109 protein-coding genes, 4 tRNA genes, 1 pseudogene and 1 riboswitch (2 of these 115 running past the window's edge) are annotated in these 113760 nt (G+C 58.8%); of the genes and pseudogenes, 51 read left to right on the top strand and 63 right to left on the bottom strand.

Translation table 11 applies throughout. The features are described 5' to 3' along the window. A protein-coding gene (locus tag ACZ89R_RS27190; RefSeq protein ID WP_192346971.1) for an NCS2 family permease crosses the window boundary here: on the top strand, positions 1-398 show its end. 952 nt of this gene lie to the left of the window's left edge; only the last 398 of its 1350 coding nucleotides appear in the window; its start codon lies beyond the left edge, outside the window; it ends in the stop codon at positions 396-398. 79 nt (positions 399-477) lie between these two features. Beyond that, entirely contained in the window at positions 478-1104 is a 627-nt protein-coding gene (locus ACZ89R_RS27185) for a LysE family translocator (RefSeq protein ID WP_429547538.1), read from the top strand. Positions 1105-1288: 184 nt separating this feature from the next. On the opposite strand, the gene uraH is transcribed toward ACZ89R_RS27185, so the two are convergent. Beyond that, the gene (gene uraH / locus ACZ89R_RS27180; RefSeq protein ID WP_429547539.1) at positions 1289-1642 is read right to left on the bottom strand and encodes a hydroxyisourate hydrolase; all 354 of its coding nucleotides are present in this window, start codon (positions 1640-1642) and stop codon (positions 1289-1291) included. A 434-nt stretch (positions 1643-2076) separates the two neighbouring features. Between uraH and puuE the strand changes: the two genes are divergently transcribed. From puuE to ACZ89R_RS27145, 7 genes are all read left to right on the top strand, one after another. Beyond that, positions 2077-3003, top strand: coding sequence for an allantoinase PuuE (gene puuE, locus ACZ89R_RS27175; RefSeq protein ID WP_429547540.1), 927 nt, complete (start codon positions 2077-2079; stop codon positions 3001-3003). Continuing rightward, on the top strand, positions 3000-3515 hold the full coding sequence (gene uraD, locus ACZ89R_RS27170; RefSeq protein WP_429547541.1) for a 2-oxo-4-hydroxy-4-carboxy-5-ureidoimidazoline decarboxylase: 516 nt from the start codon (positions 3000-3002) through the stop codon (positions 3513-3515). Before puuE ends, uraD begins: the two co-directional genes overlap by 4 nt. An 88-nt stretch (positions 3516-3603) precedes the next feature. Next, positions 3604-4599: an allantoicase gene (gene alc, locus ACZ89R_RS27165; protein WP_429547542.1), complete on the top strand. Its 996-nt coding sequence runs from the start codon at positions 3604-3606 to the stop codon at positions 4597-4599. 120 nt (positions 4600-4719) lie between these two features. Beyond that, on the top strand, positions 4720-5223 hold the full coding sequence (locus ACZ89R_RS27160) for an ureidoglycolate lyase (RefSeq protein WP_007898831.1): 504 nt from the start codon (positions 4720-4722) through the stop codon (positions 5221-5223). 50 nt (positions 5224-5273) lie between these two features. Then, positions 5274-6578 (top strand): urate hydroxylase PuuD, encoded by a 1305-nt coding sequence (locus ACZ89R_RS27155; protein ID WP_429547543.1) that lies wholly within the window; start codon positions 5274-5276, stop codon positions 6576-6578. Positions 6579-6874: 296 nt separating this feature from the next. Further along, positions 6875-7660 carry an outer membrane protein OmpK gene (locus ACZ89R_RS27150; protein WP_429547544.1) on the top strand — a complete coding sequence of 262 codons (786 nt, stop codon included), beginning with the start codon at positions 6875-6877 and terminating at the stop codon, positions 7658-7660. 375 nt (positions 7661-8035) lie between these two features. Continuing rightward, positions 8036-8821: an outer membrane protein OmpK gene (locus tag ACZ89R_RS27145; RefSeq protein ID WP_218394255.1), complete on the top strand. Its 786-nt coding sequence runs from the start codon at positions 8036-8038 to the stop codon at positions 8819-8821. An 87-nt stretch (positions 8822-8908) separates the two neighbouring features. Here the strand turns inward: ACZ89R_RS27145 and ACZ89R_RS27140 are convergent, their stop codons facing one another. Both ACZ89R_RS27140 and ACZ89R_RS27135 read right to left on the bottom strand, forming a co-directional pair. After that, positions 8909-10063, bottom strand: coding sequence for a patatin-like phospholipase family protein (locus ACZ89R_RS27140; protein ID WP_429547545.1), 1155 nt, complete (start codon positions 10061-10063; stop codon positions 8909-8911). Between the two features lie 35 nt (positions 10064-10098). Further along, the gene (locus tag ACZ89R_RS27135) at positions 10099-11031 is read right to left on the bottom strand and encodes a lipid A biosynthesis lauroyl acyltransferase (protein ID WP_429377391.1); all 933 of its coding nucleotides are present in this window, start codon (positions 11029-11031) and stop codon (positions 10099-10101) included. A gap of 118 nt (positions 11032-11149) precedes the next feature. Between ACZ89R_RS27135 and minC the strand changes: the two genes are divergently transcribed. The 6 genes from minC to ACZ89R_RS27105 all read left to right on the top strand — a co-directional run bounded on the left by minC (position 11150) and on the right by ACZ89R_RS27105 (position 15820). After that, positions 11150-11887 carry a septum site-determining protein MinC gene (gene minC / locus ACZ89R_RS27130; RefSeq protein WP_032830770.1) on the top strand — a complete coding sequence of 246 codons (738 nt, stop codon included), beginning with the start codon at positions 11150-11152 and terminating at the stop codon, positions 11885-11887. A gap of 201 nt (positions 11888-12088) precedes the next feature. After that, on the top strand, positions 12089-12901 hold the full coding sequence (gene minD, locus ACZ89R_RS27125) for a septum site-determining protein MinD (RefSeq protein ID WP_007898841.1): 813 nt from the start codon (positions 12089-12091) through the stop codon (positions 12899-12901). Beyond that, entirely contained in the window at positions 12901-13155 is a 255-nt protein-coding gene (gene minE / locus ACZ89R_RS27120) for a cell division topological specificity factor MinE (protein ID WP_007898843.1), read from the top strand. Before minD ends, minE begins: the two co-directional genes overlap by 1 nt. 179 nt (positions 13156-13334) lie before the next feature. Then, positions 13335-13970 carry an RluA family pseudouridine synthase gene (locus ACZ89R_RS27115; protein ID WP_429547546.1) on the top strand — a complete coding sequence of 212 codons (636 nt, stop codon included), beginning with the start codon at positions 13335-13337 and terminating at the stop codon, positions 13968-13970. Positions 13971-14208: 238 nt separating this feature from the next. Continuing rightward, entirely contained in the window at positions 14209-15498 is a 1290-nt protein-coding gene (locus tag ACZ89R_RS27110) for a M18 family aminopeptidase (RefSeq protein WP_123496236.1), read from the top strand. Between the two features lie 145 nt (positions 15499-15643). Then, positions 15644-15820, top strand: a complete 177-nt coding sequence (locus ACZ89R_RS27105; RefSeq protein WP_429547547.1) for a hypothetical protein — start codon at positions 15644-15646, stop codon at positions 15818-15820. Between the two features lie 65 nt (positions 15821-15885). Here the strand turns inward: ACZ89R_RS27105 and ACZ89R_RS27100 are convergent, their stop codons facing one another. Then, the gene (locus ACZ89R_RS27100; protein ID WP_429547548.1) at positions 15886-16599 is read right to left on the bottom strand and encodes a UTRA domain-containing protein; all 714 of its coding nucleotides are present in this window, start codon (positions 16597-16599) and stop codon (positions 15886-15888) included. Positions 16600-16949: 350 nt separating this feature from the next. Here ACZ89R_RS27100 and ACZ89R_RS27095 point away from each other — a divergent pair, with 350 nt between their 5' ends. The 6 genes from ACZ89R_RS27095 to ACZ89R_RS27070 all read left to right on the top strand — a co-directional run bounded on the left by ACZ89R_RS27095 (position 16950) and on the right by ACZ89R_RS27070 (position 22371). Further along, the gene (locus ACZ89R_RS27095; RefSeq protein WP_429547549.1) at positions 16950-18014 is read left to right on the top strand and encodes an ABC transporter substrate-binding protein; all 1065 of its coding nucleotides are present in this window, start codon (positions 16950-16952) and stop codon (positions 18012-18014) included. Between the two features lie 247 nt (positions 18015-18261). Further along, a complete protein-coding gene (locus tag ACZ89R_RS27090) occupies positions 18262-19068 on the top strand; it encodes an alkaline phosphatase family protein (protein WP_429547550.1) in 807 nt (268 codons plus the stop codon). A 5-nt stretch (positions 19069-19073) separates the two neighbouring features. After that, complete coding sequence (locus ACZ89R_RS27085) at positions 19074-19910, top strand: ABC transporter permease (protein ID WP_192347014.1); 837 nt, start codon at positions 19074-19076, stop codon at positions 19908-19910. Further along, positions 19897-20697: an ABC transporter permease gene (locus ACZ89R_RS27080; RefSeq protein WP_218394252.1), complete on the top strand. Its 801-nt coding sequence runs from the start codon at positions 19897-19899 to the stop codon at positions 20695-20697. Before ACZ89R_RS27085 ends, ACZ89R_RS27080 begins: the two co-directional genes overlap by 14 nt. Beyond that, positions 20694-21683: an ABC transporter ATP-binding protein gene (locus ACZ89R_RS27075; RefSeq protein WP_007898867.1), complete on the top strand. Its 990-nt coding sequence runs from the start codon at positions 20694-20696 to the stop codon at positions 21681-21683. The genes ACZ89R_RS27080 and ACZ89R_RS27075 overlap by 4 nt, the downstream gene beginning before the upstream one ends. Before the next feature lie 34 nt (positions 21684-21717). After that, positions 21718-22371, top strand: a complete 654-nt coding sequence (locus ACZ89R_RS27070) for an HAD family hydrolase (protein WP_429547551.1) — start codon at positions 21718-21720, stop codon at positions 22369-22371. A gap of 113 nt (positions 22372-22484) precedes the next feature. Here the strand turns inward: ACZ89R_RS27070 and ACZ89R_RS27065 are convergent, their stop codons facing one another. Then, on the bottom strand, positions 22485-23447 hold the full coding sequence (locus tag ACZ89R_RS27065; protein WP_429547552.1) for a zinc-binding dehydrogenase: 963 nt from the start codon (positions 23445-23447) through the stop codon (positions 22485-22487). A gap of 138 nt (positions 23448-23585) precedes the next feature. On the opposite strand from ACZ89R_RS27065, the gene ACZ89R_RS27060 reads away from it, so the two are divergent. After that, complete coding sequence (locus tag ACZ89R_RS27060; protein ID WP_429547553.1) at positions 23586-25667, top strand: carboxy terminal-processing peptidase; 2082 nt, start codon at positions 23586-23588, stop codon at positions 25665-25667. Between the two features lie 134 nt (positions 25668-25801). Then, positions 25802-27592 (top strand): bifunctional diguanylate cyclase/phosphodiesterase, encoded by a 1791-nt coding sequence (locus ACZ89R_RS27055; protein WP_429547554.1) that lies wholly within the window; start codon positions 25802-25804, stop codon positions 27590-27592. 194 nt (positions 27593-27786) lie between these two features. Here ACZ89R_RS27055 and ACZ89R_RS27050 read toward each other — a convergent pair whose 3' ends face one another. From ACZ89R_RS27050 to ACZ89R_RS27025, 6 genes are all read right to left on the bottom strand, one after another. Beyond that, the gene (locus tag ACZ89R_RS27050) at positions 27787-28110 is read right to left on the bottom strand and encodes a hypothetical protein (protein ID WP_429547555.1); all 324 of its coding nucleotides are present in this window, start codon (positions 28108-28110) and stop codon (positions 27787-27789) included. A gap of 486 nt (positions 28111-28596) precedes the next feature. Further along, positions 28597-29004 (bottom strand): SEL1-like repeat protein, encoded by a 408-nt coding sequence (locus ACZ89R_RS27045; protein ID WP_192345787.1) that lies wholly within the window; start codon positions 29002-29004, stop codon positions 28597-28599. Next, a complete protein-coding gene (locus ACZ89R_RS27040) occupies positions 29005-29376 on the bottom strand; it encodes a hypothetical protein (RefSeq protein WP_007898892.1) in 372 nt (123 codons plus the stop codon). Further along, entirely contained in the window at positions 29373-29714 is a 342-nt protein-coding gene (locus ACZ89R_RS27035; RefSeq protein WP_030131674.1) for a helix-turn-helix domain-containing protein, read from the bottom strand. Before ACZ89R_RS27035 ends, ACZ89R_RS27040 begins: the two co-directional genes overlap by 4 nt. A gap of 111 nt (positions 29715-29825) precedes the next feature. Continuing rightward, positions 29826-30281, bottom strand: a complete 456-nt coding sequence (locus ACZ89R_RS27030) for a YkvA family protein (protein WP_123496210.1) — start codon at positions 30279-30281, stop codon at positions 29826-29828. Positions 30282-30575: 294 nt separating this feature from the next. Beyond that, positions 30576-31289, bottom strand: coding sequence for an FKBP-type peptidyl-prolyl cis-trans isomerase (locus ACZ89R_RS27025; RefSeq protein WP_007898896.1), 714 nt, complete (start codon positions 31287-31289; stop codon positions 30576-30578). Positions 31290-31558: 269 nt separating this feature from the next. Between ACZ89R_RS27025 and ACZ89R_RS27020 the strand changes: the two genes are divergently transcribed. Then, positions 31559-33391: a di-heme-cytochrome C peroxidase gene (locus ACZ89R_RS27020; RefSeq protein ID WP_429547556.1), complete on the top strand. Its 1833-nt coding sequence runs from the start codon at positions 31559-31561 to the stop codon at positions 33389-33391. 3 nt (positions 33392-33394) lie between these two features. Continuing rightward, positions 33395-34531 (top strand): catalase family protein, encoded by a 1137-nt coding sequence (locus ACZ89R_RS27015; RefSeq protein ID WP_429547557.1) that lies wholly within the window; start codon positions 33395-33397, stop codon positions 34529-34531. A gap of 308 nt (positions 34532-34839) precedes the next feature. Here the strand turns inward: ACZ89R_RS27015 and ACZ89R_RS27010 are convergent. From ACZ89R_RS27010 to ACZ89R_RS26995, 4 genes are all read right to left on the bottom strand, one after another. After that, positions 34840-34916: transfer RNA gene (locus tag ACZ89R_RS27010), tRNA-Asp, on the bottom strand. A 19-nt stretch (positions 34917-34935) separates the two neighbouring features. Next, positions 34936-35011, bottom strand: a tRNA-Val gene (locus ACZ89R_RS27005). Between the two features lie 187 nt (positions 35012-35198). After that, positions 35199-35275 (bottom strand) — tRNA-Asp (locus tag ACZ89R_RS27000). 18 nt (positions 35276-35293) lie between these two features. Further along, positions 35294-35369: transfer RNA gene (locus ACZ89R_RS26995), tRNA-Val, on the bottom strand. A gap of 160 nt (positions 35370-35529) precedes the next feature. Here ACZ89R_RS26995 and rdgC point away from each other — a divergent pair. The 3 genes from rdgC (at position 35530) to sugE (ending at position 37993) form a co-directional block, all read left to right on the top strand. Next, entirely contained in the window at positions 35530-36450 is a 921-nt protein-coding gene (rdgC, locus tag ACZ89R_RS26990; protein WP_123496202.1) for a recombination-associated protein RdgC, read from the top strand. Positions 36451-36593: 143 nt separating this feature from the next. Next, on the top strand, positions 36594-37559 hold the full coding sequence (locus ACZ89R_RS26985) for a bile acid:sodium symporter family protein (protein WP_007898902.1): 966 nt from the start codon (positions 36594-36596) through the stop codon (positions 37557-37559). A gap of 119 nt (positions 37560-37678) precedes the next feature. Then, positions 37679-37993: a quaternary ammonium compound efflux SMR transporter SugE gene (gene sugE, locus ACZ89R_RS26980; protein WP_008071553.1), complete on the top strand. Its 315-nt coding sequence runs from the start codon at positions 37679-37681 to the stop codon at positions 37991-37993. 106 nt (positions 37994-38099) lie between these two features. Here the strand turns inward: sugE and ACZ89R_RS26975 are convergent, their stop codons facing one another. The 4 genes from ACZ89R_RS26975 to ACZ89R_RS26960 all read right to left on the bottom strand — a co-directional run bounded on the left by ACZ89R_RS26975 (position 38100) and on the right by ACZ89R_RS26960 (position 42877). Then, complete coding sequence (locus ACZ89R_RS26975; protein WP_429547558.1) at positions 38100-39974, bottom strand: MFS transporter; 1875 nt, start codon at positions 39972-39974, stop codon at positions 38100-38102. 98 nt (positions 39975-40072) lie between these two features. Next, a complete protein-coding gene (locus ACZ89R_RS26970; protein ID WP_429547559.1) occupies positions 40073-41224 on the bottom strand; it encodes a TDT family transporter in 1152 nt (383 codons plus the stop codon). Between the two features lie 105 nt (positions 41225-41329). Continuing rightward, on the bottom strand, positions 41330-41641 hold the full coding sequence (locus ACZ89R_RS26965; protein WP_123496194.1) for a cupin domain-containing protein: 312 nt from the start codon (positions 41639-41641) through the stop codon (positions 41330-41332). A gap of 42 nt (positions 41642-41683) precedes the next feature. Continuing rightward, complete coding sequence (locus ACZ89R_RS26960; protein WP_429547560.1) at positions 41684-42877, bottom strand: MFS transporter; 1194 nt, start codon at positions 42875-42877, stop codon at positions 41684-41686. 91 nt (positions 42878-42968) lie between these two features. Between ACZ89R_RS26960 and ACZ89R_RS26955 the strand changes: the two genes are divergently transcribed. Continuing rightward, positions 42969-43508, top strand: coding sequence for a TetR/AcrR family transcriptional regulator (locus ACZ89R_RS26955; RefSeq protein ID WP_429547561.1), 540 nt, complete (start codon positions 42969-42971; stop codon positions 43506-43508). A gap of 249 nt (positions 43509-43757) precedes the next feature. After that, positions 43758-47228 carry a hybrid sensor histidine kinase/response regulator gene (locus ACZ89R_RS26950; protein ID WP_429547562.1) on the top strand — a complete coding sequence of 1157 codons (3471 nt, stop codon included), beginning with the start codon at positions 43758-43760 and terminating at the stop codon, positions 47226-47228. Between the two features lie 111 nt (positions 47229-47339). Here ACZ89R_RS26950 and ACZ89R_RS26945 read toward each other — a convergent pair whose 3' ends face one another. Both ACZ89R_RS26945 and ACZ89R_RS26940 read right to left on the bottom strand, forming a co-directional pair. Beyond that, the gene (locus tag ACZ89R_RS26945; RefSeq protein WP_429547942.1) at positions 47340-48704 is read right to left on the bottom strand and encodes a DNA recombination protein RmuC; all 1365 of its coding nucleotides are present in this window, start codon (positions 48702-48704) and stop codon (positions 47340-47342) included. Between the two features lie 175 nt (positions 48705-48879). After that, on the bottom strand, positions 48880-49203 hold the full coding sequence (locus ACZ89R_RS26940; protein ID WP_192345775.1) for an SEL1-like repeat protein: 324 nt from the start codon (positions 49201-49203) through the stop codon (positions 48880-48882). A 981-nt stretch (positions 49204-50184) separates the two neighbouring features. Between ACZ89R_RS26940 and ACZ89R_RS26935 the strand changes: the two genes are divergently transcribed. The 3 genes from ACZ89R_RS26935 (at position 50185) to ACZ89R_RS26925 (ending at position 52580) form a co-directional block, all read left to right on the top strand. After that, positions 50185-50409, top strand: a complete 225-nt coding sequence (locus ACZ89R_RS26935) for a hypothetical protein (RefSeq protein ID WP_007898912.1) — start codon at positions 50185-50187, stop codon at positions 50407-50409. Positions 50410-50682: 273 nt separating this feature from the next. Beyond that, positions 50683-51165, top strand: coding sequence for a hypothetical protein (locus tag ACZ89R_RS26930; RefSeq protein WP_007898914.1), 483 nt, complete (start codon positions 50683-50685; stop codon positions 51163-51165). Positions 51166-51311: 146 nt separating this feature from the next. Further along, the gene (locus ACZ89R_RS26925; protein WP_429547563.1) at positions 51312-52580 is read left to right on the top strand and encodes an OmpP1/FadL family transporter; all 1269 of its coding nucleotides are present in this window, start codon (positions 51312-51314) and stop codon (positions 52578-52580) included. 83 nt (positions 52581-52663) lie between these two features. On the opposite strand, the gene ACZ89R_RS26920 is transcribed toward ACZ89R_RS26925, so the two are convergent. The 14 genes from ACZ89R_RS26920 to cobO all read right to left on the bottom strand — a co-directional run bounded on the left by ACZ89R_RS26920 (position 52664) and on the right by cobO (position 64243). Next, positions 52664-53215 carry a glutathione peroxidase gene (locus ACZ89R_RS26920; RefSeq protein WP_429547564.1) on the bottom strand — a complete coding sequence of 184 codons (552 nt, stop codon included), beginning with the start codon at positions 53213-53215 and terminating at the stop codon, positions 52664-52666. A 56-nt stretch (positions 53216-53271) separates the two neighbouring features. After that, entirely contained in the window at positions 53272-53394 is a 123-nt protein-coding gene (locus ACZ89R_RS26915) for a hypothetical protein (RefSeq protein ID WP_008071541.1), read from the bottom strand. Then, positions 53391-54599, bottom strand: coding sequence for an MFS transporter (locus tag ACZ89R_RS26910; protein WP_429547565.1), 1209 nt, complete (start codon positions 54597-54599; stop codon positions 53391-53393). Before ACZ89R_RS26910 ends, ACZ89R_RS26915 begins: the two co-directional genes overlap by 4 nt. Before the next feature lie 52 nt (positions 54600-54651). Then, entirely contained in the window at positions 54652-55056 is a 405-nt protein-coding gene (locus ACZ89R_RS26905; protein ID WP_429547566.1) for a MarR family winged helix-turn-helix transcriptional regulator, read from the bottom strand. Positions 55057-55194: 138 nt separating this feature from the next. Next, positions 55195-55926 (bottom strand): adenosylcobinamide-GDP ribazoletransferase, encoded by a 732-nt coding sequence (locus ACZ89R_RS26900; RefSeq protein ID WP_429547567.1) that lies wholly within the window; start codon positions 55924-55926, stop codon positions 55195-55197. A 2-nt stretch (positions 55927-55928) separates the two neighbouring features. Further along, entirely contained in the window at positions 55929-56504 is a 576-nt protein-coding gene (gene cobC / locus ACZ89R_RS26895) for an alpha-ribazole phosphatase family protein (protein WP_429547568.1), read from the bottom strand. Further along, the gene (gene cobT / locus ACZ89R_RS26890; protein WP_429547569.1) at positions 56501-57556 is read right to left on the bottom strand and encodes a nicotinate-nucleotide--dimethylbenzimidazole phosphoribosyltransferase; all 1056 of its coding nucleotides are present in this window, start codon (positions 57554-57556) and stop codon (positions 56501-56503) included. The genes cobC and cobT overlap by 4 nt, the downstream gene beginning before the upstream one ends. Next, positions 57553-58086, bottom strand: coding sequence for a bifunctional adenosylcobinamide kinase/adenosylcobinamide-phosphate guanylyltransferase (cobU, locus tag ACZ89R_RS26885; RefSeq protein WP_429547570.1), 534 nt, complete (start codon positions 58084-58086; stop codon positions 57553-57555). Before cobU ends, cobT begins: the two co-directional genes overlap by 4 nt. A gap of 146 nt (positions 58087-58232) precedes the next feature. Then, the gene (locus ACZ89R_RS26880; protein WP_429547943.1) at positions 58233-59693 is read right to left on the bottom strand and encodes a cobyric acid synthase; all 1461 of its coding nucleotides are present in this window, start codon (positions 59691-59693) and stop codon (positions 58233-58235) included. Positions 59694-59701: 8 nt separating this feature from the next. Then, positions 59702-60694 carry a threonine-phosphate decarboxylase CobD gene (gene cobD / locus ACZ89R_RS26875; protein ID WP_123496169.1) on the bottom strand — a complete coding sequence of 331 codons (993 nt, stop codon included), beginning with the start codon at positions 60692-60694 and terminating at the stop codon, positions 59702-59704. Next, positions 60687-61595, bottom strand: a complete 909-nt coding sequence (cbiB, locus tag ACZ89R_RS26870; protein WP_123496167.1) for an adenosylcobinamide-phosphate synthase CbiB — start codon at positions 61593-61595, stop codon at positions 60687-60689. The genes cobD and cbiB overlap by 8 nt, the downstream gene beginning before the upstream one ends. Then, positions 61592-62242 carry a 5,6-dimethylbenzimidazole synthase gene (gene bluB / locus ACZ89R_RS26865; protein ID WP_123496165.1) on the bottom strand — a complete coding sequence of 217 codons (651 nt, stop codon included), beginning with the start codon at positions 62240-62242 and terminating at the stop codon, positions 61592-61594. The genes cbiB and bluB overlap by 4 nt, the downstream gene beginning before the upstream one ends. Beyond that, the gene (locus tag ACZ89R_RS26860) at positions 62239-63621 is read right to left on the bottom strand and encodes a cobyrinate a,c-diamide synthase (protein ID WP_429547571.1); all 1383 of its coding nucleotides are present in this window, start codon (positions 63619-63621) and stop codon (positions 62239-62241) included. The genes bluB and ACZ89R_RS26860 overlap by 4 nt, the downstream gene beginning before the upstream one ends. Before the next feature lie 10 nt (positions 63622-63631). Beyond that, positions 63632-64243 (bottom strand): cob(I)yrinic acid a,c-diamide adenosyltransferase, encoded by a 612-nt coding sequence (gene cobO / locus ACZ89R_RS26855; RefSeq protein WP_008071512.1) that lies wholly within the window; start codon positions 64241-64243, stop codon positions 63632-63634. Between the two features lie 81 nt (positions 64244-64324). Further along, positions 64325-64575: riboswitch (cobalamin riboswitch) on the bottom strand. 154 nt (positions 64576-64729) lie between these two features. On the opposite strand from cobO, the gene ACZ89R_RS26850 reads away from it, so the two are divergent. Both ACZ89R_RS26850 and ACZ89R_RS26845 read left to right on the top strand, forming a co-directional pair. Continuing rightward, the gene (locus ACZ89R_RS26850) at positions 64730-65314 is read left to right on the top strand and encodes a hypothetical protein (protein WP_123496161.1); all 585 of its coding nucleotides are present in this window, start codon (positions 64730-64732) and stop codon (positions 65312-65314) included. Between the two features lie 68 nt (positions 65315-65382). Beyond that, positions 65383-66696 (top strand): PQQ-dependent sugar dehydrogenase, encoded by a 1314-nt coding sequence (locus ACZ89R_RS26845; protein WP_123496159.1) that lies wholly within the window; start codon positions 65383-65385, stop codon positions 66694-66696. 102 nt (positions 66697-66798) lie between these two features. Here ACZ89R_RS26845 and ACZ89R_RS26840 read toward each other — a convergent pair whose 3' ends face one another. The 5 genes from ACZ89R_RS26840 to ACZ89R_RS26820 form a co-directional block, all read right to left on the bottom strand. Continuing rightward, a complete protein-coding gene (locus ACZ89R_RS26840; RefSeq protein ID WP_063342954.1) occupies positions 66799-67335 on the bottom strand; it encodes a C40 family peptidase in 537 nt (178 codons plus the stop codon). A 165-nt stretch (positions 67336-67500) separates the two neighbouring features. After that, complete coding sequence (locus ACZ89R_RS26835) at positions 67501-68139, bottom strand: C40 family peptidase (protein WP_218394223.1); 639 nt, start codon at positions 68137-68139, stop codon at positions 67501-67503. Positions 68140-68367: 228 nt separating this feature from the next. Next, the gene (gene hda, locus ACZ89R_RS26830) at positions 68368-69072 is read right to left on the bottom strand and encodes a DnaA regulatory inactivator Hda (RefSeq protein WP_007898944.1); all 705 of its coding nucleotides are present in this window, start codon (positions 69070-69072) and stop codon (positions 68368-68370) included. Between the two features lie 230 nt (positions 69073-69302). After that, positions 69303-70376, bottom strand: a complete 1074-nt coding sequence (locus tag ACZ89R_RS26825; RefSeq protein ID WP_429547572.1) for an AI-2E family transporter — start codon at positions 70374-70376, stop codon at positions 69303-69305. 30 nt (positions 70377-70406) lie between these two features. Beyond that, positions 70407-71465: a DUF2066 domain-containing protein gene (locus ACZ89R_RS26820; protein WP_429547573.1), complete on the bottom strand. Its 1059-nt coding sequence runs from the start codon at positions 71463-71465 to the stop codon at positions 70407-70409. A 389-nt stretch (positions 71466-71854) separates the two neighbouring features. On the opposite strand from ACZ89R_RS26820, the gene purM reads away from it, so the two are divergent. From purM to ACZ89R_RS26805, 3 genes are read left to right on the top strand one after another with little or no spacing between them, the layout of a single operon-like run. Further along, complete coding sequence (purM, locus tag ACZ89R_RS26815; RefSeq protein WP_008071503.1) at positions 71855-72913, top strand: phosphoribosylformylglycinamidine cyclo-ligase; 1059 nt, start codon at positions 71855-71857, stop codon at positions 72911-72913. Then, entirely contained in the window at positions 72913-73563 is a 651-nt protein-coding gene (purN, locus tag ACZ89R_RS26810; RefSeq protein ID WP_018925121.1) for a phosphoribosylglycinamide formyltransferase, read from the top strand. Before purM ends, purN begins: the two co-directional genes overlap by 1 nt. An 8-nt stretch (positions 73564-73571) precedes the next feature. After that, positions 73572-74285 (top strand): DUF3108 domain-containing protein, encoded by a 714-nt coding sequence (locus tag ACZ89R_RS26805; RefSeq protein ID WP_429547574.1) that lies wholly within the window; start codon positions 73572-73574, stop codon positions 74283-74285. A gap of 72 nt (positions 74286-74357) precedes the next feature. Here the strand turns inward: ACZ89R_RS26805 and ACZ89R_RS26800 are convergent, their stop codons facing one another. Then, complete coding sequence (locus tag ACZ89R_RS26800) at positions 74358-74822, bottom strand: DUF3859 domain-containing protein (protein ID WP_429547575.1); 465 nt, start codon at positions 74820-74822, stop codon at positions 74358-74360. Positions 74823-75159: 337 nt separating this feature from the next. On the opposite strand from ACZ89R_RS26800, the gene ACZ89R_RS26795 reads away from it, so the two are divergent. Further along, positions 75160-75576 (top strand): OsmC family protein, encoded by a 417-nt coding sequence (locus ACZ89R_RS26795; RefSeq protein WP_429547576.1) that lies wholly within the window; start codon positions 75160-75162, stop codon positions 75574-75576. A gap of 61 nt (positions 75577-75637) precedes the next feature. After that, on the top strand, positions 75638-76525 hold the full coding sequence (locus ACZ89R_RS26790; protein WP_429547577.1) for a pirin family protein: 888 nt from the start codon (positions 75638-75640) through the stop codon (positions 76523-76525). A gap of 129 nt (positions 76526-76654) precedes the next feature. Here ACZ89R_RS26790 and htpG read toward each other — a convergent pair whose 3' ends face one another. The 3 genes from htpG to ACZ89R_RS26775 form a co-directional block, all read right to left on the bottom strand. Continuing rightward, positions 76655-78559, bottom strand: a complete 1905-nt coding sequence (gene htpG / locus ACZ89R_RS26785) for a molecular chaperone HtpG (RefSeq protein ID WP_123496661.1) — start codon at positions 78557-78559, stop codon at positions 76655-76657. An 80-nt stretch (positions 78560-78639) separates the two neighbouring features. Next, on the bottom strand, positions 78640-79092 hold the full coding sequence (locus tag ACZ89R_RS26780; protein ID WP_429547578.1) for a PaaI family thioesterase: 453 nt from the start codon (positions 79090-79092) through the stop codon (positions 78640-78642). Further along, on the bottom strand, positions 79089-79565 hold the full coding sequence (locus ACZ89R_RS26775) for a PaaI family thioesterase (protein ID WP_095051822.1): 477 nt from the start codon (positions 79563-79565) through the stop codon (positions 79089-79091). Before ACZ89R_RS26775 ends, ACZ89R_RS26780 begins: the two co-directional genes overlap by 4 nt. Positions 79566-79722: 157 nt before the next feature. Between ACZ89R_RS26775 and ACZ89R_RS26770 the strand changes: the two genes are divergently transcribed. Next, a complete protein-coding gene (locus ACZ89R_RS26770) occupies positions 79723-79968 on the top strand; it encodes a hypothetical protein (RefSeq protein ID WP_123496139.1) in 246 nt (81 codons plus the stop codon). Between the two features lie 77 nt (positions 79969-80045). Here ACZ89R_RS26770 and ACZ89R_RS26765 read toward each other — a convergent pair whose 3' ends face one another. The 12 genes and pseudogenes from ACZ89R_RS26765 to sdhC form a co-directional block, all read right to left on the bottom strand. Further along, complete coding sequence (locus tag ACZ89R_RS26765; protein WP_429547579.1) at positions 80046-80447, bottom strand: MAPEG family protein; 402 nt, start codon at positions 80445-80447, stop codon at positions 80046-80048. Further along, positions 80447-81188 (bottom strand): annotated as a pseudogene (locus ACZ89R_RS26760) (DUF599 domain-containing protein). The gene ACZ89R_RS26765 and the pseudogene ACZ89R_RS26760 overlap by 1 nt, the downstream one beginning before the upstream one ends. A gap of 274 nt (positions 81189-81462) precedes the next feature. Continuing rightward, positions 81463-82776, bottom strand: a complete 1314-nt coding sequence (gene brnQ, locus ACZ89R_RS26755) for a branched-chain amino acid transport system II carrier protein (RefSeq protein ID WP_429547580.1) — start codon at positions 82774-82776, stop codon at positions 81463-81465. Positions 82777-83162: 386 nt separating this feature from the next. Further along, the gene (sucD, locus tag ACZ89R_RS26750; RefSeq protein ID WP_123496133.1) at positions 83163-84044 is read right to left on the bottom strand and encodes a succinate--CoA ligase subunit alpha; all 882 of its coding nucleotides are present in this window, start codon (positions 84042-84044) and stop codon (positions 83163-83165) included. Further along, positions 84044-85210: an ADP-forming succinate--CoA ligase subunit beta gene (gene sucC / locus ACZ89R_RS26745; protein ID WP_007898980.1), complete on the bottom strand. Its 1167-nt coding sequence runs from the start codon at positions 85208-85210 to the stop codon at positions 84044-84046. The genes sucD and sucC overlap by 1 nt, the downstream gene beginning before the upstream one ends. Before the next feature lie 194 nt (positions 85211-85404). Then, positions 85405-86841, bottom strand: a complete 1437-nt coding sequence (lpdA, locus tag ACZ89R_RS26740; RefSeq protein WP_429547581.1) for a dihydrolipoyl dehydrogenase — start codon at positions 86839-86841, stop codon at positions 85405-85407. 110 nt (positions 86842-86951) lie between these two features. Continuing rightward, a complete protein-coding gene (gene odhB / locus ACZ89R_RS26735; protein ID WP_367374780.1) occupies positions 86952-88169 on the bottom strand; it encodes a 2-oxoglutarate dehydrogenase complex dihydrolipoyllysine-residue succinyltransferase in 1218 nt (405 codons plus the stop codon). Between the two features lie 42 nt (positions 88170-88211). Beyond that, complete coding sequence (locus ACZ89R_RS26730) at positions 88212-91043, bottom strand: 2-oxoglutarate dehydrogenase E1 component (protein WP_192345752.1); 2832 nt, start codon at positions 91041-91043, stop codon at positions 88212-88214. A 262-nt stretch (positions 91044-91305) separates the two neighbouring features. Then, positions 91306-92010 (bottom strand): succinate dehydrogenase iron-sulfur subunit, encoded by a 705-nt coding sequence (locus ACZ89R_RS26725; RefSeq protein ID WP_007898989.1) that lies wholly within the window; start codon positions 92008-92010, stop codon positions 91306-91308. 11 nt (positions 92011-92021) lie between these two features. Next, positions 92022-93794, bottom strand: a complete 1773-nt coding sequence (gene sdhA, locus ACZ89R_RS26720) for a succinate dehydrogenase flavoprotein subunit (RefSeq protein WP_429547582.1) — start codon at positions 93792-93794, stop codon at positions 92022-92024. Positions 93795-93797: 3 nt separating this feature from the next. After that, positions 93798-94166, bottom strand: a complete 369-nt coding sequence (gene sdhD / locus ACZ89R_RS26715; protein WP_052967227.1) for a succinate dehydrogenase, hydrophobic membrane anchor protein — start codon at positions 94164-94166, stop codon at positions 93798-93800. Then, on the bottom strand, positions 94160-94534 hold the full coding sequence (sdhC, locus tag ACZ89R_RS26710) for a succinate dehydrogenase, cytochrome b556 subunit (protein WP_032830362.1): 375 nt from the start codon (positions 94532-94534) through the stop codon (positions 94160-94162). The genes sdhD and sdhC overlap by 7 nt, the downstream gene beginning before the upstream one ends. Before the next feature lie 362 nt (positions 94535-94896). Between sdhC and gltA the strand changes: the two genes are divergently transcribed. Further along, positions 94897-96183, top strand: coding sequence for a citrate synthase (gene gltA / locus ACZ89R_RS26705; protein WP_008071464.1), 1287 nt, complete (start codon positions 94897-94899; stop codon positions 96181-96183). 937 nt (positions 96184-97120) lie between these two features. Here the strand turns inward: gltA and ACZ89R_RS26700 are convergent. The 3 genes from ACZ89R_RS26700 to ACZ89R_RS26690 all read right to left on the bottom strand — a co-directional run bounded on the left by ACZ89R_RS26700 (position 97121) and on the right by ACZ89R_RS26690 (position 100145). Further along, entirely contained in the window at positions 97121-98779 is a 1659-nt protein-coding gene (locus ACZ89R_RS26700) for a cation acetate symporter (protein WP_429547583.1), read from the bottom strand. Continuing rightward, positions 98776-99087 carry a DUF485 domain-containing protein gene (locus ACZ89R_RS26695; RefSeq protein WP_007939152.1) on the bottom strand — a complete coding sequence of 104 codons (312 nt, stop codon included), beginning with the start codon at positions 99085-99087 and terminating at the stop codon, positions 98776-98778. Before ACZ89R_RS26695 ends, ACZ89R_RS26700 begins: the two co-directional genes overlap by 4 nt. 206 nt (positions 99088-99293) lie before the next feature. Further along, positions 99294-100145, bottom strand: coding sequence for a glycine betaine ABC transporter substrate-binding protein (locus tag ACZ89R_RS26690; protein WP_123496121.1), 852 nt, complete (start codon positions 100143-100145; stop codon positions 99294-99296). A 286-nt stretch (positions 100146-100431) separates the two neighbouring features. On the opposite strand from ACZ89R_RS26690, the gene ACZ89R_RS26685 reads away from it, so the two are divergent. Continuing rightward, positions 100432-102027 (top strand): glycoside hydrolase family 17 protein, encoded by a 1596-nt coding sequence (locus ACZ89R_RS26685; protein WP_429547584.1) that lies wholly within the window; start codon positions 100432-100434, stop codon positions 102025-102027. An 83-nt stretch (positions 102028-102110) separates the two neighbouring features. Here ACZ89R_RS26685 and ACZ89R_RS26680 read toward each other — a convergent pair whose 3' ends face one another. Continuing rightward, a complete protein-coding gene (locus ACZ89R_RS26680; protein ID WP_427626745.1) occupies positions 102111-102479 on the bottom strand; it encodes a hypothetical protein in 369 nt (122 codons plus the stop codon). A 223-nt stretch (positions 102480-102702) separates the two neighbouring features. Between ACZ89R_RS26680 and ACZ89R_RS26675 the strand changes: the two genes are divergently transcribed. Then, positions 102703-104001, top strand: a complete 1299-nt coding sequence (locus ACZ89R_RS26675) for a serine/threonine protein kinase (protein WP_429547585.1) — start codon at positions 102703-102705, stop codon at positions 103999-104001. After that, positions 103994-104782, top strand: coding sequence for an MlaA family lipoprotein (locus ACZ89R_RS26670; RefSeq protein WP_123496113.1), 789 nt, complete (start codon positions 103994-103996; stop codon positions 104780-104782). Before ACZ89R_RS26675 ends, ACZ89R_RS26670 begins: the two co-directional genes overlap by 8 nt. A 136-nt stretch (positions 104783-104918) precedes the next feature. On the opposite strand, the gene ACZ89R_RS26665 is transcribed toward ACZ89R_RS26670, so the two are convergent. Then, positions 104919-105833: a DUF808 domain-containing protein gene (locus ACZ89R_RS26665; RefSeq protein ID WP_429547586.1), complete on the bottom strand. Its 915-nt coding sequence runs from the start codon at positions 105831-105833 to the stop codon at positions 104919-104921. A gap of 134 nt (positions 105834-105967) precedes the next feature. Between ACZ89R_RS26665 and ACZ89R_RS26660 the strand changes: the two genes are divergently transcribed. After that, positions 105968-106576, top strand: coding sequence for a TetR/AcrR family transcriptional regulator (locus ACZ89R_RS26660; protein WP_429547587.1), 609 nt, complete (start codon positions 105968-105970; stop codon positions 106574-106576). Between the two features lie 127 nt (positions 106577-106703). Here ACZ89R_RS26660 and ACZ89R_RS26655 read toward each other — a convergent pair whose 3' ends face one another. After that, positions 106704-107162: an REP-associated tyrosine transposase gene (locus ACZ89R_RS26655; RefSeq protein WP_401177308.1), complete on the bottom strand. Its 459-nt coding sequence runs from the start codon at positions 107160-107162 to the stop codon at positions 106704-106706. 214 nt (positions 107163-107376) lie between these two features. After that, positions 107377-107817: a GlcG/HbpS family heme-binding protein gene (locus ACZ89R_RS26650; RefSeq protein ID WP_429547588.1), complete on the bottom strand. Its 441-nt coding sequence runs from the start codon at positions 107815-107817 to the stop codon at positions 107377-107379. Between the two features lie 266 nt (positions 107818-108083). Here ACZ89R_RS26650 and gcl point away from each other — a divergent pair, with 266 nt between their 5' ends. From gcl to pyk, 5 genes are all read left to right on the top strand, one after another. Further along, the gene (gcl, locus tag ACZ89R_RS26645; protein ID WP_429542760.1) at positions 108084-109859 is read left to right on the top strand and encodes a glyoxylate carboligase; all 1776 of its coding nucleotides are present in this window, start codon (positions 108084-108086) and stop codon (positions 109857-109859) included. 138 nt (positions 109860-109997) lie between these two features. Further along, on the top strand, positions 109998-110780 hold the full coding sequence (gene hyi / locus ACZ89R_RS26640; protein WP_429547589.1) for a hydroxypyruvate isomerase: 783 nt from the start codon (positions 109998-110000) through the stop codon (positions 110778-110780). 140 nt (positions 110781-110920) lie between these two features. Beyond that, on the top strand, positions 110921-111805 hold the full coding sequence (locus ACZ89R_RS26635; RefSeq protein WP_429547590.1) for a 2-hydroxy-3-oxopropionate reductase: 885 nt from the start codon (positions 110921-110923) through the stop codon (positions 111803-111805). Positions 111806-111986: 181 nt separating this feature from the next. Beyond that, positions 111987-113267: a glycerate kinase type-2 family protein gene (locus ACZ89R_RS26630; RefSeq protein ID WP_429547591.1), complete on the top strand. Its 1281-nt coding sequence runs from the start codon at positions 111987-111989 to the stop codon at positions 113265-113267. After that, a protein-coding gene (pyk, locus tag ACZ89R_RS26625) for a pyruvate kinase (protein WP_429547592.1) crosses the window boundary here: on the top strand, positions 113257-113760 show its beginning. The gene runs 912 nt beyond the window's last position; only the first 504 of its 1416 coding nucleotides appear in the window; the start codon lies at positions 113257-113259; its stop codon lies off the right edge, out of view. The genes ACZ89R_RS26630 and pyk overlap by 11 nt, the downstream gene beginning before the upstream one ends.

Raw genomic sequence — 113760 nt, 5'->3', positions numbered from 1 at the left:
CGCCAGTCACCAGCTATGTGGAAAGTGCCGCTGGTGTCGCAGCGGGTGGTCGGACTGGTCTTACCGCAGTGACCGTAGGTGTGCTATTTATTGCCGCAATGTTTTTTGCACCGCTGGCTGGCATGATCCCCGCTTATGCAACCGCCGGTGCGCTGATTTATGTGGCGATGCTGATGATGGGCGGCATGGCGCATATCGAATGGGACGAAGCGACCGACAGCATTCCGGCGATCGTTACCGCGATCATGATGCCGCTGACCTTCTCGGTCGCCGACGGTATCGCGCTGGGCTTTATCACTTACGTAGTGCTGAAGGCTTTCACCGGTAAGCACAAGGAAATTTCCGTCAGTTTGTGGGTGCTCTGCGCGATCTTCATCGCCAAGTTCATTTTCTTGTAAGCCGTCTACGTTTCAAAAACAGTGTTTCAAAATAGCCTCACCCCGTCGGGTGGGGCTTTTGCACATAGGGAGGAAAGTGATGAGTCTGGAAACCTGGCTGCTGTTCAGCGGCGCTGCGCTGGTGGTGATCCTGATCCCGGGACCATTGTCGTTGCTGATGATCAGCAACAGTCTGAATTACGGTTTGCGCCGCTCTTACCCGGCGTTTCTGGGCGGCGTGATTGCGTCGATCTGCCTGCTCAGTGCTTCGGCGCTTGGCTTGGGTGCATTGTTGCTGGCGTCGGAACAGCTGTTCAGCGCCCTGAAAATCGTCGGTGCGTTGTACCTGTTCTATCTCGCCTGGCAGAGCTGGCAGCAATCGCGTCAGCCCTCCCAAGGCGCCAAAGTGCCCCAGGCTGCGCCGGTGCCGCGCTTTCGTGCACTGTTCGGGCGCGCGTTCATGCTCGGCGCGAGCAATCCGAAAGACATTTTGTTCTTCGCCGCTTTCCTGCCGCAGTTTCTGGGTGCCGAGCAGCCCTTCTTGCCGCAGTTGCTGGTGATGATTGCCACCTGGACTGTGCTGGATCTGCTGTGCAAATTGGCTTATGGGCTGGGGGCTCACGGCGCGGCGCGGTATTTGCGCAGCGGCAATGGGCAGAGCTGGTTCAATCGGGTGAGTGCGGGGTTGTTTAGCGGGGCTGGTGCGGCGTCGTTGTTGAGCCGCTAAGGGCAAAAGATCGCAGCCTCGTTGCACTCGACAGCTCCTACAGGGGGAATGTGTTTCCATGTAGGAGCTGCCGAAGGCTGCGATCTTTTGACTTTTCTACAGGCAAAAAAAAAGCCCGCAGTATGAGCGGGCGAAAGACCAAAGAAGCTGCGCAGGATTTTTTTTTTTTGGGGGGGGGGAAGTCCTAGCTTCCTCTATAGGTCGAATAGCTATACGGAGAAATCAACAACGGCACGTGGTAGTGATCCTGTTCTGCAGAGATGCCGAAACGCAGCACCACCACATCCAGGAACGCAGGCTCAGGCAGCTGAACCCCACGGGTGCGGTAGTAATCACCCGCATGAAACTGAAGCTGATAGACCCCGGACCGATAGTCATCACCTTGCAGCAGCGGCGAATCGACACGGCCATCGCTGTTGGTAATCGTAGTGGAGACCAATTCCAGCTGCGAACCTTCAACGCGGTACAACTCGACCTTGATCGAGCTGCCCGGGCAACCGTGTGCAGCGTCCAAAACGTGTGTAGTCAAACGTCCCATTGATTCTGCGCGCCTGCCTGCGTGGAGCAGTCAGACCTCGCGCCTCCCGAAGTCAGTTGAAAAGGAGACCGCACCGTTTCGGAGCACGAAAAGCTGCGGCGAGCGACTGATTAAGACACTTTTCATAAAAATTGTACACAATAAAAACGACATTTTACCGCTACCACCTCCATTCAGGGTTTGTCAGCGAATCTTGCGCCGAACCATAAGATCAGAGGACCTCTTATCCATTAGCTGACCAGTCAGGCAGGTTTCTTGCAGTACCCATCAAAGTGGATAGCCAATGAAAAATGCAAAAAAACAGGCTTACAAAGTGAATATAAAGTTGTATACAATCAACCCATCGCTGTGACGCCAGCCTGCCCTCTCATCGCCAGGCCGCCACACACACCCTGACTTTGAACAAGTCGACACGAACAAAAAGGAAGACTGCAGTGAGCGCTGACTATCCACGCGACCTGATCGGTTATGGCAGTAACCCTCCTCACCCACACTGGCCGGGCAATGCCCGCATCGCGCTGTCCTTCGTGCTCAACTATGAGGAAGGTGGCGAGCGCAATATCCTGCACGGCGATAAAGAGTCCGAAGCGTTCCTCTCGGAAATGGTCTCGGCGCAGCCGCTGCAAGGCGAGCGCAACATGAGCATGGAATCCCTTTACGAGTATGGCAGCCGAGCCGGCGTCTGGCGGATTCTGAAACTGTTCAAGGAATTCGACATTCCGCTGACCATCTTCGCCGTGGCCATGGCCGCACAGCGCCATCCGGATGTAATCCGCGCCATGGTCGATGCCGGCCACGAGATCTGCAGCCACGGCTACCGCTGGATCGACTACCAGTACATGGACGAAGCGCAGGAACGCGAGCACATGCTCGAAGCGATCCGCATCCTCACCGAAATCACCGGCGAGCGCCCACTGGGCTGGTACACCGGCCGCACCGGCCCGAACACCCGTCGACTGGTGATGGAAGAAGGCGGTTTTCTTTACGACTGCGACACCTACGACGACGACCTGCCCTACTGGGAACCGAACAACCCGACCGGCAAGGCGCATCTGGTGATCCCGTATACCCTGGACACCAACGACATGCGCTTCACCCAGGTCCAGGGTTTCAACAAGGGCGACGATTTTTTTGAATACCTGAAAGACGCATTCGATGTGCTGTATGCCGAAGGCGCCGAAGCGCCGAAGATGTTGTCGATCGGCCTGCACTGCCGTCTGATTGGCCGTCCGGCGCGCCTGGCCTCGCTCAAACGCTTTATCGAATACGCTAAAAGTCATGAACAGGTGTGGTTCAGCCGCCGCGTCGACATCGCTCGCCACTGGCACGAAACCCACCCGTTCCAAGGGGGCGCGAAATGAGCACCTTTCAAACCATCAAACCCTCGAGCCTGAGCCGCGATGCGTTCGTCGCCGCCTTCGCCGACATTTACGAACATTCGCCATGGGTGGCCGAGAAGGCCTTCGACCTGGGCCAGGACGCTTCGATCGACGAGATCGAAACCCTGCACCAGCGCATGAGCGACATCTTGTTGAGCGCTGATCACACAAGCCAACTGGCCCTGATCAACGCTCACCCGGACCTGGCCGGTAAAGCCGCCGTCCAAGGCCAGCTTACCGCGGCCAGTACTGAAGAACAGTCGGGCGCGGGGATTCACCAATGCTCGAGCGATGAGTTCCAGCGCTTCACCGAGCTGAACGACGCCTACAAGGCCAAGTTCAAGTTTCCCTTCATCATGGCGGTAAAAGGCAGCAACCGGCATCAGATCCTCGCGGCGTTCGAAACGCGCATTCACAACTCGGTCGACACCGAATTCAAATGCGCGCTGGCGCAGATCAACAAGATCGCGTTGTTCCGATTACTGACCCTATAGCGAACTTGGCCCGAGCGTTAAAAAACGCGGAAAACGCCCAGGGCCCTGCGAGCATCCCAAGCCAACTTATTAAAGGCAGACAAGAAGAATGAAAGCTTACGCCGTACCTTTCGAGAAGTTCGTCAACCTGGCCGACGCCCGCCTGGGCACCAAAATCATCTCGGTCACCGATGACTGGTTCGCCGACGCCAACCGTCTGTTCCAACCGACCCCGGCCGTGTGGAAGGAGGGCGTGTTCGATGACAACGGCAAGTGGATGGACGGCTGGGAGTCGCGCCGCAAGCGCTTCGAAGGCTACGACAGCGCGGTGATCCGCCTGGGCGTACCGGGCTCGATCAAGGGCGTGGACATCGACACTTCATTCTTCACCGGCAACTTCCCGCCGTCGGCTTCCCTGGAAGCCTGCTTCCTGGCTACGGGCGAGCCGGACGAAAACACCCAGTGGACTGAAGTGCTGTCCGCCGTCGAGTTGCAAGGCAACAGCCACCACTACCACGAAATCAACAACGACCAGGCGTTCAGCCACCTGCGCTTCAACATCTACCCGGATGGCGGCGTGGCCCGTCTGCGCGTGTACGGCATTCCGTTCCGCGACTGGTCCGCTGTGGGCGACAACGAACAAGTCGACCTGGCTGCAGCCCTGAACGGCGGCCGGGCGCTGGCCTGCTCCGACGAGCACTTCGGCCGCATGAGCAACATCCTCAACCCGGGCCGTGGCATCAACATGGGCGATGGCTGGGAAACCGCCCGTCGTCGCACGCCGGGCAATGACTGGGTGATCGTCGCGCTGGGCCATGCCGGCGAGATCGAAAAAGTCATCGTCGACACCCTGCACTTCAAGGGCAACTACCCGGACACTTGCTCGATCCAGGGTGCATTCGTGAAAGGCGGCACCGACAGCCAGATCGAAACCCAATCGCTGTTCTGGCGCGAACTGTTGCCAAGCCAGAAGCTGGAAATGCACGCCGAACACACCTTCGCCGAGCAGATCAAGGCGCTGGGCCCGATCACCCACATCCGCCTGAACGTGTTCCCGGATGGTGGTGTGAGCCGCCTGCGGGTATTGGGCAAGGTCGCTAAATAAGCGCTGAACCCAATCGCCAGCAGGCTGGCTCCCACAGGGAAATGCATTCCAAATGTGGGAGCTAGCCTGCTAGCGATAGCAACAGAACCAACAACACAGAATTCGGAAAAGAAGACCAGCATGCGCACATTGACGATTGAACCGCTGACCAAAGAAGCCTTCGCCCCTTTCGGTGACGTGATCGAAACCGACGGCAGCGATCACTTCATGATCAACAACGGTTCGACCATGCGCTTTCACAAACTGGCGACGGTGGAAACCGCTACGCCAGAGGACAAGGCGATCATCAGCATTTTCCGCGCCGATGCGCAGGACATGCCGCTGACCGTCTGCATGCTGGAGCGTCATCCGCTGGGCAGCCAGGCTTTCATTCCGCTGCTCGGCAACCCCTTTCTGATCGTGGTCGCGCCACTTGGCGATGAACCTGTATCAGGCTTGGTCCGCGCCTTCGTCACCAACGGCAGGCAGGGCATTAATTACCATCGCGGCGTCTGGCACCACCCGGTGCTGACGATCGAAAAGCGGGATGACTTCCTGGTGGTTGATCGCAGTGGCACAGGCAATAACTGCGATGAGCATTTTTTCAAAGAGGATGAGCGTTTGATCCTCGCCCCCCACCAATAAGAGAAGGTCTGATCACTCGACAACAGAGTGACAGGCGAGAGGTAAAGACTGTGGAAGCACATCTGTTGGAATGGCTGAACCTGAGCGTGCGCTGGGTTCACATGATTACTGGCGTGGCCTGGATCGGCGCGTCGTTCTATTTCGTCTGGCTGGAAAACAACCTCAATCGGGTCAACCCGAAAAACGGGCTGGCGGGCGATTTGTGGGCGATCCATGGCGGCGGTATCTACCACCTGGAAAAATACAAACTGGCTCCACCGACCATGCCGGACAACCTGCACTGGTTCAAATGGGAAGCCTACTTCACCTGGCTGTCGGGGGTCGCGCTGCTGTGCGTGGTGTTCTACTCCAACCCGACGCTCTACCTGCTCGCTCCGGGCAGCAGCCTGACCGGCCCTGAAGGTGTTCTGCTGGGCATCGGCTCGCTGTTCGTCGGCTGGTTCGTCTACTCCTTCCTCTGCGACTCGGCCCTGGGCAAACGCCCTGCCCTGCTAGGCGCAATCCTGTTCGTGCTGATCATCGGCGCTGCTTACGGCTTCAGCAAAGTGTTCAGCGGTCGTGGTGCGTACCTGCACGTCGGCGCGATCATCGGCACCATCATGGTCGGCAACGTGTTCCGCATCATCATGCCGGCCCAACGCGCATTGGTGGCGGCGATTGCCGAGAACCGCACGCCCGATCCGGCGCTGCCGGCCAAAGGCTTGCTGCGTTCGCGGCACAACAACTACTTCACCTTGCCGGTGCTATTCATCATGATCAGCAACCACTTCCCGAGCACTTACGGCAGCCAATACAACTGGCTGATCCTGGCCGGGATCGCAGTGCTGGCGGTGTTGGTGCGTCACTACTTCAACACCCGTCATGACAGCCACAAGTTTGCCTGGACCCTGCCTGCTGCAGCGGTCGGCATGATCTGCCTGGCCTACGTGACCGGGCCGGCGCCAATGTCCAGCGCACCTGAAGTGGCCAAGGCGCCCGGCACCATCGAGTATCAGCCGCTGCCGGAAACCGCCCTCGGCGGTGGCAAGAAACCGGCTGAAGCTGCACCGGCGGCAGCCCCTGAAACTGCACCCACCCAGGCATCCAATGCCGGTCCTACCTTCGATAAAGTGCACGACGTAATCCAGGAACGCTGCACGGTCTGCCATTCGGCCAAACCCACCAGCCCGCTGTTCAGCGCGGCGCCGGCGGGCGTGATGTTCGATACCCCCGAGCAGATCAAGCTTCAGGCCGCGCGCATCCAGGCCCAGGCGGTTGCCAGCCAGATCATGCCATTGGGCAACATCACCCAGATGACCCAGCAAGAGCGCGACCTGATCGGTGCGTGGATTGTTCAGGGAGCTCAAACCCAATAAGCAACACGCCATTGTGGCGAGGGGGCTTTTGTGGCCAAAACAAGCCCCCGCCACAGGTCCACCTGATACACAAATCACAAGAATAAAAAAGATCCGAGGTGTTGCATTCCGATCTGCCACACCCACCCGCACTGACCCACTAAAAGACACACCCCCTTGTGGGAGCGAGCCTGCTCGCGATGACGGTATGACATTCAACATCAGTGTTTGATTGAACCAACGCCATCACGAGCAGGCTCTCTCCCACAAGGGTGGCTGCCTGCGCCTCAAACAATAAAAACAAAAGAGAGCAACAGATGATTCGGATAAAAACCAGCGTGCTGTTGGGCTCTGGCCTGTTGGCCGCGAGCCAGGCCATGGCCGGGGACTTACTGCTGTGGCAAACCAACAGCCTGAGCTACCTGTATGGCAAGAATTTCGTGATCAACCCGTCGATCCAGCAGACGGTGACGTTCGAGCACGCCGACAGATGGAAGTACGGCGATAACTTCCTGTTCATCGACAAGATCTTCTACAACGGCGAACAAGACCGCAATAAAGGCCCCCACGCCTTCTATGGCGAATTCAGTCCGCGCCTGTCCTTTGGCAAGATACTCGGCCGTCGTTTCGAGTTTGGCCCGGTCAAGGACGTATTGCTGGCCATGACGTACGAGTACGGCGAAGGCGACAGCGAAGCGTATCTGATCGGCCCGGGGTTCGATCTGGCAGTACCGGGTTTCAACTACTTCACCTTGAACTTCTATCGTCGCCAGACCGAAGGCCCACGCCCTGGTGATGGTGTCTGGCAGATCACTCCCACCTGGTCCTACAGCGTTGTGCTAGGCAATTCGAACCTGCTGATCGATGGCTATCTGGACTGGGTGGTGGACAACGATCGCAACGCACGCGGCACTTACCACGCCAACTTGCACATCAATCCGCAGATCAAATACGACCTGGGCAAGGCGTTGGGCTGGGGCGAGAAATTCGTCTACGTCGGCACCGAATACAGCTACTGGAAAAACAAGTACGGAATCGAAAACAGCGCCAACTTTGACACTCACCAAAACACCGCCAGCCTGCTGGTAAAGGTGCACTTTTAAGATGGCCCGCAACCGTGCCCCACACCTGTCATGGGTGCTCTGTTGCGGGGCACTTGAGCCATGGCGCGCGAGTCAGTATTCTCCGCGCCCGCCCGAATCCGCTCTAAAAAAAAGCGCGGATTTAATTCCTGACCAGAAAGCCAACTTATCCCGGCTCTGGACAGCACCAAGGCCTCTCGAATTGACGCTCAATCGACTGTTTTCGAACAGCCGAACGGGCGTTTCTTGGCTTTTCGAAAGCCTTGGCTCAGCTCTTGCTAACAGCACTAAAGCTGACCGACTGGATTGTTTTTTACAGCAAAGAAAAAGGCGCCACACCAGAGCGCCGACCTTAGAAAAATAACGTGGAAACACCTACTTTTTGGGAGCAACCGAATGAAACGTACGTGCACCAGCCTGATGCTCGCGGGATCCTTGCTGGCCGGGGGCCAGGCAATGGCCGGCGACTTGCTGCAATGGCAGAACAACAGCCTGACCTACCTCTATGGCAAGGACTTCCAGGTCAACCCGCGCATTCAGCAAACCGTCACCTTCGAGCACGCCGATGCCTGGAAATACGGTGACAACTTCGTGTTCGTCGACAAGATTTTCTACAACGGCAAGGAAGACAGCGGCGTCGGTTCGAACACCTATTACGGCGAAATCAGCCCGCGCTTGTCGTTTGGCAAAATCTTCGACCAGAAACTGGCGTTCGGCCCGATCAAAGACGTGCTGCTGGCCATGACGTACGAGTTCGGTGAGGGCGATACCGAGTCCTACCTGATCGGTCCGGGTTTCGACCTGGCGATTCCCGGGTTCGACTACTTCCAGCTGAACTTCTACCAGCGTCACACCGAAGGCAGCCGTGCGGGTGACAACGTCTGGCAGATCACCCCGGTGTGGTCCTACACCATTCCCGTGGGCGATTCGAATATCCTGATCGATGGTTTCATGGACTGGGTAGTCGATAACGACCAGAACAGTAAAGGCACCTACCACGCCAACCTGCACTTCAACCCGCAGATCAAATACGACTTGGGCAAAGCCCTGAACATAGGCGAGAAGCAGTTGTACGTCGGTGTCGAGTACGACTACTGGTCAGACAAGTACGGGATCAAGGACAGCCAGTACTTCAAGACCGATCAGAGCAACACGAGCTTCCTGGTGAAGTTCCACTTCTGATTTAAAGTCAAAAGATCGCAGGCTTCGCCAGCGCCTACGGACGTGCGCATCCGGGGTAGGAGCTGCCGCAGGCTGCGATCTTTTGCTTTATGACACCCCCAGAAACCGGCACAACTCATCCCGCTTGGCCAACGCATCGCGTCGCCCCAGATCGATCAACTCACTGCAATATCCCGCCTCGAACAGCAGATAACTCAATACCCCTGCCCCGCTGGTCTTGGTCGCCCCCGGCCCGCGCAAAAACAGACGCAGGGCCGCCGGCAATTCCTGGCGATGCCGCGCCGCAATTTCATCGATCGGCTGACTCGGCGAAATCACCAGCACCTCCACCGGCGCTGCTCCCAATGCCCGACTCGGCGCGCCGTCGGGCAGCAGATGGCTGAACTGATTCAGACGCTGCAGCAACTCGATGTCACTTTCCAGGCTGTCAATGAACGTACTGTTGAGCATGTGCCCGCCGATTTGGGCCAGGGTCGGCTGCTGACCTGTGTAGGCACGTTGCAGCGGCTGTTGCGGGTCGACCCCGCGCGGGTTGCCGCTGACACCCACCACCAGCACGCGGCTGGCACCCAGGTGCAGGGCCGGGCTGATCGGTGCCGATTGACGCACCGCGCCATCGCCAAAATACTCTTCGCCGATTTTCACCGGCGCAAACAGCAACGGAATCGCCGAACTGGCCAGCAAATGTTCGACGCTCAATTGGGTCGGCACGCCGATTCGCCGATGGCGCAACCAGGATTCGATGGTGCCGCCACCCTGATAAAACGTGACGGCCTGGCCGGACTCGTAGCCAAACGCCGTGACCGCTACCGCCTTCAATTGCTTTTGCGCGATGGCCTCGGCAATCCCGGGCATGTGCAGTTTGTCGTTGAGCAAACCGCGCAGCGGCGAGCTGTTGAGCAGCGCCACTGGCACCGGAGCGCCAATCCCCATCAGATTGTGACTGACAAAACGGGTGGCTTGATGGATCACCCCTGGCCAGTCGCTGCGCAATACCAGATGACTGCGAAAACCTTGCCAGAAGGCAGTCAGACGCTGAATCGCGTCGCGAAAGTCCATTGCCCCACTGGCCAGGCTGACCGCGTTGATCGCGCCAGCCGAAGTACCGACGATCACCGGAAACGGATTCGCCGCGCCCACCGGCAGTAGCTCGGCAATCGCCGCCAGCACGCCCACCTGATAAGCCGCCCGAGCCCCGCCGCCGGAAAGTATCAACCCTGTAACCGGTTCAGCAGAACTCATCGCAACACTCCATGGTGCTTAAAGGGATCGGTGACTCAACCGCGTTTGGCGTACAGCTTCGCCTCGCCCGGTGGACGGGTCTTGAAGCGGCGATGTGCCCAGAGGTATTGCTCCGGACATTCGCGCAAAGCACTTTCGACCCACTGGTTGATACGAATGCAGTCAGCCTCTTCCGTCTCGCCGGGAAAGCCCTCGAGCGGCGCATGAATCACCAACCGATAACCACTGCCGTCCGCCAGGCGTTGCTGAGTGAATGGCACTACCAGTGCCTTGCCCAGCCGTGCGAACTTGCTGGTGGCGGTGACGGTCGCCGCCTGAACCCCGAACAACGGCACAAAGATACTTTGCTTGGCGCCGTAGTCCTGATCCGGTGCGTACCAGATCGCTCGGCCTGCCCGCAGCAGTTTGAGCATGCCGCGCACGTCGTCACGCTCCACCGCCAGCGAGTCGAGGTTGTGCCGCTCGCGACCAAGACGCTGGATGTAGTCGAACAGCGGATTCTTGTGTTCGCGGTACATGCCATCGATGGTGTGCTGCTGACCGAGCAGCGCCGCGCCGATCTCAAGCGTGGTGAAATGCACGGCCATCAGAATCACGCCCTTGCCGTCGCGTTGGGCCTGCTTCAAATGCTCCAGGCCTTCGACATGGGCCAGTTTCGCCAGACGCTTGCGCGACCACCACCAGCTCATGGCCATCTCGAAGAAGGCGATGCCGGTGGAGGCGAAGTTTTCCTTGAGCAGACGCTTGCGCTCGGCAGCGGACTTTTCAGGGAAACACAGCTCAAGATTGCGCTTGGCAATGCGCCGTCGGTCGCCGGCCACTCGATACATCAAGGCACCCAAGACGCGACCGACCGACAGCAACGCCGGATATGGCAACTGCACAATCAGCCACAACAGCCCCAAGCCACACCACAGCGGCCAGAAACGTGGAGAAAGAAATGCTGTTCGAAAACGCGGGCGATCCATTAAAGGTTCCGTCAAGACAGTGGCCGCGCATTCTACATCGTTCGACCCGGCTTGCGGCCTGCGGGCGTTCTCGTTATAAGTCTCGGCACTTTTAGTGACAAGCCGTTGTATGCCGACCATGAGCCAAACCGAACCGCTAGACCAAGATCCCGTGTTCCAGTTGAAGGGCAGCATGCTTGCCATTACGGTGCTGGAACTGGCCCGTAACGACCTTGAGAACCTTGATCGGCAACTGGCCGCCAAGGTCGCCCAGGCGCCAAACTTCTTCAGCAATGCGCCGCTGGTCCTGGCCCTGGACAAACTTCCGGCCAGCGAAGCCTCGGTCGATCTGCCGGGGCTGATGCGCATCTGCCGCCAGCATGGCCTGCGCACCCTGGCGATCCGTGCCAGCCGCATTGAAGACATTGCCGCCGCCATCGCCGTCGATCTGCCGGTGCTGCCGCCGTCCGGTGCCCGTGAGCGCCCGCTCGACCCGCACGAAGGCACTGTTGCGAAAAAACCGGAAAAACCACCGGAACCGACCATTAAACCGACCAAAATCATCACGTCGCCCGTACGCGGTGGCCAGCAGATTTATGCCCAGGGTTGCGATTTGGTGGTGATTTCGTCGGTCAGCCCGGGGGCGGAACTTCTCGCCGATGGGAACATCCATGTATACGGCGCGATGCGCGGTCGTGTCTTGGCCGGCGTCAAAGGTGACACGAAAGCCAGGATTTTCTGTCAGCAAATGACCGCTGAACTGGTCTCCATCGCTGGCCATTACAAGGTTTCCGAGGATCTGCGTCGTGATCCATTGTGGGGCGCGGGCGTACAAGTCAGCCTGTCGGGCGACGTGTTGAACATCATTCGGCTTTAACGGATACTGCCGCATTTTCCAAGCATCTCTAAAACGTAGCGAAAACGGCTCAAACGAAGTAGGAAAAAGGCCAAAAGCAGTGTTTACCAGGGGTAAACGCCGCTCAGAACCGGATTCCAGCCAAGGCTGTCCGACTGCAGTAGTTTTTCAAGAGATGTTTTTCAGGGGCTAAACGTCCTTTTTCCTTAGGGGTAAAACACCTTGGCCAAGATTCTCGTGGTTACATCCGGCAAGGGTGGTGTGGGTAAGACCACCACCAGCGCCGCTATCGGTACCGGCCTCGCTCTGCGCGGTCACAAAACAGTTATCGTCGACTTCGACGTCGGCTTGCGTAACCTCGACCTGATCATGGGTTGCGAGCGCCGCGTGGTGTATGACTTCGTCAACGTGGTCAACGGCGAAGCCAACCTGCAACAGGCTCTGATCAAAGACAAGCGTCTGGAAAACCTCTACGTACTGGCCGCCAGTCAGACTCGCGACAAAGACGCGCTGACTGTCGAAGGCGTCGAAAAGGTCCTGATGCAGCTCAAGGAAGACTTCGAATTCGTCGTCTGTGATTCCCCGGCGGGCATCGAGAAAGGCGCCCACCTGGCCATGTACTTCGCTGATGAAGCGATTGTAGTGACCAACCCGGAAGTCTCCTCCGTACGTGACTCGGACCGCATGCTGGGCCTGCTGGCCAGCAAGTCCCGTCGTGCCGAAAACGGCGAAGACCCGATCAAGGAACACTTGTTGCTGACCCGCTACAACCCGACACGCGTGAGTAACGGTGAAATGCTCGGCGTCGAAGACGTCAAGGAAATCCTCGCAGTAACCCTGCTAGGCGTGATTCCGGAATCGCAAGCCGTCCTCAAGGCCTCCAACCAGGGCGTACCTGTGATTCTCGACGATCAGAGCGACGCCGGTCAGGCGTACAGCGATGCCGTTGATCGCCTGCTGGGTAAAACCGTGGACCATCGTTTCCTCGATGTCGAGAAGAAGGGATTCTTCGAGCGACTTTTTGGAGGTAGGTAATGAACCTTTTTGACTTCTTTCGTGCCAGTAAAAAGGTCAGCACCGCGTCGGTAGCGAAAGAGCGTCTACAGATCATCGTGGCGCATGAACGCGGCCAGCGCAGTACGCCGGATTACCTGCCAGCCTTGCAGAAGGAACTGGTGGAAGTGATCCGCAAGTACGTCAATATCGGGTCCGATGACGTGCACGTCGCTCTGGAAAACCAGGGCAGTTGCTCGATCCTGGAACTCAATATCACCCTGCCAGATCGCTGAGTCGATCCGGCGGGAGCCACGGCGGCTCAGAACCTTCAGGCTTTTGTAGGAGCTGCCGCAGGCTGCGATCTTTTGATCTTGTTTTAAAAGCAAAATCAAAAGATCGCAGCCTGCGGCAGCGCCTATATTGGGCATTAGGGTTCTGAGTCGCCGTTGGCGTTTGTTACGAGGCTGTTTTAATGCCGTTGTCCAACATCCGCATCATTCATCAGGACGCCGCCGTACTGGTGGTGGACAAACCGACCCTGTTGCTCTCCGTCCCCGGCCGGGCCGATGACAACAAGGACTGCCTGATTACGCGCCTGCAAGAAAACGGCTACCCGGAAGCGCGAATCGTCCATCGTCTGGACTGGGAAACGTCCGGTATCATTCTGTTGGCCCGTGACCCGGACACTCATCGCGAGCTGTCTCGGCAATTTCACGACCGCGAAACCGAAAAAGCCTACACCGCCCTGTGCTGGGGACAACCGGAACTGGACAGCGGCAGCATCGACCTGCCCCTGCGCTACGACCCACCGACCAAGCCACGCCATGTGGTGGACCACGAGTTTGGCAAGCATGCCCTGACGTTCTGGCGTGTGCTGGAGCGTTGTGGCGACTGGTGCCGCGTCGAACTGACGCCGATCACCGGCCGCTCTCACCAGTTGCGCGTGCACATGCTCTCCATCGGCCACCCGCTGCTGGGTGACGGGCTCTATGCCCACCCGCAAGCCTTGGCCGCCTGGCCGCGCTTGTGCCTGCATGCGAGTATGCTCAGTTTCACTCATCCCCAGACAGGCGAACGCCTGCGCTTCGAGTGCCCTGCACCGTTTTAACTGTGGCGAACAGGTTTCTGTGGCGAGGGAGCTTGCTCCCGCTGGAGTGCGGAGCGCTCCCAAAACCAGCGACCGTATCCTGCCGGGCACACCGTGCAAGCAGGATTTGCGGCTGCTACGCAGCCGAGCGGGAGCAAGCTCCCTCGCCACATTGAGTCTCACTCTGCACGCGTAACAGCCCACCGCACTTTGCGCTTTCAATACGTTAAACTGGCGCCACTGCTGTCTGGAGTTTCTTATGCGCGAAGAGTTGAACCAAGGCCTGATCGACTTCCTCAAGGCCTCCCCTACCCCGTTCCATGCCACCGCCAGCCTAGTTCAGCGCCTGGAAGCGGCCGGTTTCATGCGCCTCGACGAACGTGAGCCATGGACCACTGAAGCCCATGGTCGTTACTACGTCACCCGTAATGACTCTTCGATCGTCGCGTTCAAAATGGGCCGTCATTCGCCTCTGCACGGCGGCATCCGTCTGGTCGGCGCGCACACCGATAGCCCATGCCTGCGGGTCAAACCCCAGCCGGAACTGCAACGCCAGGGCTTCTGGCAACTGGGTGTCGAAGTCTATGGCGGTGCACTGCTGGCACCGTGGTTCGACCGTGATCTGTCTCTGGCCGGTCGCGTAACCTTCCGCCGCGACGGCAAGGTCGAGAGCCAGTTGATCGACTTCAAGGCACCGATCGCGATCATCCCGAACCTGGCCATTCACCTCAACCGTGAAGCCAATATGGGCTGGGCGATCAATGCCCAGACAGAACTGCCGCCGATCCTCGCGCAATTCGCCGGTGACGAGCGCGTGGACTTTCGCGCCGTGCTCACCGATCAACTGGCCCGCGAACACGGCCTGAACGCTGACGTAGTGCTTGATTACGAGCTGAGCTTCTACGACACCCAAAGCGCAGCGGTCATTGGCCTGCATGGCGATTTTATTGCGGGTGCGCGCCTCGATAACTTGCTGTCGTGCTACGCCGGCCTGCAAGCTTTGCTGACGACCGAAACCGACGAAACCTGCGTGCTGGTCTGCAACGATCACGAAGAAGTCGGTTCCTGCTCGGCCTGTGGCGCCGACGGCCCGATGCTTGAGCAAACCCTGCGTCGTCTGTTGCCCGAAGGGGATGAATTCGTACGGACCATTCAGAAATCCCTGCTGGTTTCGGCCGACAACGCCCACGGCATGCACCCGAACTATGCGGACAAGCACGATGCCAACCACGGCCCGAAACTCAACGCCGGCCCGGTGATCAAGGTCAACAGCAATCAGCGCTATGCCACCAACAGCGAAACCGCCGGGTTCTTCCGCCATTTGTGCATGGCCGAAGAAGTGCCGGTGCAGAGCTTCGTGGTACGCAGCGACATGGGCTGCGGCTCGACCATCGGCCCGATCACCGCCAGCCACCTGGGCGTGCGCACTGTGGACATCGGTTTGCCGACGTTCGCCATGCACTCGATCCGTGAGTTGTGCGGCAGCCATGACCTGGCGCATCTGGTCAAAGTGCTGAGCGCGTTTTACGCCTGCCGCGAATTGCCGTAGTCCGAGCGAATCGCAATCTGTGGGAGCGGGCTTGCTCGCTCCCACACGGATTGCGCTGCTTCTGACTCACTTCTGACTCACATCACCACCGCTCATCCGAAAGCCGCCTAGACTTGCAGTACCCCTCTCCGACAAGGCTGTCACCATGATCTCGTTGTCTTCGTTCCACGCCATGCTGATCCCGATTCTTACCGGGATGATCATGCTGGCCATCGGCTTCAACTTTCGCGACAAGAATGCCGGTGTGTTCGCGATGTGGGTTGGCATGCTGATGATCCTCGCCACTGTGATCTACAAGATCCTCGCCAAACTCAACGAATAAATCCTCGCGCCTGGCTCGCATTGATTTGACGGGCTCGCCAAGTGATGTGCAGGTGAATGTGTGTCCTACACCACATCCACCCCGACATGAATCGCATCATGGCGCCAGAACTCCAGGTCACAATCGATCAGTCGTTCGTGCTGATCGTAATTGACCCGGGCAATCCGCAACCCCGGGCTGCCCACCGACACCCGTAAAGCCGCTGCGGCGTCCACCGACAACGCCGTCGGCACAATCTCGAAGCGCACCCGCCCGTAATGCAAGTCGTAATGCCGTGCATACAGTTCGGTGATCGACTGATTCAGGTCGAAGTCCAGAATCCCCGGGAAAAACTGCGGGTTCAGGTAGTGCTCCACATACAACACCAATCGCCCGTCAATCCGTCGCGAGCGGCAAATCTGAATCACGCTCGACAGCGCCGGCAACTGCAACCAGGCACACACCGCCGCCGATGCCGGTTGCAACCGCGCCGAGATCACCTCGGTGGACGGCACTCGCCCCTGCGCACTGACCATCGCGTGAAAGTGGCTGCGCTGCATCAGGTTGTAAGCCAGCCTTGGTGGCGACACGAACCAGCCGCGCCGCTCCTCGCGATAAATCTGGCCCTGGGCCTCCAGCTGCAATAAAGCCTCACGCACGGTGATCCGTGTGGTACCGAACAACTCACTGAGCTTGCGCTCTGCCGGCAACTTGCTCCCGGGCGCCAACAAACCGTGGTCAAGCTGTTCTTGCAGAACCTGCCCGATGGCTGTCACCGCTTTGGTGGTCTCGATGCGCATCAACGTTACCTATCTGGACTAGACCAGCACTGATTCAGGGCAGAACCGTGATTCAAATCGGTTCCTTCAACTGCCTGCAAGCCTAGGCACTGCATATGACTGACAGATGACAAAGCCGCCGAACGGTTGCGCCAGACACCTGCAATTTTATGGCCAAGTCCCTTTCATATCAGCTCTTTAGCCATGGTCTACGCTTATCTCGCACCTCGCGTATCCGAGCGCAGAAAATTCAGGCCGACCGGTCGTCGACATCAAAATGTCATCCAAGCCGCCTAAATTGGCTCAGGTATTGCTGACCTAGACCAACACAACCGCAATCGCAGCGTTGAAAACGCCCAAAGGAGCTTCGGATGAAACAGTTTTTCCTGGCATCACTGTTAGGCTCGACCATTGCCCTGTGCACCACCGCCATGGCGGCGGATGATCTGAAAACCCTGGAAGCCGCTGCGAAAGCGGAAGGTGCAGTCAACAGCGTCGGCATGCCCGATGACTGGGCCAACTGGAAAGGCACCTGGGAAGACCTGGCCAAGAAATATGGCCTGAAACACATCGACACCGACATGAGCTCGGCCCAGGAAATCGCCAAGTTCGCCGCCGAAAAAGACAACGCCACGGCCGACATCGGCGACGTCGGTGCCGCGTTCGGCCCGATCGCAGTCAAGCAAGGTGTCGTGCAACCTTACAAACCCACCACCTGGGAACAGATTCCGGACTGGGCCAAGGACAAGGACGGTAACTGGGCGCTGGCCTACACCGGCAGCATCGCGTTCATCATCAACAAAAAGCTGCTGCACGGTTCTGAAGCGCCGACCAAATGGGCCGACCTCAAGACTGGCAAGTACAAAGTCTCTATCGGTGACGTGAGCACCGCGGCACAAGCGGCCAACGGTGTACTGGCCGCCGCCCTCGCCAACGGTGGTGACGAGAAAAACATTCAGCCAGCCCTGTTGCTGTTCGCTGACATCGCCAAGCAAGGCCGCCTGTCCATGGCCAACCCGACGATCGCCACCATGGAAAAGGGTGAAATCGAAGTCGGTGTGGTCTGGGACTTCAACGGTTTGAGCTACAAGGCCAAGATGGCGAATCCGGATGACTACATCGTGCTGATTCCATCCGACGGCTCGGTGATTTCCGGTTACACCACCATCATCAACAAATACGCGAAGAACCCAAACGCCGCCAAGCTGACCCGCGAATACATCTTCAGCGATGCCGGCCAAATCAACCTGGCGAAAGGCAACGCCCGTCCGATCCGCGCCGAGCATCTGAAGTTGCCGCAAGAGGTCAAAGCCAAACTGCTGCCTAACGAGCAGTACAAAAAGGTCACGCCGATCAAAGATGCCGATGCATGGGAAAAGACCTCCAAGTCGCTGCCGCAGAAGTGGCAGGAAGAAGTCATTATCAATATGCCGTAACACGGTAGATCCCCACACTGGGTACCCAATGAAGATCCAGTGTGGGAGTGGGCTTATGGTGAGGAGGCTTTTGTGGCGAGGGAGCTTGCTCCCGTTGAACTGCGCAGCAGTTCCTTTTTTGGGGCCGCTTCGCAGCCCAACGGGAGCAAGCTCCCTCGCCACAGGCAAGCCCCCTCGCCACATAAGCCCGCTCCCACAGGGGATTGGTTGCGTATTTGAATCATCTGTTTTGCGGAGTCCCAGCCCTATGAAGCACAACGTCATCCTTGTCGTGCTCGACGGCCTCAATTACGAAGTCGCGCGCCACGCCATGGGGCATCTGCAGGCTTACGTTGGCGCAGGACGCGCGGCACTCTACAAGCTGGAGTGCGAACTGCCGGCCCTGTCCCGACCACTTTATGAATGCATCCTGACCGGCGTTACGCCGATCGTCAGCGGTATCGTTCACAACAACGTCTCACGCCTGTCCAACCAGCGCAGCATCTATCACTACGCCACCGACGCCGGCCTGAAAACCGCCGCCGCGGCTTATCACTGGGTCAGCGAGTTGTATAACCGTTCCCCGTTCATGGCCGCCCGGGATCGTCATACCGATGACCCCAAACTGCCGATCCAGCACGGTCATTTCTACTGGAACGACCACTACCCGGACTCGCACCTGTTCGCCGACGCGGAACACCTGCGCCTGCGCCACGAGCCGAACTTTTTATTGGTCCACCCCATGAACATCGACGACGCCGGGCACAAGCACGGCCTCGACACCTCGCAGTACCGCAACAGCGCTCGCTCAGCCGACATCATCCTTGCCGATTACCTGCAGGGCTGGCTCGACGCCGGTTACCAGGTGCTGGTGACGGCTGACCACGGCATGAACAACGACCGCTCGCACAACGGCCTGCTGCCCGAAGAACGCGAAGTGCCGTTGTTCGTCCTCGGCGATGCCTTCAGCTTCAACCAAAACGCCGCGCCGAAACAGACCGAAATCTGCGGCACCGTCTGCGAACTGCTGGGCGTGCCCCACGACAAACCTGTGTGCCGGGAGCTGCTCAAGTGAATGCCATGACCCGCGGTAAATGGCTGGCCGCTTTGTGCCTGGTGCCCTTCGCGATTTTCTTCTTCGTATTCCAGATCGCCCCGCTGCTCTGGGTAATGATCAACAGCCTGGAATCGGAAGAGTTCGGCTGGGGCCTGGCCAACTTCAGCAAAATCTTCAATTCGAAGTTCTATCTGCAGGCGATCCAGTACAGCCTCGAGATCAGTTTCTGGTCCAGCGTGTTTGGCATCATCATCGCCGTACTCGGCGCCTACTCCTTGCGCCGGGTCGATTCGAAGCTGCGCAACTTCGTCAACGCCTTCGCCAACATGACCAGCAACTTCGCCGGCGTGCCCCTGGCTTTTGCGTTCATCATTTTGCTGGGGTTCAACGGCACCTTCACCATCATGTTGAAACAGGCGGGGATCATTCAGGACTTCAACCTGTACTCGAAAACCGGTCTGATCATTCTCTACACCTACTTCCAGATTCCCCTGGGCGTGCTGCTGCTCTACCCGGCTTTCGATGCCCTGCGCGAAGACTGGCGTGAGTCTGCCGAGTTGCTCGGTGCCAATGGCTGGCAATTCTGGCGGCACATCGGTTTACCGGTACTGACCCCAGCGCTGCTGGGCACATTCGTAATCCTGCTGGCCAACGCCCTCGGCGCGTACGCCACGGTCTACGCCCTGACCACCGGCAACTTCAACGTGTTGCCGATCCGCATCGCGGCAATGGTTTCCGGCGACATTTCCCTGGACCCGAACCTGGCCAGCGCCTTGGCCGTGGTGCTCGTGGCGTTGATGACCCTGGTAACTATCGTGCATCAGTTGCTGTTGAAGAGGAGCTACCATGTCTCGCGTTGAACTGGGGCCCGTCGGTGTCTATCACCGCGTCGTGGTGTATTTGCTGTTTGCCATTCTGCTGTTGCCGCTGCTCGGAACATTGATCTACTCGATTTCCAGCAGTTGGTCCGCGACGATCATGCCCAGCGGTTTTACCTTCAAGTGGTACCTCCAGCTGTGGAGCGATCCGCGCTTTCTCGACGCATTCGGTCAGTCCTTGCTGGTCTGCGTCGGCTCGCTGATTCTGTCGGTGGTGCTGATTCTGCCGCTGCTGTTCGTGGTGCATTACCACTTCCCGAAACTCGACGCGTTGATGAACATTCTGATCCTGCTGCCTTTCGCGGTGCCGCCGGTGGTGTCGTCGGTGGGGTTGTTGCAGCTCTATGGCTCGGGGCCGTTCGCGATGGTCGGCACGCCGTGGATTCTGATTGGTTGCTACTTCACCGTGGCGCTGCCGTTCATGTACCGGGCGATCACCAATAACCTGCAAGCGATCAACCTGCACGACCTGATGGACTCCGCACAACTGCTCGGCGCCAGCACTTGGCAAGCGGCATTCCTGGTGGTGCTGCCGAACCTGCGCAAGGGTTTGATGGTGGCGTTGCTGCTGTCGTTCTCGTTCCTGTTCGGTGAGTTCGTGTTCGCCAACATCCTCGTCGGCACCCGCTACGAAACCCTGCAGGTCTACCTCAACAATATGCGTAACAGCAGCGGCCACTTCACCAGTGCGCTGGTGATCTCCTACTTCTTCTTTGTGCTGGTTCTGACCTGGGCGGCCAATATCTTGAACAAGGACAAAAGCGAATGAGCTATGTCAGCGTCCAACACCTTCAGAAAAATTACTCTGGAACTACCGTATTCAGCGACATCAACTGCGAAATCAAGAAAGGCGAATTCGTCACGCTTCTCGGCCCGTCCGGTTGCGGCAAGTCCACCCTGCTGCGTTGCATCGCCGGCCTGACCTCGGTGGACGGCGGCAAGATCCTGCTGGAAGGTCAGGACCTCGTCCCACTGAGCCCGCAAAAACGCGGGATCGGCATGGTGTTCCAGAGTTATGCGCTGTTCCCGAACATGACGGTGGAGCAGAACGTCGCCTTCGGTTTGCGCATGCAGAAGGTCAACGCGGACGACAGCCACAAGCGCGTCGCCGAAGTGCTGGCACTGGTGGAGCTCAATGACTTCGCCGCCCGTTACCCGCATCAACTGTCCGGTGGCCAGTGCCAGCGTGTCGCCCTGGCTCGCTCGCTGGTGACCCGGCCTCGGTTGCTGTTGCTGGATGAGCCGCTGTCGGCGCTAGACGCGCGGATTCGCAAGCACCTGCGCGAACAGATCCGTCAGATCCAGCGCGAACTCGGTCTGACCACGATCTTCGTCACTCACGATCAGGAAGAAGCCCTGACCATGTCTGACCGAATCTTCCTGATGAATCAGGGAAAGATCGTACAGAGCGGCGATGCCGAAACCCTCTACACCGCGCCAGTCGATGTGTTTGCCGCAGGCTTCATCGGCAACTACAACTTGCTGGATGCCGACAGCGCCAGCAAGTTGTTGCAACGACCGATCACCCACCGCCTCGCCATTCGCCCGGAAGCCATTGAACTGAGCCTGAACGGCGAACTCGACGCGCAGATTCGCAGCCACAGCCTGTTGGGCAACGTGATTCGCTATCGGGTCGAAGCCCGGGGCGTGGAATTGGTGGTGGATGTGCTGAACCGTTCGGCGGCCGACCTGCATCCCGATGGTCAGCGCCTGGCACTTTCCATCGATCCGACGGCCCTGTGTGAGGTAGCCTGATGACCTTGCTGATGTTGAAGAGAGAACTGCACTGATGGCCCTGGCAATTTTTGATCTGGACGAAACCCTGATCCACGGCGACTGCGCCACCCTCTGGAGCGAGCAAATGGGGCGCCTGGGCTGGGTCGATCCCGAGTCGTTCATGCGTCAGAACAACGAACTGATGGACGCTTACAGCCACGGCAAGTTGCGGATGGAGGAGTACATGACCTTCAGTCTGGAACCGATGATCGGTCGCACGCCGCAAGAGCTCGAGCACTTGGTCGCGCCTTGGGTAGAAGACTTCATCGAGCCGATCATCTTCAGCGACGCCACCAAAGCCATTGCCGCCCACCGCAAGGCCGGCGACCGGATCCTGGTGATCTCGGCCTCGGGCACGCATTTGGTCAAGCCAATTGCCGACCGCTTGGGCATTGACGAGATTCTCGGCATCGAGCTGGAACTGCTGCATGGGGTGTACAGCGGCCACACCGTTGGCACCCTGACCTACCGCGAAGGCAAGATCACCCGGTTGCTGGAATGGCTGGATGCCGAAGAGGAAAACCTGGAAGGCGCGAGTTTCTATTCCGACTCACGCAACGATTTGCCGCTGCTGCTGAAGGTGGATTTCCCACACGTGGTGAATCCGGATCCGGTCCTGCTTGAGCACGCCGAAAAGGCCGGTTGGCCGATCCATATCTGGAAGTAAAAGCAAAAGATCGCAGCCTCGCTTCGCTCGACAGCTCCTACAAATGGGTTGTTTACACCTGTAGGAGCTGTCGAGCGAAGCGAGGCTGCGATCTTTTGGCTGCCAACCCGATTTCAGATCAGGCTTTCGTCAATCACCAACACCAACTTCCCCGACACCTTATTGGTCGCCAGTTCCGCAAATGCCGCTTCGGCATCCTTGATCGCAAATGTCCTGGCCAGTTGCGGGCTCAAACGCCCTTCGGCAAACAGCGGCCAGACATGCTGACCGAGATCGCTGAACAAATCGGCCTTGAACTGCTCATCGCGGTTGCGCAAGGTTGAACCCAGCAGTTGCACCCGCTTGGCCAGTACCTGCGCCAGATCCAGCTGCGCCTCGCGACCGCCCATCAAACCGATCAGCACCCAACGACCATCGCGAGCCAGCAGCTTGAGGTTCAACGCCGCGTAGTTGCCACCCACCGGGTCGAGGATCACGTCGAACGGCGCAAGATCATTCAAGCTGTCCAGATCGCCGTTGCGCACCACTCCACCCTGTGCGCCCAACGCTTCACAGTAGGCCAGACGCTCGGCGGAACCGACGCTGACCCAGCACGGGTTACCAAACGCCTTGCACAGCTGAATGGCAGCTGAACCGATTCCACTGGCCCCGGCGTGCAGGAGAACTTTCTCACCCGGTTTGAGCGCAGCCAGTTGAAACAAATTCAGCCAAACGGTTGCATACACTTCCGGCAACGCGGCCGCCTCGGCCAGGGACAAACCTTCGGGAACCGGCAACACATGCCGTCCGTCGACAACTACCTCTTCGGCCATCCCACCCCCGGCCAGCAAGGCGCAAACCCGATCACCGACCTGCCAGGAAGAGCCCGGACCGACCTCGCTGATCCCCCCCGAACACTCAAGACCCAGTACTTGACTGGCCCCCGGCGGGGGCGGATATAGTCCCGCCTTCTGTAACAAATCGGCGCGATTGAGTCCTGCTGCCGCCACCCGGATGCGAACTTGTCCTACATCGCACGTAGGACTCGGCTCTTCAACCCACTCCACTCGCCCCTCAACGCCTTGCAATGCTTTCACAGTGCCTCCATAGTGAGTCTGGACTGAGCCCGAAGCTGTAGCGCCGGGCTTTTTGCATTATGCGACCGGTCCTTGTGGATCCGGCGACTTCAAAGACGGCCTAATATGCGTTATCAATTGTCCCCGCGTCGAATCAGCATGAAGCATCTGCTCCCCAGCACCGCCCTCGCTCTTGTCATTGGTCTCGGTCTTTTGCCGATGTCGAGCAATTCGTTCGCAGCCAACAGCTGGGACAAGCTTCAGCCCGATCGTGACGAAGTAATCGCCAGTCTGAACGTCGTCGAATTGCTCAAGCGTCACCATTACAGCAAACCACCGCTCGACGATGCACGCTCCGCGATCATCTACGACAGCTATATCAAGCTGCTGGATCCATCGCGTAGCTATTTCATGGCCAGCGATATTGCCGAATTCGACAAATGGAAAACCCAGTTTGACGACTTCCTCAAAAGCGGCGACCTGAACGCCGGGTTCACCATCTACAAGCGCTACCTGGACCGCGTCAAGTCGCGTCTGGACTTTGCCCTTGCCGAGCTGAACAAGGGCGTCGACAAGATCGACTTCACCGCCAAGGAAACCTTGCTGGTCGATCGCAAGGATGCCCCTTGGCTCAAGACCACCGCCGAGCTGGACGACCTATGGCGCAAACGCGTCAAGGACGAAGTGCTGCGGATGAAGATCTCCGGCAAAGAGTCGAAGCAGATTCAGGAAACCCTGACCAAGCGTTACAAGAATCAGCTGTCGCGTCTGGACCAGACCCGTGCGGAAGACATCTTCCAGGCGTACATCAACACCTTCGCCATGTCCTACGACCCGCACACCAACTATCTGTCGCCGGATAACGCGGAAAACTTCGACATCAACATGAGCCTGTCCCTGGAGGGCATCGGCGCCGTGTTGCAGAGCGATAACGATCAAGTGAAAGTCGTGCGCCTGGTGCCTGCCGGCCCGGCCGACAAGACCAAGCAGGTTGCACCGGCCGACAAGATCATCGGTGTGGCCCAGGGCAACAAAGAGATGGTCGACGTGGTCGGCTGGCGCCTGGACGAAGTGGTCAAACTGATTCGTGGCCCCAAAGGCACCGTGGTGCGCCTGGAAGTGATTCCGGCCAGCAACGCGCCGAACGACCAGACCACCAAGATCGTGCCGATTACCCGCGAAGCGGTGAAGCTCGAAGATCAGGCGGTGAAGAAGTCAGTTCTCAACCTCAAGCAGGATGGCAAGGACTACAAACTCGGCGTCATCGAGATCCCGGCCTTCTACCTGGACTTCAAGGCCTTCCGTGCTGGCGATCCGGACTACAAGAGCACCACCCGCGACGTCAAGAAGCTGCTGACCGAGCTGCAGAAAGACAAGGTCGACGGCGTGGTCATCGACCTGCGCAACAACGGCGGCGGCTCCTTGCAGGAAGCCACCGAGCTGACCAGTCTGTTCATCGACAAAGGTCCGACCGTACTGGTGCGTAACGCCGATGGCCGGGTCGATGTGCTGGAAGATGAAAACCCGGGCGCGTTCTACAAAGGCCCGATGGTGTTGCTGGTCAACCGTTTGTCCGCCTCGGCTTCGGAGATTTTCGCCGGCGCAATGCAGGACTACCACCGCGCGCTGATCATTGGTGGCCAGACCTTCGGCAAAGGCACCGTGCAGACCATTCAGCCGCTGAACCATGGCGAACTGAAACTGACCCTGGCCAAGTTCTACCGGGTTTCCGGCCAGAGCACCCAGCATCAGGGCGTGCTGCCGGACATCGATTACCCGTCGATCATCGACACCAAGGAAATCGGCGAAAGCGCCCTGCCGGAAGCCATGCCGTGGGACACCATTCGTGCGGCCATCAAGCCTGCGCTTGACCCGTTCAAACCGTACATCACGCAGCTCAAGTCCGAGCATGACGTACGCACGGCCAAAGACGCGGAGTTCGTGTTCATCCGCGACAAACTGGCCCTGGCGCAGAAGTTGATGAGCGAAAAAACCGTCAGCCTCAATGAAGCCGAGCGTCGTGCACAACATGCCGATATCGAAGCCAAGCAACTGGCCATGGAAAACATCCGTCGCAAGGCCAAGGGCGAAGAACCGCTCAAAGAGCTGAAGAAAGAAGACGAAGATGCCATCGCGGCCGAGCAGGACAAGACCAAGCCAGAAGACGATGCTTATCTGAGCGAGACGGGGCGGATTCTGCTGGATTACTTGAAACTCAACACCGCGGTTGCCAAGCACTAAGTGGTTACAATCAGAATGATGGCAATTTAATGCTGACGCTCTCCGGAGCGTCATCAAACAGACATCATTCTGTCGTGAAATAAAGGACTGGGTGCACCTTGCACCCGGTCCTTTTTTTATCGCCAGAGAATGCCATGACCACAACCGAACAGCTGAGTGCCTTGAGCTCAATATTGACTCAAAGCGGTTTGCACAGCCTGTTCCAGCCGATCATTTCCCTCTCTGAACGACGTATCGTTGGCTACGAAGCCCTCAGCCGCGGCCCCTCCAACAGTCCGCTGCACTCCCCTGTTGCCCTGTTCGCGGTAGCTCGCCAGGCCGGTCGCCTCAACGAACTGGAGATCGCTTGCCGTCAAAGTGCTTGCCGACGCTTCAATGAACAGCAACTGCCCGGCAAACTCTTCCTCAACGTATCCCCGGAATCCCTGCTCGAAGCCGCCCACCAACCCGGACGCACTTTGCAACTGTTGCAGGATTTCGGCATCCCACCGAGCCAGGTGGTCATTGAACTCACCGAACAGACCCCGACCGACGATTTCCAGTTGCTGCAAAACGCCCTGCATCACTATCGGGCAATGGGCTTTTCCATTGCACTGGATGATCTGGGTGCCGGTTATTCGAGCTTGCGCCTCTGGTCTGAATTGCGCCCGGATTACGTCAAGATCGATCGGCATTTTATCGATGGCATTCACCAGGACGCGCTTAAGCGTGAGTTCGTCGGTTCGATCCTGCAGATCGCCAAGGCTTCGCGAGCAAAAGTGATCGCCGAAGGCATCGAATTGCCGGAAGAACTGGCGGTGTTGACCGAAATGGGCGTCGATCTGCTGCAAGGTTATCTGCTCTGCCGGCCCCAGGAGCATCCGCCCCGCGATGCCCGAACTTTCATACCCAAACCAAACAGCGTCGCCGCAATACTGAACGAAGAAGTCAGCGACCTCAGCGCCCTGCTCAACGACCAACCGGCGGTGACCAGTGACACCCCGACCGCCACCGTGCTGGAAGCCTTCCGCCGCCAGGCCAACCTGAACTCCCTGGCGGTGCTCGACAAACAGGGCCAGCCCTGTGGCATCGTCCACCGCCATTCGCTCTCGGACGCCTTGCTCAAGCCCTTTGCCACTGACCTGTTTGCCCGCAAGCCGATCAGTCGCTTGATGAGCGACGACTTCCTCGCTGTGGAGTTGAGCCAGTCGCTGCAACAGGTCAGCCGCTTGATCACCAGCCGCGCCCGCCAACGCATTGAAGAAGACTTCATCATCACCCTTAATGGCAGCTATTTGGGTCTGGGCCGAGTGATCGACGTGCTCAAGCTGATTACCGAACTGAAAATCCAACAAGCCCGCTACGCCAACCCGCTGACCCTGCTGCCGGGCAACGTACCGATCCAGCAATGCCTGACACGGCTGCTGCAACAGGAACGGGAATCGGTGATCTGCTACGTGGACATCGACAGTTTCAAACCCTTCAACGACATCTACGGCTACGGTCGCGGGGATGAAGTCCTACTGTGCCTGGCGCAATGCCTGAACGACCGCATCGACCCATCCCGCGACTTCGTCGGCCATATCGGCGGAGACGACTTCCTGCTGGTGCTTGGCCCGGAAGACTGGCGCAAACGCCTGAACCAACTGCTGGACGACTTCCACAGCCAATGCCGACGCTTTTACCGCAGCGAACACCTGGAAGCCGGCTGCTTCATCGCACCCAACCGCCAAGGAATAAGACAGGAATTTTCGCTGCTGTCCCTGTCCATCGGCGTGGTGCATTTGCATCCACAGGCCTGTGCACAGCTCGATGCGAGCCAATTGGCGGAAATGGCATCACAGGCCAAGCATCACGCAAAGAATGTGCCGGGATATAGCGTGCATGTGATTGATAGCCTGGCGGTGCCAGCAGCCGAGGAGACGTTGGTTGCCGGGCATCGGTGATTGCCGCTCAAAAAAGATCGCAGCCTTCGGCAGCTCCTACATTGAATGGCGTACATCCCGTAGGAGCTGCCGAAGGCTGCGATCTTTTGATCTTGCTCTTGTGGCAAGGGCCGGCAAGTTAAGACGCTCCCTCAGGATACTCACTTAACTTACCTGCATTGGGGCAAGCCCCCTCGCCACAAAACCGCTCGACGCTATTCCGACGGCATTGCCCGCAACCGCCGCCCAATCACATCCAGCACATCACACCCATCGCGCAGTGGAATGGCGCAGAGCAAGGCAAAGTCGCTGAGTATCGTCGAATCACACTCTACTGAGCCGCGCATGGACAGGTTCTCAAGCACCTGGGTGACGGCACGAATTCGATAGCCGGCAGCGTCATACAAAACATCGAGCGGCGCATGGGTATCGACGAACAGGGTAGGCATGTCACTGCAATTGCTGGTGAGCGCCATGAAGCGGTTTTTGGGGTGGGGAATTGGTTTTTCGTAGGGTGGATCAGGGGTAATTGCTGTCATTGTTTGATTCCTAACGTATGGATTGGAGCCGCCAGAAATCACTTCCACGCAATAGGTGGCGGCTGTACGCAGGTGTGGAAGACCAGGACGTTAGGCACCCGGCGCACTCGAAAGCGCCCCGCGCACAGCCACCATAAAACACAGACGATAAAAAACGCCGAACTGGTGGCGCTTGATGCGCCTAACGATAGAAGGGCTTCCACACCCTGTCACTGAATTTGCAGTGACAGGCCAAGACTATCGATGAAGCGCATCGCGCACCAGTTCATGAAAACCGCTACAACTTGAAGGAAATCTCCGATGGACCTACACGGAAATAAACGCGCGAGACTTTGCGGGGGATCAATCAGGAAAGAAGTCGGGAAAGGATGATGTTGCTGTAGGGCGATTCGCTAAAAGCGATCAACTCATTACTAAAGCAACCAGAAACAAAACGTGGCGGTAGGTTTCCCTCACGCCACGTTAATTTGTCAGACACTCAATTATTTAATCCGCAGAACCACGAGACGCCAATTCTTTCAATTTGAGTTCAGCCAGCGGATGCCCGGCCTTCGCCGCCATTTCCCACCAGCGAGCCGCTTCAGCCGGATCCGGCGCCTTGCTCGGCGTACCGGCCAGGCTGATCACGCCAACCTGATAGGCCGCCTTGCCATCCCCCGCCAACGCGGCCAGGCGCAGTAATCGCACACCCTCCTCGCGTGCCCCAAGACCGACGCCGCGAAAGGCCAGAATGTGGCCGTAGAAGCTCTGGGCGCCGACATCACCCAGGTTCGCCATACGGGCGAACTGGCCCTCGAGCCAATTCCAGCCTCGCGGCTGACGCACAAACCACGACCAATGGAACAATCGGCGGGCCAGCCAGTAACTGGCCCGCGCCTTGAGTCGTAAAAACACTCAGGCTTCCGCCGATTCGGGGTACTCGTATTCGAACACCCGCACCACTTCCGAGGCATGCCAGGACGCGGCAGCCACGCCATCGGACGGGCCGGAAAAGCGCCCGAGTCGCTCGACACATTCGAAGAAGCCGGTGCGTGGCAAGCGACTCGCGCCCTGGCTGATCACCAGCGAGCTGCGCAACGGCTGCTCGGCTCTGGCATCCAGCGCGGCGAGGTGCTCAAGGGCTGCGGTCAAGGTTTGCATGGCCGGCGTGGGTAGCTGCAAACGCTCCAGCAACGCCCGATAAGTCAAAAGATGGCGCTGACGACGCGCCTGATCCAGCTCCCCCAACAATCCGTCCCAATGTTGACGACTGATGCGTACGCTCACGATTCATCCCTCCATCCTGGCACCGTCAATTCCCAGGCGAGGCTGCGGCGAATAGCAGCGTCGGGTTGACGCTCACCGCTTTCGATCAAGGCTAGATATGACGGGCTGATGCCTACCGTGCGGGCGAGCGCCTCAATGGCGATGCCCTTCCCTTCGCGCAAATTGCGTAGTTGATCCAGACCCGGAAGAATCTGGTCTGGTGCCGCCGCGGGAGGCACTGTGGCGTCGCGCGGTGGTTGTTGCTTGATGCCTGCTGCTTTCAGTAGAGCCTGATACTGAGCCCATGGCAGAACCGCATATTCGGGCTCGCCTTCGCGTGTAATTATCTGAATATCCATGACTACCCCGTAGGACAACGACACTTAGCGAGTCGGCGCTTTTCCCTAGAAGTGTAATCCTAACAGCGGCCAAGGTCGCGGGGGTATGAATATGGATGATCCTGAATCGGTTCAGGTTTTTTTCGGGCCCTGAAGTTGCAGTTGTTCCGGGGTATCGGGCAGGCGTTCGACCACTGCGAGCTTTTCCGGCAGCTGACGCTTGCGCCAGGCACGGAAGGCGTTGAGTTCGTCATCGAGAACTTTCATCAACCAGGCCAGTACGGCAATGTCGTCGAGCATGCCGAATACCGGGATGAAATCCGGGATGGCATCCACCGGACTCAGGAAATACATCAAGCCGGCCACCACCGAGACCAATGCTTTGGGGCTGATGGCCCGGTACTCACCACGCCAGTAGGCCAGGCAGAGTGCCTGTAACAAACGCAGATCATCTTTGAGTTTACCCAGGCGATTGCCCTGGCTCGCGCCTTTGCTGGCAACCGCGAACAGCAGGGTCGGTAAACGACCACGGGCGAGCAGGCGTCCAGCCAGAGGCAGGAAACGAGCAAAATTCCAGGGCGTTTTCATTTATTACTCCCACTGAAATGTTATCCACACAAATTGTGGATAACCTTGTGAACAGAGCTGCATTTCACCGCTGAAAGCCCCGTTTCATAAGGGCCTGACTCAGATCGGGCGTTTTTTACTCACATAAAAAAACCCAAGATTTCATTGACTTGGCGTTCTGGCCCGTCTAGCTCGAGCGCCCTCACTGGCTATGACTTCAGCGTACTGCATCCGTTCGCTTTGTTTACCTCCACTGAACGCCAGATGCAACAACGCCCCGCATAAGCGAGGCGTTGTTTTTAAAGCAGACGCGAATTACTTGGGGGCGTCTTGTTTTGCTGGATCCTTGATGGCCAGCAGCTCCAGGTCGAATACCAGCACCGAGTTGGCTGGAATCGCCGGGCTTGGGCTTTGGGCGCCGTAAGCCAGTTCGCTAGGGATGTACAGTTTGTACTTCTCGCCAACGTGCATCAGTTGCAGGCCTTCGACCCAACCCGGAATCACACCGCTGACCGGCAGATCGATCGGGCTGCCGCGCTCGACGGAACTGTCGAAAACGGTGCCGTTGGTCAGTTTACCGGTGTAGTGAACAGTCACTACGTCGGTCGGCTTAGGCTGAGCGCCATCGGCTTTCTTGACCACTTCGTATTGCAGGCCGGAAGCCGTGGTGGTGACACCCGCTTTCTTGCCGTTCTCTTCGAGGAATTTCTTGCCGGCGGCTGCCGACTCTTCGCTCATCTTGGCCAAACGCTCTTCAGCACGCTTTTGCAATGCAGCGAAGGCTTCAACCAGCTCTTCATCTTTCAGCTTCTGTTCTTTCTTGCCGACGGCATCTTCGATGCCCTGGGCTACCGCTTTGGAATCCAGATCATCCATGCCTTCCTGAGCCAGGCTTTTGCCCATGTTCAGGCCGATACCGTAGGAAGCTTTTTGCGCCGGGGTTTTCAGCTCTACGCTGGTCTGCGAATCACAACCCGCAAGTACCAGGCCAACCAGGGCCACCGCCGCCGCCAACCGATGCTGTTTCATGCTATTTCCTTGTTCATGCGCCTAAAGGGCAATCGAGTAAAGCCGCGAGCTTATCAGGCCGCCACGACCAATGGCTACCGGCATGAGAGCAGGAAACATCTGATAAGTTCAGGTGTTTAAACGCATTTTGGCTATAGAAGGATGAAGCTTCTGTCATTTCGCTCTTACGGACTCAAGCGCCACTTCCCACAGACTCTGGCGTAATGGCCTCTTGCCGCACTTCTTGAGCTGAGGCATAAGGGAGCTACAAACTGACAAGGATGTTTATCGTGCGCCTCATATTTCGCTTGCTGATCCTGATCGCAGTCTTGCTGGGGCTGGGCCTCGCCGTAGTGCTGTATTACGTCGCCAACCCGAAATTGCCGGCCTGGTCACCGGCGCAACAGGTAAATTACCTGGAGCAATGGAGCGCCGCCGACCGACAGGCTTACTACTTCACGCCTCAGGGTACCCAGGTCAAAGGCTTGCGCTATGACTGGTTCAATGCCCTGGAACTGCCCTTCTCGCAAAAACGATTCGCCGCTCCTGAATACCTTGCACGCTTTGGGTTTCTGATCGACCCGAGCCAGAAAGCCACGCCGAGCAACCCTGGTAACCTGCCCGTCGGTTTTGCCCGTCATCAAAACCCCGGCAGCCAGGACGAGTATCTGGACATCACCTGCGCCGCCTGCCACACCGGCGAATTACGCTTCAATGGCCAGGCTGTGCGCATCGACGGCGGCTCGGCCCAGCATGTGTTGCCCTCCAGCGTCCCGACCCTGCGTGGCGGCAGTTTCGGCCAGGCACTGGTGGCCAGTCTCGCCTCGACTTACTACAATCCTTGGAAATTCGAACGTTTCGCCCGCAATGTTTTGGGTCAGGACTACGACGCACGGCATCAACAACTACGCCAGGATTTTAAAGTCTCACTCGATACCTTCTTGAAAGTGGCTTGGAACGACACCCATCGAGGCCTTTACCCCACCGAAGAAGGTCCCGGCCGCACCGATGCTTTCGGGCGCATTGCCAACGCCAGCTTCGGCGACGCGATTTCACCCGCCAACTATCGGGTGGCCAACGCTCCGGTGGACTACCCGCAACTGTGGGACATGTGGACCTTCGACTGGGTGCAGTGGAACGGTTCGGCGCAGCAACCCATGGCCCGTAATATCGGTGAGGCCTTGGGTGTGGGCGCCACGCTGAATTTCTTCGACAGCAGTGGGCAGCCGCTCAAGGGCGACGACCGCTACCCGTCCAGCGTCCGGGTGCGCGATCTGCATCGGATCGAAGAAACCTTGCAGCGACTCAAACCACCCGTCTGGCCGGAAGCCCTGTTGGGCAATATTGACAAGCCCTTGGCCGCAAAAGGCCGCGAACTGTTCGCTGAAAATTGCGCGGGGTGTCATGTCCCCCGCGTCACCCAAAGCGACGGCAGACCAGTGCAACATCTGAAATTGCTGCCTGTGGAGGTCATTGGCACAGACCCCGGCGCCGCCAACAACATTGCCGATCATCGCTTCGATCTGACGGCTTTACAGTGGGATCCGGCGGAGCTTGCGCAACTGGATGTACGGCTGTATCCCGCACCCACAGAACCTTTGGATATGAGCCAGTTGTCCGTGGCCAAGGGACTGGCTTATGTCACTGCTTTCGTGGGCAACCAGGCCTACCGCGAAGCCAATGTGACACCCGCAGAGCGTCCGAACCTGGACGGATTCGGCCTGCCGATCGGCGTTCAGGAGTTGCGTAGCTACAAGGCCCGACCTTTGGCGGGCGTCTGGGCCACGCCGCCGTTTTTGCATAACGGTTCGGTACCGAGCCTTTATCAATTGCTCTCGCCACAAAGTGAACGCGCGACCACGTTCTACAAGGGCACCTTCGAATATGACCCTAAACACGTGGGCTATCGCACCGAAGCCTTCACCAACGGTTTTGTGTTCGACACGCGCATTACCGGTAATCACAACAGCGGCCACGAGTTCCGCGCAGGTGAACGCGGTAACGGCGTCATTGGTCGTCTGCTGCAACCGGAGGAACGCTGGGCGCTGCTGGAATACCTGAAAGTGTTGGGCGGCCCGATGGAGTCGCAATTACCAGACCGCCGCCTCAGTCAAAAGGATTGACCCATGCTGATCACTCTCTGGTTGCGCCTGGGTGCCTTCCTCGGCAAAACCCTGCTGTGGTTGTTGGGTCTGGGCCTGCTCGGCTGGGCGCTGATCATGGCCTGGTCTGCCTGGCAGCATCGCGGCCCGGTATCGGCTGAAGAACTGATTCCGGACGGCGAAGCGGCAATGACTCAGGACATCATCCAGACGGCCGTACGTATCGTCGATCAACACCGGGAAAGCACCCGCTACCTGCGCGATGCCCATGCCAAGGCCCATGGCTGCGTGAAGGCCGAGGTTCAGGTGCTGCCGGATTTGACGGCGGAGTTACGTCAGGGCGTGTTCAGCGAACCGGGCAAAACCTGGCAAGCGACGATACGGCTGTCCAACGGCAATGCGTATCCGCAGTTCGATAGCATCCGCGATGCTCGGGGCATGGCCATCAAACTATCCGATGTGCCTGGTAAACAGTTGCTGAGTGACCGACAAGGGCACAGCGAACAGGACTTCGTGATGTTCAACCATCCGAACTTCTTTGTCAGCGATGTCGCTGAGTATCGTCAGAATGTGGCTGCTCAGGCTGATGGCAAAAAGGCGATGGCGTTCTTCCCGGGCTGGGACCCGCGCACGTGGCAAGTTCGCCATCTGTTTATTGCGCTGGCGACGCTCTCCCCTGCCCCGGCAAGCCCGACGCAGACCACTTACTTTTCGGTTTCGCCGTACAAGTTCGGTGATGCCAACGCTAAATTCCGTGTGATTCCGGATCCCGATAGCTGCCCGGTCTACGCACTGCCCACGCAAAATCAAAACCTGCCGAATTTCCTGCGCAGTGCGCTGAACCAGCAGTTATCTACCGATCGGGTACCGGCCTGTTTCGTTTTACAGATCCAGCGTCAGGATGCGGGCAAGTACATGCCGATCGAAGACACCAGTATCGAGTGGAACGAAAGCGACGCGCCCTTCGAAACTGTGGCCAGGATCAAGCTGCCTGCCCAGGATTTCGACACCCCGGCGCTGAACCTGCAATGCGACAACCTGTCGTTCAACCCATGGTTCGGGCTTGAAGCCCATAGGCCGATTGGCGGGATCAACCGGTTGCGCAAAGCGGTGTACGAGGCCGTCAGCGACTACCGGCACAGCCGTAACGCCGAACAATAGGCAAGACAGAAACGAAAAAAGCGACCCGAGCAGATCAATGCCTGTCAGTTCAGGTGCACAACATGTGGGAGCGAGCCTGCTCGCGATGACGGCGGTACATTCAGCATCAATGTTGGCTGACCCGCCGCTATCGCGAGCAGGCTCGCTCCCACAGGGGCTGCGGTGTTCAAGTCCTAACTGACGGGCGCTGCCCGAACAGGTCGCTTTTTCAGTGGATTCGCTACAAAGCCAAATCCCAGACAGCAAAAAGCCCGCATTAAGCGGGCTTTCTGTGGTGATCTGGCGTTCAGCGTTCCAGATACCGAATATGGCGCAGCGGACGGGACTCGAACCCGCGACCCCCGGCGTGACAGGCCGGTATTCTAACCGACTGAACTACCGCTGCGCGTAGCGTTGAAAGTAAGTGGTGGGTGATGACGGGATCGAACCGCCGACATTCTGCTTGTAAGGCAGACGCTCTCCCAGCTGAGCTAATCACCCTTTACCTTCGTTGCGGGGCGCATTGTGCCACAGATTTTCATAAAGTGTTGATTTAATTGATAAAAAATCAAAAAAATCTGAAAACCGGTAAAACGACACACCCTGCAGGAACTTCAGACAGAAAAAAACCCGCGTTAGCGGGCTTTTCCGTGGTGACCTGGCGTTCAGCGTTCCAGGTTACCGAATATGGCGCAGCGGACGGGACTCGAACCCGCGACCCCCGGCGTGACAGGCCGGTATTCTAACCGACTGAACTACCGCTGCGCGTAACACTAAAGCGAATGGTGGGTGATGACGGGATCGAACCGCCGACATTCTGCTTGTAAGGCAGACGCTCTCCCAGCTGAGCTAATCACCCTTCACTTTCGGTGTGGCGCGCATTCTACGGAGCGACCCAACCTCTGGCAAGCACTTTTTTAATTAATTTTCTCAGGCCTTCCAAAGGCTTAGAGAAGGGTTGGCCTATGGCACACGGAGGACAATAATGCCCCCCTTTGTATAAAGGAGAGACTCACCCCATGTGGTTCAAAAACCTGCTTATCTATCGCCTGACCCAAGATCTGCCTTTTGATGCCGAGGCGTTGGAAACTGCACTGGCCACCAAACTGGCGCGTCCATGTGCAAGCCAGGAGTTGACCACCTACGGTTTCGTCGCGCCATTCGGCAAGGGCGAAGACGCGCCGCTGGTGCACATCAGCGGCGACTTCTTGCTGATCGCCGCCCGTAAGGAAGAACGCATTCTGCCGGGCAGTGTCGTGCGTGATGCTGTGAAGGAAAAGGTCGAAGAGATCGAAGCCGAGCAAATGCGCAAGGTCTACAAAAAGGAACGCGATCAGATCAAGGATGAAATCATCCAGGCCTTCCTGCCCCGCGCCTTTATCCGCCGCTCGTCGACCTTCGCCGCCATCGCGCCGAAACAGGGCCTGATCCTGGTTAACTCGGCCAGCCCGAAACGCGCCGAAGACCTGCTCTCCACCCTGCGCGAAGTGATCGGCTCGCTGCCGGTGCGTCCGTTGACGGTGAAGATGTCGCCGACCGCCACCATGACCGAGTGGGTCACCACCCAGAAAGCCGCGAATGATTTCTTCGTGCTGGACGAGTGCGAACTGCGCGACACACACGAAGACGGCGGCATCGTGCGCTGCAAGCGTCAGGACCTGACCAGCGAAGAAATCCAGCTGCACCTGAGCACCGGCAAAGTGGTTACTCAACTGTCGCTGGCCTGGCAGGACAAACTGTCGTTCGTGCTTGACGACAAAATGGTGGTCAAGCGCCTGAAGTTCGAAGACCTGCTGCAAGATCAGGCAGAACAGGACGGTGGCGACGAAGCCCTGGGGCAACTGGACGCCAGCTTTACCCTGATGATGCTGACCTTCGGCGACTTCCTGCCGTCGATGGTTGAGGCGTTGGGCGGTGAAGAGATGCCGCAGGGCATCTAAAGACGTTTGATGCCTACTGTGGGAGCGAGCCCGCTCGCGATAGTGGAGTTTCAGTCAACATCATTGTTGAGTGTCAGCCCCTCATCGCGAGCAGGCTCGCTCCCACATTGGTTTTGTGGTGCTACTTAAACAAGGATCAGGCCATGCGCGCACTGGCTGCATTGAGTCGTTTTGTCGGCAACACCTTCGCTTACTGGGTACTGATTTTCGCCGTCGTGGCGTTTGTGCAACCGACCTGGTTCATCGGCTTGAAAGGCGCCATCGTACCGCTGCTGGGTCTGGTGATGTTCGGCATGGGCCTGACCCTCAAGCTTGAAGACTTCGCCGAAGTCGCTCGCCATCCGTGGCGCGTGGCGCTGGGCGTGGTCGCTCATTTCGTGATCATGCCCGGTGTGGCGTGGTTACTCTGCCAGGTTTTCCACTTGCCGCCAGAGATCGCCGTCGGGGTGATTCTGGTTGGCTGCTGCCCAAGCGGCACCTCCTCGAACGTGATGACCTGGCTGGCGCGTGGCGATCTGGCGTTGTCGGTGGCCATTGCCGCCGTCACTACCCTCCTCGCTCCGCTGCTGACGCCAGCGCTGATCTGGCTACTGGCTTCGGCCTGGTTGCCGGTGTCGTTCATGGAGCTGTTCTGGTCGATCCTGCAAGTCGTGCTGCTGCCGATCGTGCTCGGCGTGGTTGCCCAGCGCGTACTCGGTGATCGGGTTCGTCACGCCGTAGACGTGTTGCCACTGGTGTCGGTGGTGAGCATCGTGATCATCGTCACTGCCGTGGTGGCTGCCAGCCAAGCGAAGATTGCCGAATCCGGCCTGCTGATCATGGCCGTGGTGATGTTGCACAACAGCTTCGGCTACTTGCTGGGTTACTTCACCGGGCGCCTGTTCAACCTGCCACTGGCCCAGCGCAAATCCCTGGCACTGGAAGTCGGCATGCAGAACTCCGGCTTGGGCGCGGCCCTGGCCAGTGCGCACTTCTCGCCGTTGGCAGCGGTGCCAAGCGCGTTGTTCAGCGTCTGGCACAACATTTCCGGAGCACTGCTCTCGACGTATTTCCGTCGTATGAGCGAGAAGGAAGACCGGCAAATCGCTGCTCAGCAGGCGGCGGATTAAGCCGCAAACTTGATCCTCGGATTAATGATGGGCACTCTATTGCGCAACGCGGGGACGACCTCGCGGCTCGATCGAATCATTAATCCGGGGACGACCCCATCCATCGATGGAGGTCTCTGATGTCCTGGATCATTCTGTTTCTCGCCGGCCTGTTCGAAGTCGGCTGGGCCGTCGGCCTGAAATACACCGACGGTTTCAGCCGCCCTCTTCCTACCGCACTGACCATTGCCGCCATGGCGATCAGCCTTGGCCTGCTGGGCCTTGCCATGAAGGAATTGCCGCTGGGCACGGCCTATGCGATCTGGACTGGCGTGGGTGCGGTGGGCACGGTAATCGCCGGGATCATTCTGTTTGGTGAATCCATGGCGCTGTTTCGGCTGGCCAGTGTGGCGTTGATCATTGCCGGGTTGGTTGGGCTCAAGGTTAGCGCTTAGGCCTCTACCGTCTTCGCGGGCAAGCCTCGCTCCTACAGGGGTTGGTGGTGTGTCCTCAACCTGTAGGAGCGAGGCTTGCCCGCGAAGAGGCCCGCCCGCTCAACGACTATCTAACGGCCCCACGCAACTCCCCTACCAACCCTTGCAATGTCGCCGGCTCAGCCACTTCAACGGCCACCGCCGGGCCCGCCACCAGGGTCACCCGCGACCACAGTCGACGAAACACGCCCTTGTCCGGATCACGGCTGAAGAAACTCCCCCACAACCCCTGCAATGCCAGCGGAATCACCGGCACCGGCGTTTCTTCGAGAATCCGCGTCAGCCCGCCCTTGAACTCGTTGATCTCGCCATCGGCGGTCAACTTGCCTTCAGGGAAAATGCACACCAGCTCACCGTCCTTCAGATACTGAGCGATGCGGGTGAAGGCTTTTTCGTAGATCTGAATGTCTTCCTGTCGTCCGGCAATCGGAATCGTCCCCGCCGTGCGGAAGATGAAGTTCAGCACCGGCAGATTGTAGATTTTGTAATACATCACAAAGCGAATCGGCCGACGCACTGCGCCGCCTATCAGCAACGCATCGACGAACGACACATGGTTGCAAACCAGCAATGCCGCGCCTTCATCGGGAATCAGCTCCAGGTTGCGATGCTCGACGCGGTACATGGAATGGCCGAGCAGCCAGATCATGAAGCGCATGCTGAACTCGGGGACGATTTTGAAGATGTAAGCATTGACGCCAATGTTCAGCAGCGACACCACCAGGAATAGCTGCGGGATCGACAGCTTGGCGATGCTCAGCAAGACGATCGACACAATCGCCGACACCACCATGAACAGGGCGTTAAGAATGTTGTTGGCGGCGATCACTCGCGCCCGTTCGTTCTCGACAGTACGCGACTGGATCAGCGCATACAGTGGCACGATGTAAAAACCGCCAAAGATCCCAAGCCCAAGAATGTCGATCAACACCAGCCAGGCGTGACCAAACCCCAGGACTTCGATCCAGCCATGACCGGCAACGCTGTCTGGAATCGTGCCGGAATGCCACCACAGCAACAGGCCAAACACCGTCAGACCGAATGAGCCAAACGGCACCAGACCGATCTCGACTTTGCGCCCGGAGAGTTTCTCGCAGAGCATCGAACCCAGTGCGATACCGACCGAGAACACGGTAAGAATCAGCGTCACCACAGTCTCGTCGCCGTGCATCCATTCCTTGGCATACGCCGGGATCTGCGTCAGATAAATCGCCCCGACAAACCAGAACCATGAGTTGCCGACGATCGAACGCGATACTGCCGGGGTTTGCCCCAGGCCCAACTTCAAGGTAGCCCAGGACTGGCTGAAAATGTTCCAGTTCAAACGCATTTCCGGCGATGCCGCGGCAGCCCGGGGAATGCTGCGGCTGGCCAGGTAACCGAGCACGGCGATGCCGATGATTGCCGTGGACACGACCGGCGCGTAGTTGCTGGCCGACATCATGATCCCGGCGCCAATGGTCCCGGCGAGAATCGCCAGGAAGGTGCCCATTTCCACCAGACCGTTGCCGCCCACCAACTCCTCTTCGCGCAACGCCTGCGGCAGGATCGAGTACTTCACCGGCCCGAACAGCGCCGAGTGGGTGCCCATGGCAAACAACGCGACCAGCATCAGCGACAAATGATCGAACATGAAACCGACCGCGCCCACCGTCATGATGACGATTTCCCCGAGCTTGATCAGACGGATCAGCGCGTCCTTGGCAAACTTTTCCCCGAACTGCCCCGCCAGAGCCGAGAACAGGAAAAACGGCAAGATAAACAGCAACGCACACAGGTTGACCCAGATCGATCGGTCACCCTCGATGGTCAGCCGGTACAGAATGGCGAGGATCAACGACTGCTTGAAAATGTTGTCGTTGAAGGCACCCAGGGACTGCGTGACAAAAAACGGCAGGAAGCGCCGGGTGCGAAGCAAGGTGAACTGCGAGGGGTGACTCATCTTCCATGTGTCCCTGATGTTGGATAAAAAGTGGCGTGGCAATTGTTATTGGAATGTCGAGCGTCGATCCAGGCCACAGATTACCCAATCTTTGCCGGTTATTTGTTTAATCCTGCAATGCACGGCGAAACAAACAACTCACCTCGCCATGCGCCCTGCACCGTGCGTTTGGCAACAATCAGCCACATCACCGCCAGCAACGCCACCAGTACACAGCCAAAGACACGGAAAAACGTCAGGTGCAACGTGCTCGCCAGGTTCAACGTCGCCAAAGAATAGACGCCCAACGGGAAAGTGAAGCCCCACCAGCCGAGGTTGAACGGGATACCGGCGCGCAAGTAACGCACAGTGATCAACAGCGCAATCAGCATCCACCAGAGCCCGAAGCCCCACAGCGTGATGCCGGCCACCAAGCCAAGCCCTGCGGCGATCTCGCCGATACCCGGCAAACCGTTGGCGGCAAAGATCGCTGGCGCGTCGGCACCCAACAGCAACATGCCCAGCGCACCGGTGCCAATCGGCCCAAGAGCCAGCCAGCTTGAGGCGGCCATGTTCTCGTGGGGCAATTTATGCAACGCCATGCGCAGCAACAGGATGGTCAGGATGCTGAACGCCACCGGCAGGGAAAAGGCCCAGAGCACGTAGCTGGTCACCAACACCACCAGTTGTGAATGAGCATCGACCAGATGCGGCGCCAGCAAGCCGCCGCTGGCCGCCGCCACTTCCGCCGCCACCACCGGCAACAGCCAGACCGCAGTCATCTGGTCGATGCTGTGCTCCTGACGGGTGAACATCATGTAGGGAATCAATACGCCGCAGGCTAGCGACATCGCCACGTCCAGCCACCACAGCACTTCGGCGACAGGAATCACACCGTCACCCCAGCGCGGCAAACCGAACAGCAGAAAGCCATTGATGAGGGTCGCAAGGCCCATGGGAATGGTGCCGAAAAACATCGAAACCGTGGAGTGCCCGAAAATCCGCCGCGCCTCGTCGAAGAACATGACCCAACGCGCGGCATACATGGCCGTGAACATGACAAACAGGACAATGTTGAACAGCCACAGGCCTTCGGCAAACGCATGCAGACCGGGATTCGCCACCGGCCATTGCGCAAGCGCGAGCGCCAATACACCCGTGCCCATGGTCGCTGCGAACCAGTTGGGGGTGAATTGGCGGATGGCCTCTCGAGGGTGCTGCAAATGACTGAGCGGTTTGATACCGGGTTTAACGCTATGGGTGCAGGTCATGGTGAACTCCTGTCCTCTCGTGAGGTGGGAGTTCATGGTAGATCCGAATAGAATATCGATATAACGGGTAATATCTCTAACTGTTATCTGTTTTGCAGATATGCATCAGACGCTGCCTTCAGTCTCGATCACCAATATCCGCGCCACACCCAGCGGATGAGCCACATGCTCGGTGCCCACCGAGGCATAAAAGATATCGCCGACTTCGAGTAGCGTTTCCTTCTCCTGGCCTTCTTCGCGATAACGCATCTGCACCTGCCCATCGAGCACCACGAACACTTCCTGACCGTCGTTGATATGCCACTTATAGGGCTGATCGGTCCAGTGCAAACGAGTGGTGATGCCATTCATGTTGGCAATGTCCAGCGCCGCCCAGGCGCGGTCACCAGTGAAGGATTTGCTGCGGATGATCTTCATGGGTCGGTCCGTCGAAATGAATGGCGGCTCAAAGGCTAACGGTCATCGAACATCAACACCACAGACTTTGACAGTCTGCACACGCATCAACCCGACCAGCGCACCGAGCGACAGTATGATCAGCACCGCACCATAACCATCGGTGGTTGCCACCAAGCCAAAGGTCCGCGTCAGACTGCCGGCCAGTAATGACGGCAAACAGAAAGCCAGGTAACTGAGTACATAAAACGCCGACATCAAACCCGCCCGCTCATGAGGCAAGGCCAGCGGCACGATGCTTCGCAGGGCACCCAGGAAACCCGCGCCAAAACCGCCACCCGCCACCAGAGTGCCGAAGAAAAACAACGGCAGGCTGGCGCTGTTTACCGCTAGCAGAATCAGCGCAACGCCCGCAGGCAGCAGGCTCGCGCCCAACAGCAAGACTTTGTCGGCCGGCCGATTGCGCAAGGTGTAGATCATCAATGCGCCGGTCACTGTCAACACGGCCACCGTAGCCCCACCAATCAGATTCGAGGTGGACCCAGTGGCGGTCCGCACCAGAGACGGCGCCAGGGAAGCGAAAAAACCACCGAGCGCCCAAACCGCCAGATCTATCGGCAATACCCGCCACAGCATACGCCGCGCCTGAATCGGCACATGCAAGGTCGGGCGCAGCGAGGCCCAGGCACCCGGTTGTCGAGTGACGCTTTCCGGCAGGCGCCAGACGTACAGCGCCTGCATCACAAACAGCACGAACAGCACCCAATAGGTCAATTGCAGCGGCAGCGGCGCAAACTCGGCCAACACGCCGCAGCCCATGGCACCCAGCGCCATGCCCAGCAACGGCGCGACGCTGTTGACCATCGGCCCTTGCTGACGGTCAGTGTCCAGCAGCGCCGCACTTAAAACGGCGGTGGCCATGCCCGTGGCAAAACCCTGCAGGACCCGCGCACTGATCAGCCAGGCAACGCTGTCGGCGTTGATAAACAGCAACATCGCCAGCATGTTCAGCAATACGGCGGTAAAAATCACCGGTTTGCGCCCCAGATAATCCGAGAGCGAACCGACCGTGAGCAGCGCCGCCAGCAAGCTGAGGGCGTAGACGCCGAAAATCAGGGTCAGGGTCGCTGCCGAGAACCGCAGGTGTTCTTGATACAAGTGATACAACGGCGTTGGCGCGGTGGAAGCGGCGAGAAAACTGAGTAAGGTGATCGCCAGAAACCACAGGCTGGAACGGTTTGACGTTAGACGGGACATAGGCACACTCCGCAAAAGCTAACTTTTTGCTTTTGCGGAGTGTGCTACCGACTAACGCTTAAAGCAAATTCTTTGTGTTAAGGTCCGCCGTATGGCTATTAAAGAAGGTTTACGCCCAGGTGGTCGTAGCGCCAGGGTCCAAGAGTCGATTCATTCGGCAGTCCGCGCACTCCTCGAAGAACAGGATCGCGCCAGCGTGACGGTGCCGCAAATCGCTGCCCGGGCCGGGGTGACGCCGTCGACTATTTACCGGCGCTGGGGTGATCTGTCGGCGCTATTGGCCGACGTCGCCCTCGCCCGCATGCGCCCCGACAGCGAACCGGCCAACACCGGCAGCCTGCGCGGTGACGTGCTGGCCTGGGCGGAGCAGTATCTGGACGAGATGAGTTCCGAACCCGGGCGCAACATGATGCGCGACGTACAATCCAGCGCCACACCGGGCTATTGCGTGACGATCATTGGTGCGCAGTTGCAGACGATTCTGGATCGCTATCCCGATCAGCCGAAGCCGAGTGTCGATCGGCTGATCAATATGGTGGTGGCGCCGACGGTGTTTCGCATTTTGTTTTCAGCGCAGGCGCTGGAGGTTGAAGAGTTGCATCGGTTGATTGATATTGCGCTGAATCAGTAACCGCCATCGCGAGCAGGCTCGCTCCCACAGTTGATCTTCAGTGGACACATAAATTGTGACCGGCAATAGATCCAATGTGGGAGCGAGCCTGCTCGCGATGAAGCCTGCACAGGCATCAAAGATCTGACGGCTCCCAACCTGCGACACCCCGCCACGTCACGACCTTGGTCGACACTGACTAACTCAAGCGGTCATGCGAGACTGTCCTGACCGGGCGGGCGTCCCGGATGTCTTTTGTCTGGAGTTCCCATGTCGCTGTCCATCGGGCTGATCGCCACCGTCGCCCTGGCCTATATGGCCATCCTGTTCGCTATCGCCTTTTACGGCGACCGTCGCAGCACACCGTTGCCGCCACGTGTGCGTGCCTGGGTGTACAGCCTGTCGCTGGCCGTTTATTGCACCAGTTGGACATTCTTTGGTGCCGTGGGCCAGGCGGCCGAGCAACTCTGGTCATTCCTGCCGATCTACCTCGGACCGATCCTGCTGCTGGTGTGCGCGCCGTGGGTTCTGCAGAAAATGGTGATGATCAGCAAGCAGGAGAACATCACCTCCATCGCCGACTTCATCGCCGCTCGTTACGGCAAATCCCAGTCGCTGGCGGTGGTGGTGGCGTTGATCTGTCTGGTCGGCGTGCTGCCGTACATCGCCTTGCAACTCAAGGGCATCGTGCTGGGCGTGAACCTGCTGATTGGCGCCGGTGCCGACGCCATGGGCACGCGCGCGCAAGACACGGCGCTGATCGTCTCCCTGGTACTGGCCCTGTTCACCATCGTTTTCGGTACCCGCAACCTCGACGCCACGGAACACCACCGCGGCATGGTGCTGGCGATTGCTTTTGAGTCGCTGGTCAAGCTGTTCGCTTTTCTCGCAGTCGGCGCGTTCGTGACCTACGGCCTGTACGACGGTTTCGACGACCTGTTCGACCAGGCCATGCTCGCCCCGCGCCTCGAAGCGTACTGGAAAGAAACCATCAACTGGCCGTCCATGGTGGTGCAAACCGGCGTGGCGATGATGGCGATCATCTGCCTGCCCCGGCAGTTCCATGTGACCGTAGTGGAAAACATCGACCCCCAGGATCTGCGCCTGGCCAAGTGGGTGTTCCCGGCCTATCTGGCGCTGGCGGCATTGTTTGTCGTGCCAATCGCGCTGGCCGGTCAGATGTTACTGCCCAGTTCGGTGCTGCCGGACTCATTCGTCATCAGCCTGCCTCTGGCCCAATCTCACCCTGCCCTGGCGATGCTGGCGTTTATCGGCGGCGCTTCGGCGGCGACCGGTATGGTGATCGTGGCCAGCGTGGCGCTGTCGACCATGCTCTCCAACGACCTGTTGCTGCCGTGGTTGCTGCGACGTAACAACGCCGAGCGCCCATTTGAAGTGTTCCGCCAGTGGATGCTTTCGGCGCGCCGGGTGAGCATCGTGGTCATTCTGCTGTTGGCCTACGTCAGTTATCGCCTGCTGGGCTCCACCGCGAGCCTGGCAACCATCGGCCAGATCGCCTTCGCCGCCGTGACCCAACTGGCCCCGGCCATGCTTGGCGCGCTGTACTGGAAACAGGCTAACCGTCGTGGGGTGTTTGCCGGGCTGGCCGCCGGCACGTTCCTCTGGTTCTACACGTTGGTGTTGCCGATCGCCGCCAACAGTCTTGGCTTGCCCCTGAGCAGTTTTCCCGGCCTGGCCTGGCTGCAAGGTAACCCGTTGAACTTGCCGATCACGCCGCTGACCCAAGGCGTGGTGCTGTCCCTGGCGGGCAACTTCACATTGTTCACCTGGGTCTCGCTACTGTCACGCACGCGGGTTTCGGAGCACTGGCAGGCCGGCCGCTTCATCGGCCAGGAAATCAGCGCGCGACCCAACGCCCGCTCAATGCTGGCAGTACAGATCAACGACTTGCTGCAACTGGCTGCCCGTTTTGTCGGCGAAGAACGCGCTCGTCAGAGTTTCATCCGTTTCGCCTACCGTCAGGGCAAAGGCTTCAACCCGAACCAGAATGCTGACGGTGAATGGATCGCCCATACCGAACGCTTGCTGGCCGGCGTACTCGGCGCATCTTCGACCCGGGCGGTGGTAAAAGCCGCCATCGAAGGCCGGGAAATGCAGCTCGAGGATGTCGTGCGGATCGCCGACGAAACCTCGGAAGTGCTGCAGTTCAACCGCGCCCTGCTGCAAGGCGCCATTGAGAACATCACCCAGGGTATCAGCGTGGTCGACCAGTCGTTGAAACTGGTGGCCTGGAACCGGCGCTACCTTGAACTGTTCAATTACCCCGACGGTTTGATCAGCGTTGGCCGGCCGATTGCCGACATCATTCGCTACAACGCCGAGCGCGGTCTGTGCGGCCCCGGCGAAGCGCAAGTGCACGTCGCCCGTCGCTTGCACTGGATGCGTCAGGGCCGGGCCCATACCTCCGAACGGTTGTTCCCCAATGGTCGAGTGATCGAGCTGATCGGTAACCCGATGCCCGGCGGCGGTTTCGTCATGAGCTTCACCGACATCACCGCATTCCGCGAGGCAGAACAGGCGCTGACCGAAGCGAACGAAGGCCTCGAGCAACGGGTCATCGAACGGACCCACGAGCTGTCGCAACTCAACGTTGCCCTGACCGAAGCCAAGGGCACCGCCGAATCGGCGAACCAGTCGAAAACCCGTTTCCTGGCCGCCGTCAGCCATGACTTGATGCAACCGCTGAACGCTGCGCGGCTGTTCTCTGCCGCCCTCTCCCACCAGGAAGAAAATTTATCCAGTGAAGCCCGCAAGCTGGTTCATCATCTGGACAGTTCGCTACGCTCGGCCGAGGACCTAATCAGTGACCTGCTGGACATTTCCCGCCTGGAAAACGGCAAGATCAACCCTGATCGCAAGCCCTTCGAGCTCAATGAGCTGTTCCATACGCTGGGCGCCGAGTTCAAGGCTCTGGCGCAGGAACAGGGGCTGAAATTTCGCGTCAGGGGCAGCACGTTACGGGTCGACAGTGACATCAAACTGCTGCGACGGATTTTGCAGAACTTCCTGACCAACGCCTTCCGCTACGCCAAAGGGCCGGTGCTGCTCGGCGTTCGGCGGCGCAACGGCGAGCTATGCCTTGAGGTCTGGGACCGTGGACCGGGTATTCCAGAAGACAAACTGCAGGTGATTTTCGAAGAATTCAAACGCCTCGACAGCCACCAGACCCGGGCCGAGAAAGGTCTGGGCCTGGGCCTGGCGATTGCCGATGGGCTGTGTCGCGTGCTGGGTCACACCTTGCGCGTGCGTTCCTGGCCGGGTCGCGGCAGTGTGTTCAGTGTCAGCGTACCGCTGGCTCGGGTACAAGCCGCGACGCCGGCCAAAGTGGCCGAACTCAATGGCCATTTGCTCAGCGGCGCGCAGGTGCTGTGTATCGATAACGAAGACAGCATCCTGATCGGCATGAACAGTTTGCTGACGCGCTGGGGTTGTCAGGTCTGGACCGCGCGCAACCGTGAGGAATGCGCGACGCTGCTCGGCGATGGCATGCGCCCGCAACTGGCGCTGGTGGATTACCATCTGGATGATGGCGAGACCGGGACCGAGTTGATGGCCTGGTTGCGCACGCAACTGGGCGAGCCGGTGCCAGGGGTGGTGATCAGTGCCGATGGACGGCCGGAGACGGTGGCCCAGGTGCATGCAGCTGGCCTGGATTACCTGGCCAAACCGGTGAAACCGGCGGCGTTGCGGGCGTTGTTGAGTCGGCATTTGCCGTTGTAGGGTGATGATTGAGGTCTGTGTCGCCTTCAAAAGATCGCAGCCTTCGGCAGCGCCTACATTGGGTCGGCGTACACCCTGTAGGAGCTGCCGAAGGCTGCGATCTTTTGCTCTTTATTCGGGTAACTCGGCCAAGCCATCGACATCCGTCATCGCTCGCTCCAGCAGGTCCGCCGGCAAGCTCTTGCTGGCCCGCGCTCCGAGCAACTTGAGCTGCTCGCTGCGGCTGACCAGGTTGCCGCGCCCTTCAGTCAGCTTATTGCGTGCAGAGCTGTAGGCTTTGTCCAGTTGCTGCAGGCGATTGCCGACCTCGTCCAAATCCTGAATAAACAACACGAACTTGTCGTACAGCCAACCGGCACGCTCGGCGATTTCCCGGGCGTTCTGGCTCTGGCGCTCCTGCTTCCACAAGCTATCGATGACCCGCAAAGTGGCCAGCAGCGTGGTTGGGCTGACAATCACGATATTGCGGTCGAATGCCTCCTGAAACAGCGTCGGCTCAGCCTGCAACGCCGCAGAAAACGCCGCTTCGATCGGGACGAAAAGCAGAACGAAATCCAGACTGTGCAAGCCGTCGAGCCGCTTGTAATCCTTGCCGGCCAAGCCTTTGACGTGAGTGCGCAGGGACAGCACATGCTGCTTGATGGCGATCTGGCCGATGGCATCATCCTCGGCCGCCACGTATTGCTGATAGGCTGTGAGGCTGACTTTGGAATCGACCACGACCTGCTTGTCGCCGGGCAGGTAAATAATCACATCCGGCTGGAAACGCTCACCGTCCGGCCCCTTGAGATTGACCTGGGTCTGATACTCTCGCCCCTTCTCCAGACCCGCGTGCTCAAGCACCCGCTCGAGAATCAGCTCGCCCCAGTTGCCTTGTGTTTTCTGTCCCTTCAAGGCCCGCGTCAGGTTAGTGGCTTCATCGCTCAGGCGCAGGTTCAGCTGTTGCAGCCGCTCCAGTTCCTTGGCCAGGGAAAAACGCTCGCGGGCTTCAGCCTGATAGCTTTCCTCGACGCGCTTTTCGAACGACTGAATGCGCTCCTTCAACGGATCGAGCAACTGCCCCAAACGCTGCTGACTGGTTTCGGCAAAACGCTGCTCACGCTCGTCGAAGATCTTGCCCGCCAGCTCGGCGAATTGCGCGCGCAACTCGTCTCGCGAGCCTTGAAGGTCGTTGAGGCGCTGCTGATGGCTTTCCTGCTGCTCACGCAGCTCGGCATTGAGGGAGGCGGCCTGCGCGTCGAGGCGACGCAACTCAGCCTCTTTACCGGCGCGTTCGATGTTCCAGGCGTGAGATGCGTCGCGGGCGTCGTCGCGTTCGATCTGCAGCAGTTCGACTTCACGGCGCACCGCGGCCAGATCGGCCTGTTTGGCGGCATTGGCCTGGCTCAGGTCTGCGATTTCATCACGGAAAGTATCAAGCTGAGCATTCAAGCCGTCCTGCGTCAGTTGGGCAATGGCAAGACGTTCTTCCAGCAACGCCAGCTCGGCCTGCCCCGCACTCGCCCGACGCTGAAGTTGCCAGGCCAGTACCAGTAACGGCAACCCGGCGCCCGCCAGCCCCAGCAATGCGCTGGTCAAGTCCATCGCCATAACCACTCCTGCCGATTCGATAAAGCGTGAAGGTTAACCAAGGCGTCAGGTCTTGGACAGCTCAGTCTTCGCTCAGGCCCAGTTCCTGCTGCGCACGTCGGTCGCCCGCACGCGCGGCCTGACGCAGGAGCTCCTGGCCAATGCGGCGATCCCGGGCGTTTCCGCATTCGCGGCACATTAGCTGGCCGAGACGGCTTTGCGCGGCCACGACGCCTTCACGGGCAGGCTGCTTAAGCAAGCGTCCGGCGAAGTGTTTGATGTTGGAGTTTTCGCCCAGGCGCGGGCTGTCGAGTAGCCACTCGGCCACACGCATCGAAAAGCGCTTGGGTGGGGTAACACTGCGGGGGGTGGAAGCAGCAGAGATTGATACTGAGCGAAACTTCATAAAGCACTGTAGGGCAGATCGGAAGGCGCGCCACTCTACTCTTTTTTTCGTACAGGTAAAGTCGAAAAAAGCCTGCACGCCCGTCCTAGAGCAAGCGCTTGGGACAATCCACAGAAGCTGTGGATAACTCAGTGGACAACCGCCTTTGAACTCGCGCAAAGCCGTGTGGCGTGGGGCTCGCAGTCAAACTGACGATTTTTTCACCAGTAAAAAAAAGCGATGTTTTTCATTGACTTAAATTTTCATTACAGGCACCCACTCCCGTTGAGGCGAGGATGACAGTGGGATGACAGTTCGCGCAATTTATGTGCACAAGTACCTGTGAGGCGGTTATATCGATGCGCTTTTTCGGCGCGCTTTTCGGTAGCGTCTGGGGATAAACCCGAGCAACCCGTGCCGCCGGTCGATCCTGACTCGCTCGTTCGCTCGGATCAACGGTCGGGTTCTGGGCTATTGCGGGGCACTGGCCTGCTCTTTGACAGCTCAACCGAGACTTGCCGACAGGCACTTCAGCGCTTTTTTACAAACAGCCTTCCCTTCTGCAGTTCAATCCGTTAGTATCCGCGGCGTTAGTACCAAGCTGAAAGTCAATTCTGGTCGAACAAATCCCCCGGTCAGCCTTCCCTAAGAGAAGCCTCCACCGACAAAACGGGATCGGCCACCTCGATGGTTTCCAGGTAAATCTTGCGCCAACACAGCCTTTGAATCGAAAGCAAAGGGTGTTGCCAAGCTCACTTACTCTGACCGAACCAGCCTGCAAATTGATCAGGATCTTCACCCCGGGCCCAGAACCTTTGCCCTTGATGTGTTGCCTGCCCTCCTAAGTACCTACCTGCCAGCCCAAGCGCGCCAATTTATCAGCGCTTCAAACTGGCTGCTTTGTTCCAGTCGGGTTCTTCGTTCGACCAATGGTGGTCGTCGTCACTGGAACGTTTTAACTTTGCACGGTTCTTATCCGTGTCGCTTGTAGGAACACCAATTATGTCCACTCAAATCCACACTCAGGATGCCATTCGCACCCTAACCAACGCTTTTGCTCCAATGAACTGCCTGATCATGGCCGCTCGCAAAGGCTGCTTCAGCTTCACTCTGGTCAACGAACACGGCATCGCTCGTCACAGCGAACGCCTGTACCCTGATCAATACTCCAGCGCAGAACCGCTGCAGGCTGTGATCGAGCGTACTCGCCAGGCACTGGTTGCCTGAGACGCCAGAAAAGCTGAAAACCTAAAAAGCCCTGCTGAAAAGCGGGGCTTTTTATTGCCCGATATTTCTCATTTCGTGACCTGCGGCTAAGCACCAACCGATATAACGGTTATAACTCGAAGCCGGAAATATTTTAAAAACAGTCCTTTACAGCGAAATAATGACACTACACTTCAACTCAAGCGGCTTGATCCGCTTGCGGCGAGCCTGAATCGATCCATTGCTGCCAAGGCCTTTCAGGTATCGCCGACCACCTCATGTTTCGAGGGCTTTATGGGAATCGCTGCCAGCGAACTGTGTCGTTATGTGATCCGTCCGACATTGATCTACCTCGGACGCCATAGCGCAACTGCCGAATCCCTGCTACTGGGCATCGCCGCCAGTCAGTCAGCCCTTGGTTCAGCCCTGCATGACCGCCGTGGACACGGTCTGTACCGAATCACCGAACCCCGCCACCAGGCCCTTTGGGATCACTATCTGGCCCTGGACCCGGATCGGGCAAGCCTGGTCCGCGGCCTTGCCAGCCAGCATGCTTTTCTCAGCGGGCCGCATCTGGAATTGACCGTCAACCTGCGTTACGCCACCGCCATTGCCTGGCTGCTGGTAGAAGAACAGAACACTCCCCTCCCCGCCTCCGATGACTTGTTGGGAATGGCCCGAATCTGGCGCCAGACTTTCCAGCCCCAAGGTCGCCTGCGAGATTTCACCTACGCGTGGCAGACCTGTGTTTCATCGTTGAATCAGGTCGCCTGCTGATCCACCCATTTCCGAAAATCGCACAACAGGTAGCGATTTTGGTCTGATTGTCCTACAAAACCGCTCTAACTCAAGCGTTACAGGCTATAGCGCCCAGACGAAAATCTTGGTAATTTCCGCCCCGGTGATCACCAGGAATTCTAATAATGAAAAAAGTAATGCTCAAAACCACCATTAGCCTCGCCGTTGCCATGGCATCCACCCAACTCTTCGCAAGTGGCTTCGCACTCAACGAACAAAGCATCAGCGGGATGGGGACAGGTTTTGCCGGGCGATCTTCATCTGCCGACGACGCATCTACGGTTTTTGGTAACCCTGCCGGCATGTCTCGCCTCAAGCGCGAACAAGTAACCGGTGGTGTTGCATTTATCGACGCGCACGCTGATATCAGTGATGCGAGTTCCAGTCCGAATGGTGGCACCAACAAAGGTGACATGGTCCCTTTCATGGGCGTGCCCATGGGCTACTACGTAAAGCCAATCGATGACCAGTGGGCATTCGGTTTCGGCGTCTACGCTCCATTCGGCCTGGTGACCGACTACGAGAACGGCTTCGCCGGCAAATACTTCGGCAGCAAGAGCGAAGTCAAAATCGTGACTCTTCAGCCAACCGTCAGCTACGCCTTCAACGACAAGGTGTCGATCGGTTTTGGTCCGACCATCAACCGCATCGACGGTACCCTGGAATCGAACCTGTCGATCACTCAGGCCGCGCCGGACGGCAAGGTCAAGATCAAGGGTGACGACATCGCGCTGGGCTACAACATCGGCGTGCTGGTTCAAGCCACCGACAGCACGCGCGTCGGCCTGACCTACCACTCGAAAGTGAAGTACAAGCTCGAAGGCGACACCAAGGTCAATTACAACCTCCTCGGTGCCGTTGGTCAGAACCCGAACCAGAAGTACGATGCGTCTCTGGATATCACCACGCCTGAGTCGGTCGACTTCTCGGTCACTCATCAACTGGATGACCAGTGGACGCTCTACGCAGGTAGCACCTGGACTCGCTGGAGCCGCCTGAAAGAAATCACCGTCGAAAACAAAGGCGTTCCGGCCCTCCTCAATGGCCAGTTCGGTACCATCACCGAAGAGCAGAACTGGCACGACACCTGGGCGCACGCCATCGGCGCTTCGTACCAGTTGAACAAACAATGGGTCCTGCGTACCGGCCTGTCCATTGACCAGGCACCGACCAATAACGAAAACCGTTCCCCGCGCATTCCGACTGGCGATCGCAAGATTTTCAGCCTTGGCGCCGGCTGGAGCCCGACCGACGACCTGACCATCGACGTAGCGTACTCGTACCTGCGCGAAGAGTCGGTCAAGGTCAACAACAGCAACGGCCGTCAGAACTACAGCGCAGAGTATGAAAACTATGCGAACGGTTTCGGTGTTGGCGCGACATACCGTTTCTGATGATTCACGGCGACTCCCTCGCCGCCTGAATTGAAAAAGCCCCGCGCTCTTGTACAGAGGCGGGGCTTTTTAGTGCGCGTCGATCAGGGTTTCGATGCGAGGGCTTTCTCCACCGCCTCGATGAACTCAGGATTATCCGGCTTGGTCAGGCTGGAGAAATTGGCGATCACCTTGCCTTGGCGATCGACCACGTACTTGTAGAAATTCCACTTCGGCGAACTGCTTTGCTCAGCGAGAACCTTGAACAGATGCGTTGCGTCATCGCCGCGGACTTTCTGCGGCTCGGTCATGGTGAAAGTCACGCCGTAGTTCACGTAACAGACTTTGGCAGTCTCTGCACCATCTTTGGACTCTTGCTTGAAGTCATTGGACGGCACACCAACCACTTCAAGCCCTTGATCCTTGTAACGCTGATACAGTGCCTCAAGGCCTTTGAATTGCGGAGCGAAGCCACAGAAGCTCGCGGTATTGACCACCACCAGCGGCTTGCCGGCAAAGTGCTGGCACAGATCGATGGATTCCTTGGCGCGCAGCTTGGGCAAAGAGCCTTGTAGCAACTCCGGGCATTCTGTCGCCTGGGCCAGCCCGGTAAAAGCCATCAACAATGCGGGAACTGCAAGCCAGCGCATCAGCATGTCGGTGCATCCTTGAACAATCGTCAGAAAACGAAATTACTCGCCTTCGCCGCTCGCTAGCAAGCACCCATGCCCAGCTGCATCAATGCCAGGCCACCCTGATGCCAGCCCCACCATGCCAGGGCCAGCAACAATATGCCGACGCCGATAGCAGCCATCTGCGGCCAGAGACTGTTCATGCGGCACTCATCCGGGTTTGCAGACGCGCCACCGGCTGCTCGCGCACCGGCCAGTTCAGGGCTGCGGCCACTAGACTCAAGAGAATCGCCACTTGCCAGATCAAGTCGTAGCTCCCGGTTTGGTCATACACCACCCCACCCAACCAGCCGCCGAGGAACGAGCCGAGCTGATGGAAGAGGAAAACGATCCCACCGAGCATGGACAAATTTCGTACACCGAACAAGGTCGCCACCGTGCCATTGGTCAAGGGCACCGTCGACAACCAGAGAAACCCCATGGCCATGCCGAACAGATAAGCCGTAACCTGAGTGACCGGCGCCCAGAGGAACAGCACAATCACCACCGCCCGCAACAGATACAGACCGGTGAGCAAGCGCGGCTTGGACATCCGCCCGCCAAGCCAACCCGCCGTATAAGTACCGAAAATATTGAACAGACCAATCAGCGCCAGCACCGTGGTGCCGACGGAAGCCGGCAAGTGCTGGTCCACCAGATAGGCCGGCAAGTGCACGCCAATGAACACCACCTGAAAACCGCAGACAAAAAAGCCGAACGCCAACAGCCAGAATCCTGAATGGGAGCAGGCTTCGCGTAACGCTTCAGAGAGGGTTTGCTCGTGCCCGAGCACCGGCAGCGGTTTGTCTTTGAGCATGCTCACCAGCGGCACGATCAGCGCCACCACCAGACCCAACACCAGCAATGCCGCAGACCAGCCAAGCCAGCCGATCAACCCGAGCGTGCCGGGCAACATGGCGAATTGACCGAAAGAACCGGCGGCGCTGGCGATCCCCATGCCCATGCTGCGTTTTTCCGGTGGCACGGCACGGCCGACCACGCCGAGGATCACCGAAAACGAGGTGCCTGACAGGCCGATACCGATCAATAGCCCCGCGCTCAAGGACAAGGTCACCGCCGAATCGGACAGCCCCATGAACACCAGACCCAAGGCGTACAGAACACCACCGATCAACACCACCTTCGCAGCGCCAAAGCGGTCGGCCAGTGCGCCGGTGAATGGCTGGGCCAGGCCCCAGATCAGGTTCTGCAAAGCAATGGCGAAGGCAAACACTTCGCGACCCCAGCCGAACTCGGCACTCATGGGTGCCAAAAACAGCCCGAAGCCGTGTCGCACACCCAAGGACAACGCCAGAATCAGCGCACTCCCCAACAGAACCCAACCGCATGTACGCCACATTGATGTCATTCTTGTTCTCCGGTAGCGGGTATATACCCGCTTAAGATCGAACAAACTGGCCTCAAGCCAGTTCATCCAGCAATTTCAGCAAAGTCTCACGCTTCTCGGCACCCAGGCGATCGATCAACCGCTGCTGCGCCGCTTCCCAGGCTGGCAACGCCGCCGCCAGGCGTTCGCGCCCTGTCTCGGTGAGCAGGACGATGCGATTGCGCATGTCCTCGCCTTCGACCAGCGTCACCAGACCTTCGCCCTCCAGCACCCGCAGATTACGCCCGAGAGTGCTGCGATCCAGGCCCATGGCTTCGGCCAGGGACGAGATGCTTGGCTGATCCAGACGCTGCAGATTGCACAGCAGAGAATACTGGGCAACGTTAATCCCGAAGCTGTCGAGGGCGCCGTCGTAATGCCTGCTGACGCCACGAGCGGCGCGACGCAGGTTAGTGCACAAACATTGGGAAGGAAGCATAGTGCGTGTATATACCCGCGAGTTTGTTAAATCAAGTTACAGGATGGCAGAAACATCAAAAGATCGCAGCCTTCGGCAGCTCCTACAAGGACCGCGATCTCCTGTAGGAGCTGCCGAAGGCTGCGATCTTTTCGACCATCAGACCAACGCCAATCCCACCAATACCACCACCTCCAGCAATTCCAGCAACGCCCCTGCCGTATCGCCCGTCGTACCGCCCAATCGCCGCACCATCACTTGCCGCAACCAGACAAACATCGCGGCCGCCAACACAAGCGCCCATACGCCGCTGAGGCCAGCCATCAGCACACAGACCACCATACTGATCACCAACACCTGTTTGCCGGCCAAACGCGGCAGATGATCGGCCAGCGCCTGCCCCAGCCCACCGGGACGCACGTAAGGTGTGGAGAGGAATAAGCCCAGTAACGCGCTGCGGCTAATCAATGGAACGATGATCATGACCACGCTGTGCTGTTGCTCGATCAACGCCAGCAACGCGGCAAACTTGAGCAGCAATACCAAGACCAGCGTCACCACGGCGATCGGCCCGCTGCGCGGGTCTTTCATGATGGTCAAGGTGCGTTCACGGTCGCCGTAACCGCCGAGCCACGCATCAGCGCTATCGGCCAGGCCATCCAGGTGCAACGCGCCACTGAGCACGACCCAAACACTGAGCAGCAATGCGGCGTGAAGCAATAATGGCGTGCCCAGCAATAGCCAGTTCAGCCCCCACAGAATCACGCCAAACAGCAAACCGACCAGCGGATAAAACAGCAGCGACCGGCCCAGTTCCTCGGGCGTCGGCATGCCTGGCAGGCGAATCGGCAGGCTGCTCAAAAATTGCAGGGCGATCCAGAACGGCAGCATGGTCAGATCGCTTCCCTTAACAAGACGCCGGATTCGACCGACAACGAGAACAACGCGCCGTGGCCGACTTCAACGTTGAGCAACTGCTCACGCGGCAATCCGCGCGCTTGAGCCAGCAACAAACGCATGACGCCGCCATGGCTGATCAGCAAGATCCGCTCACCGGCATAGGCCGTGTGCAGCCGTTCGATGGCCGCCAACACTCGCGCAGAAAAGTCCGCCACCGGCTCACCGCCTGGCGGCGTGAACGAATAAGGATCGGCCCAGAACAAGCCCAACGCCTCGGCGCTGGTTTCCATCAGCGCCGCGGCGCTCTGCCCTTCCCAGGCGCCGAAGTGCAGCTCTTGCAGGTCCTTATCCAGTTGCACCGGCAACCCCAGTTGCGCCCCAAGCTCGTCCGCAAAGCGTGCGCAACGCTGTAACGGCGAACTGACCAGTCGATCCCAGGGCCCCTGCTCGATCACCGCGGCGCGCATCTGCGCCCAACCCTTGCCGGTCAGCTCATCGTCGAGGCTGCCGCGTAAACCGCCGCCGAGTTCAGTTTCGCCATGGCGCAACAGGTCCAGGCGCAAGGTCATGCCGGGCGATCCGCCACGGCGGCTTCGGCGAACGTCGCCATCTGCCCGTGCAGGTCACACGCCAGACGCAACAATGGCACGGCCAATGCCGCACCACTGCCCTCGCCCAGTCGCAGGCCGAGGTCCAGCAACGGTTCGGCGTTCAGGGTTTCGAGCACATGGCGATGGCCTGGCTCGGCGCCGCGATGACCGAACAGCAGCCACTCACGGCAGGCCGGATTCAAACGCACCGCCACCAGCGCGGCGACGCTGCAAATAAACCCGTCGACCAACACCGCGATACCTTCCTGAGCACAGGCCAGGTACGCGCCAACCAGCGCAGCGATTTCGAAACCGCCGAGGTTGAACAAAGTTTGCAGCGCATCGCTACGCTGAGCGCCATGCAACGCCAAGGCACGTTCAATGACCTGAGCTTTATGGCTGACACCCGCTGCGTTCAATCCGGTACCCGGCCCGGCCAGATGCACCACCGGGCAATCGAGCAACGCACAGGCCAATGCACTGGCCGCAGTGGTGTTGCCGATGCCCATTTCGCCACCGATGAACAACTGCACGCCGGCTGCGATAGCGCGCTGCGCACTGTCGCGGCCGGCCTGCAAGGCGAGTTCACCTTGGGCCTGGGTCATCGCCGGTCCCTGGACGAAATTCGCCGTGCCCGGGCCGATGTTCAGGTGACGCACCCCCGGCAGATTCAACGACGGCGTGACGGTGCCGAGGTCGACCACTTCCAGGGAAGCCCCCAACTGCCGCGCCAACACGCTGATCGCCGCGCCGCCGCTGACAAAGTTGTGCAGCATCTGCCCGGTGACTTCCTGCGGAAACGCCGACACGCCTTCAGCAACCACACCATGGTCACCGGCAAAAATCGCAATCCACAGCTGATCGAGCGTCGGCCTGACCTGCCCCTGCAATCCGGCCAGTTGCACCGCCACCGATTCGAGCCGGCCGAGTGAGCCGGCAGGTTTGGTCAGTTGCTGTTGACGTACCAGCGCCTGTTCGACCGCTTGCGCGTCGATTGGCTTACACGGGTTCAGCCACCAGGCGTGAGTCATAACGCAGTTCCTTTCAAAGTCAGGGGCAGGCCGGCAACGGTCAGGACGACTCGCTGACAGAGCTCGGCCAAGGCTTGATGCAGCCAACCGGCTTCATCGACATAGCGGCGAGTCAATTCGCCCAACGGCACGACACCCATGCCGGTCTCGTTGCTGACAAAAATGATTTCACCCGGCAATGACGCCAGGCAGTCCAGCAGGGCTTCGCGTTCGGCCGACAAGCGCTCGGCATCGTCGAGCATCAGCAGATTGGTCAGCCACAGCGTCAGGCAATCCACCAGCAAGCAACGATCGGCACTGGCGTTTTCGCGCAGTACACGGGCCAGTTCCAGCGGTTCTTCGATCAATGCCCATTCGGCCGGACGACGGGCGCGGTGATGGGCCACCCGTTCGTTCATTTCACCGTCTTGAGATTGGCTGGTGGCGATGTAGGTGGCTATATAAGTGACTTGGAGCTGACTGTCTGTCGCCAGTTTTTCAGCCAGACGGCTTTTGCCGGAGCGGGCGCCGCCGAGGATCAGTTGCAACATGGTCATTCCTTAAAATGTGCGGTGTCGGGGCAGGCCTCTTCGCGGGCAAGCCTCGCTCCTACAGGGGTTGGGGCGCTCACAAATTCTGCAAACACCTCCATACCGTAGGAGCGAGGCTTACCCGCGAAGAGGCCCTCAGCACCACCTCAAATCCCACAGAGTTCACGCAACAGCGAAGTATCCAGATGCTTCTCCACCAGATCCGCCAACCGTTCGATATCGCGCTCACGCAAAGCGTGGTAATCGACCTCCTGCACATCCTGCAACCCGGCCCAGCGCAACAGCGCACTGCACGCCGCCGGTGACTCGAACAGCCCATGCAGATACGTACCGAAAAGCTGCCCATCGACACTTTGCGCGCCATCGCAGCGACCATCGTCGAGCTGCACCGCAGCATTTTCCAGTGCTGGGCCGGTGGTCACGCCGGCATGAATTTCATAGCCACTAACCTGCGCATCTTCCAGCGCCAGGCGCCCACGCACATTGCGCAACTGCTTCTCTTCTTCGAGCTGCGTTTCGAACGCCAGCAGGCCCAAGCCAGCACTGGAACCCGGCGCGCCTTCGAGGCCCAGCGGGTCATGCACCTGCTCGCCGAGCATTTGCAGACCGCCGCAGATCCCCAGCACTTTTCCGCCGTAGCGCAAGTGCCGCGAGATCGCCGTCTCCCAACCGTTGGCCCGCAGGTACGCAAGGTCACTGCGCACGCTTTTCGAGCCAGGAAGAATGATCAGGTCGGCCGGCGGAATCGCCTGACCGGGGCCGATGAATTGCAGGTCCACTTGCGGATGCAGGCGCAGCGGATCGAAATCGGTGTGGTTGCTGATGCGCGGCAGTACCGGCACCACCACGTTGAGTACCTGATCGGCCTTATCGGTCTGACGCTGATCGAGACCATCCTCGGCCTCAAGATGCAGGTCCATCACATAAGGCAAAACGCCGATCACCGGTTTGCCAGTGCGCGCCTCCAGCCAATCGAGGCCTGGTTGCAGCAAGGCGATGTCGCCGCGAAAACGGTTGATGATGAAGCCTTTGACCCGCGCCTGTTCGCTGAGCGACAGCAGCTCCAGCGTACCGACCAAATGCGCGAAAACTCCACCGCGATTGATGTCGGCAATCAGTACCACCGGACAGTCCACCGCCTCGGCAAACCCCATATTGGCGATGTCGCCGGCCCGCAGGTTGATCTCTGCCGGCGAACCCGCGCCTTCGACCATCACCACCGGATACGCCGCACTCAACCGCTCATGGGAGGCCAGTACCGCTTGCATGGCGATGGCTTTGTAGTCGTGATAGGCGACAGCATTCATGGTGGTGACCGCGCGACCATGAATGATCACTTGGGCGCCGGTATCGCTATTGGGCTTGAGCAGCACCGGGTTCATGTCGGTGTGCGGTTCAAGGTTGGCGGCCTGGGCCTGCACCGCTTGAGCGCGACCAATCTCGCCACCGTCAGCGGTCACCGCGCTGTTGAGAGCCATGTTCTGCGGCTTGAACGGCACGACGCTGACACCCTGGCGCGCAACCCAGCGGCATAGCGCCGTCACCAGTGTGCTTTTACCGGCGTCCGATGTAGTGCCCTGCACCATCAAAGTCGCGCCCTGCACCATCAACGTAGTCATTGCGCTTCCTTAACGTAGGCTTCAAGCGCTTGCTCAAGACGCAGCCAATCCGCTTCATCGGCGGGCAAGCCAAACCTCAGGCTGCTGTTGTGGGTGAACAACCGCAGCAGAATGCCGCGCCGGGCCATGAATTCGTGCAGTGCTTCGGCGCACTCGATGATCAGCCATTGGAACAATGCGCAACCGCCCTGGGGTTTGAGACCGTACTGTTCAAGCAGCAACGCCAGACGCTCGCCGGCCTCGTCAGTACGAATGCGCTGTCGGGTGTGCCCGTCCGTATCCGTCAGGCACGCCTGGCCCAGCACTCGGGTCGGCCCACTGACCGCCCAGGGTCCGACCTGTTCGGCCAGTAGCTTGAGCAACTTGCGCTCGGCCAGCACAAACCCCAGTCGCACACCGGCCAGGCCGAAGAATTTGCCGAAGGAGCGCAGCACGATCAAACCGATCTGATTGGCAAACGGCGCCAGGCTCAAATGCGGGGTGTTGTCCATGAACGCCTCGTCCACCACCAGCCAGCCACCGCGCTGGGCCAGCCGAGAATGCCAATCCAGCAGACGAGCCGGCGTCAGGCTCAACCCTGTGGGATTGTTCGGGTTGACCACCACCAGCACATCGAGGCTGTCGAGAAAGAAATCGACTTCCGACTCCAGCACTTCACGCACGATGTACCCGTTGCGACGCCAGGCTTGGGCGTGTTCGGCGTAACACGGCGACAGCACGCCGACCTTGCCGGCCCGGCGCAACCGCGGCAGCAACTGGATCGCCATTTGCGACCCGGCCACCGGCAACACCTGAGCCGCACCGTAATAGTCGCAGGCAGCCTGCTCCAGACCGTCATCGGTTTCTGGCAACCGCGCCCAGGCCCGCAGCGGGATGTCCGGAACCGGGAATGGCCAAGGCGCCAGGCCACTGGACAGGTCGAGCCAATCGGCTTCGGCAATGCCGTATTCAAGCGCCGCATTGCGCAAGCGGCCACCGTGTTCAAGCATAGAATTCAGCCCCCACGCAGAGAATCAGCAGCCATAACCATACCCCGCGCTGGACCAATTGCCAGCCACGGTCGATGGAATCGGCATCCGCCGGCACGCCTTCGCCCAATTGCGGACGCTGATGCAGTTCACCGTGATAAATCGCCGCCCCGCCCAACTCGACACCCAGCGCGCCAGCACCGGCCGCCATCACCGGCCCGGCATTCGGGCTGTCCCAGGTTGGGCCCTGGATACGCCAGCACTTCAGCGCCAGTCGGGTTTTACCCAGCAGCGCGTAGGTCAACGCCACCAGGCGTGCAGGAATGTAGTTCAGAACATCATCGATCTTCGCCGCAGCCCAACCGAAACGTTCGAAGCGATCGTTGCGATAACCCCACATCGCATCAAGCGTGTTGCTCAGGCGATAGAGCACCACGCCGGGCGCACCCGCCACGGCAAACCAGAACAGCGCGGCGAACACCGCATCGCTGCCGTTCTCCAGCACCGACTCGGTGGCGGCGCGGGCGACTTCGGTTTCATCCAGTTCGCTGGTCTGACGGCTGACCAGATAACCCACACGTTTGCGCGCCTCGATCAGATCATCGCTGCGCAGGGCCTTGGCCACCGGCTCGACGTGCTCGCCGAGACTGCGCATGCCGAGGGCACAATAGAGCAAGAGAATCTCGACAATCCAGCCAACGTAAGGCGCCCAGGAAAGTGCGGTGGCCAACAAGGTCAGCGGCACGACCGCCATCACCCAGGCCGTAACGCCGTGACTGCGCCAGCCGCGGCCACCGGAGTTGAAACGTTGCTCGATGCGATCGGCAAAACGACCGAACGCCACCAGCGGATGCCAGCGTTTGGGCTCACCCAGCAGCGCATCCAGCGCGACCGCGGCGACACTCAACAACGCCACACTCATTGACTCACTCCCCAATAATTTTCATACAGCAATTCGCTGAGTGGACGCGCCTGCGCCCAACCTTCGAGTACCAACATCGGCGCCGGGTAGAATTCCTTGACCGGCCCCAGACAAAGAACGGCCAAAGGCTTGGCCCCGGTCGGTAAACCCAGCAAGTCCGCCAGCGCTTGTGGCTCGAACAATGACACCCAGCCCATGCCAAGGCCTTCGGCGCGGGATGCGAGCCAAAGGTTCTGGATGGCGCAGGACAGCGAGGCCATGTCCATTTCCGGCAATGTACGACGGCCGAAGATATGCCGCTCACGATCGTCCATCAGCGCGGCGACCAGCACCTCGGCGCAGTCGTTGATGCCTTCGACCTTGAGCTTCATGAATTCGTCGGAGCGCTCGCCGAGGGCTTCGGCGGTGCGGATGCGTTCTTCTTCCACCAACTGCTGAATCTTGCCGCGCAGTACCCGGTCGCTGATGCGGATGAAACGCCAGGGCTGCATCAGGCCGACACTCGGCGCTTGGTGCGCGGCTTCGAGCAGACGTCTCAGTAACTCGGGTTCGACGGTGCCGCCGCTGAAGTGCCGCATGTCGCGGCGCTCGGCGATGGCACGATAAACCGCTGCGCGTTCGGCTTCGGAAAATGTGTTGTCGGTCATGGCCTCTTCGCGAGCAAGCCCGCTCCCACATTTGAATTGCATTCCCCTGTGGGAGCGGGCTTGCTCGCGAAGGCGTCCTCAAGGTCAGGCACAAACAGCGCTGCAATCGCCGATGGATTGGACGGAAAATAAAAATGTACATAAGAGGCCGTCATCCGCCCCTCACGATAAACCGCCTCCGCCCCTCGTCCGCCATTGGGGCTCAACCCTCGAGCAATCGGCTCAAGCCCGGTGCTGGTCAGCGAGTGGTGATAGGTGTGCCCACGCAGCAAACCTTCCGGCAATTCGACCGCCTGCAAGGCCAACGCGGCAAGACGCTTCTGCATCACCGCCTCACCGGCCAGCAAGCCAACCAGTTCAGCGCGAGTGCCCTCGACATCGGTCAAGGAATCCAGCAGATACAGCATGCCGCCACACTCGGCCAGCAACGGTTTGCCCGCCGCGTGGTGAGCGCGGATCGCGGTCAGCATCGGCGTGTTTTGCGACAACGCTACATGGTGCAATTCAGGGTAACCGCCCGGCAGATAGAGGCTGTCTGCCTCAGGTAATTCGCTGTCGCGGATCGGCGAAAAGAAAGTCAATTCGGCTCCCATGGCCCGCAGCAGATCCAGGCTCGCGCCGTAGGTAAACGCGAAAGCTTCATCCCGGGCCACGGCAATCCGCACACCGGCCAGCAACGGTTCGGCTGCGATCATTTCAGGCGCGGCGAATTCCACGGCTGGCGGCAGCGCCACATCGCAACTGCTGGCTAATGAGTCGGCCGCCGCATCGAGACGCAGGTCGAGATCATTCAATTCACTGGCCTGAACCAGGCCGAGATGCCGACTTGGCAATTCGATGCCGGTCTCCCGGGACAACGCTCCGTACCAGCGCAAACCTTCAGTCAGGCTGCCTTCGAGCAATTGCGCATGGCGCACGGTGCCGACCCGATTGGCCAGCACACCGGCAAACGGCAAATCCGGCTGATAACGCGCAAGGCCCAGGGCCAGCGCGCCAAACGTCTGCGCCATCGCGGTGCCGTCGATCACGCCGAGCACCGGCACACCGAAGTGCCGCGCCAGATCGGCGCTGGATGGCGTACCGTCGAATAGCCCCATGACGCCTTCGATGAGGATCAGATCGGCTTCGCCAGCGGCTTCCCACAATAGACGACGACTTTCTTGCTCGCCGACCATCCACATGTCGAGTTGATAGACCGGTGCGCCGCTGGCGCGCTCGAGAATCATTGGGTCGAGGAAGTCCGGGCCGCATTTGAACACGCGAACCTTTCGCCCCTGATTGCGATGCAAACGGGCAAGCGCGGCGGTGACGGTGGTCTTGCCCTGGCCGGAGGCCGGCGCGGCGATCAGTACCGCCGGGCATTGACGATGGCTATTCATAAAGTGCAGTTCACAACTCGACGCCTTTTTGCGCTTTGATTCCGGCCTGGAAGGCGTGCTTGATCATGCCCATTTCAGTGACAGTGTCGGCCAGTTCGATCATCTCGGGCTTGGCGCCGCGACCGGTGACCACCACGTGCTGCATCGGCGGACGGGCCTGCAAGTCGCTGAGCACCTGATCGAGATCGAGGTAGCCGTGCTTGAGGGCGATGTTCAATTCATCTAACACCACGAGGCCAATGGCCGGATCACGCAGCAATTCGCGGGACACTGCCCAGGCGGCTTCGGCGGCGGCGATGTCGCGCTGACGGTCCTGGGTTTCCCAGGTAAAGCCCTCGCCCATCACATGAAAACGCACTTGCTCCGGGAAGCGTCGGAAGAACAGCTCCTCGCCGGTGCTGGTGCGCCCCTTGATGAACTGCACCACGCCGCACTGCATGCCGTGACCCATGGACCGCGCAAGCATGCCGAACGCCGAACTGCTCTTGCCTTTGCCATTGCCGGAAAGCACCAGCAGCAAACCGCATTCATTCGGCGAGTTGGCGATGCGTTCGTCGATCACCGCTTTTTTTCGCAGCATGCGCGCCAGATGGCGTTCGTCACGATCGGGAGTATCAGTCATGGGGGAGCTCTCCGTTGGGGCTGGATAACGGCGGGCAGGCACAAGAATAGACGGCAAGAAGCCTGGCATCGCCCACCGTGATGCCGTTGGATGAATCAGGCCGGTCTCCGGGCTCATGAGCGGCTTGCGCCTGACTACGCGCCTTCCCATGTCGACAGTCGACACAGTGGCTAGGGCCTGATGACAGGCCCTCGCGCAGCTTTTACTCATTTACCGTTGCGGGGGCAGCGCCGGGATCGTGATCATTCTTCGCTGGAAGAAATTCATTCACCGGCTTCCCTGTTTCACTCTGTCGACCAAGGTCACAGAGCACCTGAAACAAGCCGCGAAGGTTAGAGGGTTGGGGATGGAGCGTCAATTAAAGCCGGGACACCGCTGAGCGAATAACTGCCGTCGATCAATTAACTGACGCCAATCTTGTGCCAAACTGCCAGCAGTGATATCAAAGAGCCACAACCTGACAACACAATAACAAGGGTGAGCCACATGCAAGGCATGATCATCAGCAATCCGAAGCTGGAATTCCTGCGGCCGGTACTGGAACGCTGGTTTGACTGTATCGACCGCTACAACACCGTGCGCGGCGATAACGATACACCTTACTGGTACGACGAAAACGCCAACCTCGGTCTGCTCTGCGCCGCGGCCTGGATGGCAGAAATGGTCACGCTGGCACAGACGTCGACCCGCAAACAGATCGAAGAAGGCGAACGCAACGCCCGCGCCGATCTGTTTATCGCCAGCAGCGAAGAGCGCGCGTATCTCCAGGCCACCCAGCGCTGGCCACGGGTCAATAGCCTGAACCTGACTCAGGCATTGGCGGACATCACCAGTGACGCGAAGCGAATCAGCTACGCCAGCGATCTGAAACTCGGCTGTCTGTTTGTCGCGCCACAAAAAGCCCAACACAGCGCCACCCCGGAAGAACTCCAGGACATGGTCGACGACCTGCAAAAGGAACATACCTGCGCCGTGGCCTGGTATTTCCCTTACGCCTACCGCAAGTTGCGCAATGAAGCCGGCAACTACCATCCAGGCATCGCTGTTCTGCTCAAGGAAGCCCGCGGCTGACCGGTTGAACCATCGAACGTCTACGCTTCTCTATGATTACGTCAATGCATTCATAGGGAAGATCAGTAATGCGCAAACCCCAGCTCGTTTTCATCATCGCGCTCGCCGGAGGGCTCGCCGCCTGTGGTGAAACCTCCAGCCTGCAAGTCTCGGATGGCACAGGCCCCTCGCCCAAGCTGCCAGAACCGAATAAAACCCTGATCCCGACGGTGAACATCGCCCCGGCGATCGGCTGGCCTGAAGGCAAGAAACCTGTCGCCGCGACCGGGACTCAAGTGGTGGCGTTTGCCGAAGGCCTCGATCATCCGCGCTGGCTCTACGTATTACCAAACGGCGATGTGCTGGTGGCCGAAACCAATGCACCGCCTAAACCCGATGATGGTCAAGGCATTCGCGGCTGGGTCATGGGCAAAGTCATGGGCCGTGCCGGTGCTGGCGTCCCCAGCCCGAACCGCATCACCCTGTTGCGGGACAAGGACCACGATGGCGTTGCCGAAACCCGCACGGTATTCCTGGAAAACCTCAATTCGCCCTTCGGCATGACCCTGGTCGGCAATGACCTGTACGTCGCCGACACTGATCGCCTGCTGCGTTTCCACTATGAAAACGGTGAGACGGCGATCAAGTCGCAGCCCATCAAGGTGGTCGACCTGCCGGGCGGCACGCTGAATCATCACTGGACCAAAAACGTCATCGCCAGCAAGGATGGCAGCAAGCTGTACGTCACCGTGGGCTCGAACAGCAACGTCGGCGAAAACGGCATGGATCAGGAGGAAGGTCGCGCGGCGATCTGGGAAGTGGAACGCGCCACCGGCAATCATCGGATCTTCGCCTCGGGGATTCGTAATCCAAACGGCCTGGCCTGGGAACCGCAGAGCGGCGCACTGTGGACAGCCGTCAACGAGCGTGACGAAATCGGCAGCGACCTGGTGCCGGACTACATCACATCCGTGAAGGATGGCGGGTTCTACGGCTGGCCCTACAGCTATTACGGCCAGCACGTCGACATTCGCGTCGAGCCGCAAAACCCCGACCTGGTGGCCAAGGCGATTGCACCGGACTACGCGGTGGGGCCGCATACCGCGTCACTGGGCCTGACGTTCGCCGAAGGCAGCAAGTTGCCCGCGCCGTTCACCCAAGGCGCCTTCATCGGCCAACACGGCTCGTGGAACCGCAAACCTCACAGCGGCTATAAAGTGATTTTCGTGCCGTTCACCGCCGGCAAACCGACCGGGCAGCCGGTGGATGTGCTCACCGGCTTCCTCACTGACGACGAAAAAGCCATGGGCCGGCCGGTGGGTGTTGTGATCGATCAGCAAGGCGGCTTGCTGGTGGCGGATGATGTGGGGAACAAGGTGTGGCGCGTTTCCGCGGCTAAGTAAATGTCAAAAGATCGCAGCCTTCGGCAGCTCCTACAGGGTGTACGCCATCCAACGTAGGAGCTGCCGCAGGCTGCGATCTTTTCCGGCAGACGCCTACATCCGCTACGGATTATGTGCCAAATGCTCAGGTTGCAAGACGCGCTTGGCGCTCAGGTAGGCTTTCTGCCAGTAAGCCTTGGACAAGCTGTCCAGCTTGACCGTGCCGCCCGTGGCTGGCGCATGGACGAAGCGGCCTTCGCCGACGTAGATCCCGGCGTGGCTGACCTGGGAACCGCCATTGGTGGCGAAGAAAATCAGGTCGCCGGTTTGCAGGCCTTCCTTGCCGACACTGGGGGCTTGCATGCCGATCATCTCGCGGGTGGAGCGCGGCAAGGAAATGCCGGCGACATCGCGATACACATAACCGATCAGACCGCTGCAATCGAATCCGGAATCCGGCGTGTTGCCGCCCCAGCGATAAGGTGTTCCCACCAGGCCCAGCGCGCGAAACAGCACGTCTTCTGCCGCAGGGGAAAAGGCTTGGGAAGGACCGAAAACAATGGGAGCACGAACCACCGGCGCAGGGGGCGGTGTGCGGCTGGCGCAGGCGCTGAGCAGCGCTGCGAAGAATATGAGTGTGAGGCGGGCCGACATCGTCATAAACAGAACATCCTGATCTGGCTGCGGCTTTTTCCACCGAAAAGGCAGAAAAGAAAACCGCCTGCGCAGAACGCAGGCGGTTTGCCATCAATAATAGATCAGGATTCTAGCGGCTACGCGGCAAACTTCAAGTAAGACTTTAAGTTCGCCTTATAAACTGTCCGCTTACTTGCGAGCCGTGACGATAGCCGGGGCCGCAGTCGGCGCCATCGCGAGTGCGCGTTTGGCTTCGATGAAGGTCTTGCTCCAGTAGCTGTCGCCCAGACTATCAATCCGGACACCACCGCTTTTGCGGCTGCTGGAGTGGATGAACTGGTTGTCACCCAGGTAGATCCCGGCGTGGCTGACACGACCGCGACGACCATTGGTGGCGAAGAACAGCAGGTCACCCGGTTTGAGGGCGCTGCGAGCAACCAGAGGCGCGTCAACGTTGATCATTTCGCGGGTGGAGCGCGGCAGGTTCATGCCGGCCTCTTCACGAAACAGATAACCGATGAAGCCGCTGCAGTCGAAGCCGGCCTCGGAGGTGCCGCCAAAACGGTAACGGGTACCGATCAGGGACATGCCACGTTCGAGGATGCTGTCGGCGAGAACCGGAAGCTGGTACGACTTGCCGCCGGCGAAGTCTGCCAGTTCTTTATCGGTGACTAGCTCTTCCTGGAAAAGAACGGAAGAAGACTGCGCGGTAACTGAATTTGAAACCTGCTGTTTTGGCGCTTGCTGGGACACTGGAGAGTGGGCAGCGCAACCGAACAACAGGGTGACGAGTGCGAGAGGCACGAGGGGTGCGAAGCGATTTAGCATGGGCACGACCGTGGCTGATAGTTTCTAAAGAAGCCGCGACTATGCCCGCTATCGACCTCATTTGCAAATTCAATCGATCTGTATGTGACTTTTCGGTTTCTCGTTTACATCTAAGCGCTTAAGCCCATTTTGAACCTTTGCGCAGCCTGCCCTCTTGCAGGAAAGCGGGTTTGTTGACGCCTGGAATATGCCGAAACCCGTGTAAAACCTGAGTTTGATCAGGTTTTTTTACCAACCAAGGGTTTCTTTCAGGAACGGGATTGTCAGCTTGCGCTGGGCTTGAAGGGAGGCCTGATCGAGGCGTTCAAGCAGCTCGAAAAGCGCACTCATGCTGCGGGTACCGCGGGTCAAGATAAAATGCCCGACTTCGTCGGTCAGGTGCAGGCCGCGACGGGATGCGCGCAACTGCAAGGCACGCAATTTGTCTTCGTCAGAGAGTGGGCGCATCTGGAAGATGAGTGCCAGCGTCAGCCGCGACTTGAGGTCTGCCAGCTTCACCGGCAGTTCACGCGGGGATGTCGAGGCGGCGATCAGCAGACGCCGGCCGCTGTCACGCAGACGATTGAACAGATGGAACAGCGCCTCTTCCCAATCCGCCTTGCCGGCGACCGCCTGCAGATCGTCCAGACAGACCAGTTCGTATTGTTCGAGGTTATCGAGGATTTCAATGCCGCGGTCCAACAACTCGGCCAACGGCAGGTACACCGCCGGTTCTCCCAGTTGTTCGAAGCGCAGACACGCCGCCTGCAACAAATGCGTTCGCCCTACCCCGTCCTTGCCCCAGAGGTAAATCAGGCTTTCCGTCCAGCCGGCGTCGGCTTCGCAGAGCCGCTCGACATAGCCGAGTGCAGCGGCATTGGCGCCTGGGTAGTAATTGATAAAGGTAGCGTCATCACGCAGACGCACACCTAGGGGCAGCTGAATCGGTTTCATGCTGACTGAACAGTTCCAAAGGAACCGTTAGTGGCCTCTGTGTAAAGTTTGCGAAGTTTATACCCGTGAGGCTGACCGCACAATGCGACAGACCACAAGCAAAATCAAAGGTTTGCGTTAATGCACTGGTTTTATGACAGTTTCTTTGGCGGCGCATGTGACAGCCGCACGAGGGATACGGGCAAACCTGGCACGAAACCAGGCTGCCCGCCATGAGCGATCAAAAACCCTTACAGCGCGGATTCGTCGACACCACCATAGATATCCGAATCCTTATACAAATCATGTACGTGACGCACCAGGACCATGATCACCGCCGCTACCGGCAATGCCAGCAACACACCGGTAAAACCAAACAGCTCGCCGCCAGCCAGGATGGCGAAGATCACCGCCACCGGGTGCAGGCCGATCCGGTCGCCCACCAGCAATGGTGTCAGGACCATGCCTTCCAGCGCCTGCCCGACCATGAACACCGCGACAATACCGATCATGGGATACAAATCACCACCGAACTGGAACAGGCCGGCAATCAATGCCGCACCAATTCCGATGACGAACCCCATGTACGGCACGATCGCCGCCAGACCGGCAATCAGACCAATCAACAGCCCCAGCTCCAGCCCGACGATCATCAAGCCTGCGGCGTAGATCACACCCAGCGCCAGCATCACCAGCAACTGCCCGCGCACGAAGGCCCCGAGCACTTCATGGCATTCTCCCGCCAAGGTCATGACGCGCTCTTCACGATCACGGGGCAGCAGGCTGCGGATCTTGGCCATCATCAGATCCCAGTCGCGCAACAGATAAAAACTCACCACAGGAATCAGCACCTGATTGGCCAGCAGGCCAATCAGCGCAAGACCTGAAGCCGTCGCCTGACTCAGCACCACCCCGACCACATCGGTGGTCTGGCCCATGTGCTCGCTGAACGCCGCCTTGAGCTTGTCGAATTTCCAGAAGCCATCCGACAACCCAATCTTCGATTGCGCCCACGGCACGGCAGTGTGCTGCAACCAGTCGAGCATTTGCGGCGTCAGCTCATACAAGCGAAATAGCTGCTTGGCGAGCATCGGCACCAACACCAACAGCAATGCGGTGACGAGCAATGTGAATAAGGCAAACACTGCCACCACGCCCCAGGTCCGTGAAAGACCGTATTTTTCCAGCCGATCCACCAGCGGGTCGAACAGATAAGCCAGCAACAGCGCCACCAGGAACGGCGTCAGGATCGGGTGCAACAGGTAAACAAACGCGCAAAGCAGGACCACCCCACCGAGCCAGAACCAACGCCGTGTATCGGCCATGTACCACTCCTGCTTCTATATAAAGAAAAACTACCAGCGAAAACGTAACTGCGGCGTCAGCGCCGGGGCTGGCGCTGCGGCCGGTGTCGAGCCAGCAACCACAGGCTGAACAGGCACCGTTGGAGCCGGCGTCTCACCGGCCGGAATTTCCTGCAACCTGCCCAAAGACAACTGCGCCCGCAGCTGATCGGGGCTGCCGTTGACCCGATAAAGCACGCGGTCGCCGTCGACACTTTGCAGGCGTGCACCAAAAGGCTCCAGCAAACGCCCGAGCGTTGCATAACGCTCCAGGCTCATCCCTTGTACTTCCAGCAATTGCTCGCTCGAAGCGCCCGGTTTGGCGGCAAAACGCGGCGCCAGGCGTTGACTGACCGCCAGCATCACCGCATCGGCCAGCGCGGCGGTATCGGCGCCCTGCACGCTACCGGCTTCTTTCTGATCGCCCAACCATAAACGCCACTTGGCTTGCCATTGGCCACCCTCTTCACGGGCATGCACGGCGAGCAAAGCGTCGGCATTGTAACGGTCGGATGCGCCACGCAACGGTGCCGGGTCGGCACTTTCCAGATTCGGCGCAGTGGCGACAATCTGCTCGTTCAGGTCCGCCAGCGGCAAACGCAGCGGCAGACCACGATGTTGCGCCGCTCGAAGCAGTGGCGTGGCGCTGGCCTGGCCATCGCCGACCAGGCTCGAACCTTCAGTGGAATCGTTCAACCACCAGCCGAGGATCGACGGCCGATTGGCACCCCACACAGCCAACCCGGCACGTCGCAAGGCCTGTTCGGTGGTGGCCGGATCGAAATCGACTTTCAGCACTTGCGGTGGCCCGGCGTCATATCCGAACTGACTGATGATCTGCTGAGGGTCTTTGCGCACGGTCGCCAGCCCCGGGCTCTGCGCCGCCTTTGGGTCGCCAGTCAGGCGCAACACCAACGTATCCAGCGCCCGCTGAGTCGCCTGATCGCGCTCCTCCGGTGTCTGGCTGCTGACGGGCTCGCGCACTTGATAGAGGCCTTTGACGGTTTCGGCATGACCGGTCAGGCTGACCATGGTTAAACAGCCCGCGAACAAGAATTTAAGAAAACGCATAAAAAGATTCCTGACGACAAGAGCGGCTGGAACAGACCGCGTGAAGATGAATGAACCAAGGGTCTGTTGACCACAGGTTCAAGCAAAACATTCACCCGATCCCGGTAAGTTTTCGCACTGTCATAACGATAGACGGTTAATGTCGATACCTTATACAGCCATCCGGGACGCCACCAACACGGGCAATATCGGTTTTTTTAACGCGATATGCCCCTGCCCGTCGGCACGAGGATGGCCGCAGCCCCTCAAGCCTGATAAAATCGCGCGCCTTCGCAGACCGGCAACAGCCGGGCGCCCTGAAATTCGCGTTTGGCAATTGCCCTTCGCCAGCTTCAGTGGCCCCACTGGACTCGGTCGTTACCCCTGAATCCCCCCTAAAGGCCTGGATCATGAGCAAGCAACCCTCCCTGAGCTACAAGGACGCCGGTGTAGACATCGACGCCGGTGAAGCATTGGTCGAACGCATCAAGAGCGTCGCCAAGCGCACTGCGCGCCCGGAAGTCATGGGCGGCCTGGGCGGTTTCGGCGCCCTCTGCGAAATCCCGGCCGGTTACAAACAACCGGTACTGGTCTCGGGCACTGACGGCGTCGGTACCAAGCTGCGCCTGGCGCTGAACCTGAACAAGCACGACAGCATCGGCATCGACCTGGTTGCCATGTGCGTGAACGACCTGGTGGTCTGCGGCGCCGAGCCGCTGTTCTTCCTCGACTACTACGCCACCGGCAAACTGAACGTTGAAACCGCGACCCAGGTCGTGACCGGCATCGGCGCTGGCTGTGAACTGTCCGGCTGCTCCCTGGTCGGCGGCGAAACCGCTGAAATGCCGGGCATGTACGAAGGCGAAGACTACGACCTGGCCGGCTTCTGCGTCGGTGTCGTGGAAAAGTCCGAAATCATCGACGGTTCCAAAGTCGCTGCAGGCGATGCCCTGCTCGCCCTGCCGTCTTCCGGCCCGCACTCCAACGGCTACTCGCTGATCCGCAAGATCATCGAAGTGTCCGGTGCAGACATCGAAAATATCCAGCTCGACGGCAAACCGCTGACCGACCTGCTGATGGCCCCGACCCGCATCTACGTGAAGCCGCTGCTCAAGCTGATCAAGGAAACCGGCGCCGTCAAAGCCATGGCCCACATCACCGGTGGTGGCCTGCTGGACAACATCCCGCGCGTTCTGCCAAAAGGCGCACAAGCGGTGGTTGACGTTGCAAGCTGGACTCGCCCTGCCGTGTTCGACTGGCTGCAAGAGAAAGGCAACGTCGACGAAAACGAAATGCATCGCGTGTTGAACTGCGGCGTCGGCATGGTTATCTGCGTTAGCCAGGAGCACGTTGAAACTGCGCTGAACGTATTGCGTGAAGCCGGCGAGCAGCCTTGGGTCATTGGTCAGATCGCCACCGCTGCCGAAGGCGCGGCCCAGGTTGAACTGAAGAACCTCAAGGCTCATTGATGTCCCAGACCTGTGATGTGGTGGTGCTGTTGTCCGGCACCGGCAGTAACTTGCAGGCCTTGATCGACAGCACGCGGACCGGCGACAGCCCGGCCCGCATCGCTGCGGTGATCTCCAACCGCGCCGACGCCTACGGCCTGCAACGCGCCAGGGACGCGGGTATCGACACCCGCACCCTGGATCACAAGGCTTTCGAAGGTCGCGAGGCCTTCGATGCCGCGCTGATCGAACTGATCGACGCCTTCAACCCCAAACTCGTGGTACTGGCCGGCTTCATGCGCATTCTCAGCGCTGACTTCGTGCGCCACTATCAGGGTCGCCTGCTCAATATCCATCCCTCGCTGCTACCCAAATACAAAGGGTTACACACCCATCAGCGCGCGCTGGAGGCCGGCGACACTGAACACGGCTGTTCCGTGCACTTCGTCACCGAGGAACTCGATGGCGGACCACTGGTCGTACAGGCAGTAATACCGGTAGAGTTGCACGATTCGCCGCAGAGTCTGGCGCAGCGAGTCCATACCCAGGAACACCTGATCTACCCGATGGCCGTACGCTGGTTTGCCGAAGGTCGTTTATCACTCGGTGAACAAGGTGCTTTACTGGACGGACAGCTACTCGCGGCCAGCGGCCACTTGATTCGAACCTAGGAGATTTTATGCGTCGCGCCCTGCTCTTCGCTTGCGCTCTGCTCGCCCTGCCGTTTGCGCAGGCCGCAGACCTTCAACCTTTCTCCGCCAGCTACACCGCCGACTGGAAGCAGTTGCCCATGAGCGGCACCGCCGAACGCAGCCTGACCAAGGGCGCCAACGGCATCTGGAAGCTCAGCTTCAAGGCGTCGATGATGATCGCCAGCCTGACTGAAGAAAGTACCCTGACCCTGGACAAGGACACCCTGCTGCCGCAGTCCTACCACTTCGAACGTGGCGGTCTGGGCAAAGCCAAGAAGGCTGACCTGGACTTCGACTGGACCAACAAAATGGTCACCGGCACCGATCGTGGTGACGCCGTCAAGCTTCCACTCAACCGCGGCATGGTCGACAAGTCCACCTATCAACTGGCGCTGCAGCATGACGTCGCCGCTGGCAAGAAAAGCATGAGCTATCAGGTCGTCGATGACGGCGAAGTCGATACCTATGACTTCCGCGTGCTGGGTTCGGAGAAAGTCGACACCAAGGCTGGCCAGATCGATGCAATCAAGGTCGAGCGCGTGCGCGACCCGACACAAAGCAAGCGCATCACCGTCCTGTGGTTCGCCAAGGACTGGGATTACCTGCTGGTCCGTCTGCAACAGGTCGAAACCGACGGCAAGGAGTACAACATCATGCTCCTCGACGGTACGGTCAACGGCAAGACGGTCAAAGGCAGCTGATCCGCACCAACATGAAAGCCCCGCAAACGCGGGGCTTTTTTTCGTCTGGCATTTGGTTGGGCGAGAGAGCGATCAGCGCACGGTAAAGCGTTGCTGGGCCAGCAGACGGTCGCCCTGGAACACCATGAAACGCCATTCACCGGGAACGACTTCATGGCTTTCGGTGAACTCATACGCCATCACATCCTGCGGAGCACCGGGTACCAGTTTTTGAGTCACTTCCAGTTTGTCATGACGCGCGCCATCCGGAGTACGGATGCCCGGCGTGAAATAGAGCAGCGTCAGTGGCTGGTCTTCGGCGACCTTGCCGGCCAACTGGTAGCGTATACCGAATTTGGTGCCGAGTTTGGCGGGGACGATTTCGGTTTGCTGGATCTGTTCATTGCTGCGGCGCAAAACTCGCTCGCCCGATTGCAGTTCGGCTTTGGGGCCAGCGAACACGCCGTATTCCACTGGGCCTTCGACGCGGACTTCGGCACTGGCCAGACCACTGACGAACATCATTGTGGCCAAGGCGGTTAAACGGGTGAGGTGCATGGTGCGCTCCTTGATTGAGATGAGCGCGAGGGTATGACGCGGGGGTGACAGGACGATGACAACCTTGGGTTCAGCACAATCCTGTGGCGAGGGGGCTTGCCCCCGTTCGGCTGCGAAGCAGTCGTAAACCCATTGCATGCGGTTTAACTTTGAAATCCCGGGGTCGCTTCGCAACCCAACGGGGGCAAGCCCCCTCGCCACAGATTTTGTGTCACTTCGCGACAGCACGAAGCAGGATCCCCCGCCAAGAAAGTGGAACGCGAATTTGAAGGGATGCTCTATAACTTCAGGGTCTTTTTTGATCGAATGACTTTTCCCACTGTCTGCGAGGTTTCCTATGACTGTTACCGTCAATACCGTCTCCGCCGAAGGTTTTCGTCACAGCATCCAGATCGATGACCACGAACTCTTTGCCGATGTGCCGAAAACCTCTGGCGGCGAAGGCTCCGCACCTGAACCCCACGACTACTTCGATGCAGCCCTCGGTGCCTGCAAGGCCCTGACGCTGAAAATGTATGCCAGAAAAAAGGGCATCCCGTTGACGGGCGTCGAGGTTGAAGTCACGCGCGACAACAGTGCAGAGCAGAAAGGCAAATACGCCCTGCACGTCGAACTCACGCTCAAGGGTGTGCTCACCGACGCCCAGCGTGACGAGCTGCACCGCGTGGCCGACCGCTGCCCGGTACACAAGCTGATGACCACTTCCGACATCAGCATCGAAACCCATCTGTCCGAAGGTGCCTTCAGCCAATAGCGGCAAGGGCTGCGTAAGCGGGTTATGCTCCCTGCGTCACCCGCTCAGCCTGGAATGCACCATGCACACGCCACTCGTGATTCGCCCTCGCGCCGAAGATGTCGAAGGCCAGCCGATTCTTCGCCCGTTGCCCTCGCCCAAATGCCGCAACGTCGGACCTTTCGTGTTTTTCGACCACATGCTCGAAACCCGTTATCCGGCGGGCAAAGGCATGAACATCCGTCAGCATCCACACATCGGCCTGTCCACCCTCACCTACCTGTTCGAAGGGCAAATCCAGCACAAGGACAGCCTTGGCTCCAATCAGGTGGTAAATGCCGGTGATGTCAGCTGGATGACGGCGGGTAGCGCAATTGCCCACGTCGAACGCACACCCGAACCATTGAAAGACAGCGGCTTTACGATGCACGGCTTACAGATCTGGCTGGCTTCACCCAAGGATCGTGAACACGGTCCGGGACATTACAGTCACCACCCGGCTGCCACGCTGCCCGTCAGCGATAACCTTGGCGTGAAGATACGGATGATTGCCGGGTCAGGCTTTTGCCTCGAATCGCCGGTCCCGGTGCTTTCTCCTACGCTGTACGCCGAATTGAACCTGCAAACGGCGACCACATTGCTGATTCCCACCGAGCATGAAGAACGAGCACTGTATGTGCTGAGCGGTGAAGCGCAACTGGATGGCGAGCTGCTGGAACCGCACTCGCTGGTGGTGTTGCCGGCCGGAGAAGAGATGACACTGTTCGCCGAGAGCGACTGTCATGCCGTGCTGTTTGGCGGCGCGCCGCTGGATGGGCCACGACGGATCAACTGGAATTTCGTGACCAGTGATCCGGCATTGATCGATGAAGCGCGTCGGCGCTGGGCGGCCGGGGATTGGCCGACAGTGCCAGGGGAAAGTGAGCGGATCGAACTGCCGAAACACCGAAGCCCGCCAACGCCCCTGTAATTGATCGGCTGATCGTTCCCACGCTCTGCGTGGTTGCAGCCCGTGACGCTCCGCGTCCCTAGAGGCATTCCCACGCAGAACGTGGGAACGATCAAAAAACCCGCCGAAGCGGGTTTTTTTACAACGCGGTTAAACCGACAGTTCAACCAGCAGCTTGTTCAGACGGCGCACATAAGCGGCCGGGTCTTTCAAGCTGTCGCCGGCCGCCAGGGCCGCCTGATCGAACAGAATGTGCGACAGGTCGCCGAAGCGCTCGTCGCTCTGCTCGTTGTCGAGTTTCTCGATCAGCGGGTGAGCCGGGTTGAATTCGAAGATCGGCTTCGAATCCGGAACCTTCTGACCGCTGGCTTCCAGGATCTGACGCATTTGCAGGCCCAGGTCCTGCTCGCCGATGGCCAGAATCGCCGGGGAATCGGTCAGACGATGGGACACCCGCACTTCAGCAACAGAGTCGCCCAATGCCGTCTTCAGACGCTCAACCAGGCCTTCTTTGGACTTGGCGACTTCTTCTGCGGCTTTCTTGTCTTCTTCCGAATCCAGATTACCGAGGTCCAGGTCACCGCGTGCCACGTCGACAAAGCTCTTGCCGTCGAAGTCGTTGAGGTAGCTCATCAGCCACTCGTCGATGCGGTCGGTCAGCAGCAGCACTTCGATGCCTTTCTTGCGGAAGACTTCCAGGTGCGGGCTGTTTTTGACTTGTGCGTAGGTTTCGCCAGTCAGGTAGTAGATCTTGTCCTGACCTTCCTTGGCGCGGGCCAGGTAGTCGGCCAGACCTACAACTTGCTCGCCGTCGTCGCCCTGAGTGGACGCGAAACGCAGCAGGCCAGCAATTTTCTCTTTGTTGGCGAAGTCTTCTGCCGGGCCTTCTTTCATGACCTGACCGAAGTTCTTCCAGAAGCCTTTGTATTGCTCAGGCTCGTTCTTCGCCAGTTTTTCCAGCATGTCCAGAACGCGCTTGGTCAGCGCCGACTTCATGGAATCGATGATCGGGTCTTTCTGCAGGATTTCCCGCGACACGTTCAACGACAGGTCGTTGGAGTCGACCACGCCTTTGATGAAGCGCAGGTACAGCGGCAGGAACGACTCAGCCTGATCCATGACGAACACACGCTGCACGTACAGCTTCAGGCCTTTCGGCGCTTCACGCTGGTACAGGTCGAACGGAGCACGGGTCGGCACATAAAGCAGCGAGGTGTACTCGAGCTTGCCTTCGACCTTGTTGTGGCTCCAGCTCAGCGGGTTTTCAAAATCGTGAGCAACGTGCTTGTAGAACTCCTGGTATTCCTCGTCCTTTACTTCAGTGCGAGGGCGAGTCCACAGGGCGCTGGCGCGGTTGACGGTTTCCCATTCAACGGCAGGCTTGTCTTCACCTTCAACGGCTGCCACTTCTTTGGGCAACTCGATCGGCAAGGCGATGTGGTCGGAATACTTCTTGATGATGTTGCGCAGACGCCAGCCATCGGCGAATTCGTCTTCACCGGATTTCAGGTGCAGGACAATGCGCGTACCACGGTCAGCCTTCTCGACGGTGGCGATTTCGAATTCGCCTTCGCCTTTGGACGACCAGTGCACGCCTTCGCTGGCAGCGAGGCCGGCACGGCGACTGAATACGTCAACTTTATCGGCAACGATGAAGGCCGAGTAAAAACCGACACCGAATTGACCGATCAGGTGCGAGTCTTTTTTCTGATCGCCAGACAGGTGTTTCATGAAATCGGCAGTGCCGGACTTGGCGATAGTGCCCAAATGGGTCACCGCGTCTTCACGGCTCATGCCGATGCCGTTGTCTTCGAGGGTGACGGTTTTAGCGTCTTTATCGAAGCTCACACGGATTTTCAGTTCAGCGCCGCCTTCCAGCAAGTCAGGCTTGGCGAGGGCTTCAAAGCGTAATTTATCGACAGCGTCAGAGGCGTTCGAGATCAATTCGCGAAGGAAAATTTCCTTGTTGGAATACAGCGAATGGATCATGAGGTGCAGCAGTTGCTTCACCTCGGTCTGGAAGCCCAGGGTTTCCTTTTGAGTTTCCACACTCATGGTCATCAAACTCCAATCAGATGGCATAAGCCGCGACCTTGAGGTCGACGGCGGGTTGTCCTCAGAGTTGGGGGCTGAGATCAGGATTTCAAGGGCTCTTCGATTTTGAAGTGAGCGCGGGCCGTGGCAATGGGCTCGGCCTCAGTGCTTTGCCAGGCGGTAATCGCCACGTTTGCCACCCGCCGCCCCTGTCGGCACACCTGGCATCTGGCCCAGGTATCGCGAAACTGCCCCGCGCGCAGGTAGTCGAGGGAAAAGTCGATAATCTTCGGCACGCCGGGCGAGCCGGTGAAGATCAGCAGGTGCAGTGCCGCCGAGAGCTCCATGAACCCGGCAATCACCCCGCCATGAATCGCCGGCAATAAAGGATTACCAATATTGTCCTTGTTGGCCGGCAGGCGAAACAGCAGCTCATCCCCGACACGCGAACATTCGACGCCGATCAGTCTGGCGTAGGGAATCAGGTGCGGCAGCGAGGCGTAGTCCCCTTGCGCATGGGCCTGTTGAAGTTGTTCCTTGAACATGTCGGTCATTTCGCCCCTCCAGCAATGACGCCGCCAAAACCTTTAGTGCCTTTAATGCCCTTGCCCATGCGCATGAAGGTACCCACCACATGGGCGATGGGCTGCTCGGGGTCGTCCTGATAGGCAAAACCGCGCGCAAAGATCACGTCGGTGGTCACTCGGTAGCATTGGGCGAAGCCGTACACGTCCTTGTGCGGCTCGGCGGCGTGCATGTAGTCGATGCGCAAGTCGAGCGTCGGACAGACTTCGAATTCGGGCAGCACGCAAAGGGTAGCCATGCCGCAGGCGGTGTCCATCAGCGAGGTCAAGGCTCCGCCATGAATCACCCCGGTTTGCGGGTTACCGACGATCTGCGGGCTGTACGGCAGAATCACCGTCAATCCTTCGCTGCTGGCGCTGTGAACGCGCATGCCGAGTACCTGACAATGCCGCAACGCCGACAGGAATCGCGTCGCACGCTCAAAAACGGGGTTTTCGGCCATTGGATTAAACTCTTCTTAGTGTCTGGGCAAAGTAGCAGGCAAGAAGGAAAAAGTTCCGCTGCAAAACAAACTTATATATCTGTGCGAATTGAGGAACTTAACCCTATTCGCCGTGCTCGAAAGGCCAGTAGATATTTTCCATCAGGAGAAACACCCCATGCGTAAGACTTTAGCTATTGCCTTGATGTTGACCGCTTCCCTCGGTCTCGCTGCCTGCGATAAAAAATCCGAGGACAAAGCTCAAGATGCTAACCAACATGCCGAGCAAGCTCAGGAAAAAATGAGCGAAGCTCAGGATAAAGTGAACGAGGCAGCAAAAGAAAACGCCGAAGCTGCCAAAGCTCAGGCCGAATCGAACGCAGCAGCGACAAAAGAAGCCGCGCCAGAAGCACCTAAAAACTAAAAGCGTTTTTAGTGATAAAAGAAAACCCGCCAAGTGCGGGTTTTCTTTTATCTGCGGCTTTTGTTTGCAATGCAGTATTAGATCAAAATCGTCCTAAAAGTCGGACTAATCATCAGCAACAACGAACACACTAAGCCAACGAACCACACCAGGCTGCGCTGCCAGGCCAAGTCCGCCCAATAGCACAACAGATATAGGATGCGCGCGATCACAAAGACGATCGCCAGCGCATCGATCAGCCATCCCGCCGTCTGCGTGGTGTGCGCCATCAACACCCCCACCGCAAAGATCATGAACGCCTCGAAACTGTTCTGATGGGCCGCCAATGCACGGGCACCGAAGCCTGTAAGTTGCGCCTGCTGTTGGCGCGGCAGGTGATTGTTGTAACCACCCTGCTCGTTCATGGCTTTGGCCACCGGGATCTTTGCCACGAAAATCAACAATGCACTGATAAACACACACCAGAACGGAATACTCATCAAGCAGCCTCCTTGTTAACTTCAGGCAATGGCGCCTCTGTGGGGGTATAGACCATCACATCGAGAACGTCGGAGTGAAATTCGCGGCGATACAACACCAGCACGACGCCGGCACTCATCAACATAAACAACCAGGGACTGACGAACCACGCCAGCATGGTCATGCCGAAGTAGTAGGAACGCAGACCGAAGTTGAACTGGTTGGCCGCCATGGAAATGACACGTGCCGCCCGGGAAGCGAAGGCTTTACGCTCTTGCTCAGACACATGGCGCTCTCCGATCATCGGTGCCGAGCCCACGAGAATGGCCGCAAAGTTGTACTGACGCATGCACCAGCTGAACGTAAAGAACGCATAGACAAACACCAGCGCCAGGCACAACAACTTGATCTCCGACATGCCCTGGGAAGCCTGTTGCACCATCGGGATATCCGCCAGTAACGACACGGCTCTGTCGGACGCACCCCCCCAATACCGTGAGAATACCGGCCAGGATAATCAGCGTGCTGGAAGCGAAGAACGAGGCATTGCGCTCCAGGTTACCGATCACGCTGGCATCGGCAATGCGGTTGTCGCGCAACAGCATGCGGCGCATCCAGTCTTCGCGATACAGGTGCAACACGCTGGCCAGGCACGCGGTGTCGCGGCCTTTCCATGTCGCGTAACGGGTGTAGCCACCCCAGCAGATGACAAACCAGAGCGCGGCGAGGATGTGGATCAGATTGGCGTGGATGAACGACATGCAGGTCCTTGTGGTGCGTTTTCGGAGAACTGAAACCTGTGGGAGCGAGCCTGCTCGCGATGGCGGTAGATCAGCCAACATATCTATTGAATGTAAAGCCGCCATCGCGAGCGGGCTCGCTCCCACATTAGATTTGGCAATGCTTCGACGTTAGCTCAAGGAAAAAGACACTGCATCACGCCCATAAAAAATGCCCCGTATCGATTGATACGGGGCATTTCCATTTTTGCCAGGAAGCAGCTCGAGGCCCGCTTGTGGCGGGTCGTGAAGCAGCTTAAGCCAGCGCTTCTTCGCGCTTGCCCAACAGACGATCGCAGACCACCGCGACCACCAGGGTCATGACCGCTGGCACCAGCCACGCCAGACCCTGCTCGCTCAGCGGCAGGTGAGTCAGCTGAGTCGGCATCCAGCCTGCCAGACCGGCGCCCTTGAGGGCATCGATCAGACCGAAGATGAACGACACCAGCATCACCGGACCGACGATGCGGCCCTGCTCATGCCAGAAGTCCTTGCAGAAGCTCAGCGCTACCAGGGCGATGCACGGCGGGTAGATGGCGGTCAGCACCGGGATCGAGAACGCGATCAGCTTGGTGAGGCCCAGATTGGACACCAACAGGGAGAACGCAGCCAGGATGATCACCAGCGTCTTGTAGGACAGTGGCAGTACACGGCTGAAGTATTCGGCACAAGCGCACGTCAGACCGACCGCTGTCACCAGGCAGGCCAGGGAGATCAGCACCGCAAGGAAACCGCTGCCCAACGAACCAAACGTGTGTTGAACATACGCGTGCAATACCGCCGCGCCGTTGGCAGCACCAGCGGCCACCTCATGGCTGCCCGAACCGAGACGGAACAGACTGACGTAAACCAGCGCCAGGCCCACGCCGGCAATCAGACCGGCGATGATCGCGTAACGGGTGATCAGCGCTGGTGATTCCACGCCACGGGAGCGGATCGCATTAACAATGACAATGCCGAATACCAGCGCACCCAGGGTATCCATGGTCAGGTAACCATTGATAAAGCCTTGGGAGAACGGTGCTGCGACATATTCAGGAGTGGCCACGCCGATATCACCGGCCGGCAACGCAAACGCGGCGATGCCGAGAACGGCCAGGGCGATAATCTTCAGCGGTGCGAGGAAACGTCCTACGGTATCGAGCAGGCGGCCCGGGTAGAGCGAGATGAAGAACACCAGCAGGAAGTACACCGAGCTATAGAGAAACAACGCCAGCGGGCTCTCGCCAGTCAGCGGAGCCAGGCCCACTTCGAACGACACGGTCGCGGTACGTGGCGTTGCGAACAACGGGCCTACAGCGAGGTAGCACGCAGCTGCCAGCAGGCCACCGGCGACTTTACCGATCGGGCTGCTCAAGGCATCCATTGCACCACCGACCTTGGCCAGGGCGACAACGGTGATCACCGGCAAACCAACCGCGGTGATCAGAAAACCCAGCGCCGCCATCCAGACATTAGGCCCGGACTGCAAACCGACGATAGGCGGGAAGATGATGTTGCCAGCCCCGACGAACAGGGCAAATGTCATAAAACCCAGTGCCAGGATGTCCTGGCCTTTCAACACTTTCATTAAGGAAATACCACACTACTGAATCGGAATTTAGAGAGGGATTTCCCTTATGGGTGAGGGAAATGCTGTCGGCCCGTATAGGACTAACCCGTTTAGCGCGTCGCTGCCTTGTGGGCCGCGGACGCAAAAATGGCTGCTAGCCTAACGAATTTGCACGACAAACGCACTGTTACAGGGCGAACTATCCGATACGCGACATTTCAATGTCGCGTTTACATATCTAATTTTCCTTGAAGATCAAAAGATCGCAGCCTTCGGCAGCTCCTACATGGGATCGCATTCCAACTGTAGGAGCTGCCGAAGGCTGCGATCTTTTGATCTTTGAAAATGACAAAGGCCACCCGAAGGTGGCCTTTGTTTGGCGAAGCGTCAGTTAAGCGCGAGGCTTACTTGATCGCCCAACCGGTCAGCTCGGACAAAGCCTTGCCGATGTCTGCCAGCGAACGCACGGTTTTAACGCCTGCGTCTTCCAGGGCAGCAAACTTCTCGTCTGCAGTGCCTTTGCCGCCAGAGATGATTGCGCCAGCATGGCCCATGCGCTTGCCCGGAGGAGCAGTCACACCAGCAATGTAGGAAACAACCGGTTTGGTCACGTGTGCCTTGATGTAGGCAGCCGCTTCTTCTTCAGCCGAACCGCCGATCTCGCCGATCATCACGATCGCTTCGGTCTTCGGGTCTTCCTGGAACAGCTTCAGGATGTCGATGAAGTTCGAACCCGGGATCGGGTCACCACCGATGCCGACGCAAGTCGACTGACCGAAACCGGCGTCAGTAGTCTGCTTCACAGCTTCGTAGGTCAGGGTGCCGGAACGGGAAACGATACCGACCTTGCCTGGCAAGTGAATGTGACCTGGCATGATGCCGATCTTGCATTCGCCTGGAGTGATCACGCCTGGGCAGTTAGGACCGATCAGGACTACGCCCAGCTCGTCGCACTTGACCTTGGCATCCAGCATGTCCAGGGTAGGAATGCCTTCAGTGATGCAAACGATCAGCTTGATGCCGCCGAATGCCGCTTCCAGGATGGAGTCCTTGCAGAAAGGTGCTGGAACGTAGATCACGCTGGCGGTGGCGCCAGTGGCGGCTACAGCATCTTTCACGGTGTTGAACACTGGCAGACCCAGGTGTTCGGTGCCGCCTTTGCCTGGAGTTACACCACCAACCATCTTGGTGCCGTACTCGATGGCTTGCTGGGTGTGGAAACTACCTTGCGAACCGGTAATACCCTGGCAGATAACTTTGGTGTCTTTATTGATCAGGACGCTCATTATTTGCCCTCCGCAGCTTTGACAACTTGTTGAGCAGCGTCGGTCAGGCTGGTAGCAGCGATGATGTTCAAACCGCTTTCTGCCAGTACTTTAGCGCCCAGCTCAGCGTTGTTGCCTTCAAGGCGAACAACAACCGGGATTTTCACGCCGACTTCTTTCACAGCGCCGATGATGCCTTCGGCAATCATGTCGCAACGAACGATGCCGCCGAAGATGTTGACCAATACTGCAGCGACGTTAGTGTCGGACAGGATGATCTTGAACGCTTCGGTAACGCGTTCTTTGGTAGCACCGCCGCCCACGTCGAGGAAGTTGGCTGGTTTGCCGCCATGCAGGTTGACGATGTCCATGGTACCCATGGCCAGGCCAGCACCGTTGACCATGCAACCGATGTTGCCTTCCAGTGCTACGTAGTTCAGTTCGAACTTGGCAGCGTGCGCTTCGCGCGGATCGTCTTGCGACGGATCGTGGAAAGTCTTCAGCTTAGGCTGACGGTACATGGCGTTGGCGTCGATGTTGATCTTGGCGTCGAGGCAATGCAGGTCGCCGTCAGCCTTGATCACCAGCGGGTTCACTTCCAGCAGAGCCAGGTCGTGATCCTTGAACAGCTTGGCCAGACCTACAAATATCTTGGCGAACTGAGCAACTTGCTTGCCTTCCAGACCCAGCTGGAATGCCAGCTCGCGACCCTGGAATGGCTGAGCGCCAACCAGTGGATCGATAGTGGCCTTGAGGATTTTCTCAGGGGTGTCGTGAGCGATTTTCTCGATGTCCACGCCACCTTCGGTGGAAGCCATGAACACGATGCGACGGCTCGAACGGTCAACGACAGCGCCCAGGTACAGCTCTTTAGCGATATCAGTGCACGATTCAACCAGGATCTTGGTGACTGGCTGGCCATTGGCATCAGTCTGGTAAGTCACCAGACGCTTGCCCAACCACTGTTGAGCGAATGCTTTGGCGTCTTCTTTGCTGCGAACCAGCTTTACGCCGCCCGCTTTACCGCGACCACCAGCGTGGACCTGGGCTTTGACAACCCACTCGGTGCCGCCGATTTTGTCGCAAGCTTCTGCTGCTGCTTCCGGGGTGTCTACTGCGTAGCCGGTGGAAACTGGCAGGCCGTATTCAGCGAACAGCTGCTTACCCTGATACTCGTGAAGATTCATGCTTATTACCGTCTTCGTTAGGTACTGCGCATTCGGTGCTGCACCGTTCTGGTGCCGCACCACCTGTGACTGCTGCTTGCGTAGCTTTCCAGTTACCCGGTGCAGCTACGCAAGACTGCGTCCAGCGGACATTCCGCGGTGAGTCTTGCACGCAAGGCTCACGACGGGCCGTACCGCCGTGGTTTCTTATTGTCTTAACGCTTCTTGCGGTTGGCGATGTGGATGGCGCCGCCATTCACAGCCAAAGCTGCTTCGTGCAAGGCTTCAGACAGGGTCGGATGGGAGAAAACCATCATGCCCAGGTCTTCAGCGCTGGTGCCGAATTCCATACCGATCGCGCCCTGCTGAACCAGTTCTGCAGCGCTCGGGCCAATCACGTGGACGCCCAATACGCGGTCAGTCTTGGCATCGGCAATGACTTTCACGAAACCGCCGGTGTCGTTGGCTGCCATGGCACGGCCACTGGCTGCGAACGGGAAGGTGCCAACGTTAACTTCAACGCCTTCAGCCTTCAAGGCCTGCTCGGTTTTGCCGACCCACGCGATTTCCGGGTGAGTATAAATAACTGACGGGATCAAGTCATAGTTCATCTGGGCTTTGTGGCCCTTGATGCGCTCGACAACCATGATGCCCTCTTCCGAGGCCTTGTGTGCCAGCATCATGCCGCGAACCACGTCACCGATGGCGTAAACGCCCGGTACAGTGGTGGCGCAGTGATCGTCAACGTGCACAAAACCGCGCTCGTCCAGGGTCACACCGCAATCAGCAGCCAGCAAATCAGTGGTCACCGGACGGCGACCAACGGCTACGATCAGCTTGTCGAAAGTGATGTTCTGTTCGCCGTTGGCATCGGTGTAGTTCACAACGACTTCGTCGCCGTTCACTTTGGAACCGGTAACGCGAGCGCCCAGCTTGATGTCCAGACCTTGTTTGGTCAGGGTTTTCAGCGCTTCCTTGGAAACGGCAGCGTCAGCGGCCATCAGGAAGGTGTCCAGCGCTTCGAGAACGGTAACTTCTGCACCCAGACGGGACCAAACCGAACCCAGTTCCAGACCGATCACGCCAGCGCCAATCACGCCCAGACGTTTTGGCACGGACTGGAATTCCAGCGCGCCAGTCGAATCGACGATCACATTCTGGTCGACCGGAGCCGGTGGAATGTCGATCGGACGCGAGCCTGGAGCCAGAATCACGTTCTCGGCTTCAATGATTTCTACCGAACCGTCAGGCTTGGTGACTTCGATTTTCTTGCCGGCCAGCAGTTTGCCGTGGCCCTGGATCGAGGTCACACCGTTTGCCTTGAACAGGGTGGCAACACCCGAGGTCAGGCCTTTGACGATGTTGGCTTTACGGCCGACCATTGCTGGCACGTCCATGGTCACGCCAGCGTGGTTGATACCGTGGATCGCGAAGCCGTCTTGGGCTTCGTGGAACTTCCAGGAGCTGTCCAGCAGCGCCTTGGATGGAATGCAGCCGACGTTCAGGCAAGTACCGCCGAGGGCCAGTTTGCCTTCCTTGTCGGTGTATTTCTCGATGCAGGCAGTGGAGAGGCCCAATTGCGCTGCTTTAATGGCAGCCACGTAGCCGCCAGGGCCCGCGCCAATCACTACCACGTCGAATTTCTGAGTCATGTGTCATTCCTTCTCGAATCAAACCGGACGGCCCCTTTTGGGGACCGTCGTGGGACGAAGCTGGTCATTACAGAAGGGCCGTCCATCGCTGAGCGGCCCGTGCAACGAAATCAGATATCCAGCAGCAAACGAGCCGGGTCTTCCAGCAGGTTCTTGATGGTAACCAGGAAGGTCACAGCTTCTTTGCCGTCGATCAAACGGTGATCGTAGGACAGAGCCAGGTACATCATCGGACGGATAACGACTTGGCCGTTGATCGCCATAGGACGCTGCAGAATGTTGTGCATGCCCAGGATGGCCGCTTGTGGCGGGTTGACGATCGGAGTCGACATCATCGAACCGAAGGTACCACCGTTGGTGATGGTGAACGTACCACCGGTCATTTCATCCATCGACAGCTTGCCGTCACGAGCCTTCTTGCCGAAGGTAGCGATGCCGCCTTCGATTTCAGCCAGGCTCATCAGTTCGGCGTTACGCAGAACCGGTACAACCAGGCCGCGGTCGCTGGAAACAGCAACACCGACGTCGGCGTAGCCGTGGTAAACGATGTCAGCACCGTCGATCGACGCGTTGACAGCCGGGAAGCGTTTCAGCGCTTCGGTGGCAGCCTTGACGAAGAACGACATGAAGCCCAGGCGCACGCCGTTGTGGGACTTCTCGAACAGATCCTTGTACTTCGAACGCAGGGCCATGACTTCGGTCATGTCGACTTCGTTGAAAGTGGTCAGCATCGCCATGTTCGATTGAGCTTCAACCAGACGCTTGGCCACGGTGGCGCGAACGCGGGTCATCGGTACGCGCTTCTCGATGCGATCGCCGGCAGCGAACACTGGAGCAGCAGCGGCAGGCGCAGCAGCCTTGGCAGGCGCGGCAGCCGGAGCGGCTTTCTTGGCAGCTACAGCGGCAACAACGTCTTCCTTGGTCACACGACCGCCTTTGCCAGTACCGGCAACGGAAGCGATGTTGATGCCGTTTTCTTCAGCCAGCTTGCGAGCAGCCGGTGCAGCAACAGGATCGTCTTCGCCCGCTTCGGCAGGAGCAGCGGCAGCGGCAGCAGGTGCAGCAGCGGCGGCTGGAGCGGCAGCAGCACCGCCCTCACCGATGGAGCCCAGAACTTCGTCGGACAGAACGGTGTCGCCTTCGTTTTTGACGATAGCGCCCAGCACGCCATCAGCGGTGGCCAACACTTCCAGTACGACTTTGTCAGTTTCGATGTCGACGATCAGTTCGTCACGCTTGACGGCGTCGCCCGGTTTTTTGTGCCAGGTGGCAACGGTGCCATCGGCAACCGATTCCGGGAAAGTGGGGGCTTTGATTTCGATAGCCATTATCTGTGGGTCCTTAAATTCGGTTTCAGGTGCGCGAAGGCGTTAAACAGTAAAGGCGTCTTGCAGCAGTTGTTCCTGCTGCTCAGCGTGCATCGATGCATAACCACAAGCAGGTGCAGCAGAAGCCTCACGGCCCGCGTACTCGAGTACGAGAGACTTGTTGAGCGTACTGATGCTACGACGCAAGTGGTGTTGGCTGCAGTACCAGGCACCCTGGTTCATCGGCTCTTCCTGACACCAAACGGCATGCTTGGCGTTGGTGTAAGGAGCCAGGACTTCTTTCAGGTCGTCCTCAGGGAATGGGTACAGCTGCTCGATACGCACGATGGCGATGTCATCACGACCTTCGGCACGGCGTTTTTCCAGCAGGTCGTAGTAGACCTTGCCGCTACACAGAACAACGCGCTCGACCTTTTTCGGGTCCAGGGCATCGATTTCCGGGATAACGGTCTGGAACGAACCTTCGGCCAGATCTTCCAGGGTCGAGATGGCCAGTTTGTGACGCAGCAGCGACTTCGGAGTCAGGACGATCAACGGCTTGCGCAGCGGGCGAATCACCTGACGACGCAGCAAGTGGTAGATCTGAGCCGGGGTGGTCGGGACGGCAACCTGAACGTTGTGCTCGGCGCACAGTTGCAGGTAACGCTCCAGGCGGGCCGAAGAGTGCTCCGGACCCTGACCTTCATAACCGTGCGGCAGCAGCATGGTCAGACCGCAGAGACGACCCCACTTGTGCTCGCCACTGGTGATGAACTGGTCGATAACCACTTGGGCACCGTTGGCGAAGTCGCCGAACTGGGCTTCCCAGATCACCAGCGCCTCAGGCGTGGTGGTCGAGTAACCGTATTCGAACGCCAGCACGGCTTCTTCGGACAGGAACGAATCGTACAGGTCGAAACGTGGCTGGCCCTTGTACAGGTTTTGCAGCGGGACGTAGGTACCCGCGTCTTTCTGGTTGTGCAAGACAGCATGACGGTGCGAGAACGTACCGCGACCGATGTCCTGGCCCGTCATGCGAATCGGGTGACCTTCGAACGCCAGGGTCGCGTACGCCATGGTTTCGGCGTAACCCCAGTTGATCGGCAGGCCGCCGGCTTGCATTTTCTGACGGTCTTCGTAGATTTTCGAAACCTGGCGCTGAACCACGAAGCCTTCCGGAATTTCCAGCAGCTTGGCGGACAGTTCCTGCAAGGTTTTCAGATCGAAACGAGTGTCGTGACGCGCGGTCCAGGCGTGGCCCAGATACGGACGCCAGTCCACGAACAACTCTTTGTTCGGCTCTTTGACCAGGCTTTTTACAACATGCAGACCGTTGTCCAGCGCATTGCGGTATTCGTCGACTTTCGCCTGAACACGCTCTGCGTCCAGCACACCGCTCTGGGTCAGACGATCGGCATACAGCTCACGGGTGGTGCGCTGTTTGGTGATCTGCTGGTACATGATTGGCTGGGTGCCGCTAGGCTCGTCGGCCTCGTTGTGGCCACGACGACGGTAGCAGACCATATCGATTACCACGTCACGCTTGAACTGCATGCGGTAGTCGATGGCCAGTTGGGTCACGAACAACACGGCTTCCGGATCATCACCATTCACATGGAGGATCGGTGCCTGGATCATCTTCGCAACGTCGGTCGCGTACTCGGTGGAGCGCGAGTCCAGCGGGTTGCTGATGGTGAAACCGACCTGGTTGTTGATCACGATGTGCACGGTGCCGCCGGTCTTGAAACCGCGGGTCTGCGACATCTGGAAGGTTTCCATGACCACACCTTGACCGGCAAATGCCGCGTCACCGTGGATGGAGATCGGCAGAACCTTCTCGCCGGTAGGGTCGTTACGACGATCCTGACGGGCGCGAACCGAACCCTCGACCACCGGGGAAACGATTTCCAGGTGTGAAGGGTTGAAGGCCATGGCCAGGTGAACTTCACCACCGGTGGTCATCACGTTGGACGAGAAGCCCTGGTGATACTTGACGTCACCGGAACCCAGCTCGACCTTCTTCTTGCCTTCGAACTCGTCGAACAGCTCGCGCGGGTTCTTGCCAAAGGTGTTGACCAGCACGTTGAGACGGCCACGGTGGGCCATGCCAATCACGATTTCCTTGGTGCCATAGGAACCGGAACGCTGGATCAGCTCGTCGAGCATCGGAATCAGGCTCTCGCCGCCTTCCAGACCGAAACGCTTGGTACCCGGGTATTTGGTCCCGAGGTATTTTTCCAGGCCTTCGCCAGCGGTGACGCGCTCAAGCAGGTGGCTCTTGATGTCGACGGAGTACGTCGGACGGCCGCGCACGCTTTCCAGACGCTGCTGGAACCACTGGCGCTGCTCGGAATCGGTGATATGCGTAAATTCAGCGCCGATGGTGCGGCAATATGTCTGCTGCAACGCTTCGTGAATTTCGCGTAGGCTCGCCTCCTCTTTGCCGATGAACAGGTCGCCGGCACGGAAGGTCGTATCAAGATCGGCATTGGTCAAGCCGTAATGATTGATTGACAGGTCTGCAGGTGCAGGACGCTGCCACAGCCCCAGCGGGTCAAGCTGGGCTGCCTGGTGGCCACGCATACGGTAGGCCTGGATCAATCGCAGCACTTCAACTTGCTTCTTCTCGTGCTCACTGCTCACGCTACCGGCGGAAACCGGTTGGGCGCGGCGCTGGTTCTTTGCCAGCAAGACGAAATGATCGCGAATTGTGGAGTGCGAAACATCGGTGACAGGGTTGCCATCAGCAGGCAACTTCTGGAAGTAGGTGCGCCACTCTTCTGGCACAGCGTTAGGGTCGTGCAGGTAGAGCTCGTAGAGCTCTTCCACATAGGCAGCGTTACTACCGGATAGGTAGGCGCTGTTCCACATGCGCTGCATCACGCTTTCTTGCATGCTTGGTCACCCTCGGTTAGGGGAACACCACCGGCGTCGACACCGAGCAAACTTGCAGAAGTCCGAATGCAGCGACTAAAACAAGCCACTTAGGATCACGCTGATAGTCCGGGTACCAGCCCGGATGCCCCTGCTTGTCTCATTTCTTCAAAATAAGAGCGGCAGCCTTTTAAGCTGCTGCTCAGGTTAAAACTACGGCGCCGGTTGAAGCCTGCGCCGCAGCATCTACGGGTACAGCGGTCCTACGGGTACAGCAGCTGAATCACACGCCGCTTTGCAGCAACATGTTACGGATGTGACCGATGGCCTTAGTCGGGTTCAGGCCTTTCGGACAAACGTTGACGCAGTTCATGATGCCCCGGCAGCGGAATACGCTGAACGGGTCATCCAGCGAAGCCAGACGCTCGGATGTCTTGTTGTCGCGGCTGTCTGCCAGGAAGCGATAGGCTTGCAGCAGAGCAGCCGGACCCAGGAACTTGTCCGGGTTCCACCAGAAGGACGGGCACGAAGTCGAGCAGCAAGCGCACAGGATGCACTCGTACAGACCGTCGAGCTTTTCACGCTCTTCAGGGGACTGCAGACGCTCGATGGCCGGAGCCGGCGTGTCGTTCTGCAGGTATGGCTTAACCTTTTCATATTGCTTGTAGAAGATGCTCATATCGACGACCAGGTCACGGATAACCGGCAAACCTGGCAGCGGACGAACGATCAGCTTGTTACGTTTAACGACGGCAGACAGCGGCGTGATGCATGCCAGACCGTTTTTGCCGTTGATGTTCATGCCGTCGGAACCGCAAACACCTTCACGGCAAGAGCGACGATAGGAGAAACCTTCGTCCTGCTCTTTGATCAGGGCCAGCACGTCCAGCACCATCAGGTCTTTACCACCGGTATCAACCTGGAATTCCTGCATGAACGGCGCAGCGTCCTGATCAGGGTTGTAACGATAAACACTGACTTGCAACATGGCGGCCACCCTTAATAAGTCCGAATCTTAGGTTCAAAAGTCGGAACAGTCTTCGGCGAGAAGTTCACAGCACGCTTGGTAACGCGCTTGTCACCCGGGAAGTACAGGGTGTGGCACAGCCAGTTTTCATCGTCACGGTCTTCGAAGTCTTCACGGGCGTGAGCACCGCGGGACTCTTTGCGCACTTCTGCAGCGATAGCAGTGGCTTCGGCCACTTCCAGCAGGTTCTGCAGTTCCAGCGCTTCGATACGCGCCGTGTTGAACGCCTGGCTTTTGTCGTTGATCTTGACGTTGGCGATACGGCCACGCAGATCAGCCAGCTGAGCAATACCCTTCTGCATGTATTCGCCGGTACGGAACACACCGAAGTAGTTCTGCATGCAGCTTTGCAGTTCGCGACGCAGGGTTGCCACGTCTTCACCTTCGGTACGCTCGTTCAGAGCGGACAGACGTGCCAGGGCCGCGTTGATGTCGGCGTCGGTGGCGTCATCGTATTCGATACCGTCGCTCAGCGCTTTTTCCAGGTGCAGGCCGGCAGCGCGGCCGAATACCACCAGGTCAAGCAGCGAGTTGCCGCCCAGACGGTTGGCGCCGTGAACCGATACGCACGCCACTTCACCCACTGCGAACAGGCCAGGGATGATTTCGTCGACGCCTTCGTCGTTCTGGGTGATTGCCTGACCGTGAATGTTGGTCGGAACGCCGCCCATCATATAGTGGCAGGTCGGAACGACCGGAACCGGAGCAACAACAGGGTCAACGTGTGCGAAAGTCTTGGACAGTTCGCAGATGCCTGGCAGACGGCTGTGCAGCACTTCCTCGCCCAAGTGGTCGAGTTTGAGCATTACGTGGTCGCCATTCGGACCGCAACCGTTGCCGGCGATGATCTCTTTAACCATCGAACGGGCAACGACGTCACGACCGGCAAGGTCTTTGGCGTTCGGAGCATAACGCTCCATGAAACGCTCGCCGTGCTTGTTGATCAGGTAACCACCTTCACCACGGCAACCTTCGGTAACCAGTACACCGGCGCCGGCGATGCCGGTCGGGTGGAACTGCCACATTTCGATGTCTTGTACCGGTACGCCGGCACGCAGCGCCATACCAACGCCGTCACCGGTATTGATCAGGGCGTTGGTGGTCGAAGCGTAGATACGACCTGCACCGCCGGTGGCCAGTACGGTGGCCTTGGCGCGGATGTAGGTGGTTTCGCCGGTTTCGATGCAGATGGCAATCACGCCGACGAATGCGCCTTCCTGGTTTTTCACCAGATCAACAGCGTAGTACTCGTTCAGGAACGTGGTGCCAGCTTTCAGGTTGCCCTGATAAAGGGTGTGCAGCAGCGCGTGACCGGTACGGTCGGAAGCAGCGCACGTACGGGCGGCCTGGCCACCTTTACCGTAGTCCTTGGACTGACCACCGAACGGACGCTGATAGATACGACCTTGTTCGGTACGCGAGAACGGCATACCCATGTGGTCCAACTCGTATACGGCGGCAGGACCTTCCTGACACATGTATTCGATAGCGTCCTGGTCACCGATATAGTCGGAACCCTTGACGGTATCGTACATGTGCCAGCGCCAGTCATCGTTCGGATCGGCAGACGCAATGGCGCAAGTGATGCCGCCCTGGGCCGACACGGTGTGCGAACGGGTAGGGAAAACCTTGGTGATCACGGCAGTCTTGTGACCGCCTTGTGCCAGTTGCAGCGCTGCGCGCATGCCGGCACCGCCGCCACCAATAATGATGGCGTCGAAAGAAATCGTTGGAATGTTAGCCATGGATCAGATACCCCAGAGAATCTGCACACCCCAGACGAAGTAAGCGAACATCGCAACGCCGCATACTGCCTGGAAAAGGAAACGTACTGCAGTCGCGGACTTGCCCAGCGCCATCGGCGTCAGGTAGTCAGTCGCGATGGTCCACATGCCGACCCAGGCGTGAGCGCCCAGGGCTACAAGGGCCAGCAGACTGAAGATACGCATCCAGTTGCTTGCGAACAGTTCGTGCCATTGGGTGTAGCCAATGCCAGGATTCGCAACGAGGTATCCGATCAGGAAGATGAAATAAGCCGCGAGAACGACCGCAGACACACGCTGTGCCATCCAGTCATAGAGGCCCGAACGCGACAGGTTCGTAACGCTGGTTACCATATCCAAACTCCCGCCAGAACGATCAACACCGCAGATACGGCGATAATGATTTGCGAGCCCAGTTTGCCGCCTTCCAGCGTCTCACCGATGCCCATATCCATAATCAAATGGCGCACACCGGCTACCAGGTGATACAGAAGAGCGGACAGGAGGCCCCATGCTACGAACTTGGCCAGCGGGCTGGTCAAGCATGCCTTCACCTCGGCAAAACCTTCCTCGGAACCCAGAGACTTGCCCAATGCATAAAGCATGAAGCCAAGGCCCAGGAAGAGGATGATGCCGGAAACACGGTGAAGAAACGACGTAACGCCGGTGATGGGGAGTTTGATGGTCCTTAGGTCTAGGTTTACAGGTCGTTGGCTTTTCACGGCTTTTTTTCACACTGAAGAGCCCCTAACAATCAGGGCAAAGTTGTTGGGGAGTGCACTGGTCAGGTAACCACCACCCAGGGATGCGACCCCCAATAAAGCAGGCCCAAAAGCCCCTGGCGGTCGGTGGCCGAGTATAGACAGTTAGGCTACTAATGACAACGCGTTCACCTTCCCCTAATAGCTGATTGCACAAGTGACATAAAAGGCGTAAATGGCAGTCAATTTCGAGGAAAAAGTCCGGTTAAAGCCTTCTGGAGCAAGACTTTAGGCAAATTGACATTCGAATTTATCTCACTATAGTGGTGCGGGCCCTGCGTGGGGGGTCTGTCTGATGATTTCAAGCATAAATAGGAGGCCACATGGCTGACAAAAAAGCGCAGTTGATCATCGAGGGCGCAGCCCCCGTCGAGCTGCCCATTTTAACCGGCACCGTTGGTCCCGATGTTATCGACGTTCGGGGCCTGACGGCCACGGGCCGTTTCACCTTTGACCCTGGTTTCATGTCGACTGCCTCCTGCGAGTCGAAGATCACCTATATCGACGGCGACAACGGCATTTTGCTGCACCGCGGCTACCCGATCGAACAGCTGGCTGAAAAGTCGGACTACCTGGAAACCTGCTATCTGCTGCTCAATGGCGAATTGCCGACCGCAGAACAAAAGGCCCAGTTCGTCGGCACCGTGAAGAACCACACCATGGTTCACGAGCAATTGAAGACCTTCTTCAACGGCTTCCGTCGCGACGCCCACCCGATGGCCGTCATGTGCGGCGTAGTGGGTGCCCTCTCGGCCTTCTACCACGACTCCCTCGACATCAATAACCCGCAGCATCGCGAAATCTCCGCGATCCGCCTGGTTGCCAAGATGCCGACCCTGGCCGCAATGGTTTACAAGTACTCCATGGGCCAACCCATGATGTACCCGCGCAACGACCTGTCGTACGCGGAAAACTTCCTGCACATGATGTTCAACACCCCGTGCGAGATCAAACCGATCAGCCCGGTACTCGCCAAGGCCATGGACCGGATCTTCATCCTCCATGCCGACCACGAGCAGAACGCATCGACTTCTACCGTACGTCTGGCCGGCTCGTCGGGTGCCAACCCGTTCGCCTGTATCGCCGCCGGTATCGCTGCGCTGTGGGGCCCTGCCCACGGCGGTGCGAACGAAGCCGTTCTGACCATGCTTGACGAGATTGGCGATGTTTCGAACATCGACAAGTACATCGCCAAGGCCAAGGACAAGAACGATCCGTTCAAACTGATGGGCTTCGGTCACCGGGTTTACAAAAACCGCGACCCACGCGCCACCGTCATGAAGCAAACCTGCGACGAAGTGCTGAAAGAGCTGGGCATCACCAACGATCCGCAACTCGAACTGGCCATGCGCCTGGAAGAGATCGCCCTGACCGATCCGTACTTCATCGAACGCTCGCTGTACCCGAACGTCGACTTCTACTCGGGGATCATCCTCAAGGCGATCGGCATTCCAACCAGCATGTTCACCGTGATCTTCGCTCTGGCGCGGACTGTCGGCTGGATTTCCCACTGGAAAGAAATGCTCTCCAGCCCGTACAAGATTGGCCGTCCGCGTCAGCTGTACACTGGCTATGAGTCGCGTGATATCACTCGGCTTGAAGACCGCTGATAAGCGCTGTCTTGCGATAACGTCTTAAGCTGCACCGGAAACGGCCTCTATTGGATAGGGGCCGTTTTTGTTTGTGCCTGACGTTGAGTTACGCGGCGGCCTGAGGGCCGACCGGGCTCTGTGGTTGTGTACATATCCGTTTCTTCGGTTGCGCCGGCTGGCGGTTCCGCTCTTACAGCGGGTCACTTTGGAAAAGCGCCAAAGTAACCAAAACGCTCTTGCCCCTTTCGTTCGGTGCCTCGCCCAGGCTCGGCATGCCCTCGCTCCGGTCCTGCTCCGTGGGCCCACCGCCATCGGCCATCCATGGCCGGGGGCGGCTAACCCGGCATCCATGCCGGGTTGCCCACTGCGCAGAACCTCCACTCGGCCTCTCGAGGGGGCGGTGCATCAAGATCAAAAGCTGCAGGCGAGCTAACGCTCGGCCTGTTTAGTGGTGAAAAGCAGAGCGGATGGCTCTGATTTTGGATGTGCTCTGATTTTTTGTGGGAGCGGGCTTGCTCGCGAAGCTGTTGATCTTGCTGTTGCTTTGGCTTTTGATCTTGATCTTTCGCCCCTTTCCCAGAGGCCGAACGCAGGCGTTGCGTAGGGGGCACCGCGGCAAGGATGCCGCGGTAGCCGCCCCCGGCCATGGATGGCCGATGGCGGCGGGCCCCCGGAGCAATGCCGGAGTGAGGGCATGCCGAGCCTAAGCGAGGCACCGAATGGCGGGGCAAGAGCGCTTTGGTTATTTTCGCGCTTTTCGAAAGTGACTCGCTGTAAGAGCGAAACCATAGGCGGCCGTAACCGCAGAAACGGATATGTACACGTTCAAAGAGCCCGGCCCGCTATCAGGCAGCCTACGCGAGCAAGCCGAACAGAGTCCGATAACCGCCCAATAAAAAATGCCCCGATCTCTCGACCGGGGCATTCGTTTTAACGCTGCTTATATATAGAAGCCTTAGTGCGAAACCGCCCCACTCGCCCCCAACCCGGTCTGCGAACGAACAAACTGCGGGAAGAACAGCGCCCGCTCGCTCACACCTTCGGCGGACTTGTCAGTGACCGAGAAGAACCAGATCCCGACAAACGCTATGCCCATGGAGAACAACGCCGGGTATTCATACGGGAAGATCGCCTTCTCGTGACCCAGGATCTGCACCCAGATGGTTGGCCCCAACACCATCAAGCCAACTGCACTGACCAGACCCAGCCAGCCGCCGATCATCGCACCGCGAGTCGTCAGCTTCTTCCAGTACATCGAAAGCAGCAGTACCGGGAAGTTACAGCTCGCCGCGATGGAGAACGCCAGGCCCACCATGAACGCGATGTTCTGCTTCTCGAACAGAATACCCAAGCCGATCGCCAGCACCGCCAGAGCGATGGTGGTGATTTTCGAGACACGGATCTCGTCCTTCTCGTTGGCCTTGCCCTTCTTGATCACACTGGCGTACAGGTCATGGGACACCGCCGAAGCACCGGCCAGGGTCAGACCAGCCACCACCGCCAGGATGGTTGCGAACGCCACCGCCGAGATGAAGCCCAGGAAGATACTGCCCCCCACCGCATTGGCCAAATGCACCGCTGCCATGTTATTGCCGCCCATCAGCGCGCCAGCCGCATCTTTGAAAGCCGGATTGGTGCTGACCAGCAGAATCGCGCCGAAGCCGATGATGAAGGTCAGGATGTAGAAGTAGCCAATGAAGCCGGTTGCATACAGCACGCTTTTACGCGCTTCTTTAGCGTCACTCACGGTGAAGAAGCGCATCAGAATGTGCGGCAGGCCAGCGGTACCGAACATCAGTGCCAGGCCGAGGGAGAACGCCGAAATCGGATCTTTCACCAGGCCGCCCGGGCTCATGATCGCCTCACCTTTAGGGTGAACCTTGATCGCCTCGGAGAACAGCGCGTTGAAGTCGAAGTTGACGTGCTTCATCACCATCAGCGCCATGAACGAGGCACCGGACAGCAGCAGCACCGCCTTGATGATCTGCACCCACGTGGTCGCCAGCATGCCGCCGAACAGCACGTACAGGCACATCAGGATACCGACCAGGATCACCGCAACGTGATAGTCGAGACCGAACAACAGCTGAATCAGCTTGCCAGCACCCACCATTTGCGCGATCAGGTAGAACGCCACCACCACCAGCGAACCGCATGCCGACAGCGAGCGGATCTGGGTTTGCCCGAGGCGGTAGGACGCCACGTCGGCAAAGGTGTATTTGCCCAGGTTGCGCAGGCGCTCGGCGATCAGGAACAGAATAATCGGCCAACCCACCAGGAAGCCGATCGAGTAGATCAGGCCATCGTAGCCGGAGGTGAACACCAGGGCGGAAATACCCAGGAAGGACGCCGCGGACATGTAGTCACCGGCAATCGCCAAGCCGTTCTGGAAACCGGTGATCTTGCCGCCCGCCGCATAGTAGTCGGCGGCCGAGTTGTTTTTCTTGGAAGCCCAATAAGTGATGCACAGGGTTGCACCCACGAATGCCACGAACATCAGGATCGCGGAAATGTTGAGTGGTTGTTTCTGTACCGCACCCGTCAGGGCTTCAGCCGCCCAGGCGCCAGGTGCGAAGGCTGCGATGCTCAATAGAGCCATTAGACGCCGGATCATTGCTGAGCCTCCTTGAGAATCGCATTGTTCAAGTCGTCGAATTCGCCGTTGGCGCGTCGCACGTAGATGCCCGTCAGGACAAAGGCCGAAACGATCAGCCCGACACCGATCGGAATGCCCCAGGTAATTGAGGACTCGGGGCTGATTTTTGCGCCCAGGATATGCGGTCCGTAAGCAATCAAAAGAATGAATCCGGAGTACAGCCCAAGCATGATCGCTGAAAGAATCCAGGCGAATCGTTCTCTCTTGCTGACCAGCTCCTTGAAGCGCGGGCTGTTTTGAATCGAGAGGTAAATGCTGTCGTTCATTGTTTTTATCCTCGCAGCACAGATTTAGTTGGAACGGTATCCACTCTATGCGGCTGCCGGACAGGTTCCAGACGACCTTAGTATTAGAACGACATGACAGAGTCGCCATTTCTCATGCATGCGTTAAACACATAAAAAAGCAAAAGGCCCCTTGGCATAAATGCCAAGGGGCCTCGAGAGGTACTGACTAGACGCTTCAAATCAAATCATTTGACCCAGTCGGCAACGCGATCCGGGTGTTTGGCCACCCAATCCTTCGCTGCGGCTTCAGGCTTGGCACCCTCCTGAATCGCCAACATGACTTCGCCGATTTCGTCTTTCGACGCCCATTGGAAGTTCTTCAGGAACTTCGCGACTTCAGGTGCTTTGGCATCCAGGCCCTTGCTACCGATGCTATTTACGGTTTCAGCCGCACCGTAAACGCCTTTCGGATCTTCCAGGAAACGCAGTTTCCACTTGGCGAACATCCAGTGCGGCACCCAACCGGTGACGGCAATGGATTCGTTTTTCTTCTCGGCACGGGTCAGCTCGGCAATCATGCCGGCGCCGGAACTGGCCTTGAGGGTATAGCCGTCCAGGCCATAGTCCTTGATCGCCTGCTCGGATTTGAGCATCACGCCTGAACCGGCATCGATACCGACGATACGATTTTTGAAGCTGTCGTCGGTTTTCAGATCGGCAATAGACTTGGCCTTGACGTACTCCGGCACGATCAGGCCGATTTTTGCATCCTTGAAGTTCGGGCCGTAATCGACGACCTGATCCTTGTTCTTGGTCCAGTATTCACCGTGGGTCACGGGCAGCCACGCCGACAGCATGGCGTCGAGTTTGCCAGTGGCCACACCCTGCCACATGATCCCGGTGGCAACCGCTTGCAGCTTCACGTCATAACCGAGTTTCTGTCTGATCACTTCCGCGGCCACGTTGGTCGTGGCGACGCTGTCCGACCAGCCGTCTACATAACCGATCGTCACTGCCTTGCCTTCAGCACTGGCCATCGTAGAACTGATCGCCAGCACCAAAGCGGCACCTGCGCCCAAGAGTCGTCGCATCTTCATCGTTACTTCCCCGAAAGTGCTGCGCTCGACGGATGCCGAGCCGCTCAACGTATTGTTATGGTGCACAGCGCCCCCATCACGCCTCACCGCAAACTCGTTCAAACATCAGCGGAGTACTGACGATTGGATGATCAACCTGACGCCAACGGCGACCTGCTCTGCCAGCGACCTCAAGGCATCGAGAAACGACATCAGAAGGCCATTAATTGCAACCGTCGCAAATCCATCCGCCTCCCCGCCTGAACTTTGCATGTCAAAATTATGCGGGCCACCAAGCGCGGGACAAATGCAGGTAACATGCGCGGCTTTGTTCCCAGACGGCCTGACCATGCCCGCGACATCCCGCTTTCCTCTTCTTGCTTATTTATTTGCCTGCCTGCTGGGGCTTTTTGCCCTCGGTGGCTTCTGGTATGGACTCGGCAAACCGGTGATCCTGCCGGACGTGGCCAGCGCAACCCACAAGCTGCAATGCGCCTCCTACACCCCGTTCGACAAAGACCAATCGCCATTCGACGTGCCGTTCAAACTGCGCCCCGAGCGCATGGACGCCGACCTCGCACTGCTGGCAACCCGTTTCGAATGCATCCGTACTTATTCCATGACCGGCCTCGAGGCCCTGCCCGACCTGGCACGCAAGCACGGCTTGAAGCTGATGATCGGCGCCTGGGTCAACAGCAACCCGGTGGACACCGCCAAGGAGGTCGACCTGCTGATCGCCTCGGCCAATGCCAACGCCGATGTAGTGACCTCGGTGATCGTAGGTAATGAAACCCTGCTGCGCAAGGAAGTCACCGGCGCACAGTTGGCGACGCTGATTAACAAGGTCAAAAGTCAGGTCAAACAACCGGTGACCTACGCCGACGTCTGGGAATTCTGGCTCAAGCATCCCGAAATCGCTCCGGCGGTGGACTTCCTGACCATTCATTTGCTGCCGTACTGGGAAGACGATCCGTCGAACATCGACGCCGCGCTGCAGCATGTAGCCGAAGTGCGTCAGGTGTTCGGCAACAAATTTGCGCCCAAAGACGTGATGATTGGCGAAACCGGCTGGCCGAGCGAAGGCCGTCAGCGCGAAACCGCCCTGCCGAGCCGGGTCAATGAAGCCAAGTTCATTCGCAGCTTTGTGATCATGGCCGAACAGCAAGGCTGGCATTACAACTTGATCGAGGCGTTCGACCAACCCTGGAAACGCGCCAGCGAAGGTGCGGTCGGGGGTTACTGGGGATTGTTCGACGCCGATCGCCAGGATAAAGGCGTACTCGCCGGGCCAGTCTCGAACGTGCCGTACTGGTCGCAATGGCTGGCGCTGGGTGGGTTGATCTTCATCGGCACACTGATCCTCGGCGGTCGCGTTCGCAGCACCCGTGCGGCGCTGGTACTGCCGCTGCTCGGCGCGCTGGCCGCCTGCTCGATGGGTGCCTGGGGCGATTTGGCTCGGGTCACCACACGGTTTGCCAGTGAATGGCTGTGGGTCGCCTTGCTGACGGGGTTGAATCTGTTGGTGCTGGCCCATGCCGCGCTGGCCTTGAGCGCTCGTACCGGCTGGCGTGAACGCGCCTTCAATGCACTGGAGCGTCGCGCTGGCTGGTGGCTGGCAGCGGCAGGTTTTGCCGCGGCGGTGATGATGCTGGAGCTGGTATTCGACCCGCGTTATCGCAGCTTCCCGAGTGTCGCGTTCATCCTGCCGGCGCTGGTGTACCTGTGCCGTCCGGTCAGTGTGCCACGCCGGGAAATTGCCCTGCTGACCTTCATCATCGGCGCCGGCATTGCGCCGCAGTTGTATCAAGAAGGTTTGCAGAACCAGCAGGCCTGGGGTTGGGCGCTGGTGAGTGTGTTGATGGTGGCGGCGTTGTGGCGCAGCTTGCGGGTTCGCAAGGGCTGATCAACAAAGCAAGATCAAAAGATCGCAGCCTTCGGCAGCTCCTACGCGCCTGTGGGCGCTGCCGCAGACTGGGATCTTTTTTATCAGGCGCTACGAGAAGCCCGGACCAGACGCAATGCAGCAATCACCACCGCAAACACCGCCAACGTGGTGTTGTACAACGCCAGCGCCGGAAACCCGAACACCAGCGCCAGCACCGCCAGCCACCACCCCGCTCGCCCTGGCAGAACAAAACCAATCACGGCGGCAGCCATTGCCGTCCAGCCCAACACCTTGAAATGAATCATCAAGCCCAGGTTCGACCGAATCTGGCATTCCCAGCGACTGGCCTCGTCAACGCAAATGCCGACCCATTGCGCATCCTCCATGAAGCCATAACGCGCGCCATAACTGGCGGCCAGCCACAATGGCAGAAGAACGAGCAACAGGATCACGGGCAGACGGCGGGACATGAAACACTCCAATAAACGAAATCGGCGGCCAGCTTAATCCCCCGCCCGCGGTAAGCAAGTGACATCAACAGATAACTGTTCATCAAATAGCTGCAAAGTGTATCGTCCAGCTACCGTTGCTCCGAAATCAGGCCTGATTGGTGCCCATCATGGCACTTTGGCGCAAATCCTGTGGTCATAGCCTGCGAACTTCATCCGGCACCTTCCTCTAAGGGATCTAGTCATGCTCCGTTCCTTGCGCTGCGCCGCCCTGTTTGGCGGCTTGATTTTAAGTGCGTCCGCACTGGCGGCCGACATTGATGCCGCCAGTTACGGCTACCCCCTGACCAACCCGTTCGAGGCGACTATCGCCACGACACCGCCGGAGTTACGCCCGGAGTTGCCGCTGGACGACGATATCAATCAGGAGGATCGCAGCGTCACATTGCGCCCGGAGCGTGAATTCAGCCTGCCGGACAATTTCTGGCCGGTGAAGAAACTCACCTACCGCATCGCCACGCAAGATCAAGCGGCACCGTTGATCTTCCTGATCTCCGGCACGGGTGCACGCTATGACAGCACCCTCAACGAGTACCTGAAAAAGCTCTACTACAAGGCCGGCTATCACGTGGTGCAGCTGTCGTCGCCCACCAGCTTCGACTTCATGACCGCCGCTTCGCGTTTCGCCACACCGGGCGTGACCAAGGAGGATGCTGAAGACATGTACCGGGTGATGCAGGCCGTGCGGGCGCAGAACCCGAAGCTGCCGGTCACCGATTATTTCCTGACCGGTTACAGCCTTGGCGCACTGGATGCGGCATTTGTCGCGCACCTGGATGAAACCCGTCGCAGCTTCAATTTCAAGAAAGTCTTGCTGCTCAACCCACCGGTCAACCTTTACACCTCGGTCACCAACCTGGACAAGCTGGTACAGACAGAGGTAAAGGGCATCAACAACAGCACCACCTTCTATGAACTGGTACTGGACAAACTGACCCGCTACTTCCAGCAGAAGGGCTACATCGACCTCAACGATGCCCTGCTCTACGACTTCCAGCAGTCCAAGCAGCACCTGAGCAACGAGCAGATGGCCATGCTGATTGGCACTTCGTTCCGTTTCTCGGCAGCGGACATCGCCTTCACCTCGGACCTGATCAACCGCCGCGGCCTGATCACGCCACCGAAATACCCGATCACCGAAGGCACCACCCTCACGCCGTTCCTCAAACGCGCGCTGCAATGCGACTTCGACTGCTACCTGACCGAACAGGTCATCCCGATGTGGCGTGCCCGCACCGATGGCGGCAGCCTGCTGCAACTGATCGATCAGGTCAGCCTGTATGCACTCAAGGATTACCTGCACGACAGCCCGAAAATCGCCGTCATGCACAACGCCGACGACGTGATCCTCGGCCCTGGCGACCTGGGGTTTCTGCGCCAGACCTTTGGCGACCGTTTGACTGTTTATCCATTGGGCGGCCATTGCGGCAACCTCAACTATCGCGTCAACAGCGACGCCATGCTGGAGTTTTTCCGTGGCTAAATACCCCCTGCTGATCGCAGCGTTACTCTGTGCAGGCGTCGCCAACGCCGACAACAGCAAAGCCAATGCACCTGTGGTGGTCGATAGCGACGGCTTCAAGCAACCACTGAGCAAACTCAAATTCAATCCAGGGCTGGATCAACGCGAATTCGAACGTTCGACGCTCAACGCATTGAACGTTTACGACCCGCTGGAAGAGTGGAACCGCCGCGTCTACCACTTCAACTACCGTTTCGACCAATGGGTGTTCCTGCCCGTGGTCAACGGCTATCGCTACATCACCCCAAGTTTCCTGCGCACCGGCGTCAGCAACTTCTTCAACAACGTCGGCGATGTGCCAAACCTGGTGAACAGTTTGCTGCAATTCAAAGGTCAGCGTTCGATGGAAACCACCGCGCGCCTGCTGCTCAACACCACCATCGGTGTCGCCGGACTGTGGGACCCGGCCACCGCCATGGGGCTGCCGCGCCAGAGCGAAGACTTCGGTCAGACACTGGGCTTCTACGGCGTACCGGGCGGCGCCTACTTCGTGCTGCCGATCCTCGGCCCGTCGAACCTGCGTGACACGGCTGGCCTGGTGGTGGATTACACCGGTGAATCAGCGATCAACTTCCTGAACGTGGCCGAAGTCAGCTCCAACCATCCGGAAGTCTTGGCACTGCGCATCATCGACAGGCGCTATCAGAACAGCTTCCGCTACGGTCAGCTGAATACGCCGTTCGAATATGAAAAAGTGCGTTACGTGTACACCGAGTCGCGCAAGCTGCAGGTCGCCGAGTAATTGCATCGGCAACACCACAAAACAAATGTGGGAGCGGGCTTGCTCGCGAAGGCGGTATAACAGTCAACATTGATGCTGAATGTTATTACCTCTTCGCGAGCAAGCCCGCTCCCACACTTGATCGTATTGCCAGGCTTCAACCTTTGACTGCTTTCCAGGTCTTGCTCACCGCCATCACTCCCACCAACACCGCCGCACCCGCCACAATCCCGGCCACCACATTCAGCAACGTCGGCACGATAAACCCGGCCCCACCAGCCCCCGCGCTGACACTCTCGATCCAGTGATGAACCACCGGCACGCCGTGGGTCAGAATCCCGCCGCCGACCAAGAACATCGCCGCGGTACCGATCACCGACAGGCTTTTCATCATGTACGGCGCTGCACGCAGAATCCCGCCGCCGATGCTTTTGGCCATCTGCCCGGGCTTCAGGGCCAGCCACTGACCGAGGTCGTCGAGTTTGACGATGCCGGCCACCAAGCCGTAGACGCCAATGGTCATGACAATGGCAATGCCCGAGAGCACGATCACTTGCTGGGTCAGCGAAGCGTCAGCCACGGTGCCCAGGGTGATGGCGATGATTTCCGCCGAGAGAATGAAGTCGGTACGGATCGCACCTTTGATCTTGTCCTTTTCGAACGTCACCAGATCGACCGCCGGGTTGGCCACAGCCTCGACCAATTCTGCGTGTTCAGCCTGATCTTCAGCTTTGCTGTGCAGGAATTTGTGGGCGAGCTTCTCGAAACCTTCGAAGCACAGGTAAGCGCCACCGACCATCAACAACGGCGTGACCAGCCACGGAATGAACGCACTGATGGCCAAGGCCGAGGGCACCAGGATCAGCTTGTTGAGGAACGAGCCTTTGGCCACGGCCCACACCACCGGGATTTCCCGCTCGGCACGCACGCCGGAAACCTGCTGGGCGTTGAGCGCCAGATCGTCGCCAAGCACGCCAGCGGTCTTCTTCGCGGCCATTTTGGTCATCAACGCCACATCGTCCAGTACAGTGGCGATGTCGTCGATCAGCACCAGCAAACTGCTTCCCGCCATGAATCAGGTTTCCTTCTTGAATGAATGGTGCGCAGCATAGCGCGACCCGAGGCCAGACGGGGCATTCTTGAGCGCCGCGCGAGGCCGGTGCTACCATGCGCAACCGCCAGAACAGGCAAGGAACTCCTTGGTTTATGAGCACCATCCGCGAGCGCAACAAAGAACTGATCCTGCGTGCCGCCAGTGAAGAATTTGCCGACAAGGGCTTCGCTGCGACCAAAACCAGTGACATCGCGGCCAAGGCCGGGCTGCCCAAGCCTAACGTCTACTACTACTTCAAATCCAAGGAAAATCTCTACCGCGAGGTTCTGGAAAGCATCATCGAGCCAATCCTGCAGGCCTCGACGCCGTTCAACGCCGACGGCGTGCCCAGCAAAGTGCTGAGCGGCTACATTCGCTCGAAAATCCGCATCTCCCGTGACCTGCCCTTCGCCTCCAAGGTGTTCGCCAGCGAAATCATGCACGGCGCCCCGCACCTGAGCCCTGACCTGGTCGAGCAGCTCAACGGCCAGGCGAGGCACAACATCGACTGCATCCAGACCTGGATCGACCGGGGCCAGATCGCCCCGATCGACCCCAACCACCTGATGTTCAGCATCTGGGCCGCGACTCAGACCTATGCCGACTTTGACTGGCAGATCTCTGCGGTTACCGGCAAGGCCAAATTGGATGAGGCCGACTATGAAGCGGCGGCACAGACGATTATCCGGTTGGTGCTTAAGGGGTGTGAGCTGGATCGGTAAACCGTGGTGCGGCCTTCGCGAGCAAGCCCGCTCCCACATTGGATCTACTGCGTACACAAAATCTGTGAACAACCGAGATCAACTGTGGGAGCGGGCTTGCTCGCGAATGGGGCAACTCGGTCCCACATCAAACCCAGATAGCATCCCACAACGGATAGTCGCCAAGCTTTTCAATCAGCCCCGCCCGCAATGGGTTCGCGACAACATATCGAGCGAGCTTCACCAAATCCTCCTCTCGCCGCAATGCATGATCATGAAAACTCTGTTGCCAAAGGCTGCCTACCCTGCCAGCCGCCGCATTGATCGATCGAGTACTCAACGATTTGGTCTGACACATCAGTTGTCCCAGCGATCCTCTTTGTAGCTGGATTAACCAGTGAAAATGGTCAGGCATGACCACAAAGGCCAAGGAGTCGGCAAAACCCTGATCCTGTGCTTGCTTGAATTGATGTACGACCATCCTGCCCAAGGTGTAATCCTTGAAAACAGGCTCCCGCCCAAGGGTATTGGCCGTCAGTAGGTAGATGCGGTTTTGCTCTGCATAACGACCAATGCGCAGGCGATGTGATGCTGACAGTTCAGGCATTCCTTTGCCCCTTCATGGATGAAATCATGAAAAGGCTAGATCAGCGAATACCGGATAGTGGGGCATACTTTTAGCTGGATGTGTCTGGAACATCGCCTTCGCGAGCAAGCCCGCTCCCACCGTTGATCTGCGGTGTTCACACAATTTGTGTCCACCGACGATCCCGTGTGGGAGCGGGCTTGCTCGCGAAGGCGGTAGATCAGTCACCCAATAATCAAGCCGTCACCCCCGCATCCGCCCTCAACCCCTGCGCCTCGATCGCCCTGATCGCACACTGCTCATCAACATCAGACAAATCACCACTGATGCCCACCGCCCCCAACACACTCCCATCCTGATCCCGAATCAACACGCCGCCCGGTACCGGGACGACGCTGCCCTGCCCCAGGCTATTCAGCGCGGCGAAGAACGCCGGGCGTTGTTGGGCGTCCTGGGCCAGCAGGCGTGAGCCCTTGCCCAGGGCGATCGCGCCCCAGGCTTTGCCGATGGCGATCTGCGGGCGCAGCAAGCTGGCGCCGTCTTCGCGCTGCAGCGTTATCAAGTGCCCGCCGGCGTCCAGCACGGCAACGGTCAAGGGCGCGGCAGAGATTGCGCGGCCTGCGGAGATGGCCTGGTTGGCCAGGTTGACTGCGACGTTCAAGGTTAAAGCGCTCATGGTGCCGTCCTCATTTTGTTATTGGGAAAGCCGTTGGATTGCTTTCTGTTGCGCAATCCGATGCAACAAATAGAACACAATGAATTATTTTTTTGTATACAATAATCATCGAAAAGCACCACATGCGACGAAAAGCCACAGTCCTTCGGGCTTCCGACGAATGAAACAGCTGCTTGAGAAAATGGATTGACCTGCGCCATCCGCCGTGAATACACTCTGCGCAAAGCCACTTGTATACAATTACAAAACGTAAGAGGCACAAAACCATGAGCAAAATGAGAGCAATCGAAGCCGCCGTTCTGGTGATGCGCCGTGAAGGGGTTGATACCGCTTTTGGCATCCCGGGCGCCGCGATCAACCCGCTGTACTCCGCCTTGCAGAAGGTCGGTGGCATCGATCACGTCCTCGCTCGCCACGTTGAAGGCGCCTCGCACATGGCCGAGGGCTACACCCGCACCAAGGCCGGCAACATCGGCGTGTGCATCGGCACCTCCGGCCCGGCCGGCACCGACATGGTCACCGGGCTCTACAGCGCCTCGGCCGACTCGATCCCGATCCTGTGCATCACCGGCCAGGCACCCCGGGCCCGGATGCACAAGGAAGACTTCCAGGCCGTCGATATCACCAGCATAGTCAAGCCGGTCACCAAATGGTCGACCACCGTCATGGAGCCGGGCCAGGTGCCTTACGCGTTCCAGAAAGCCTTCTATGAAATGCGCTCCGGCCGCCCAGGCCCCGTGCTGATCGACCTGCCGTTCGACGTGCAGATGGCTGAAATCGAATTCGACATCGACGCCTATGAACCGCTGCCGCTGGCCAAGCCGACCGCTAATCGCGTACAGATCGAGAAGGCTCTGGCCATGCTCGATCAGGCTGAACGTCCATTGCTGGTCGCCGGTGGTGGCATCATCAATGCCGACGCCAGCGAGTTGCTGGTGGAGTTCGCTGAGCTGACCGGCATTCCAGTGATCCCGACCCTGATGGGCTGGGGCACCATCCCGGACGATCACCCGCTGATGGTTGGCATGGTCGGTCTGCAAACCTCACACCGTTACGGCAACGCCACGATGCTGAAGTCCGACTTGGTGCTGGGCGTCGGTAACCGTTGGGCTAACCGTCACACCGGTTCGGTCGACGTTTACACCGAAGGCCGCAAGTTCATTCATGTCGACATCGAACCGACCCAGATCGGCCGCGTGTTCACCCCGGACCTGGGCATCGTGTCCGACGCTGCTGCCGCGTTGACCGTGTTCATCGAAGTCGCTCGCGAATGGCAAGCCGCCGGCAAGCTGAAAAACCGCAGCGCCTGGCTGCAAGACTGCCAGCAGCGCAAAGCCAGCCTGCAGCGCAAGACTCACTTCGACAACGTGCCGGTCAAGCCGCAGCGGGTTTACGAAGAAATGAACCAGGTCTTCGGCAAGGACACCTGCTACGTCAGCACCATCGGCCTGTCGCAGATTGCCGGCGCGCAGTTCCTGCACGTCTACAAGCCGCGTCACTGGATCAACTGCGGCCAGGCCGGCCCGCTGGGCTGGACCATTCCGGCCGCACTCGGCGTGGTCAAGGCTGATCCGACCCGTAAGGTTGTGGCGCTGTCTGGGGATTATGACTTCCAGTTCATGATCGAAGAACTGGCCGTAGGCGCGCAGTTCAAGCTGCCGTACATCCACGTTGTCGTGAACAACTCGTACCTGGGGCTGATCCGTCAGGCTCAGCGCGGTTTCGATATGGACTATTGTGTGCAGCTGTCTTTCGACAACCTCAACGCTCCGGAACTCAACGGTTATGGTGTCGACCACGTCGCCGTCGCCGAAGGCCTGGGCTGCAAGGCGTTGCGGGTGTTCGAACCGGCTCAGATCCAGCCTGCCCTGCGCAAGGCTCAGGAACTGATCGAGGAGTTCAAGGTGCCGGTGATCGTCGAAATCATTCTGGAGCGCGTGACCAACATTTCCATGGGCACCGAGATCAACGCCGTCAACGAATTCGAAGACCTGGCGCTGGTCGGCAACGATGCGCCAACGGCGATTTCGCTGCTCGATTAATTGCTGACCGCTCTCCCTGTGGGAGCGAGCCTGCTCGCGATGAGGCCGGCACATTCAACATTGATGTTGACTGCCCCACCGCTATCGCCAGCAGGCTGGCTCCCACAGGGGATCTGCACATATTTACAGGAGACCACCATGCCGCGTTTCGCAGCCAACCTGTCCATGCTGTTCACCGAGCAGGATTTTCTTGCCCGCTTCGACGCTGCCGCCAAGGCCGGCTTCAGTGGTGTCGAATACCTGTTCCCTTACGATTTCAGCTCCGCCGAAATCAAGGCCAAGCTCGATGCCAATGGCTTGACCCAGGTGCTGTTCAACCTGCCGGCCGGTGACTGGGCCAAGGGCGAGCGCGGTATTGCGTGCTTGCCGGATCGGGTCGAAGAATTCCGCGCCGGTGTCGATCTGGCCATCGCTTACGCCAACGTGCTGGGCAATACCCAGATCAACTGCCTGGCCGGTATTCGTCCACAAGGCATCGACGATGCCACCGTGGAAAAGACCTTCGTTGCCAACCTCAAATACGCGGCCGACAAGCTGCAAGCGGTGGGCATCAAACTGGTGATGGAAGCGATCAACACCCGTGACATCCCAGGCTTCTACCTGAACAACACGGCGCAAGCCCTGTCGATTCGCGAACAAGTCGGCAGCGCCAACCTGTTCCTGCAATACGACATCTATCACATGCAAATCATGGAGGGCGACCTGGCCCGCACCATGGCCGCGCACCTGGGCGAGATCAACCACATCCAGTTGGCCGACAACCCAGGGCGCAACGAACCGGGCACCGGTGAAATCAATTACCGCTTCCTGTTCGAACACCTGGACCGCATCGGTTATCAGGGTTGGGTTGGCTGCGAATACAAGCCGCTGACCACCACCGAAGCGGGTCTGGGCTGGTTGAAAACCCATAACGCAATCTGACCGAACACGGTCATCACTGTAGGAGCTGCCGAAGGCTGCGATCTTTTGACTTTGCTTTTCAAGATCAAGATCAAGATCAAAAGATCGCAGCCTTCGGCAGCTCCTACAGGGAGCCACACAAAAAACAAGAGGATTTTCTCATGGCTAAAATCGGATTTATCGGCACTGGCATCATGGGCCACCCAATGGCGTTGAACCTGCAGAAAGCCGGTCACAGCCTGTTCCTGTCGGCGCACCACGACCCGGCGCCTGCCGATCTGGTCGCTGCTGGCGCCATCGCGCTGGCGAACCCGAAAGAAGTGGCCCAGGAAGCCGAGTTCATCATCGTCATGGTCCCGGATACCCCGCAGGTCGATGACGTGCTGTTCCGCGCCGACGGCGTTGCAGCGGGCGTGAGCAAGGGCAAAGTCGTGATCGACATGAGCTCGATCTCGCCAACCGCCACCAAAGCCTTCGCTGGCAAGATCAACGAGAAAGGCGCGCAGTACCTCGACGCCCCGGTTTCCGGCGGCGAAGTCGGCGCCAAAGCCGCGACCCTGAGCATCATGGTCGGCGGCGATGCCGATGCCTTCGAACGCGCCCTGCCGCTGTTCCAGGCCATGGGCAAGAACATCACTCTGGTCGGTGGCAACGGCGACGGTCAAACCGCGAAAGTGGCGAACCAGATCATCGTCGCGCTGAACATCCAGGCCGTCGCCGAAGCCTTGCTGTTCGCCTCGAAAAACGGTGCCGATCCAGCCAAGGTGCGTGAAGCGCTGATGGGTGGCTTCGCCTCGTCGAAGATCCTTGAAGTCCACGGCGAACGCATGATCAAGGGCACCTTCGACCCGGGCTTCCGCATCAGCCTGCATCAGAAGGACCTGAACCTGGCCCTGGCCGGCGCTCGCGAATTGGGCATCAACCTGCCGAACACCGCCAATACCCAGCAAGTGTTCAGCACCTGCGCGGCCATCGGTGGTAGCAACTGGGACCACTCGGCGCTGATCAAAGGCCTGGAACACATGGCGAACTTCTCGATTCGGTAGGAGCTGCCGAAGGCTGCGATCCTTTGATCTTCACGCCTTACCTTTCACCGCGTTATCCGCAAAAAGATCGCAGCCTGCGGCAGCTCCTACAGGATCCGGTTCATCCCTCCAAAAAGGGGTGAACCTTCCAGAGCTGCCGTAGGCTGCCTTCCTCCAATAACAAGAATTCCGGGAGCCCGCCATGTCGGTCGATCCGCAACAATTGCTGCGCGAGCTGTTTGCTACAGCCATCGACGCGGCCCATCCGCAGCACGTCCTCGAAGCTCATTTGCCCAAAGATCGTAGCGGTCGGGTGATCGTCATCGGCGCCGGTAAAGCCGCAGCGGCCATGGCTCAGGTAGTCGAGCGCTGCTGGCAGGGTGAAGTGTCCGGCCTGGTGGTGACCCGTTACGGTCACGGCGCCCCGTGCGAGAAAATCGAAGTGGTCGAAGCCGCGCACCCGGTGCCGGATGCGGCTGGTTTGGCTGTCGCAAAGCGGGTGCTGGAACTGGTCAGCGACTTGAGCGAAGACGACCGCGTGATCTTCCTGCTGTCTGGCGGTGGATCGGCATTGTTGGCACTACCCGCCGCCGGCATCACCCTCGCCGACAAACAGTCGATCAACAAAGCCCTGCTCAGATCCGGCGCGACCATCAGCGAGATGAATTGCGTGCGCAAGCACCTCTCGGCGATCAAGGGCGGTCGTCTGGGCAAAGCCTGCTGGCCGGCCACGGTTTATACCTATGCGATTTCCGATGTACCGGGCGACCTCGCCACGGTCATCGCGTCCGGCCCCACCGTGGCCGACCCGAGCACCTCGGCCGAAGCACTGGCGATCCTCAAGCGTTATGGCATCGAAGTCCCGGCCTCGGTGCGTAACTGGTTGCAAAGCCCGGAGTCGGAGACGGTCAAACCCGGCGATCCGAGCCTGGCCCGCAGTCATTTCCAGTTGATCGCCCGCCCACAGCAATCGCTCGAAGCGGCCGCGGTGAAAGCCCGCCAGGCCGGTTTCAGTCCGTTGATTCTCGGCGACCTGGAAGGTGAATCCCGGGACGTGGCGAAGGTCCATGCGGGCATTGCGCGGCAGATCGTCCAGCACGGCCAGCCGCTGGCAGCGCCGTGCGTGATTCTGTCCGGCGGCGAAACCACCGTCACTGTGCGCGGCAATGGCCGTGGCGGGCGCAACGCTGAATTCTTGCTGAGCCTGACCGACAGCCTCAAAGGCCTGCCCGGCGTCTACGCGCTGGCCGGTGACACCGACGGTATCGACGGCTCCGAAGACAACGCCGGCGCCATCATGACCCCAGGCAGTTACGCCCGCGCCGCCGCCCTCGGTCTGAGCGCCAGCGATGAACTGGACAACAACAATGGCTACGGCTATTTCGCCGCGCTGGAGGCGCTGATCGTCACTGAGCCGACCCGCACCAACGTCAACGACTTCCGCGCCATCCTGATTCTCGAGAGCACTAAACATGACGCCTGATAAGAAGGTCAAAATCCTCGCCACCCTTGGCCCGGCCACCAACGGGATCGACGACATCCGTGAGCTGGTGCAGGCCGGGGTCAATATCTTTCGCCTGAACTTCAGCCACGGCGATCACGCCGACCACGCCCTGCGCTATCAATGGATTCGTGAAGTCGAGCGTCAGCTGAATTACCCGCTGGGGATACTGATGGACCTGCAAGGCCCGAAATTGCGGGTCGGCAAATTCGCCCAAGGCAAAGTGCAGCTGCATCGCGGTCAGGCCTTGCGTCTGGACCTGGATCCGACGCCGGGCGATGAGCGCCGGGTCAACTTGCCTCACCCGGAAATCATCGCCGCGCTTACGCCTGGCATGGACCTGCTGCTGGACGACGGCAAGCTGCGCCTGCGGGTGGTGACCAAATACGCCGACGCCATCGACACCACGGTGCTCAATGGCGGCGAGCTGTCGGATCGCAAAGGCGTCAACGTGCCGCAAGCGGTGCTGGATCTG

The organism is Pseudomonas sp. TE3728, from assembly GCF_056279145.1.
Note: the sequence above shows the minus strand (reverse complement) of the source record. Positions and strands in the feature narration are given on the sequence as shown.

Excerpts from the sequence above, each read along its gene's own strand:
- ACZ89R_RS27185 (WP_429547538.1), top strand. The coding sequence starts at position 478 with ATGAGTCTGGAAACCTGGCTGCTGTTCAGCGGCGCTGCGCTGGTGGTG.
- uraH (WP_429547539.1), bottom strand. The coding sequence starts at position 1,642 with ATGGGACGTTTGACTACACACGTTTTGGACGCTGCACACGGTTGCCCG.
- uraD (WP_429547541.1), top strand. The coding sequence starts at position 3,000 with ATGAGCACCTTTCAAACCATCAAACCCTCGAGCCTGAGCCGCGATGCG.
- alc (WP_429547542.1), top strand. The coding sequence starts at position 3,604 with ATGAAAGCTTACGCCGTACCTTTCGAGAAGTTCGTCAACCTGGCCGAC.
- ACZ89R_RS27160 (WP_007898831.1), top strand. The coding sequence starts at position 4,720 with ATGCGCACATTGACGATTGAACCGCTGACCAAAGAAGCCTTCGCCCCT.
- ACZ89R_RS27150 (WP_429547544.1), top strand. The coding sequence starts at position 6,875 with ATGATTCGGATAAAAACCAGCGTGCTGTTGGGCTCTGGCCTGTTGGCC.
- ACZ89R_RS27145 (WP_218394255.1), top strand. The coding sequence starts at position 8,036 with ATGAAACGTACGTGCACCAGCCTGATGCTCGCGGGATCCTTGCTGGCC.
- ACZ89R_RS27140 (WP_429547545.1), bottom strand. The coding sequence starts at position 10,063 with ATGAGTTCTGCTGAACCGGTTACAGGGTTGATACTTTCCGGCGGCGGG.
- ACZ89R_RS27135 (WP_429377391.1), bottom strand. The coding sequence starts at position 11,031 with ATGGATCGCCCGCGTTTTCGAACAGCATTTCTTTCTCCACGTTTCTGG.
- minC (WP_032830770.1), top strand. The coding sequence starts at position 11,150 with ATGAGCCAAACCGAACCGCTAGACCAAGATCCCGTGTTCCAGTTGAAG.
- minE (WP_007898843.1), top strand. The coding sequence starts at position 12,901 with ATGAACCTTTTTGACTTCTTTCGTGCCAGTAAAAAGGTCAGCACCGCG.
- ACZ89R_RS27115 (WP_429547546.1), top strand. The coding sequence starts at position 13,335 with ATGCCGTTGTCCAACATCCGCATCATTCATCAGGACGCCGCCGTACTG.
- ACZ89R_RS27110 (WP_123496236.1), top strand. The coding sequence starts at position 14,209 with ATGCGCGAAGAGTTGAACCAAGGCCTGATCGACTTCCTCAAGGCCTCC.
- ACZ89R_RS27105 (WP_429547547.1), top strand. The coding sequence starts at position 15,644 with ATGATCTCGTTGTCTTCGTTCCACGCCATGCTGATCCCGATTCTTACC.
- ACZ89R_RS27100 (WP_429547548.1), bottom strand. The coding sequence starts at position 16,599 with ATGCGCATCGAGACCACCAAAGCGGTGACAGCCATCGGGCAGGTTCTG.
- ACZ89R_RS27095 (WP_429547549.1), top strand. The coding sequence starts at position 16,950 with ATGAAACAGTTTTTCCTGGCATCACTGTTAGGCTCGACCATTGCCCTG.
- ACZ89R_RS27090 (WP_429547550.1), top strand. The coding sequence starts at position 18,262 with ATGAAGCACAACGTCATCCTTGTCGTGCTCGACGGCCTCAATTACGAA.
- ACZ89R_RS27085 (WP_192347014.1), top strand. The coding sequence starts at position 19,074 with ATGACCCGCGGTAAATGGCTGGCCGCTTTGTGCCTGGTGCCCTTCGCG.
- ACZ89R_RS27080 (WP_218394252.1), top strand. The coding sequence starts at position 19,897 with ATGTCTCGCGTTGAACTGGGGCCCGTCGGTGTCTATCACCGCGTCGTG.
- ACZ89R_RS27075 (WP_007898867.1), top strand. The coding sequence starts at position 20,694 with ATGAGCTATGTCAGCGTCCAACACCTTCAGAAAAATTACTCTGGAACT.
- ACZ89R_RS27070 (WP_429547551.1), top strand. The coding sequence starts at position 21,718 with ATGGCCCTGGCAATTTTTGATCTGGACGAAACCCTGATCCACGGCGAC.
- ACZ89R_RS27060 (WP_429547553.1), top strand. The coding sequence starts at position 23,586 with ATGAAGCATCTGCTCCCCAGCACCGCCCTCGCTCTTGTCATTGGTCTC.
- ACZ89R_RS27055 (WP_429547554.1), top strand. The coding sequence starts at position 25,802 with ATGACCACAACCGAACAGCTGAGTGCCTTGAGCTCAATATTGACTCAA.
- ACZ89R_RS27050 (WP_429547555.1), bottom strand. The coding sequence starts at position 28,110 with ATGACAGCAATTACCCCTGATCCACCCTACGAAAAACCAATTCCCCAC.
- ACZ89R_RS27035 (WP_030131674.1), bottom strand. The coding sequence starts at position 29,714 with ATGGATATTCAGATAATTACACGCGAAGGCGAGCCCGAATATGCGGTT.
- ACZ89R_RS27030 (WP_123496210.1), bottom strand. The coding sequence starts at position 30,281 with ATGAAAACGCCCTGGAATTTTGCTCGTTTCCTGCCTCTGGCTGGACGC.
- ACZ89R_RS27025 (WP_007898896.1), bottom strand. The coding sequence starts at position 31,289 with ATGAAACAGCATCGGTTGGCGGCGGCGGTGGCCCTGGTTGGCCTGGTA.
- ACZ89R_RS27015 (WP_429547557.1), top strand. The coding sequence starts at position 33,395 with ATGCTGATCACTCTCTGGTTGCGCCTGGGTGCCTTCCTCGGCAAAACC.
- rdgC (WP_123496202.1), top strand. The coding sequence starts at position 35,530 with ATGTGGTTCAAAAACCTGCTTATCTATCGCCTGACCCAAGATCTGCCT.
- ACZ89R_RS26985 (WP_007898902.1), top strand. The coding sequence starts at position 36,594 with ATGCGCGCACTGGCTGCATTGAGTCGTTTTGTCGGCAACACCTTCGCT.
- sugE (WP_008071553.1), top strand. The coding sequence starts at position 37,679 with ATGTCCTGGATCATTCTGTTTCTCGCCGGCCTGTTCGAAGTCGGCTGG.
- ACZ89R_RS26975 (WP_429547558.1), bottom strand. The coding sequence starts at position 39,974 with ATGAGTCACCCCTCGCAGTTCACCTTGCTTCGCACCCGGCGCTTCCTG.
- ACZ89R_RS26970 (WP_429547559.1), bottom strand. The coding sequence starts at position 41,224 with ATGACCTGCACCCATAGCGTTAAACCCGGTATCAAACCGCTCAGTCAT.
- ACZ89R_RS26965 (WP_123496194.1), bottom strand. The coding sequence starts at position 41,641 with ATGAAGATCATCCGCAGCAAATCCTTCACTGGTGACCGCGCCTGGGCG.
- ACZ89R_RS26960 (WP_429547560.1), bottom strand. The coding sequence starts at position 42,877 with ATGTCCCGTCTAACGTCAAACCGTTCCAGCCTGTGGTTTCTGGCGATC.
- ACZ89R_RS26955 (WP_429547561.1), top strand. The coding sequence starts at position 42,969 with ATGGCTATTAAAGAAGGTTTACGCCCAGGTGGTCGTAGCGCCAGGGTC.
- ACZ89R_RS26950 (WP_429547562.1), top strand. The coding sequence starts at position 43,758 with ATGTCGCTGTCCATCGGGCTGATCGCCACCGTCGCCCTGGCCTATATG.
- ACZ89R_RS26940 (WP_192345775.1), bottom strand. The coding sequence starts at position 49,203 with ATGAAGTTTCGCTCAGTATCAATCTCTGCTGCTTCCACCCCCCGCAGT.
- ACZ89R_RS26935 (WP_007898912.1), top strand. The coding sequence starts at position 50,185 with ATGTCCACTCAAATCCACACTCAGGATGCCATTCGCACCCTAACCAAC.
- ACZ89R_RS26930 (WP_007898914.1), top strand. The coding sequence starts at position 50,683 with ATGGGAATCGCTGCCAGCGAACTGTGTCGTTATGTGATCCGTCCGACA.
- ACZ89R_RS26925 (WP_429547563.1), top strand. The coding sequence starts at position 51,312 with ATGAAAAAAGTAATGCTCAAAACCACCATTAGCCTCGCCGTTGCCATG.
- ACZ89R_RS26920 (WP_429547564.1), bottom strand. The coding sequence starts at position 53,215 with ATGCTGATGCGCTGGCTTGCAGTTCCCGCATTGTTGATGGCTTTTACC.
- ACZ89R_RS26915 (WP_008071541.1), bottom strand. The coding sequence starts at position 53,394 with ATGAACAGTCTCTGGCCGCAGATGGCTGCTATCGGCGTCGGCATATTG.
- ACZ89R_RS26910 (WP_429547565.1), bottom strand. The coding sequence starts at position 54,599 with ATGACATCAATGTGGCGTACATGCGGTTGGGTTCTGTTGGGGAGTGCG.
- ACZ89R_RS26905 (WP_429547566.1), bottom strand. The coding sequence starts at position 55,056 with ATGCTTCCTTCCCAATGTTTGTGCACTAACCTGCGTCGCGCCGCTCGT.
- ACZ89R_RS26900 (WP_429547567.1), bottom strand. The coding sequence starts at position 55,926 with ATGCTGCCGTTCTGGATCGCCCTGCAATTTTTGAGCAGCCTGCCGATT.
- cobC (WP_429547568.1), bottom strand. The coding sequence starts at position 56,504 with ATGACCTTGCGCCTGGACCTGTTGCGCCATGGCGAAACTGAACTCGGC.
- cobT (WP_429547569.1), bottom strand. The coding sequence starts at position 57,556 with ATGACTCACGCCTGGTGGCTGAACCCGTGTAAGCCAATCGACGCGCAA.
- cobU (WP_429547570.1), bottom strand. The coding sequence starts at position 58,086 with ATGTTGCAACTGATCCTCGGCGGCGCCCGCTCCGGCAAAAGCCGTCTG.
- ACZ89R_RS26880 (WP_429547943.1), bottom strand. The coding sequence starts at position 59,693 with ATGGTGCAGGGCGCGACTTTGATGGTGCAGGGCACTACATCGGACGCC.
- cobD (WP_123496169.1), bottom strand. The coding sequence starts at position 60,694 with ATGCTTGAACACGGTGGCCGCTTGCGCAATGCGGCGCTTGAATACGGC.
- cbiB (WP_123496167.1), bottom strand. The coding sequence starts at position 61,595 with ATGAGTGTGGCGTTGTTGAGTGTCGCCGCGGTCGCGCTGGATGCGCTG.
- bluB (WP_123496165.1), bottom strand. The coding sequence starts at position 62,242 with ATGACCGACAACACATTTTCCGAAGCCGAACGCGCAGCGGTTTATCGT.
- ACZ89R_RS26860 (WP_429547571.1), bottom strand. The coding sequence starts at position 63,621 with ATGAATAGCCATCGTCAATGCCCGGCGGTACTGATCGCCGCGCCGGCC.
- cobO (WP_008071512.1), bottom strand. The coding sequence starts at position 64,243 with ATGACTGATACTCCCGATCGTGACGAACGCCATCTGGCGCGCATGCTG.
- ACZ89R_RS26850 (WP_123496161.1), top strand. The coding sequence starts at position 64,730 with ATGCAAGGCATGATCATCAGCAATCCGAAGCTGGAATTCCTGCGGCCG.
- ACZ89R_RS26845 (WP_123496159.1), top strand. The coding sequence starts at position 65,383 with ATGCGCAAACCCCAGCTCGTTTTCATCATCGCGCTCGCCGGAGGGCTC.
- ACZ89R_RS26840 (WP_063342954.1), bottom strand. The coding sequence starts at position 67,335 with ATGACGATGTCGGCCCGCCTCACACTCATATTCTTCGCAGCGCTGCTC.
- ACZ89R_RS26835 (WP_218394223.1), bottom strand. The coding sequence starts at position 68,139 with ATGCTAAATCGCTTCGCACCCCTCGTGCCTCTCGCACTCGTCACCCTG.
- hda (WP_007898944.1), bottom strand. The coding sequence starts at position 69,072 with ATGAAACCGATTCAGCTGCCCCTAGGTGTGCGTCTGCGTGATGACGCT.
- ACZ89R_RS26825 (WP_429547572.1), bottom strand. The coding sequence starts at position 70,376 with ATGGCCGATACACGGCGTTGGTTCTGGCTCGGTGGGGTGGTCCTGCTT.
- ACZ89R_RS26820 (WP_429547573.1), bottom strand. The coding sequence starts at position 71,465 with ATGCGTTTTCTTAAATTCTTGTTCGCGGGCTGTTTAACCATGGTCAGC.
- purM (WP_008071503.1), top strand. The coding sequence starts at position 71,855 with ATGAGCAAGCAACCCTCCCTGAGCTACAAGGACGCCGGTGTAGACATC.
- purN (WP_018925121.1), top strand. The coding sequence starts at position 72,913 with ATGTCCCAGACCTGTGATGTGGTGGTGCTGTTGTCCGGCACCGGCAGT.
- ACZ89R_RS26805 (WP_429547574.1), top strand. The coding sequence starts at position 73,572 with ATGCGTCGCGCCCTGCTCTTCGCTTGCGCTCTGCTCGCCCTGCCGTTT.
- ACZ89R_RS26800 (WP_429547575.1), bottom strand. The coding sequence starts at position 74,822 with ATGCACCTCACCCGTTTAACCGCCTTGGCCACAATGATGTTCGTCAGT.
- ACZ89R_RS26795 (WP_429547576.1), top strand. The coding sequence starts at position 75,160 with ATGACTGTTACCGTCAATACCGTCTCCGCCGAAGGTTTTCGTCACAGC.
- ACZ89R_RS26790 (WP_429547577.1), top strand. The coding sequence starts at position 75,638 with ATGCACACGCCACTCGTGATTCGCCCTCGCGCCGAAGATGTCGAAGGC.
- htpG (WP_123496661.1), bottom strand. The coding sequence starts at position 78,559 with ATGAGTGTGGAAACTCAAAAGGAAACCCTGGGCTTCCAGACCGAGGTG.
- ACZ89R_RS26780 (WP_429547578.1), bottom strand. The coding sequence starts at position 79,092 with ATGACCGACATGTTCAAGGAACAACTTCAACAGGCCCATGCGCAAGGG.
- ACZ89R_RS26775 (WP_095051822.1), bottom strand. The coding sequence starts at position 79,565 with ATGGCCGAAAACCCCGTTTTTGAGCGTGCGACGCGATTCCTGTCGGCG.
- ACZ89R_RS26770 (WP_123496139.1), top strand. The coding sequence starts at position 79,723 with ATGCGTAAGACTTTAGCTATTGCCTTGATGTTGACCGCTTCCCTCGGT.
- ACZ89R_RS26765 (WP_429547579.1), bottom strand. The coding sequence starts at position 80,447 with ATGAGTATTCCGTTCTGGTGTGTGTTTATCAGTGCATTGTTGATTTTC.
- brnQ (WP_429547580.1), bottom strand. The coding sequence starts at position 82,776 with ATGAAAGTGTTGAAAGGCCAGGACATCCTGGCACTGGGTTTTATGACA.
- sucD (WP_123496133.1), bottom strand. The coding sequence starts at position 84,044 with ATGAGCGTCCTGATCAATAAAGACACCAAAGTTATCTGCCAGGGTATT.
- sucC (WP_007898980.1), bottom strand. The coding sequence starts at position 85,210 with ATGAATCTTCACGAGTATCAGGGTAAGCAGCTGTTCGCTGAATACGGC.
- lpdA (WP_429547581.1), bottom strand. The coding sequence starts at position 86,841 with ATGACTCAGAAATTCGACGTGGTAGTGATTGGCGCGGGCCCTGGCGGC.
- odhB (WP_367374780.1), bottom strand. The coding sequence starts at position 88,169 with ATGGCTATCGAAATCAAAGCCCCCACTTTCCCGGAATCGGTTGCCGAT.
- ACZ89R_RS26730 (WP_192345752.1), bottom strand. The coding sequence starts at position 91,043 with ATGCAAGAAAGCGTGATGCAGCGCATGTGGAACAGCGCCTACCTATCC.
- ACZ89R_RS26725 (WP_007898989.1), bottom strand. The coding sequence starts at position 92,010 with ATGTTGCAAGTCAGTGTTTATCGTTACAACCCTGATCAGGACGCTGCG.
- sdhA (WP_429547582.1), bottom strand. The coding sequence starts at position 93,794 with ATGGCTAACATTCCAACGATTTCTTTCGACGCCATCATTATTGGTGGC.
- sdhD (WP_052967227.1), bottom strand. The coding sequence starts at position 94,166 with ATGGTAACCAGCGTTACGAACCTGTCGCGTTCGGGCCTCTATGACTGG.
- gltA (WP_008071464.1), top strand. The coding sequence starts at position 94,897 with ATGGCTGACAAAAAAGCGCAGTTGATCATCGAGGGCGCAGCCCCCGTC.
- ACZ89R_RS26700 (WP_429547583.1), bottom strand. The coding sequence starts at position 98,779 with ATGATCCGGCGTCTAATGGCTCTATTGAGCATCGCAGCCTTCGCACCT.
- ACZ89R_RS26695 (WP_007939152.1), bottom strand. The coding sequence starts at position 99,087 with ATGAACGACAGCATTTACCTCTCGATTCAAAACAGCCCGCGCTTCAAG.
- ACZ89R_RS26690 (WP_123496121.1), bottom strand. The coding sequence starts at position 100,145 with ATGAAGATGCGACGACTCTTGGGCGCAGGTGCCGCTTTGGTGCTGGCG.
- ACZ89R_RS26685 (WP_429547584.1), top strand. The coding sequence starts at position 100,432 with ATGCAGGTAACATGCGCGGCTTTGTTCCCAGACGGCCTGACCATGCCC.
- ACZ89R_RS26680 (WP_427626745.1), bottom strand. The coding sequence starts at position 102,479 with ATGTCCCGCCGTCTGCCCGTGATCCTGTTGCTCGTTCTTCTGCCATTG.
- ACZ89R_RS26675 (WP_429547585.1), top strand. The coding sequence starts at position 102,703 with ATGCTCCGTTCCTTGCGCTGCGCCGCCCTGTTTGGCGGCTTGATTTTA.
- ACZ89R_RS26665 (WP_429547586.1), bottom strand. The coding sequence starts at position 105,833 with ATGGCGGGAAGCAGTTTGCTGGTGCTGATCGACGACATCGCCACTGTA.
- ACZ89R_RS26660 (WP_429547587.1), top strand. The coding sequence starts at position 105,968 with ATGAGCACCATCCGCGAGCGCAACAAAGAACTGATCCTGCGTGCCGCC.
- ACZ89R_RS26655 (WP_401177308.1), bottom strand. The coding sequence starts at position 107,162 with ATGCCTGAACTGTCAGCATCACATCGCCTGCGCATTGGTCGTTATGCA.
- ACZ89R_RS26650 (WP_429547588.1), bottom strand. The coding sequence starts at position 107,817 with ATGAGCGCTTTAACCTTGAACGTCGCAGTCAACCTGGCCAACCAGGCC.
- gcl (WP_429542760.1), top strand. The coding sequence starts at position 108,084 with ATGAGCAAAATGAGAGCAATCGAAGCCGCCGTTCTGGTGATGCGCCGT.
- hyi (WP_429547589.1), top strand. The coding sequence starts at position 109,998 with ATGCCGCGTTTCGCAGCCAACCTGTCCATGCTGTTCACCGAGCAGGAT.
- ACZ89R_RS26635 (WP_429547590.1), top strand. The coding sequence starts at position 110,921 with ATGGCTAAAATCGGATTTATCGGCACTGGCATCATGGGCCACCCAATG.
- ACZ89R_RS26630 (WP_429547591.1), top strand. The coding sequence starts at position 111,987 with ATGTCGGTCGATCCGCAACAATTGCTGCGCGAGCTGTTTGCTACAGCC.